Annotated in this window: 90 protein-coding genes and 1 other annotated feature (1 of these 91 running past the window's edge); of the genes, 29 read left to right on the top strand and 61 right to left on the bottom strand. The window is 35.7% G+C overall.

Translation table 11 applies throughout. From position 1 onward, the window contains the following. The first annotated feature begins 415 nt into the window (after nucleotides 1-415). Nucleotides 416-772, top strand: a complete 357-nt coding sequence (locus MKO96_RS24965; protein WP_000025063.1) for a YgzB family protein — start codon at nucleotides 416-418, stop codon at nucleotides 770-772. Between the two features lie 197 nt (nucleotides 773-969). Here the strand turns inward: MKO96_RS24965 and perR are convergent, their stop codons facing one another. From perR to MKO96_RS24935, 6 genes are all read right to left on the bottom strand, one after another. Continuing rightward, entirely contained in the window at nucleotides 970-1398 is a 429-nt protein-coding gene (gene perR / locus MKO96_RS24960; RefSeq protein ID WP_000237831.1) for a peroxide-responsive transcriptional repressor PerR, read from the bottom strand. Nucleotides 1399-1695: 297 nt separating this feature from the next. Next, nucleotides 1696-2151, bottom strand: coding sequence for a thioredoxin-dependent thiol peroxidase (bcp, locus tag MKO96_RS24955; protein ID WP_000633708.1), 456 nt, complete (start codon nucleotides 2149-2151; stop codon nucleotides 1696-1698). Between the two features lie 44 nt (nucleotides 2152-2195). Then, nucleotides 2196-2600, bottom strand: a complete 405-nt coding sequence (locus MKO96_RS24950; RefSeq protein WP_000964347.1) for a potassium channel family protein — start codon at nucleotides 2598-2600, stop codon at nucleotides 2196-2198. Nucleotides 2601-2672: 72 nt separating this feature from the next. Beyond that, nucleotides 2673-3458 (bottom strand): ABC transporter permease, encoded by a 786-nt coding sequence (locus MKO96_RS24945; RefSeq protein ID WP_087979350.1) that lies wholly within the window; start codon nucleotides 3456-3458, stop codon nucleotides 2673-2675. Between the two features lie 4 nt (nucleotides 3459-3462). Then, nucleotides 3463-4254, bottom strand: coding sequence for an ABC transporter permease (locus tag MKO96_RS24940; RefSeq protein ID WP_000521523.1), 792 nt, complete (start codon nucleotides 4252-4254; stop codon nucleotides 3463-3465). Next, nucleotides 4247-5260, bottom strand: a complete 1014-nt coding sequence (locus MKO96_RS24935; RefSeq protein WP_240589008.1) for an ABC transporter ATP-binding protein — start codon at nucleotides 5258-5260, stop codon at nucleotides 4247-4249. Before MKO96_RS24935 ends, MKO96_RS24940 begins: the two co-directional genes overlap by 8 nt. A gap of 127 nt (nucleotides 5261-5387) precedes the next feature. Between MKO96_RS24935 and hemL the strand changes: the two genes are divergently transcribed. The 3 genes from hemL to MKO96_RS24920 all read left to right on the top strand — a co-directional run bounded on the left by hemL (nucleotide 5388) and on the right by MKO96_RS24920 (nucleotide 12669). Then, nucleotides 5388-6686 carry a glutamate-1-semialdehyde-2,1-aminomutase gene (hemL, locus tag MKO96_RS24930; RefSeq protein WP_131933278.1) on the top strand — a complete coding sequence of 433 codons (1299 nt, stop codon included), beginning with the start codon at nucleotides 5388-5390 and terminating at the stop codon, nucleotides 6684-6686. Nucleotides 6687-6884: 198 nt separating this feature from the next. After that, complete coding sequence (locus tag MKO96_RS24925) at nucleotides 6885-11321, top strand: glutamate synthase-related protein (RefSeq protein ID WP_240589007.1); 4437 nt, start codon at nucleotides 6885-6887, stop codon at nucleotides 11319-11321. Between the two features lie 259 nt (nucleotides 11322-11580). Beyond that, the gene (locus MKO96_RS24920) at nucleotides 11581-12669 is read left to right on the top strand and encodes an aromatic acid exporter family protein (protein WP_000765792.1); all 1089 of its coding nucleotides are present in this window, start codon (nucleotides 11581-11583) and stop codon (nucleotides 12667-12669) included. A 15-nt stretch (nucleotides 12670-12684) separates the two neighbouring features. On the opposite strand, the gene MKO96_RS24915 is transcribed toward MKO96_RS24920, so the two are convergent. From MKO96_RS24915 to MKO96_RS24900, 4 genes are all read right to left on the bottom strand, one after another. After that, nucleotides 12685-14445 (bottom strand): ABC transporter ATP-binding protein, encoded by a 1761-nt coding sequence (locus MKO96_RS24915; RefSeq protein ID WP_240589006.1) that lies wholly within the window; start codon nucleotides 14443-14445, stop codon nucleotides 12685-12687. 54 nt (nucleotides 14446-14499) lie between these two features. Then, entirely contained in the window at nucleotides 14500-15030 is a 531-nt protein-coding gene (gene ntdP / locus MKO96_RS24910; RefSeq protein WP_000506626.1) for a nucleoside tri-diphosphate phosphatase, read from the bottom strand. A 257-nt stretch (nucleotides 15031-15287) separates the two neighbouring features. Continuing rightward, entirely contained in the window at nucleotides 15288-15548 is a 261-nt protein-coding gene (locus tag MKO96_RS24905; protein ID WP_000997582.1) for a YgaB family protein, read from the bottom strand. A 188-nt stretch (nucleotides 15549-15736) separates the two neighbouring features. After that, nucleotides 15737-16018, bottom strand: coding sequence for a gamma-type small acid-soluble spore protein (locus MKO96_RS24900; RefSeq protein WP_000039038.1), 282 nt, complete (start codon nucleotides 16016-16018; stop codon nucleotides 15737-15739). Between the two features lie 125 nt (nucleotides 16019-16143). Between MKO96_RS24900 and MKO96_RS24895 the strand changes: the two genes are divergently transcribed. Continuing rightward, nucleotides 16144-16368 carry a hypothetical protein gene (locus tag MKO96_RS24895; RefSeq protein WP_240589005.1) on the top strand — a complete coding sequence of 75 codons (225 nt, stop codon included), beginning with the start codon at nucleotides 16144-16146 and terminating at the stop codon, nucleotides 16366-16368. A gap of 35 nt (nucleotides 16369-16403) precedes the next feature. Here MKO96_RS24895 and mutY read toward each other — a convergent pair whose 3' ends face one another. Continuing rightward, entirely contained in the window at nucleotides 16404-17501 is a 1098-nt protein-coding gene (mutY, locus tag MKO96_RS24890; RefSeq protein ID WP_098190905.1) for an A/G-specific adenine glycosylase, read from the bottom strand. Between the two features lie 149 nt (nucleotides 17502-17650). Here mutY and MKO96_RS24885 point away from each other — a divergent pair, with 149 nt between their 5' ends. Beyond that, nucleotides 17651-18631 (top strand): metal-dependent hydrolase, encoded by a 981-nt coding sequence (locus tag MKO96_RS24885; protein ID WP_240589004.1) that lies wholly within the window; start codon nucleotides 17651-17653, stop codon nucleotides 18629-18631. Between the two features lie 24 nt (nucleotides 18632-18655). Here the strand turns inward: MKO96_RS24885 and MKO96_RS24880 are convergent, their stop codons facing one another. Beyond that, on the bottom strand, nucleotides 18656-18922 hold the full coding sequence (locus tag MKO96_RS24880; RefSeq protein ID WP_000997857.1) for a YfhJ family protein: 267 nt from the start codon (nucleotides 18920-18922) through the stop codon (nucleotides 18656-18658). Between the two features lie 123 nt (nucleotides 18923-19045). Between MKO96_RS24880 and MKO96_RS24875 the strand changes: the two genes are divergently transcribed. After that, nucleotides 19046-19204 (top strand): small, acid-soluble spore protein K, encoded by a 159-nt coding sequence (locus MKO96_RS24875; RefSeq protein WP_000517891.1) that lies wholly within the window; start codon nucleotides 19046-19048, stop codon nucleotides 19202-19204. Between the two features lie 46 nt (nucleotides 19205-19250). Continuing rightward, entirely contained in the window at nucleotides 19251-19403 is a 153-nt protein-coding gene (locus MKO96_RS24870) for a YpzG family protein (RefSeq protein WP_000122093.1), read from the top strand. A 64-nt stretch (nucleotides 19404-19467) separates the two neighbouring features. On the opposite strand, the gene MKO96_RS24865 is transcribed toward MKO96_RS24870, so the two are convergent. After that, on the bottom strand, nucleotides 19468-19785 hold the full coding sequence (locus tag MKO96_RS24865) for a YfhH family protein (protein ID WP_240589003.1): 318 nt from the start codon (nucleotides 19783-19785) through the stop codon (nucleotides 19468-19470). 10 nt (nucleotides 19786-19795) lie between these two features. Beyond that, on the bottom strand, nucleotides 19796-20608 hold the full coding sequence (gene recX / locus MKO96_RS24860; protein ID WP_240589002.1) for a recombination regulator RecX: 813 nt from the start codon (nucleotides 20606-20608) through the stop codon (nucleotides 19796-19798). Between the two features lie 81 nt (nucleotides 20609-20689). On the opposite strand from recX, the gene MKO96_RS24855 reads away from it, so the two are divergent. The 4 genes from MKO96_RS24855 to MKO96_RS24840 all read left to right on the top strand — a co-directional run bounded on the left by MKO96_RS24855 (nucleotide 20690) and on the right by MKO96_RS24840 (nucleotide 23895). Further along, complete coding sequence (locus MKO96_RS24855) at nucleotides 20690-21595, top strand: TIGR01777 family oxidoreductase (protein WP_240589001.1); 906 nt, start codon at nucleotides 20690-20692, stop codon at nucleotides 21593-21595. A gap of 140 nt (nucleotides 21596-21735) precedes the next feature. Continuing rightward, complete coding sequence (locus MKO96_RS24850; RefSeq protein ID WP_240589000.1) at nucleotides 21736-22866, top strand: amidohydrolase; 1131 nt, start codon at nucleotides 21736-21738, stop codon at nucleotides 22864-22866. A gap of 241 nt (nucleotides 22867-23107) precedes the next feature. Next, nucleotides 23108-23665, top strand: coding sequence for a GNAT family N-acetyltransferase (locus MKO96_RS24845; protein WP_000914737.1), 558 nt, complete (start codon nucleotides 23108-23110; stop codon nucleotides 23663-23665). A gap of 110 nt (nucleotides 23666-23775) precedes the next feature. Beyond that, nucleotides 23776-23895, top strand: coding sequence for a YfhE family protein (locus MKO96_RS24840; protein WP_240588999.1), 120 nt, complete (start codon nucleotides 23776-23778; stop codon nucleotides 23893-23895). A 370-nt stretch (nucleotides 23896-24265) separates the two neighbouring features. Here MKO96_RS24840 and MKO96_RS24835 read toward each other — a convergent pair whose 3' ends face one another. The 12 genes from MKO96_RS24835 to nagE all read right to left on the bottom strand — a co-directional run bounded on the left by MKO96_RS24835 (nucleotide 24266) and on the right by nagE (nucleotide 39378). Next, nucleotides 24266-25432 carry a diglucosyl diacylglycerol synthase gene (locus MKO96_RS24835; RefSeq protein WP_087979338.1) on the bottom strand — a complete coding sequence of 389 codons (1167 nt, stop codon included), beginning with the start codon at nucleotides 25430-25432 and terminating at the stop codon, nucleotides 24266-24268. A gap of 412 nt (nucleotides 25433-25844) precedes the next feature. Beyond that, nucleotides 25845-26576, bottom strand: a complete 732-nt coding sequence (pflA, locus tag MKO96_RS24830; protein ID WP_048559761.1) for a pyruvate formate-lyase-activating protein — start codon at nucleotides 26574-26576, stop codon at nucleotides 25845-25847. Between the two features lie 68 nt (nucleotides 26577-26644). Further along, nucleotides 26645-28894, bottom strand: a complete 2250-nt coding sequence (pflB, locus tag MKO96_RS24825; protein ID WP_240588998.1) for a formate C-acetyltransferase — start codon at nucleotides 28892-28894, stop codon at nucleotides 26645-26647. A gap of 339 nt (nucleotides 28895-29233) precedes the next feature. Further along, on the bottom strand, nucleotides 29234-30781 hold the full coding sequence (locus MKO96_RS24820) for a glycosyltransferase family 2 protein (protein ID WP_240588997.1): 1548 nt from the start codon (nucleotides 30779-30781) through the stop codon (nucleotides 29234-29236). Continuing rightward, entirely contained in the window at nucleotides 30774-31739 is a 966-nt protein-coding gene (locus tag MKO96_RS24815; protein WP_240588996.1) for an NAD-dependent epimerase/dehydratase family protein, read from the bottom strand. Before MKO96_RS24815 ends, MKO96_RS24820 begins: the two co-directional genes overlap by 8 nt. Further along, nucleotides 31736-32980, bottom strand: a complete 1245-nt coding sequence (locus MKO96_RS24810) for a nucleotide sugar dehydrogenase (RefSeq protein WP_240588995.1) — start codon at nucleotides 32978-32980, stop codon at nucleotides 31736-31738. Before MKO96_RS24810 ends, MKO96_RS24815 begins: the two co-directional genes overlap by 4 nt. Then, nucleotides 32970-34550 carry a glycosyltransferase family 2 protein gene (locus MKO96_RS24805; protein WP_240588994.1) on the bottom strand — a complete coding sequence of 527 codons (1581 nt, stop codon included), beginning with the start codon at nucleotides 34548-34550 and terminating at the stop codon, nucleotides 32970-32972. The genes MKO96_RS24810 and MKO96_RS24805 overlap by 11 nt, the downstream gene beginning before the upstream one ends. Further along, nucleotides 34531-34725, bottom strand: coding sequence for an LSm family protein (locus MKO96_RS24800; protein WP_240588993.1), 195 nt, complete (start codon nucleotides 34723-34725; stop codon nucleotides 34531-34533). Before MKO96_RS24800 ends, MKO96_RS24805 begins: the two co-directional genes overlap by 20 nt. A 16-nt stretch (nucleotides 34726-34741) precedes the next feature. After that, a complete protein-coding gene (locus MKO96_RS24795; protein WP_240588992.1) occupies nucleotides 34742-35143 on the bottom strand; it encodes an LSm family protein in 402 nt (133 codons plus the stop codon). Between the two features lie 169 nt (nucleotides 35144-35312). Then, nucleotides 35313-36128 (bottom strand): sugar ABC transporter ATP-binding protein, encoded by an 816-nt coding sequence (locus tag MKO96_RS24790; protein ID WP_240588991.1) that lies wholly within the window; start codon nucleotides 36126-36128, stop codon nucleotides 35313-35315. Nucleotides 36129-36368: 240 nt separating this feature from the next. Further along, nucleotides 36369-37610, bottom strand: a complete 1242-nt coding sequence (locus MKO96_RS24785; RefSeq protein WP_240588990.1) for a serine hydrolase domain-containing protein — start codon at nucleotides 37608-37610, stop codon at nucleotides 36369-36371. 265 nt (nucleotides 37611-37875) lie between these two features. Next, complete coding sequence (gene nagE, locus MKO96_RS24780) at nucleotides 37876-39378, bottom strand: N-acetylglucosamine-specific PTS transporter subunit IIBC (protein WP_240588989.1); 1503 nt, start codon at nucleotides 39376-39378, stop codon at nucleotides 37876-37878. Between the two features lie 323 nt (nucleotides 39379-39701). Between nagE and glsA the strand changes: the two genes are divergently transcribed. Together glsA and MKO96_RS24770 are read left to right on the top strand one after the other, a co-directional pair. Continuing rightward, nucleotides 39702-40631: a glutaminase A gene (gene glsA, locus MKO96_RS24775; RefSeq protein WP_001149843.1), complete on the top strand. Its 930-nt coding sequence runs from the start codon at nucleotides 39702-39704 to the stop codon at nucleotides 40629-40631. 175 nt (nucleotides 40632-40806) lie between these two features. Next, nucleotides 40807-41148 carry a DUF3969 family protein gene (locus MKO96_RS24770; protein WP_000766602.1) on the top strand — a complete coding sequence of 114 codons (342 nt, stop codon included), beginning with the start codon at nucleotides 40807-40809 and terminating at the stop codon, nucleotides 41146-41148. 122 nt (nucleotides 41149-41270) lie between these two features. Here the strand turns inward: MKO96_RS24770 and MKO96_RS24765 are convergent, their stop codons facing one another. After that, entirely contained in the window at nucleotides 41271-41882 is a 612-nt protein-coding gene (locus tag MKO96_RS24765; RefSeq protein ID WP_240588988.1) for a manganese efflux pump, read from the bottom strand. Nucleotides 41883-42011: 129 nt separating this feature from the next. On the opposite strand from MKO96_RS24765, the gene MKO96_RS24760 reads away from it, so the two are divergent. After that, nucleotides 42012-42665 (top strand): DUF1232 domain-containing protein, encoded by a 654-nt coding sequence (locus tag MKO96_RS24760; protein ID WP_240588987.1) that lies wholly within the window; start codon nucleotides 42012-42014, stop codon nucleotides 42663-42665. A gap of 99 nt (nucleotides 42666-42764) precedes the next feature. Here MKO96_RS24760 and MKO96_RS24755 read toward each other — a convergent pair whose 3' ends face one another. From MKO96_RS24755 to MKO96_RS24745, 3 genes are all read right to left on the bottom strand, one after another. After that, nucleotides 42765-44039, bottom strand: coding sequence for an acetylornithine deacetylase (locus MKO96_RS24755; protein ID WP_240588986.1), 1275 nt, complete (start codon nucleotides 44037-44039; stop codon nucleotides 42765-42767). A 114-nt stretch (nucleotides 44040-44153) separates the two neighbouring features. After that, nucleotides 44154-45575 (bottom strand): amino acid permease, encoded by a 1422-nt coding sequence (locus MKO96_RS24750; RefSeq protein ID WP_000969239.1) that lies wholly within the window; start codon nucleotides 45573-45575, stop codon nucleotides 44154-44156. Between the two features lie 99 nt (nucleotides 45576-45674). Then, the gene (locus tag MKO96_RS24745; protein ID WP_000784766.1) at nucleotides 45675-45929 is read right to left on the bottom strand and encodes a biotin/lipoyl-containing protein; all 255 of its coding nucleotides are present in this window, start codon (nucleotides 45927-45929) and stop codon (nucleotides 45675-45677) included. A 274-nt stretch (nucleotides 45930-46203) separates the two neighbouring features. Here MKO96_RS24745 and MKO96_RS24740 point away from each other — a divergent pair, with 274 nt between their 5' ends. Together MKO96_RS24740 and MKO96_RS24735 are read left to right on the top strand one after the other, a co-directional pair. Further along, on the top strand, nucleotides 46204-47607 hold the full coding sequence (locus MKO96_RS24740; protein ID WP_240588985.1) for a sigma-54 interaction domain-containing protein: 1404 nt from the start codon (nucleotides 46204-46206) through the stop codon (nucleotides 47605-47607). Between the two features lie 157 nt (nucleotides 47608-47764). Further along, complete coding sequence (locus tag MKO96_RS24735) at nucleotides 47765-47962, top strand: hypothetical protein (RefSeq protein WP_087979322.1); 198 nt, start codon at nucleotides 47765-47767, stop codon at nucleotides 47960-47962. Between the two features lie 53 nt (nucleotides 47963-48015). On the opposite strand, the gene truA is transcribed toward MKO96_RS24735, so the two are convergent. The 6 genes from truA to MKO96_RS24705 form a co-directional block, all read right to left on the bottom strand. Then, complete coding sequence (gene truA, locus MKO96_RS24730; protein ID WP_001067305.1) at nucleotides 48016-48753, bottom strand: tRNA pseudouridine(38-40) synthase TruA; 738 nt, start codon at nucleotides 48751-48753, stop codon at nucleotides 48016-48018. Between the two features lie 56 nt (nucleotides 48754-48809). Continuing rightward, nucleotides 48810-50189, bottom strand: a complete 1380-nt coding sequence (rlmD, locus tag MKO96_RS24725; RefSeq protein ID WP_000615214.1) for a 23S rRNA (uracil(1939)-C(5))-methyltransferase RlmD — start codon at nucleotides 50187-50189, stop codon at nucleotides 48810-48812. A 10-nt stretch (nucleotides 50190-50199) separates the two neighbouring features. Further along, nucleotides 50200-51063, bottom strand: coding sequence for a DNA-3-methyladenine glycosylase family protein (locus tag MKO96_RS24720; RefSeq protein WP_240588984.1), 864 nt, complete (start codon nucleotides 51061-51063; stop codon nucleotides 50200-50202). A gap of 59 nt (nucleotides 51064-51122) precedes the next feature. Continuing rightward, nucleotides 51123-51905 carry a delta-lactam-biosynthetic de-N-acetylase gene (gene pdaA, locus MKO96_RS24715; protein WP_240588983.1) on the bottom strand — a complete coding sequence of 261 codons (783 nt, stop codon included), beginning with the start codon at nucleotides 51903-51905 and terminating at the stop codon, nucleotides 51123-51125. Nucleotides 51906-52031: 126 nt separating this feature from the next. Further along, the gene (fumA, locus tag MKO96_RS24710) at nucleotides 52032-53552 is read right to left on the bottom strand and encodes a class I fumarate hydratase (RefSeq protein WP_240588982.1); all 1521 of its coding nucleotides are present in this window, start codon (nucleotides 53550-53552) and stop codon (nucleotides 52032-52034) included. A 206-nt stretch (nucleotides 53553-53758) separates the two neighbouring features. Next, complete coding sequence (locus MKO96_RS24705; RefSeq protein ID WP_000513547.1) at nucleotides 53759-53941, bottom strand: SE1561 family protein; 183 nt, start codon at nucleotides 53939-53941, stop codon at nucleotides 53759-53761. A gap of 213 nt (nucleotides 53942-54154) precedes the next feature. Here MKO96_RS24705 and yfkAB point away from each other — a divergent pair, with 213 nt between their 5' ends. Next, nucleotides 54155-55282, top strand: coding sequence for a radical SAM/CxCxxxxC motif protein YfkAB (gene yfkAB / locus MKO96_RS24700; RefSeq protein WP_000156029.1), 1128 nt, complete (start codon nucleotides 54155-54157; stop codon nucleotides 55280-55282). A gap of 117 nt (nucleotides 55283-55399) precedes the next feature. Here yfkAB and MKO96_RS24695 read toward each other — a convergent pair whose 3' ends face one another. Then, entirely contained in the window at nucleotides 55400-56197 is a 798-nt protein-coding gene (locus MKO96_RS24695; protein WP_240588981.1) for a YfkD famly protein, read from the bottom strand. Between the two features lie 81 nt (nucleotides 56198-56278). Continuing rightward, nucleotides 56279-57334, bottom strand: coding sequence for a calcium/proton exchanger (cax, locus tag MKO96_RS24690; RefSeq protein WP_240588980.1), 1056 nt, complete (start codon nucleotides 57332-57334; stop codon nucleotides 56279-56281). Between the two features lie 181 nt (nucleotides 57335-57515). Here cax and MKO96_RS24685 point away from each other — a divergent pair, with 181 nt between their 5' ends. From MKO96_RS24685 to MKO96_RS24675, 3 genes are all read left to right on the top strand, one after another. Continuing rightward, nucleotides 57516-57932: a pyridoxamine 5'-phosphate oxidase family protein gene (locus tag MKO96_RS24685; protein WP_048559739.1), complete on the top strand. Its 417-nt coding sequence runs from the start codon at nucleotides 57516-57518 to the stop codon at nucleotides 57930-57932. A 153-nt stretch (nucleotides 57933-58085) separates the two neighbouring features. Further along, on the top strand, nucleotides 58086-58232 hold the full coding sequence (locus tag MKO96_RS24680; protein ID WP_064477246.1) for a BH0509 family protein: 147 nt from the start codon (nucleotides 58086-58088) through the stop codon (nucleotides 58230-58232). A 144-nt stretch (nucleotides 58233-58376) separates the two neighbouring features. Continuing rightward, on the top strand, nucleotides 58377-58805 hold the full coding sequence (locus MKO96_RS24675; protein WP_000100307.1) for an EamA family transporter: 429 nt from the start codon (nucleotides 58377-58379) through the stop codon (nucleotides 58803-58805). Nucleotides 58806-58816: 11 nt separating this feature from the next. Here MKO96_RS24675 and MKO96_RS24670 read toward each other — a convergent pair whose 3' ends face one another. Then, entirely contained in the window at nucleotides 58817-59410 is a 594-nt protein-coding gene (locus tag MKO96_RS24670; RefSeq protein WP_240588979.1) for a DedA family protein, read from the bottom strand. 474 nt (nucleotides 59411-59884) lie between these two features. Here MKO96_RS24670 and MKO96_RS24665 point away from each other — a divergent pair, with 474 nt between their 5' ends. Continuing rightward, complete coding sequence (locus MKO96_RS24665; protein ID WP_240588978.1) at nucleotides 59885-62647, top strand: tetratricopeptide repeat protein; 2763 nt, start codon at nucleotides 59885-59887, stop codon at nucleotides 62645-62647. Nucleotides 62648-62689: 42 nt separating this feature from the next. Here the strand turns inward: MKO96_RS24665 and lepB are convergent, their stop codons facing one another. Beyond that, on the bottom strand, nucleotides 62690-63226 hold the full coding sequence (lepB, locus tag MKO96_RS24660) for a signal peptidase I (RefSeq protein ID WP_240588977.1): 537 nt from the start codon (nucleotides 63224-63226) through the stop codon (nucleotides 62690-62692). Nucleotides 63227-63414: 188 nt separating this feature from the next. On the opposite strand from lepB, the gene MKO96_RS24655 reads away from it, so the two are divergent. Beyond that, on the top strand, nucleotides 63415-63699 hold the full coding sequence (locus MKO96_RS24655) for a hypothetical protein (RefSeq protein ID WP_000867040.1): 285 nt from the start codon (nucleotides 63415-63417) through the stop codon (nucleotides 63697-63699). Between the two features lie 55 nt (nucleotides 63700-63754). Here the strand turns inward: MKO96_RS24655 and MKO96_RS24650 are convergent, their stop codons facing one another. Further along, nucleotides 63755-64435 carry a lysoplasmalogenase gene (locus tag MKO96_RS24650; protein WP_240588976.1) on the bottom strand — a complete coding sequence of 227 codons (681 nt, stop codon included), beginning with the start codon at nucleotides 64433-64435 and terminating at the stop codon, nucleotides 63755-63757. A 122-nt stretch (nucleotides 64436-64557) separates the two neighbouring features. Next, nucleotides 64558-65508 carry a DMT family transporter gene (locus MKO96_RS24645; RefSeq protein ID WP_240588975.1) on the bottom strand — a complete coding sequence of 317 codons (951 nt, stop codon included), beginning with the start codon at nucleotides 65506-65508 and terminating at the stop codon, nucleotides 64558-64560. Nucleotides 65509-65777: 269 nt separating this feature from the next. Between MKO96_RS24645 and MKO96_RS24640 the strand changes: the two genes are divergently transcribed. Continuing rightward, a complete protein-coding gene (locus MKO96_RS24640) occupies nucleotides 65778-67703 on the top strand; it encodes a heavy metal translocating P-type ATPase (RefSeq protein WP_240588974.1) in 1926 nt (641 codons plus the stop codon). A 186-nt stretch (nucleotides 67704-67889) separates the two neighbouring features. On the opposite strand, the gene MKO96_RS24635 is transcribed toward MKO96_RS24640, so the two are convergent. The 3 genes from MKO96_RS24635 to MKO96_RS24625 are packed head-to-tail and all read right to left on the bottom strand — an operon-like array spanning nucleotide 67890 to nucleotide 69799. Next, on the bottom strand, nucleotides 67890-68759 hold the full coding sequence (locus MKO96_RS24635) for a YihY/virulence factor BrkB family protein (protein ID WP_001226530.1): 870 nt from the start codon (nucleotides 68757-68759) through the stop codon (nucleotides 67890-67892). Nucleotides 68760-68765: 6 nt separating this feature from the next. Further along, complete coding sequence (locus MKO96_RS24630; protein WP_240588973.1) at nucleotides 68766-69281, bottom strand: DUF4075 domain-containing protein; 516 nt, start codon at nucleotides 69279-69281, stop codon at nucleotides 68766-68768. A 53-nt stretch (nucleotides 69282-69334) separates the two neighbouring features. Then, nucleotides 69335-69799 (bottom strand): low molecular weight protein-tyrosine-phosphatase, encoded by a 465-nt coding sequence (locus tag MKO96_RS24625; RefSeq protein ID WP_240588972.1) that lies wholly within the window; start codon nucleotides 69797-69799, stop codon nucleotides 69335-69337. A 173-nt stretch (nucleotides 69800-69972) separates the two neighbouring features. Here MKO96_RS24625 and MKO96_RS24620 point away from each other — a divergent pair, with 173 nt between their 5' ends. Both MKO96_RS24620 and MKO96_RS24615 read left to right on the top strand, forming a co-directional pair. Beyond that, nucleotides 69973-70197: a DUF1128 domain-containing protein gene (locus MKO96_RS24620; RefSeq protein ID WP_000366197.1), complete on the top strand. Its 225-nt coding sequence runs from the start codon at nucleotides 69973-69975 to the stop codon at nucleotides 70195-70197. Between the two features lie 193 nt (nucleotides 70198-70390). Then, on the top strand, nucleotides 70391-73057 hold the full coding sequence (locus MKO96_RS24615; RefSeq protein ID WP_240588971.1) for a cation-translocating P-type ATPase: 2667 nt from the start codon (nucleotides 70391-70393) through the stop codon (nucleotides 73055-73057). Between the two features lie 82 nt (nucleotides 73058-73139). Here MKO96_RS24615 and MKO96_RS24610 read toward each other — a convergent pair whose 3' ends face one another. From MKO96_RS24610 to MKO96_RS24580, 7 genes are all read right to left on the bottom strand, one after another. Next, nucleotides 73140-74222 carry a toxic anion resistance protein gene (locus MKO96_RS24610; protein ID WP_001064402.1) on the bottom strand — a complete coding sequence of 361 codons (1083 nt, stop codon included), beginning with the start codon at nucleotides 74220-74222 and terminating at the stop codon, nucleotides 73140-73142. An 18-nt stretch (nucleotides 74223-74240) separates the two neighbouring features. Then, nucleotides 74241-75872 (bottom strand): YceG family protein, encoded by a 1632-nt coding sequence (locus MKO96_RS24605; RefSeq protein ID WP_240588970.1) that lies wholly within the window; start codon nucleotides 75870-75872, stop codon nucleotides 74241-74243. Between the two features lie 110 nt (nucleotides 75873-75982). Then, nucleotides 75983-76774 (bottom strand): TerC family protein, encoded by a 792-nt coding sequence (locus MKO96_RS24600; protein WP_240588969.1) that lies wholly within the window; start codon nucleotides 76772-76774, stop codon nucleotides 75983-75985. 72 nt (nucleotides 76775-76846) lie between these two features. After that, the gene (locus tag MKO96_RS24595; protein ID WP_000236645.1) at nucleotides 76847-77425 is read right to left on the bottom strand and encodes a TerD family protein; all 579 of its coding nucleotides are present in this window, start codon (nucleotides 77423-77425) and stop codon (nucleotides 76847-76849) included. Between the two features lie 82 nt (nucleotides 77426-77507). Next, nucleotides 77508-78092, bottom strand: a complete 585-nt coding sequence (locus MKO96_RS24590; RefSeq protein WP_140386653.1) for a TerD family protein — start codon at nucleotides 78090-78092, stop codon at nucleotides 77508-77510. Between the two features lie 23 nt (nucleotides 78093-78115). Beyond that, complete coding sequence (locus MKO96_RS24585) at nucleotides 78116-78712, bottom strand: TerD family protein (RefSeq protein ID WP_087979302.1); 597 nt, start codon at nucleotides 78710-78712, stop codon at nucleotides 78116-78118. 128 nt (nucleotides 78713-78840) lie between these two features. Further along, on the bottom strand, nucleotides 78841-79719 hold the full coding sequence (locus tag MKO96_RS24580; RefSeq protein WP_240588968.1) for an ROK family protein: 879 nt from the start codon (nucleotides 79717-79719) through the stop codon (nucleotides 78841-78843). 202 nt (nucleotides 79720-79921) lie between these two features. Between MKO96_RS24580 and MKO96_RS24575 the strand changes: the two genes are divergently transcribed. Continuing rightward, nucleotides 79922-80869 carry an LPXTG cell wall anchor domain-containing protein gene (locus MKO96_RS24575; RefSeq protein ID WP_240588967.1) on the top strand — a complete coding sequence of 316 codons (948 nt, stop codon included), beginning with the start codon at nucleotides 79922-79924 and terminating at the stop codon, nucleotides 80867-80869. Between the two features lie 115 nt (nucleotides 80870-80984). Here MKO96_RS24575 and proS read toward each other — a convergent pair whose 3' ends face one another. Then, a complete protein-coding gene (proS, locus tag MKO96_RS24570; RefSeq protein WP_240588966.1) occupies nucleotides 80985-82415 on the bottom strand; it encodes a proline--tRNA ligase in 1431 nt (476 codons plus the stop codon). 46 nt (nucleotides 82416-82461) lie between these two features. Continuing rightward, nucleotides 82462-82669: a binding site (T-box leader), on the bottom strand. A gap of 93 nt (nucleotides 82670-82762) precedes the next feature. Beyond that, nucleotides 82763-83056: a YesK-like family protein gene (locus MKO96_RS24565; RefSeq protein WP_000383868.1), complete on the bottom strand. Its 294-nt coding sequence runs from the start codon at nucleotides 83054-83056 to the stop codon at nucleotides 82763-82765. 154 nt (nucleotides 83057-83210) lie between these two features. Here MKO96_RS24565 and MKO96_RS24560 point away from each other — a divergent pair, with 154 nt between their 5' ends. Together MKO96_RS24560 and MKO96_RS24555 are read left to right on the top strand one after the other, a co-directional pair. Continuing rightward, a complete protein-coding gene (locus tag MKO96_RS24560; protein ID WP_240588965.1) occupies nucleotides 83211-84524 on the top strand; it encodes an alkaline phosphatase family protein in 1314 nt (437 codons plus the stop codon). A 108-nt stretch (nucleotides 84525-84632) separates the two neighbouring features. Beyond that, nucleotides 84633-85916 carry an MFS transporter gene (locus tag MKO96_RS24555; RefSeq protein WP_240588964.1) on the top strand — a complete coding sequence of 428 codons (1284 nt, stop codon included), beginning with the start codon at nucleotides 84633-84635 and terminating at the stop codon, nucleotides 85914-85916. A 45-nt stretch (nucleotides 85917-85961) separates the two neighbouring features. Here MKO96_RS24555 and MKO96_RS24550 read toward each other — a convergent pair whose 3' ends face one another. The 7 genes from MKO96_RS24550 to MKO96_RS24520 form a co-directional block, all read right to left on the bottom strand. Then, nucleotides 85962-86354, bottom strand: coding sequence for a hypothetical protein (locus MKO96_RS24550; RefSeq protein WP_087979295.1), 393 nt, complete (start codon nucleotides 86352-86354; stop codon nucleotides 85962-85964). A gap of 12 nt (nucleotides 86355-86366) precedes the next feature. Then, a complete protein-coding gene (locus tag MKO96_RS24545; protein WP_002070345.1) occupies nucleotides 86367-86618 on the bottom strand; it encodes a helix-turn-helix transcriptional regulator in 252 nt (83 codons plus the stop codon). 56 nt (nucleotides 86619-86674) lie between these two features. Beyond that, nucleotides 86675-87907 (bottom strand): MFS transporter, encoded by a 1233-nt coding sequence (locus MKO96_RS24540; RefSeq protein ID WP_240588963.1) that lies wholly within the window; start codon nucleotides 87905-87907, stop codon nucleotides 86675-86677. A gap of 66 nt (nucleotides 87908-87973) precedes the next feature. Next, nucleotides 87974-88555, bottom strand: coding sequence for a TetR/AcrR family transcriptional regulator (locus MKO96_RS24535; RefSeq protein WP_001254436.1), 582 nt, complete (start codon nucleotides 88553-88555; stop codon nucleotides 87974-87976). A gap of 80 nt (nucleotides 88556-88635) precedes the next feature. Continuing rightward, on the bottom strand, nucleotides 88636-88779 hold the full coding sequence (locus tag MKO96_RS24530) for a histidine kinase (RefSeq protein WP_172555415.1): 144 nt from the start codon (nucleotides 88777-88779) through the stop codon (nucleotides 88636-88638). Between the two features lie 125 nt (nucleotides 88780-88904). Continuing rightward, entirely contained in the window at nucleotides 88905-89156 is a 252-nt protein-coding gene (locus MKO96_RS24525) for a hypothetical protein (protein ID WP_166703545.1), read from the bottom strand. Nucleotides 89157-89169: 13 nt separating this feature from the next. After that, a protein-coding gene (locus tag MKO96_RS24520; protein WP_240588962.1) for a thioredoxin family protein crosses the window boundary here: on the bottom strand, nucleotides 89170-89208 show its 3' portion. The gene runs 276 nt beyond the window's last position; 39 of the gene's 315 nt are visible here — the last part of the coding sequence; its start codon lies beyond the right edge, outside the window; it ends in the stop codon at nucleotides 89170-89172.

Here is an 89208-nt window from a genome sequence, read left to right as displayed (position 1 = left end):
GGATCAAACTCTCCAATAAAGTTAGTTTGTCTAGCATCTAAAAATAAAAATTGACGTTTCACGTTGTTTGTTTCGTTCAGTTTTCAAAGAACTACTTAGCCGCTCATTTGCGACTTCCTTATGTTAACATCTTCGTTTTTCGATGTCAACTAAGTTTTTCAATTTCTTTTTTGTCGTTTTCTGCGTTTCCGCATCAGCGACGGTTATTAATATATCATGCAGTATATAAAGGGTCAATACTTTTTACAAAAAAATTTCACATCCCGTTAAAACTTTAAAAACATGTTCCAAAAATCATTATAGCCTCCCTTCATTCATCATATCCCATAGTTCATATCTTATCGGTTTATCACGTTTGTTAACGAGTGAAAATTCTAAATTTTATGTTATATTATTGTTATAGGGAGTGGTGAGAATGAGCATTAAGTATTCAAACAAAATCAATAAAATCCGGACCTTTGCATTAAGTTTAGTATTTATCGGCCTCTTCATTGCATACTTAGGTGTCTTTTTCCGTGAAAACATTATTATTATGACAACATTTATGATGGTTGGCTTTTTAGCTGTTATCGCTAGTACTGTCGTTTACTTTTGGATTGGCATGTTATCTACTAAAACTGTACAAATTATTTGTCCAAGCTGTGATAAGCCGACCAAAATGCTCGGTCGTGTCGACGCATGTATGCATTGCAACCAACCTTTAACAATGGATCGCAATCTAGAAGGAAAAGAATTTGATGAGAAATATAATAAGAAGAGCTATAAATCATAGGCATATATGGGTACAATGTGACCTTACAAAACTAAACGTTAAAAGGTGATTTCTTAACCAAGAAATCACCTTTTGTATTTATCTTTTAAAACTAGGTTCTTCACTGAACGTTTTAAATCCTCCTGAACCTAACGTAATTCCCATATATAATAAAGAAAGAGGGAGACGTTTACGTCTCCCTCTTTCTTTATTATATATTACGCCTTATGACACTCTGGACAAACGCCATAAATTTCTAAGCGATGACTATTAATAACGAAGCCTGTCGTTTTCGCAGCTTCTTCTTCAAGCTGTTCCAAACCTCCATAAGGAAAATCAACAATTTTACCACATTTTTCGCAAATCACATGATAATGTTGACTTGTAACATAATCAAATCTACTTGAAGCGTCTCCATAAGTTAATTCCTTTACAAGTCCAACCTCTTTAAATACACGTAAGTTATTATAGACAGTTGCAACACTCATATTTGGAAACTTACCTTCTAATGCTTTATAAATGTCATCCGCTGTTGGGTGCGTCATTGATTCCACAAGGTACTCTAAAATAGCATGACGCTGTGGAGTAATGCGTACACCCGTATTTTTCAGCATTTCTAGCGCTTCTTTTAATTCTTCTTTGACCACCGTCATGCACCCCGATTCTATACGGATTATTATTTTATAATTCTTATAAAGAGTGTACTCCTTTTCTTATAAATCGTCAATATTTCTACTATAAGTATGTGGTTTATTTTTGTATATAGCCTTATTCTTATATATCTTTCCCCATTTTCTATACATTTACATAGAAAAAAAGTGCGACATAATCGCACTTGGAATACTATCATCTGAGGAGGTATGCCCTACACTTCACTTTATGTAAGACGATAAAATATGTATAGACACTCGCCTTACTTCTATATATTTATCTCCACAATGAATTTACTTTATATAAGAAAGAACATCCTCAATATGTCCTTTCACTTTCACTTTACGCCATTCTTTTACAAGCTCACCGTCTTTATTAATAAGGAATGTAGAACGCTCGATTCCCATGTACTCTTTTCCAAAGTTCTTTTTCAATTTCCAAACATCGTACAATTCTGCTACCTTATGATCTTCATCTACTAAAAGTACAAATGGAAGCTCATGCTTCTCAATGAATTTCAGATGTCTGTTCGCTGAATCAGGACTTACACCAAGAATAACTGTATCTTTCTCTTGAAATAATCCATATGCATCTCGAAAATCACATGCTTCAGTTGTACACCCTGGAGTCATATCTTTCGGATAAAAATATAGCACTACATTTTTACCACGAAAATCAGCTAAGCGAACTTGTTCCCCGTTACTTCCCTCTATTGTAAATTCTGGAGCCATTTCTCCTACTGTAATCATTGTTATCACTCCTACTCTTTTCTTTTACTATATCAAATGCTATCTTATTTTTCATTGTCTATTACAGACCTCATTACAAAAGCAAACGGTAATGTATATCCAATTAGCGCTTCTGCAATCGCAATCCATCTCCCTATTCCAATCGGAGCTATATCTCCGTACCCAACGGACAATAAAGTAACTGCGCTAAAATATAAGCAAATTTCTACAAGTTGAAAAGATTGGGCATGCAAGCTTTCTCCATCTTCTTTCAAAACCGCAAAACCCATTTCTTCTAATACAACATAACTTAACCCAAACGCAATCAATACCGTTGTATAAATTAAAAATAAGGAGGCTAAATTATAAAGCGAAAAGAAACGCCTAGAATCTGAATATGAACTCCATAACAATTGGACACTTCTCAAAATAGCAATTGCTGCAATTAATAGAATAAATCCCCATAACATGTCCTCCACCTCATTTTATATGTATGAGGCAGCCACTGGATTTATCCCTTAGAAACAAACAAGCTTCTATAATTAATTCCCAGCACCACGATACCTTTTTACCCCTTGATTCCAAAGAGTAATTGCAATCATAAAACAGATAACACCAACGAGTGGTGTTGCAAATGCATAGCTATTCCACTCTGTTTTTCTTAAAAAGTATGCTGCTGGATACACTCCGACAAACGCAAATGGTAAAACAAACGTTAAAATGAAGCGAATCACACGGTTATAAATGTTAACAGGATAGCGGCCATAGTTACCTATGTTATACATTAGCGGCATAATTGAACTTTTCGCATCCGACCAAAAACCAAGGCTCGCAAGCGTAACAAATATCCCTCCGTATACAAGTGCTCCTCCTCCTACCATCAGTAAGAATAAGAAGAAATCGTACCAGTAAAAAGATAATTGCAGCTCCACTGCTGCGTAGCCCATTACAATCATTCCTGTAATGGCTCCAATTAAAGATTCAAGTTCCATTCTTTCTAATATAATTTGAAATAAACTATGAATCGGTCTCGTTAATATACGATCCATTTCTCCTTTAATAATATAACGATCATTAAAGTCCCATATGTTAAAGAAAGCTGAGAATATGGCAAACGGTACTAAAAAGAAACCATAAATAAAGATTACTTCTTCTCTACTCCAGCCTTTCAATGCTTGTGTATGCCCAAACACAACGAGAATAAAGATTAAATTAACAGCCTGTAGTGCTAAATCAGAAAGTAATCCAACGATAAAATCGCCCCGATACTCCAATTTTGTTTTTATATATTGGCTTGCATATTGTAAAAATAGGTTTATATATATCATCTCATCATCCCCCTTGTACAATTAGACGTTTTCTCGCCGTTCTCCACATGAGTACAATTGGAATAATAAGTACAATTGCCCAAATTACTTGGAATAATAATGCCTCATACAATTTACTTCCTTGTATACCTTCTGAAAAAATCATACTCGGAATATAACTAATAGCCTGAAACGGTAAAAATACCATTGCCTTTTGGGCCCATAACGGATAAAAACTAATTGGTAATAATAGACCTGAAAATAAATCAATAACAACACGTTTTGCATACATAATTCCACTATTATTAAATAGGAAGAACGTGAGCATTCCCGTCATTAAATTAATTTGTGTATTAATAATAAAGCTAAATATTAAAGATAAGAAGAAATATAACCACGTTTGAAAATTCGTAGTAATTTGCAATGAAAATAATAAGGTAACAATAACCATACCTGGAATTGAAAAGAAGGCAAAACGAAATATTCCTTCACCAAGACCTTGCATCACTTTCATTCCTAAATAGTTATATGGACGAATCAGTTCTACCGCTACACGTCCTTCTTGAATCTCCATCGCAATTTCCCTGTCTATATTATTAAAATAAAAGGCACGTGCCATCCACGCAATTGCGATATACGTAGTCATTTGCGAAATAGATAAACTTTCAATATTCTCTTTTCCACTATAAATTGCTTGCCATAAAAAATAATACGCGCCGATATTAATTGTATAAATTAAAATCCCGCTATAATAGTTTGTACGATACGCAAGCATCATTAAAAAGCGAATTCGAATCATTTCAATGTACTTACCCATGTTTAATACCCTCTTCATAAATGTTACGAATAATTTCCTCTGTAGACACTTCGTTAATTTTTAAATCTTTAATTTGAAATGCTTGTACTACTTTAGAAATAAGCATTGAAATGATAACTTCTTCATTCGGTATTTTTGCAACCCACGCGTTTTCCTCTTTCGCTTTCGACCAAACGACGTGACTATCTGGCATAACCATTGATAACGCCTGATAGGAAACTGGTGCAATAAATTGAAAATGTATTTCCTTCTCTGCTCCCCACTGCGTACGAAGATTATTTAAAGAACCGTCATACATAATATTTCCTTCATCCAGCATGATAACGCGCTCACATAAAGCTTCAATATCAGTAATATCATGGGTTGTTAATAAAATTGTTGTTTTATAACGTTCGTTCATTTCTTTTAAAAATTCACGTATTTTCAATTTCACAAGAACATCTAACCCAATTGTTGGTTCATCTAAAAATAATAACGGTGGATTATGAATTAATGCTGCCGCTAATTCACAACGCATTCTTTGACCTAGAGATAACTTTCGAACTGGCTTATCTAATAAAGGACCAATATCTAACGTTTCAATCACGTGTTCCATATGCTCTTTATACTGAGCGTCTGATACACCGTACACTTTTTTTAATAAACGAAAAGATTCTTGTACAGCAATATCCCACCAAAGTTGTGAGCGTTGACCGAAAACAACACCAATTGTTCTTACGAATTCTTCTCTCTGCTTATGCGGATTCATCCCATTTACTAAAATCTCTCCTGATGTCGGAGTCAAAATCCCAGTAAGCATTTTAATTGTCGTTGATTTACCGGCACCATTCTCACCAATATACCCAACCATTTCACCTTGTTTCACAGCAAAAGATACATCATTTACTGCTGGTACTATTTTATAATTACGATTTAATAAATCGCGAAATGCACCCTTTAAACCCGGACGACTTGAATAGGCTGTAAACTCTTTACGTAACCCTTGTACCTCAATTACCGATTTCATAACCGGACCCCCTTCCTAAATGTCACAACGAATAGTTTACCCAACTGCCTTCTCTATCACAAACAATACGTCTTTTCGAAAAACATGTTAGAATAATACATAGATTTTTGTAAGGAGATGAATTGTAGTGAAATTCACAAAATCAGAAGCATTACATAAAGAAGCTTTAGAACATATCGTTGGCGGAGTTAATAGTCCTTCTCGTTCTTTTAAAGCAGTTGGCGGCGGCGCTCCTGTTGCTATGGAACGTGGAAAAGGTGCTTATTTCTGGGATGTAGACGGAAATAAATATATCGATTATTTAGCAGCATACGGTCCTATTATTACTGGACATGCTCACCCGCACATTACAAAAGCAATTACAACAGCTGCTGAAAATGGTGTACTTTACGGAACACCAACAGCACTAGAAGTAAAATTTGCAAAAATGTTAAAAGAAGCAATGCCTGCATTAGATAAAGTCCGATTCGTAAACTCTGGTACTGAAGCAGTAATGACAACAATCCGTGTCGCTCGTGCTTACACAGGCCGCACAAAAATTATGAAATTCGCTGGTTGTTACCACGGTCATTCTGATTTAGTACTTGTAGCAGCTGGATCTGGTCCTTCTACTCTAGGAATTCCTGACTCAGCTGGTGTACCACAAAGTATCGCACAAGAAGTTATTACCGTTCCATTTAATAATGTAGAAACTTTAAAAGAAGCATTAGATAAATGGGGACATGAAGTAGCAGCTATCCTTGTAGAACCGATTGTTGGAAACTTCGGTATTGTAGAGCCAAAACCTGGCTTCCTTGAGAAAGTAAATGAACTTGTTCATGAAGCTGGTGCACTAGTAATTTATGATGAAGTTATTACTGCTTTCCGCTTCATGTACGGTGGTGCTCAAGACTTACTTGGCGTAACACCAGACTTAACAGCGCTTGGTAAAGTTATTGGCGGTGGACTTCCAATCGGTGCTTACGGTGGTAAGAAAGAAATTATGGAACAAGTTGCCCCTCTTGGACCTGCATATCAAGCTGGTACAATGGCAGGAAATCCTGCTTCTATGGCATCTGGTATTGCTTGTCTAGAAGTTCTTCAAGAAGAAGGGCTTTATGAGAAATTAGATGAACTTGGTGCAATGCTTGAAAAAGGAATTTTAGAGCAAGCTACAAAACATAATATTGATATTACATTAAACCGTCTAAAAGGTGCTTTAACTGTATACTTCACAACAAATACAATTGAAGATTACGATGCAGCACAAGATACAGACGGTGAAATGTTCGGTAAATTCTTCAAGCTTATGCTTCAAGAAGGAGTTAACTTAGCACCTTCTAAATACGAGGCATGGTTCTTAACGACAGAACATACAAAAGAAGATATTGAATATACAATCGAAGCTGTAGGCAGAGCATTTGCTGCTTTAGCGGATAATAAATAATCCCGTCATTAAAAGGAAAAAAGAAAGCACATCTTTCTTTTTTCCTTTTTTCTATTTCATAAATCCCTCATTAATAGTATAATTATTCATAATTATCTGTTTAATTTTCTTTTATATCCTTACTATCCTTGTATATAAGGCTGCTCACGCCTTGAATAGTAAGATTATTCAAATTTCAATAAGAGGGGGGATTGACGGATGCTCAATAAAACAAATACATGGACACCGTCTTTATTTCGAGATTATAAAAATGCAGAACATGATGCGTGTGGAATCGTTTCCGTTATGGAGAAACGAAAAATTCCTACAAAAGAAAACATTGACCTTTGCATACAATCACTTGTCAAAATGAATCATCGAGCTGGTTTCATTAATGGTGAAGGAGATGGTATCGGAATTCACATTGATGTCCCAAAAGCACTTTGGAATGAAAAGCTGAAAAATAACGGATACAATCCAACGATTGTGGATCATCCCCACTTTATCGTTGGACATTTTTTTCTAAACAAAAACGCAAATATCGTTAATTTAAAAAATCATATTCGTACGCAATTAAATGACGAAAGTTTTACTATTATTTTTGAAAGTGATGATGTAATAAATTCCGATGCACTCGGTCCACTTGGTAAACAGGAAGAACCTTTATTTTGGCAAGTTGCTCTTATCGCAGAAAATAAAGTTGAAAATATTGAGCAAACATTATTTTCAGTAACGATAAAAATAGAGGAAAACGAAGCGATTCATGTTGCCTCATTAAGTCGTGACCATGTTGTATATAAAGTTCTAGGCGCTGGGGATACACTTGTTGCCTATTACAATGATTTACAACATCCACTTATCGCTTCAACTATGACACTAGGACATAACCGCTATTCTACTAATACATTATCTAATTTTTTTCGTGTACAACCATTTAGCGTTCTCGGACATAATGGTGAAATTAACACAATTGCAAAATTACGCGATCAAGCTGACATGATTCATGTTCCACTTACTGTTGGGGGGAGTGACTCCCAAGATTTAAACCGCACCCTAGAAACTCTACTTGTTCAATACGACTACAGTTTATTTGAAGCAATGGATATACTATTCCCACCAATTATTAATGAAATTAAACTTTATGAACCGCATTTACAAGATTTATATACGTATATACGTGAAGCTTGGGGCCATTTTGCGCAAGGTCCAGCTGGTATTATTTCACGTTATAAAGATGAGGCTGTTTTCAGCGTTGATTCCCTTGGACTACGACCAGTATGGAAAGTAGAGACAGCGAGTTCTTATGTTTTCTCTTCTGAACCTGGAGTTGTATCACCAACTGAATATGTAGCAGAACCGAAACCACTCGCTCCTGGAGAAAAAGTCGGTCTAAAGTGGAATGAACACGATGAACTTGTTCTTTATGAATACGACAAATACCAAATTGAAGTATATAATCGTTTCCAAAAACGAATCGATGTTAGCAATTATCATTTAAACTTATCTATCCCTGAAACGAAAGAAATCCAAGGATTATGTGATTCTGTTCAAGTTGAAACGAAACAGTACGTTTCTTTCGGGTGGGATCGAGAGCATATTCAGCTTCTTGAACAGATGGCAACAAAAGGCGTTGAGCCAATTCGCTCACTTGGGCATGACTCACCACTTGCAGCACTCGATACTGATAGACGAAATATCGCTGACTTCATTAAGGAAAGTGTAGCCGTTGTTACAAATCCAGCAATCGATCGTGATCGAGAGGTCGAACACTTCTCCACACGAACGATACTTGGAGAGCGCCCAAGTTTATTAAGCGGAGCTAAACAGCCATTTGTAGTTGAGATGCTTTCCCCCATTATTTTAGAAGGAAGTGTAGCACAATCTATTACAGAGGAATTACACACAATTACGTACGAACAACTTATACAGCTATTCAAAACTCATAGCTCTATCGCTACAATCTCTGCTACATTCAGTCCGACAGAAACTTTACAATGCGCCTTAAATCGAATTAGTTCTGAAGCGATAAAGGCCGTGAACGATGGAGCTTCCCTACTATTAATAGACGATGCCAACGCTCATCTAAATGAACAGTTATGGATTGATCCGCATTTAGTTACCGCTAAAGTACATCAAGTATTAAGCGAAAATAAATTACGCCGAAACTGCTCTCTCGTTATACGTTCTGGTGCCCTTCGCTCCTTACATGATATCGTCACACTGTATGGATTAGGAGCAGATGGTATGAATCCATATTTATTATTTGCAACCGTAAATGATGGAACAAAAACGCCAATTACGAATTTGTATACTGCTCTTAATAAAGGACTAGAAAAAGTCATTTCAACAATTGGAATTCATGAATTACGTGGTTACGGTCGCCTCTATTCTTCTATCGGATTACATGAGGAAATTGCAAATATATTACAAATTACGAATTTCTTCGGTTCAAATGATTTAGCTTTTTCGCTTGAATCACTTGCTGAAGATGCACAATTGCGAGCGGATGATTATAACAACCCTAAAGTTAGAATGCGAAAATCTTTTCATATATTCCCGCGAATTTGGAAAGCAATCGGCGATGTCGCAAAAGGAAACTCTTATGATGATTACCGTGACAAGTTAAGTGAATTAGAAGAAAATAATCCAATCGCAATTAGACACCTTGTTCAAACGAAACAAACAAAACATGTAGTTCCAACTGAAGAAGTGTCCATCAGCATTCAAAATCATGATTTACCATTTATTATTAGTTCCATGTCATTTGGTTCTCAAAATGAAGTTGCCTTCCGTGCATATGCAGAAGCGGCCGATCAGCTAAATATGATTAGTTTAAACGGTGAAGGCGGCGAAATTAAAGATATGATTGGAAAATATCCACATACACGTGGACAACAAGTTGCATCTGGGCGATTTGGCGTAAACGCCGAACTACTAAATTCATCAAACTTAATTGAAATAAAAATCGGGCAAGGCGCAAAGCCTGGTGAAGGTGGACATTTGCCTGGTTCAAAAGTAACAGCAAAAATCGCTGAAGCACGTAATGCTACAATTGGCTCAGATTTAATTTCGCCTTCTAACAACCATGATATTTATTCCATTGAAGATTTAGCTCAAATGATTACAGAAATTAAAACGGCTAATCAACTTGCGAAAGTAGCTGTAAAGGTCCCTGTCGTCCCTAACATTGGAACAATTGCTGTCGGTATCGCAAAAGCTGGTGCTGACTTTATTAACATTAGCGGATTTGATGGTGGTACAGGTGCTGCACGTATTCACGCATTGCAACATGTAGGGCTTCCTGTAGAAATTGGTGTGAAAGCCGCTCACAATGCTTTATTAGAAGCAAATATGAGACATAAAGTAGAAATTTGGGCTGACGGTGGTATTCGAAGTGTTAATGATGCCTTGAAAATCATGCTCCTTGGAGCAAACCGTATTGGGTTTGGTACATTATCCATGATTGCAATCGGCTGTACAACTTGCCGCGGATGTCATCTAGATACTTGTCACGTTGGAATTGCAACACAAATTGAGTCTGAAGCTCAGGCGAAAGAACACGGATTACGCCGCTTCGTCCCGCGCGAATTAGAAAGCGCCGTTGCTGGATTATTACATTTATTCACCACTTTTGGCGTAGAACTAAAACGATTAACAGGAAATCTTGGTTATGCAAATTTACAAGAAATTGTCGGACGTTCCGATTTATTAGAACAAGTTCGAGGCGAAAATTTATTAAATTTATGTAATTTACTACAAACGATAGAACACCCATCTGTTACAAAAACAGAATACGTACCGGAAAAACAATTTGAAACAGTTCATTCCCCTCATTCAAAAGAATTAGTAGGCGTTGGCGTAGAGCAACGCGTTATGGGTGGGCTAGAATCTTGCTATCGCGTTCGTAGTAAATTATATGAAGACACGAAGCTTGAACCACTTACATTAAAGTATACGAATGGCTCTATTCCTGGAAATGGATTAGGTGCTTATAATAGTGAGAACTTATTTATACACGTAAATGGCGGTGCACAAGATGGTATTGGTAAAACCTCCTTTGGTGGTGGTATTTATATAACGAAAGCAAAAGGAAAAGACGGCATATATTATAACGGTTCTGTCGGAAAAGGTTTTGGGTACGGTGCACAAAAAGGATCGCTATACGTTCAAGGTAACGCTGATGCTCGCGCTGGCATTCGCCTCTCTGGAGCAGACATGATAATTGGAGGGCGAATGACAAAGCCACTCCGTGAAAAAGAGCAAGGGAATATAGGTGTATACTCTAATATTAAAGGTTTCGCTTTTGAATATATGACAAATGGGCGAGCGCTTGTTTTAGGGGATCCTGGTCCATGGATTTGTGCTGGTATGACTGGTGGTGTTGTTTATTTACGTCATGATTCAAGCTCGGGTTTAACAGAACACGCCTTAAAAAGAAGAATCGCAAAAGGGGCAAATGTTACATTACAACCAATTAGTAAAAACGGCGTGCAAGATGTGACTGAGTTATTGCTAGATTACATTCGTGTATTAAATGAACATGAGCAATACGAGGAAGTTGCTTTATTAACACCGTTACTCGATGATATGCAGCAACTGTTTTTTGAAATTATCCCGAAAAAAGAGCAGGCTGATCCATCTATCTCCACAGAGTGATATACCAACTTTTCATTTTCAAGAAAAAATTGACGAAGTACACTTCTCATAGTAATCTATAGTAACAATTTGAAACCTGCTGAAATTCAGCAGGTTTTTTCACTAAAAATTGATGTTTAAAAAGAATTAGGAAAAAGTATAAAATGAATCTTAATTTCTTATTAACGTCACTAAAATATCACTTGCTAACATATTGTAATGAATGTATAGTATCATGTTGTACATTCATTATGACAAGAGAAAGGATCTTATTAAGGGTATGAAACTTGGTGCTCGCATTTTAAAAACGGGTATTGCCATCACATTAGCTTTATTTGCTTGTATTTTACTTCAATTACCGAGTCCAGTATTCGCGGGAATCTCAGCTATATTTGCTGTTCAACCGTCTGTATACCGCTCGTATTTAACAGCTCTTGAGCAAATTCAAGCAAACGTCATTGGTGCGGTATTCGCTATCGTATTTGCTACTGCTTTTGGACATAATCCTTTTATTATTGGATTAACATGTATATTAGTAATTGCGCTTACGTTACAATTACGATTAGAAAACACAATATCAATTGCTTTAGTAACAGTTATCGCCATTATGGAGTATCAGGGCGACGATTTCTTTAGTTTTGCCTTACTTCGCTTTGCGACGATTATGATTGGAATTATTGCGGCTTCACTTGTAAATTTAGTTTTTATGCCGCCAAAATACGAAACAAAACTATATCATCGTATCGTTGATAATACAGAAGAAATTGTAAAATGGATTCGAATGAATAGCAGGCAAGCTTCTGATTTTACAACGCTAAAAACTGATATTGATCGTATGAAAGAAAAGATGATCAAACTAAACCATTACTATTTGCTGTATAAAGAAGAAAGAAGCTACACGAAAAAAGTAAAGTTCGCAAAAATTCGTAAGCTCGTTTTATTCAGACAAATGTTAGCGACGACAAGCCGTGCTTTAAGTACGTTGAAATCATTACACCGTACTGAAAATGAACTGCGCTATATGCCAGAAGAATTTCAGGAATCTATCCAAAACGAACTTGACTCATTAACCCATTACCATGAACAAGTTTTATTAAAATTTATTGGTAAAGCAAAAAAACAACAATCCGTTGAAATGCTTGATGAAGTTGAAACAGGTAAACAAGAATTAATTGATATCTTTATGGATTATCAAAACAAGGACGATGAGGAAGCTTATAAAACATGGCTACACCTCTTCCCTCTTATTTCTGCCATTATTAACTATAGTGAAGAAGTAGAGCATTTAGATTTACTTGTGGATAGCTTCTACACATACCATAAACCAGAAGCAGAACTCCAAATCGAAGATAAAAAAGAAGACGAATAAAAAAAACAGCTCCTTTTACGCTAAAGGAGCTGTTTCTGTTATATGTTGAAGTTGATATAAATTGTAATAAAACCCTCTTTTTTTCATTAACTCTTCATGAGAACCTGTTTCTTTAATTTCACCATCTTCAATGTAAATAATCGTATCCACATGTGTAATCGTCGCCAATCGATGTGCGATTACGATCGTCGTCCGATCAGCAGCTAACGTCTGAAGCGCCTCTTGAATATACCGTTCATTTTCTAAATCTAAAGCGGAAGTCGCCTCATCTAATATAAGTAACGATGGATTCTTTAGAAACACTCTTGCAATCGCTACACGTTGCCTTTGCCCACCAGATAACTTCACACCGCGTTCCCCAACGACAGTATCATAGCCATCAGGTAACTCTATAATAAAATTATGAATTTGCGCAGCTTTGGCAGCTGCAATCACTTCTTCCTCTGTAGCTTTCGGATTTCCATATAAAATATTTGCCCCGATTGTATCACTAAATAACAAATTATCTTGCAGTACAATTCCAATATGACTACGTAAATTTCTCATATCATACTTTCTAACATCTATCCCATCTACATAAACTGCACCTGAAGAAACATCATAGAAACGTGGGATTAAACTAGCAAGAGATGACTTCCCTCCCCCACTTGCTCCTACAAGTGCTACCTTCTCTCCTGGCAACATAGTTAACGAAAGGTTATGTAATATCTCTTTTTCATCCGAATTGTAACGAAAAGATACATTATCAAATATCACTTCACCATTTAATTTTGTCGTTTGTACAGCACTTGGCACATTGACAATATCGTATTTTTCATCTAACAATTCAAACACTCGATCCATCGATGCGAAAGACTGTGTTAATGTTGTAGAGGAATTGACAAGGCGGCGAAGCGGACTATACAAACTATCCATATATCCAACAAAGGCAACCATTGTCCCTAATGTTAACTGCCCCTGAATTACTTCATATGCTGCAAAACCGATCACCAGTAATGGGCCTAAATCGGTTAACGTATTCACTGCCGAAAATGTCCTTGCAGTCCAACTCGTATGCGTTAATGCTTTCGTCAAAAATTCATTATTTCTTTTTTCAAACTGCTTACCCTCATACTCTTCTAATGCAAAGCTACGTGTCACTTGCATCCCTTGAATACGTTCATGTAAATACCCTTGCATCGTTGCTAAAGCTTGCGAACGCTCTTTCGTTAATTTTCGAAGACGCCCGAAAAAATATTTCACTGCCACTACATAAATAGGTAAAATTAATAACGCAACAAATGTTAATTTTATATTCATAGAAAACATAACAATAATAGCAATAGCAATTGTTGCCGTATCTAGCCAAACATTCATCAAACCAGTAATTACAAAATCCTTTGTTTGTTCTACATCATGGATTACACGTGAAATAAGCTCCCCTGTTTTTGTATTCGAATAATAGCGTAAACTCAACTTTTGTAAATGACCAAAAATATGTTTTCGTAAATCATATAGTATTGTATTTGCGATACGCTGCGCGAAATATTGACGATAATATTCAATTGGCGGTCTTACTACTGCAAAAATAAAAAAAGCAATCCCAATGGCTGTTACTAATTGGGATGTTTTATCTTGAAGTGACCCTCCGCCTTGAATTACATCATCGATAATATATTTTAATAACCACGGCATAATAAGCGGGATGCCGAATTTAACTAGACCAATCATAATCGTAATAGCAATAAGCCATCGATATGGTTTAACAAATTGCAAATATCTTTTTATACCTTGCACATAATCCCCCCTCTAATAGGACAAACCTGCCGGGAAATCCCCTGCAGGTTTGTTTTAATTTCTGTACATTAAATATCTTTCATACCACATATCTACAAAATCTGGCGCGAATGGCCCTTTTCTTTGATGAATCCATTGTGTTAATTGTGCTACATTTCGTTTTAAAATAGTATCAATAACAGGTGGATACTGCATAATTTGACTATGCTTCTCATACTCATCTTCATCTAAAAGCGTATATGTCATATCTGGATATACTTTAATATCTAAATCATAATCAATGTACTTTAATGCTTCAGAATCATATGCAAAAGGTGAGCCTAAATTACAATAATAATATACTCCCTCTTCCCTTAGCATCCCAATTACATTAAACCAATAGTTTGCATGAAAATAACAAATTGCTGGTTCACGAGTAATCCATGTTCGGCCATCTGATTCTGTCACTACTGTACGATCATTTGCTCCGATCACAAGGCTCTGTGTCCCTTTTAAAATTGTTGTCTCTTCCCACATTCTATGAATGGAGCCATTATGTTTATAACTATGTATTTGTACTTTTTCTCCTTCTTTGGGAAATCCCATATATGCTCCCTTCTTTCTTCTTTCAACTGCAAATGCCCTTTGAGCTGCATTCACTTTTTTTCTATTATAACTTTTTTGTCGAAATTTTAAAACTAAAGCGATAAGACTCTATTTTTCACACTGAATACTATATCCCTAATCTTCTTAGGAGACGGGGCCTTCGCTGAATGATTTACAAACGAGGAAATGGAAATAGAAAAAGCCCTTCCTTATTTCTATCTCAAGAAGGACCTTTCACCGGAAGATAACAATATGCCTTACCCTAAATTCGAAATCATTTTTTCAGTTTCAAAAGATTGAATCACACTATTTGTTTGCTCTTCAAATTTCTCATGTAACAGTTTTAACGCTAATTCTGTTCTATATATTTCTTGGCGGATAAAATGTAATTCCTTTTTATCGCACGTATCCTTTTCGCTCATTTCAATTTGCTGATACTTCTCTAGATGAGCTTGTAACTTTAACAACTCATCCATCGTTTCCAATTGCTCTCCTACCAACTTATCAAAATCGTTCATTACTTACCCCCTTTTGGACTTATTTATCAGTTATTATTCCTCATTACATATTTCTCATCTTTAACTTCCTTCTCCTTTGACTACATTTGTTGACTTATTAGAAGTTATGTCGTTCACTTTATTTTCATTACCATGACCCAGGCACAAAGAAAACACTTCTCCCGAATTAGAGAAGTGTTTTTCTTTCATTATTCGTTTGAACTAGAAGATTGTGATTGTTTTGCAGCTGATTGTGCATTTTGTTTTTTCACAGCGTGCACATCTGTTTCAGTTGCAAATTCTGTACCATAACTAGCGTTTGCACTTTGTGCACCAGAAGCTTGTGCTTTCTTTGCTTCTGATTGTGCGTTCGCTTGTTTTACTGCTTGTACATTTGTTTCAGTCGCAAACTCTGTACCATAACTAGCATTTGTACTTTGAATGCTAGCACCAGAAGTTGCCTTGTTATAACCTTGTTGTTTTTTACTCATCTTTCTCACCTCCACAATCAATAATGTAACCAATTCAACTAGAAGCTATCCGTAATTTTATTTTGAAAAAATTTCGCATATATCTTTTATTACTCATTCAAACTATAGGAAATGGAGGTGGGAGTATGTATATAGGACGCGATATGACTGAACTAACGCTGATTTCAAAAAATGAATGGAAAGAAGATGAATTAGCTTATTTTCATCACTCATTACAACAGATTTTGCCGTATTTAAATGCAGAAGGTCAAAGTATCTATAAAGAAATTGTAGGAGAAATTGAATCAAGAGGTGGCTTACAAGAAGGTGAAGCTAATTGGACTCATGGGACAAAAATTTCTTACGATTAAAAAAGTGTTCCCAATCTAGGGAACACTTTTTTAATTTATTGTATTGTAATTTTCTCAACGCAATTCTCATAAATCGTACGATGCGATTTCGAGAATGGTAACTGCTCAAATGCTTCTTTCGATACAAATTTCAATGTATCTGTTTCAACAATATCACCAGTTACTTTTCCGTAAAATACGAATATATCCCAAGTGCGATGTGTAAATGTATGTTGTACATTCATTGCGTATTCTTCAATAGAAATCGAGAGCTCAAATTTTTCTTTCATATAATCTGTAAGCTGCTCTTTCTGATTCCGAATCCCTTCCCCAAGTTCAGCATTTGGAAACTCCCACATGTTAGCTAACAACCCGGTACTTGGACGTTTATTAATGACGTAACGACCATCTTCTGTTTGAAGTACCCCTGCAACAATCGGTACCATTGTAGGAGCCTTCGCTTTACTTTTTACTGGTAACTCCTTTTGAACACCTTCAGCATATCCTCGGCAATGTTCACGTACAGGACAAAGTAAGCAAGATGGATTTTTTGGAATACAAATTAGTGCACCTAATTCCATCAAACCTTGATTAAAATAAGATGGATTTTCAGCCGAAATAATTTCACGTACAATCTCTTCAAACACTTTTCTAGTTTTCGGTTTTGCAATGTCATCCCATACTGATAAAATGCGAGATAATACACGCATAACATTTCCGTCAACTGCTGGCTCTGGTATACCATATGCGATACTTAAAATAGCACCTTTTGTATATGGGCCAACTCCTTTTAATTTTTCAATTTTCTTTACATCACTCGGTACTATCCCGCCGTATACTTCTTTCACTTCTTTTACAGCCGCATGTAAATTTCGTGCTCTAGAATAATACCCTAAACCTTCCCATGCTTTTAACACTTCTTCATCACCAGCGTTTGCCAAAGCTTCTAGAGTAGGAAACTTCCCCATAAAATTCGCGTAATATGGTTTTACAGCTTCTACCCTCGTTTGCTGCAACATAATTTCCGAAACCCAGACGCGGTATGGATCTTTATTTTTACGCCACGGTAAGTCGCGTTGCTCTTTTTCAAACCAACCAATTAAATCATTTTGAAACTGCTCTATGTTAAAATTATTTAATATTTCAAGTGTCAAACTTGATCCCCCTCATTTTTTTGCATATAAGTACTATTATAAAGATTTTAGGAAAAAATTTAAGTAAGATGACATAGGAAATAGAAGGCAAAGGACTTGAGGTATCGAATAAAAAGAGTTACATTAATAAAAAACGGAGGTGGATTTCTATGGACACAGCCACTCACCTTGTTATGGGCGTTACTCTAGGCAGTTTGGCAACGTTAGATCCAGCCATAGCACAAAGTGATATTGGGCCACAAGCAGTTATGCTTGCTGCAATTACCGGTTCCAATATTCCTGACATCGATACAGTTTTAAAATTGCGTAATAACGCTAAATATATAAGAAATCATCGCGGGATTACTCATTCCATTCCTGCAGTGATTCTTTGGTCATTCCTTATAAGTGGTATCTCTTTCGCCTTCTTTTCAGACGCTCCATATTTGCATCTACTACTTTGGTCATTTATTGCCGTCTTTCTTCATGTCTTTGTAGATATTTTCAACGCCTACGGCACCCAGGCATTACGGCCCTTCACAAAAAAATGGGTAGCGCTCGGCATCATTAATACATTTGATACCGTCATTTTCTTTATCCACCTACTCGCGATTGCTTGTATGCTCGTAGGTTCCCATAAAGGGTATACTGCCTTAGCAGCGTATATATTGATGATTATTTACTATATCGGACGGATTATGATGCATAGAAACATACGTAGCGTCGTATATAAACGCTTCAATCATGTGGAGAAAATAATCATTTCCCCTTCTTACAGATTTTATCATTATCATTTAGCAATCGTTACAACTGATTATTACTACGTTGCTAGATGGCATCGTGGTAACATCATGATATATGATAAGTTCGACCGGGTACCGTTCCCAGATAATGCTATTATGCGCGCAGCTAAACAAGATGAAAACATCTCAGCATTTCTATCTTTCTCCCCTGTGTATCGCTGGGACATTTTCGATTATGATCATTATTACGAAGTTCGCTTCATTGATTTGCGCTATCGCAGTAAAGATTATTATCCATTCGTTGCAATCGTTCAACTCGACCACAATTTAAATATTATTAGTTCCTATACAGGATGGATTTTTAGTGAAGAAAAACTTCGAAAAAAGCTGGAATTACTTCCACATTAAAAAAAGCGACTTAAGTCGCTTTTTTTAATGTTTCAAATGATCTTCTTGATTGATTAAATGGCTATATTTCGGATTATTTGTACGCATTTCATGAAGGCGACCTCCATGATTATTAATCCATGTTCGTACCACTTGTTCAGTCATTTCATCACCTTGATAACGACCTGATTTAGCATAAGTTGTTTGAAAGTCTTCCCACAATAATTCAACCCACGCACGAGCTTGTGCGTAAGAAAGTTTGTCATTTTTGTCTAATAGTTCTTTTGTTAATGTTTCGTGAATATCATTCATGTTCTATTCTCCTTTTACCTATTTATTCCCTTAATTTCTAAAGGATAGTTTCTTCTATTTTGCACATTCTATAAGTGATACTTCTTAAAGAGGTATCAACTGATGATGAGGAGGGCGTTCGCAATGGGTAAACAAGCCGAATTTTGGTCTGAGTCAAAAAACAACAGCAAAATCGATGGTCAGCCGAAAGCGAAATCACGCTTCGCTTCGAAACGACCTAACGGCACAATTAACACGCACCCACAAGAACGTATGCGTGCTGCAAATCAGCAGGAAGAATAGTTCAGGTACAACCTAAAAAATTAACTTCCTACACGAGGTGATAAAGATGAGCTACCGTGATCGCTTAGATAGTCGTTCTGAATTATTTAACCATACGTGGACTCGTCCGAAACATGCAAAAGCGCAAGTTAACGGACAGACGCAACAAACCCAGTCTCTCATTATACTGGCGAATGAATGTAAAAAACGCCAATTTTAGAATCTCCTATCTCCTGTAACGCCTACCAAAAATGAAAACCAGAGAGATATTCGCTCTCTGGTTTTCATTTTTCTTGCAATAAAGAAATCGGTATTCCAATCTCTTCATTATCATTTCGCTTATGTCCCCAAGCAAATACCCCGTTGAAATACGTAATTTCAAATAATATACCAGGTTCTTCTACTAATTCATATGTCTCACCAATATGAAATTTGTTTATATCAGTCATATAAGCACGAGCCATGGCCATCTTTCGCATTAATACATCGAACTCATTTACAATACCAAGCTGCTCTGCCTTTATTGCTTGCTCTTTCAAAACCCCAATTTCTTCCCTTAGCTCATGTGGTGTCATTTCACTGTAGCGTTTTGGCATATTCATCTTATTCCCCTCATCCCTCTTCACGTTTCATCTGCAAAAATATCTCTATCTCATCAATAGAGAATCCTTTGCGGTATAACGCTTGTTTCATCTTATTTTCGAATGTCCATCCATCATACTTCTTATATTTCTCATAATATTTATTCCCATGATAGTGTAACGCTTCTTGTTGCTGTTCGTCATCTTTTTCGTCTTTCAATTCTTCCAAACAAATTTGAATCACATCTCTAGAATATCCTTTACGAACAAGCATTTCGTCTAACTTAAGCTTCATTTGTAAAAAGGAATGCTTTTGATAAGACCTTTTCTTCTTTTCTATAAGGAGTAAAGCATTCTCAATTTGCTTTTCCTTCGGATATTCTTGTAAACTATGTGTAATGATTAGATCCTGAACACCTTTATTTAATAACTCCCTTTTAATAACAGTTGGACCCTTTCGATTCACATTACTTTGCGTTCGCGTATATAAAACAGCGTACTCTTTATCATTAATATATCGATCATGTAATAATTTCGAAACGACTTCAGAGATGACGGCCTGTCCCACTTCTTTTTTTCGTAAATAGTCTTCTACTTCTTTTTTTGTTCTCATTTGATAGGATAGATAGGAAATTGCTTGTAAATATGCTTTTTGTACCTCTTCATTGTATAAAATATTTCCTAACGCTATTTCATCAATTTCTAACCCTTTTTGTAATCCATGTTTCATTAAGATTACTTGATCCACACTAAATCCGTATTCTTCACCTTGACCTTTATCAATATAAATATTAAACCGTTCTTTCGATCGTTTTTGCACTTCTATTCTTGTAATGACAGCCATACTCTCACCTCTCTATTATTTTAACATAGTCAAGGAACGTTTTTGCTTTTCAAGAATATATATAATGAGGAGGAAATAATTGTGAGAATCGCAATTTCTGGTGGTACCGGCTTTATCGGTAAATACCTTTCTACTTTTTTTATTCAAAAAGGATATAATGTTTACATTCTTACTCGAAACAAAACTACTGAAACTTCCCACCCTAACCTTCAGTATGTACAATGGACACCAGATTTACAAACCTTCCCCCTCTCTTCTATAGATGTAGTTATTAATCTAGCTGGAGAGTCTATTAATAGTAGATGGACAAAGAAACAAAAGGAATCCATTTTAAACAGTCGAATTCAAACAACAAAAGGACTCATTAAACAATTGCAAACACTTGGTACAAAGCCAAATACATTTATTAACGCAAGTGCTATTGGATACTATGGAACGTCTGAAACTGAGTCTTTTACAGAACAGCATGAGATTCCCGGAAATGACTTTTTAGCAAATACAGTATATTCATGGGAACAAGAAGCATCTAAAGCAAGTTCTCTTGGAATGCGAACAATCTACGCAAGACTTGGAGTTGTATTAGGTGCAGACGGAGGAGCTCTTCCCAAAATGCTACTCCCCTATCAATTCTATATTGGAGGTACAATTGGATCTGGAAACCAATGGTTATCATGGATTCATATAGACGATGTCGTTCGCCTAATTGATTTCATCATACACAAAGAAGAAATTGATGGCCCTTTTAACATTACAGCTCCCCTACCTATAAGAATGAAGGAATTTGGAGAAACCATTGCAACTATAATGAAAAAACCTCATTGGTTACCTGTCCCTTCATTTATGCTTCACACTTTATTGGGTGAGATGAGTATACTTGTACTCGAAGGACAACATGTATTACCTAGTAAAGCAATTGAACATGGGTATCAATACACATTTCCAGCAATAGACCATGCATTACAAAATGTACTTTCGCATACAATGTAGTACTTCTAAAACACAGTTTTACAGGGCCCCCTTTCAAAACTTTCATTTTCTAGAATTCGGAGCATTATTACACAAATAACCTTTCAGTTACTTTCCCTTAAATTCCATTAACATTGTAAAGTAACAGAAATGAGGTACCTATGAAAATATTGCTCAAACAAGCCATTGTCTATCCTATTACATCCCAAAAATTTCAAGGGGATGTACTCGTTATAGGAGAAAGAATTGCCGAGGTCAAGCCTTCCATTCAACCTACTCAAGATATGACAGTTATAGACGCTCGTGCTCTTCATCTTTTACCTGGATTTATTGATGTCCATACTCATCTTGGTCTCTATGATGAAGGTACTGGTTGGGCTGGCAATGATGCAAATGAAACATCTGAAGTTTCAACACCACATATCCGTTCTTTGGACGGAATCCACCCTTTTGATATTGCATTTCAAGATGCTGTACAAAACGGAATCACAACTGTTCACGTTATGCCAGGAAGTCAAAACATTATCGGTGGTACTACTTGTGTAATAAAAACAGCTGGAACTTGTATTGATCATATGATTATTCAAGAACCTGCCGGCTTAAAGATTGCCTTTGGAGAAAATCCTAAAAAGGTCCATAGTAATGGAACAAAAGAATCCATAACACGTATGGGAATTATGGGGTTACTTCGGGAATCATTCTATGAAGCACAGCACTACGGACATGAAGCTGATTTTCGAATGCTTCCTATCTTAAAAGCATTACGCCGCGAAATACCTGTACGTATCCACGCTCACCGAGCAGATGATATTAGTTCTGCTCTACGCTTTGCAGCAGAGTTCAATCTCGATTTACGCATTGAACATTGTACAGAAGGTCACTTTATTGTTGAAGAGCTTTCGAAACACAATTTGAAGGTTTCAGTTGGCCCCACTCTTACACGCCGTTCTAAAATCGAACTTAAAAACAAAACATGGGATACTTACCATATATTATCGAAAAATGGAGTGGAAGTTTCTATAACAACAGATCACCCTTATACACCAATTCAATATTTAAATGTTTGTGCTGCTGTCGCAGTAAGAGAAGGATTAGACGAAAAAACTGCACTAGAAGGAATCACTATATTTCCAGCACGAAATTTACGTTTAGAGGATAGAATTGGAAGCATTGAGGTTGGAAAAGACGCTGATCTCGTGTTATGGACTCATCATCCTTTCCATTATTTAGCCAAGCCTGTACTAACCATGATTGACGGAAAAATAATTTACAAAAAAAATAAAAAAAACTAGTTTATTTTTTTGACTAGATAAAGTATTATACGATTATAAACTGAATGAAACCATAATCAATTTGTGTCGTGATTATCATTTTCAAATTGATGAATGGGGAAGGCAAATGGTGCGCCACCAGCGTTAGAAACTGGTTCTAGTGGGTTCGATTCCCACCCCGAAATTTTTTAAAGATTGATATAAAAATTTCGAGGGTGGGGTGTTTTTTCGTCATGCTACCCTCGTGTGAGGAGGAGTTAGTATGTTGAAAAAACGCGACTTACACGACAGCCACGTTCTATACGAGTTAATGGTGGACCCAGCTGTCTTCCCTTTTGTGCGTCAAAAGGCTTATTCTTATGAGGAGTATTTATTTTTAACGAAACAAACGATTGAAGCTGAAGAGCGTGGGGAATTAATTTCACGCACAATTTTAGATGAATGGGGTAACCCTATCGGAACAATTACTTTATTTGATGTGCAAGAAAAAGCCGGATTTCTCGGAACATGGCTTGGCAAACCATATCATGGAAAAGGCTATAATAAATTGGCGAAAGATTCATTTTTTAGTGAACTTTTCTATGAATTAGATATTGAAACAATCTTTATGCGTATTCGTAAAATAAATATTCGTTCTATTAAAGCTGCCGAAAAACTACAATATGTAAATCTAGCAAACGAAACAAGAAAAGCCGTTTATGATGAAATTAACGCAAATGAAGAAGTATATAACTTATATGAAATTCCAAAAGATCAATATACACTTGCTACAATGCGAGATACAACGTTCCAAGATGCTCACCAATTAAAAGAAGCGTAATCTAAATTTTTAGAAGAAATAATTAATAATTAACATTTTGCCATATACGTATATCACCCCATGTCTTTGGAAACGATAGATAGTGACTTTAGGACACGAGGTGATTTGTAATGGATAAAAAGAAACGTGACAAAACAAAAAACACATTATCTAGTACACAAGAAGTTCTCTACCAACGGGTATTTCGCAAAGCAGATCGCGCAGCGGGTTATCGCTCGAAAAGTATTTAAAGTGAGAATGAATAATTAGACGTTTTCCCCCCTAATTATTCATTCTCATTACATATTTTTTCTACGTGATAGAATAGACAAAAAAGGTTCCTTATAAATAAGGAACCTTTTTTGTGTGGATAACGTTATCCACATAATTTATAGAATTGTGAATAAATTCAACAAACCCTTCACAAGTTTATATGTTGTAACACATCGTAAATGTTAGAATTGTGGATAGTTTTCTAAAAATTGTGGACAATGTGGATATAGTTGTTAATATTTCGACTTTACTGTTTAATGAAAGCGTAATCTTCATGTGGATAAGTTACTACTTTATCTTATAAAACAATAAAGAACCCTCTTTAAACATATAAAAGAGGGTTTCATATTAAGTAAATAATTGTGCAAGAGCAGGTGATTTAATAGGTATATGATTCGGTTCTACATGATTTTCTGCCAAAATTGTATCCACAATATGACCAGCTGGCTCCGGACGATAAATGCTTTTCATCGCTTCTTTCATTTGAAGAAGCTTCATATCATCTTGTAATAACGCCTCTGTCTTCGCAAAAACCTCACTATCATCACGAATGACAACTGCAGCTCCTTTTCTTTCAAAGTACATCGCATTTTCATTTTCTTGTCCTGGAACAGGCTTATATAAAATGACAGGTACTTGCAATGCTGCCGCTTCACTTAACGTAATACCGCCTGGCTTCGTAATCATACAAGAAGTAACACGAAATAATTCATCAATATTTTCAACATAACCAAATACTTTTAATGCATCAGGATTTTTTTCCTGTACTCCTAATAAATCCTGTTTTAACGCTTCATTCTTTCCACAAACGACAACTACTTGTAAATCAGGTAATGACATAAATGATTGGCATAGTTCTTTTACACTTCCTAATACCCCATGAGCACCTGCTACAATTAGTAAAATCTTTTTATTCTTACATAACTGATATTTATTATATATAATGTCTGGATTGATCTTCAGCTCAAAACTACTACGAATCGGAATTCCAGTTTCAACAATTTGCTCCGCGGGCACACCAATATCAATCATAATTTTTTTTACGTGATCTGTTGCTACAAAATAACGATCTACTTCCCGATGAATCCATATTTTGTGCACACAAAAATCCGTTAATACGTTATACACAGGAATTGAAATACCTGTTTGCTTTTTTAACTCTGGTACAGCTATGATCGGAAAAGTATTAATAACAATATCCGGTTTCTCTGCTTGTAAAAGTAATTTCAAACGTTTTCTTCCAAAGTTCGCATACCAAGATGCTATTTTTTTATCATAAATTTTTTCTACGCCATAATAAAACAAGCGGTATAATTCTTTTCCTATTGTATAACTTTTTAAATATAAATATTTTGTAATATCGGTTATAACTGGATGTGATTCACCGAACAAATCGCATACAATTACATCTTTAATTCCTTTTTGGCGAAATGTTTGTTCTAATGTTTTCGCTACTTGCACATGACCATTACCGTAATGTGCAGTTAATATTAAAACCTTGGGGTTTTTTATCAAACAAATCCACTCCTAGCTTATTGTTTCTCCATATTGCATATACGACAATAGGAAAAACATTTTCCTTAAAAATTACATAAACAGATTCTAATACTTCTCTTTCAGCTATGTACCTGTCGTGGATATGCAAAGCATATAAGATTGACCCCTTAATCCTATCTGTGCTCATATCTTTACATTATACTTTCCTATAAGAGCTTTCGCAATAACTTACAAATGTTCTCTATTCCATGATACTCACTCTTTTACTTCTTAATTCTTTTTACTATTTTGATTTCCCTTTACAATTATGTAAATTTCTCCACTTATTCCTTACAAAAATATGGATATTCTATTTTCAGTATACTCTTTTCAATATATATACTCTAGGTTTTATTGTAAAGAAAGCAAAAAGCCTAATCCAATATTTGGATTAGACTGCTTGTAAAATATGTCTTGCTTGTTCTACCTTTTTTTCAGTAGGTGGTTCTACATTCGCAAGTGGATACTTATGTCCAAGTGCCTCCCATTTATATACACCAAGCTTATGGTATGGTAGCACTTCGACTTTCTGAACATTAGACAGACTTTGAATAAAACTAGATAATTTTTGTAGATCCTCTTCATTATCCGTAACACCAGGAACTAATACGTGTCTTACCCAAATTGGTTTATTTTTATCCGATAAATAACGAGCAAATTGTAAAATATGTTCATTTGGTTTCCCTGTTAATTTACGGTGTTTCTTTGAATCAATATGTTTCAAATCCAATAAAACTAAATCTGTGTAATCCATTAAAATATCTAGCTTATTTTGGAATTCTGGTTCTTCAGAATAACAACCACCCGAAGAATCAATTGTTGTATGGATTCCAACTTCCTTACATTTCTTAAATAATTCAATTAAGAAATCTAGCTGTAATAATGGTTCACCACCACTAACTGTTATACCGCCTCCAGAAGCTTCAATAAAAGGAAGGTAACATGTCACATCCTGCATTACTTCTTCAACTGTTATTTCTTTTCCTTTACCGATCTCCCACGTATCAGCATTATGACAGTATTGACAACGTAATAAACACCCTTGTGTAAATATGACATAACGAATTCCTGGGCCATCAACAGTACCACAAGACTCTACAGAATGAATTCTTCCTTTTATCATGTTACTTCCTCCTTTATTGAAGCAGCCTCCCTCTGCTATTTATAAAAAGCAGAGGGACACTTTTTCACTTACATACTTTCATGCATTGTACGATTAATTACATCGATTTGTTGTTCACGAGTTAATTTAATAAAGTTTACAGCGTAACCGGATACGCGAATTGTTAATTGTGGATATTTCTCAGGATGTTCCATCGCATCCATTAATGTTTCACGATTAAATACGTTAATATTTAAGTGATGGCCTTCTTTTACTGCATAACCATCAAGCATTGATACTAAGTTACGTACTTGTACATCATCTTCTTTACCAAGTGCTTTTGGAATAATAGAGAATGTATTAGAAATACCATCTTGCGCATCTTCATATGGTAATTTAGCTACAGATAATAATGAAGCTAACGCACCTTTTGTATCACGGCCATGCATTGGGTTCGCACCTGGTGCAAATGGTTCTCCAGTACGGCGACCATCTGGAGTGTTACCAGTTTTCTTACCGTATACAACGTTAGATGTGATTGTTAAGATCGACATTGTATGAACAGAATTTCTGTATGTTTTATGTTTACGAAGTTTATTCATAAATGTTTTTACAAGATTTACAGCGATTTCATCTACACGGTCATCATTGTTACCGTATTTAGGGAAATCCCCTTGGATTTCAAAGTCAACTGCAATGCCGTTTTCATCACGAATTGGTTTTACTCTTGCGTGTTTAATTGCACTTAAAGAGTCTGCTACTACAGATAGACCCGCAATACCTGTTGCCATTGTACGAAGAACATTTGTATCATGAAGTGCCATTTCAATACGTTCGTAGCTATATTTATCATGCATGTAATGAATAACATTTAATGTGTTTAAATATAGACCTGCTAACCATTCCATTGTCATATCAAACTTACGCATAACTTCTTCATAATCTAATACTTCAGAAGTAATCGGTGCGTACTCAGGACCAACTTGTGCTTTAGATTTTTCATCTTTACCACCGTTAATCGCATATAGTAATGCTTTCGCTAAGTTTGCACGTGCGCCGAAGAACTGCATTTGTTTACCAATTCTCATTGCAGATACACAACAAGCAATTCCGTAGTCATCGCCGTAGTCAGCACGCATAATGTCATCATTTTCATATTGAATTGCTGATGTTTTAATAGACATTTTCGCACAGTAGTTTTTAAAGTTCTGCGGTAATTGTTTAGACCAAAGAACTGTTAAGTTTGGTTCTGGAGCTGGGCCTAAATTATCTAATGTATGCAAGAAACGGAATGAGTTCTTTGTTACTAATGGACGACCATCTAATGCCATACCACCGATAGACTCAGTTACCCAAGTTGGGTCACCAGAGAATAATTCATTATAATCAGGTGTTCTTGCAAATTTCACAAGACGTAATTTCATAATGAAGTGATCCACAATTTCTTGTACTTCTTCTTCTGTTAAAGTACCATTTGCTAAATCTCTTTCAATATAAATATCTAAGAATGTAGAAGTACGTCCAAGACTCATTGCAGCTCCATTTTGCTCTTTAATTGCTGCAAGATATGCAAAGTATAACCATTGGAATGCTTCTTGTGTATTTGTTGCAGGCTTAGAAATATCAAAGCCATGAGAAGCAGCCATTTGTTTTAACTCTTGAAGTGCACGCATTTGCTCAGATAACTCTTCGCGTAAACGCATTGTATCTTCGCTCATTACACCGCCAGTTAAATTCAAATCAGCTTTTTTCACTTCAATTAAATGATCAATACCATATAATGCTACGCGTCGGTAGTCACCAATAATACGTCCACGTCCGTATGCATCTGGAAGACCAGTAATTACACCTGATTTACGAGCCGCTTTCATTTCTGGTGTATATGCATCAAATACACCTTGATTATGCGTTTTTCTCCAATCTCTAAAAATACGACTAAGTTCTTTATCCATTTCGTATCCATAAGATTCACAAGCTTGTTCCGCCATACGAATACCACCATATGGTTGTAAAGAACGTTTAAATGGTTTTTCAGTTTGGAAACCGACTACTTTTTCAATATCTTTATTTAAATATCCTGGTTCATGTGATGTAATAGAAGAAACAATTTTTGTATCCATATCAAGAACGCCACCGTTTTCACGTTCTTTCGTTGTTAAATCCATTACTTGATCCCAAAGTTGCTTCGTTGCTTCTGTTGCTCCCGCTAAGAAAGATTCGTCTCCTTCGAAAACGTTTACATTATTTAAAATGAAATCGCGAACATCAATCTCTGCTTTCCATTTTTCACCTTTAAAGTTTTCCCATGCGTTTTTAACATTTTCTAATACTTGAGTCATCCTAATCTCCTCCATTTTTGATTAGTACAGGACTAAGATTTTTTATATAACAGCTTACACACTTAGAATACTACTTTTTTGCTAAAGTGAACGAAATAGTTGTGACATGTTTGTGAAACGTTGAGCAAACTACTATATGCATAGTGTTAACTTCACTTAAAAGTCTTTATAATTAACCCTTTCCTTAATTGTATTTTTTTGGTATCCTTATATACGAGTCCTATTTTGTAATATAAGAACAATACCCATTGTAGAGCTGTAATACTCTTATCTCCTAATCTGTTATAGTTTTTATAACAGAACAAAAAAGTGTACATATGTTGTACACTTTTTTTGTTACTACTCTAAAACATCTCTTTTTCTATTCCCATCATAGAATCCACCACGGCTGCCTTCTAATACAATTAATTGCTCTAATCCTTCTATATGATCACCTATAATTCGCAAAACAGCTGGAGGATGACCTATTTTTGCAAAATGTTCACTGGGACGAATACGGTTCATCTTATCGACCTCTACACGACTTACACACGCAATTTCGAATCCTGAAAGAATAGCTTTCACTTGCGCTACGCAAGGTGACAATAAAGACCTATACCCAATTGATTTCAAACACTTCTGGCTAAACGCATTAGGTACAGCGATAAGAGATCCTACTCCTAAATCTTTTCTATCACAAGCTAAATTTAATGCATATTTAAATGCAGTTACAAGATGAAGCGGTACTCTTAAATCTAAATAATGATTTAGATCATTTAATGCGACATCCATTCCATCTGCAATAGCTTTTGCGAAAGGATATAATTCCCTAGCTGGAATAACAAAGTCACCGTCTATAAATAATACAATTTCTCCTTTTGCAAAATAAGTTCCAAGTGAACGCCCTACATCGTTTCCAAGTGCTTCTTCATATACAATTGTTGTTGCTCCCTTGTCTTTTGCAATCGTTGCTGTTTTATCAGACGAACCATTTACAACAACGATAATTTCAAAAGGTTCAATTTTGCGAAGCTCATCTATAACGTTTCCAATTGTTTTCTCTTCATCTTGTACAGGAATAATGACCGATAATTGTTTTCCTTTATACAACTTAGATGTAACGCCCCATCCTTGATAAAAATCTTCGAAACTTAAAGTATGATAGACACACTCTCTTTTCCTATTTCCATCATAATACCCTCCGCGCTCACCACTGCCTACTATTCGCTCCGCTACAGCTTCTATATGATCACCTATCATCCGTTTTTCAGATTGAGAAAGACCTGTGCCATACGCAGCATGCTCGGCCGGCCGAAATTTATTCGGTGTAATAACGTCAATTGCACAATGACGACTAATTCTCCATTTGCTTTGTACTAGGCGTAAATGAGCGACAATAGGATTAACAAAACATTCATATCCAATGCTTTGAACAACTTCTTTCGTCAACGCATGAGGTACAGATAATAAAGAATCAATTTTTAACTCTTCACGCTCTAACATTGCATTTAATATTTGGCGCCATACTGTTACAGAGTGTGGTTTTTGTTTCTTTAAAAATAATGCGTCCAAATTATTAAAAACGATGTCGGCCTGATCATGTAAAATTGGATTCAAGAATAATTGTAATTTTGAAGTTTGAATAGCAAAATCTCCATCTATAAATAGTAGTACATCACCTATCGCGTGTTTTGCACCGACTGCACGTCCAACGTCGTTCCCTAGTGAATCTGCATACTCGATTACTTTACACCCTAAACGACCAGCAACCTCTTCTGTACCATCATTACAACCGTTTGCTACTACAATAATCTCTACTGGATTTAATCCTTTTACCGATTGAATAACGTCTGAAATTGTATCCGCTTCATTACATACAGGTATAATAACCGACAGCGACTTAGCCATTGTTTTCTTCACGAAACCATTTAATAGTTTCTTTCAATCCTTGTTCCCACGTTACTGTCGCTTGAAACTGCACAAGTTCTTTTAATTTCGTTACATCTGGTCTTCTATTTGGAATTTCTTCAAAACCATGTGGATATACCTCTTCGAAAGGAACTTGGACAATTTTTGAAGAAGATTTCGTTAGCTTTTTAATTACTTCTGCTACTTCTTTTATACTCTTTTCGTTCTCAGAACCTATATTAATAATCTCACCATTTACCTTCTCATCCATTGCTCGAATCGTTGCCTCTACCGCATCACTTACATACGTAAAGCAACGTGTCTGCTTTCCATCTCCATATACGAGAATGTTTTCTCCTTGCAGTGCCGCACGGATAAATCGTGGGATTACCCCTGCATACGGACCATCTTTCGCTCTTGGACCATAAATATTAAAATAACGAACAATCGTTACCGGTAAACCTTCTAATGCGTAGCCTAAACATAATGTTTCTTCTAACGTTTTACACACTGCATAACTCCAACGTATTTTAGAAGTTGCCCCGTATAATCGATCCCCCTCTTCAGAGAAGGGTGGCTTTGCCTTACCATACACTTCAGAAGTAGACGCAAAGACTACTTTCTTCTTTCCTTTTAGCGCTGCTTGTAAAATGTTTCTCGTTCCATCAAAATTCGTTTCAATAAGCTCTATACTCTTTTCCATTGTCGTTTTCACACCTAAAATTGCTGCTAAATGAAACACTACATCATGTTGATTTACTAATTCATAAATAGAATTTTTATCTAAAACGCTTATTGGAATAACCCGAATTTTTTTCATTAACTCATCATGATATTTATTTTTTCCTTTATAGAAGTTATCCACAATCGTGACTTCATTTCCTCTTTTCACCAATTCTTCGGCTAGATGCGATCCAATGAATCCTGCTCCACCTGTAATTAAACATTTCTTACTCATACACTCACCTTCTTTATAATTCCACGTGTATCTATTACTCGCTTCATTCCTTTAAAAAGCTTCCAATCGATATTAGAGTGATCAGTTAAAATTAAAATACAATCCGCTTGTTTAATGACTTGTTCATCCAAAGAAACAGATTGGTACAACTTATCTCCAAATTTTGCAGAAGAAATATATGGATCGTGATATTCTATCTCATATCCTTCTTTTATTAACAATTCAATAATTGGTAAAGCCGGTGATTCTCTCAAATCATTTACATCTTTCTTATACGCAATTCCTACAATTAAAACTAATGCAGGCGATTGCACCATGTCTTTTACTTTCCGGACTATTTTCTCTGGCATTTCTTCATTAATCACATGTGCTGCTTCAATTAATTGACTAATTGTCCCATTCTTTTTTATTCTCCATTGGAAATATAAAGGATCTACTGGAATACAATGTCCCCCTATTCCTGGTCCTGGCCAATATGGGGTAAATCCAAACGGTTTTGTAGATGCAGCTTCAAGCGCCTCATAAAAATCAATTCCTAAACTTTCACATAGTGTGTTTAACTCATTTACTAATGAAATATTGACTAGGCGCTGAATATTTTCAAATAACTTACACATTTCCGCTACTTTTGGAGAGCTAACAGGAACGACTACATCGAAGATCGTGCTATATAAATCCTGTACTTTTTGTTTGCACTGCTCAGTTTGTCCACTAATAACCTTTGGAATGTCCTGAACGGAATATTGACTATTTGCTGGATCAATTCTCTCAGGAGAATATCCAATATAGAAATCTTCTCCTACCTTTTGGCCGCCTTGAGAAACAATCGGAATAATAACTTCCTCGAGCGTACCTGGATATGTGGAGCTTTCGAAAATGAAGGTTTGTCCTTTTTGAAGGTTTTGTTGTATATAATGCGAAGCTGAAATGAGGGCACTTAAGTCTGGTTCTCTTTGTTCATTAATCGGAGTCGGGACAGTGACAATAACATAATCACTATTTTGAAAATCAGCAATACCTTGATCCGGTGTATTTACTATTAATTTTTTTTTAGCCAATAAACTTTGTAACAATTTAGAAGAAACATCCGGAATATAACTTTCTCCTTTTATAATTGATTCTATTTTTCTAGTATCTTTATCTAATCCAAGTACTGTATGTCCTCTCTCTGCAAAATGGACTGCCAAAGGAAGGCCAACATATCCTAATCCGATAATGGCAACTGTACTACTAACATTCATCTGTATTCTCTTCTTCCTTTCTCAATTGTTGAATTATATTTCTATCCCGCTCTCCATCTGTAAAACTCCCGCGTTCGTCTGTGGATTGTAATAAATATGCAATTGCCTCAAGTTGATCACCAAAAATACGGTCAAATGCTGGAATACGCCCATTTACAAATCCATGTTGCTCTGGGCGTACTCGATTTGTTTTTATTACATCTACAAATTCTACCGCTGTAATAGAAAATCCCTCCAAAATAGCTTTCATTTGAGCTAATGGCGGAATAACGAGAGAGTCATATCCTATTTGTTTTATTACCTTTTTATGCATAGCATGTGGTACTGCTGTTAATGAGTTATTCCATAAATCTGGTCGTTTTGCTACCAAATTCACAAAATATTTCCCCATGCTAATTGGGTCTGCCGGATGAAACATATCTAATAAACACTGTAAATCATTTAATGCCACATCGTATCCATCTTCAATAGCATGTAGAAAGGGAATTAGTTTTTTCCCCGGAATAACAAAATCACCATCGACAAATAAACAAATATCGGCCGTGGCATGCATAGCGCCTATCGCTCGGGCCACATTATGCCCGAGAGCTTCCTCGAATTCAATAACGATCACATTCTCTAACTTTGCTTGTTTAATTGTCTCAATATCAGCTCCATTCGCAACCACTATAATTTCATCTACACCTGCTTTTTTTACTTCTTGTATAACAAATCTTATAGTCATTTTCTCTTCTGATACGGGGATAATGGCACTATATTTCGCTTTTTTCTTTTGTAATACAACTGGTTTATACTTTCCTATAAACCCTCTATCCCTATTTCCTTCCGAAAAACCACCACGCTTACCATATATTTCGATTACGTATTGCAAAGCACGTAGATGATCTCCCATAATACGACTAGTCGCTTTCGGATAAGGCGAATCGGGTGATGTACCAGTATGAACAGGACGCACTTTATTTGTATGAATAACATCGACCGAAGCCATATCGACAATATCTACTCCTCTAGACATCGCCATCGCTTGAAACAGTGCTGGATCTGCTAAATTCCACCAACCAAATTTCTGAATAACTTCCCTACTCATTGCATGTGGAATTGCGATTAAAGATCCAACAACAAGCTCTTTTTTATTCAAATAACGATTCAACATACATTTGCCAACTGTCGTATAATGCGGTCTCACCTTTAAATAAACGGACCATGTTAAATTATTCACAACAATTTGGTGGCCTTGCTGAATTCCTTTTACGAAACGTTGCAGCTCTTTACTATCAATGACAATGTCACCATCTAAAAACAGAACAATGTCACCTTTCGCTTCTCTTGCTCCAATTGCCCGTCCAACATCATTGCCAAGAGAACATGGATAATAAATGACTTGGCAATGATGTCGTGACGCTATTTCTTTTGTTCCATCTGTCGATCCATTATCTACTACGATAATTTCATATGGCTTCAGCTTCTCCACTTCTACTAAAACTTGTGATAAAGTACTCGCTTCATTATGCACTGGAATAACAACTGATACTCTCATACTTGTATCACTCTTACCCTTCCACGCGAACATAAGAAATAATAGGAATACGTACCACTACATCTTCTGGTGGTCCATAAGAAGGAGAAGTACGAACACTTACTGCCCCGTCTGTCACAGATAACAGAATACCTGCAACTATTTCAACAGCTGTCACAACTTGCACTAACTCACCAACATGGTTACGTAATTCTTCAGTAAATAACATATATAAGCCTCCTTTCTTACGCTTCTTTCATTGATATAATGCTTGTAAATGGTAATAAAACTTCCGTTCCTATTCCTTCTTGCAGTGTTAAGAAATCATCACCAACTGCTACAATTACACCCGTTAAATGTCCAACTGTCACAGTAATTTCTACGTTTTTCCCCAAATACTGCTCTGCAATTTCTTTAAAAGGTGATGTATTACATTCTTTTAAAATGTTACAAATAATAGATTGAAATCTACTTGATTCAATAAATTCTTCCGTAGCTTGCTTAGAGTTTCTTTGAATAAATCTCGCGAAGTTTTGTGAAAATAAAAGTCTTTCCACAGCGGGCAATAGCTTATTATCTAAAAAATAATCTAATTGCCTATTAAACAATCTCGATAACTTTTTCCAATACTTACCGAACAGACACATATACTTCTCCTCCTATTATTTTTTAAAATATAAAAATTACATTCATACATCTTAATGTATACAAATCAGGCTTTTTTTGTGATAGGTAAGACATACATTTTTCAAAGAAACAATCTTTTCTAATCACATAAAAAAGATAGATGGTATCCCATCTATCTTTATATATATTTTAATTTTTAATTGTAATTATGGCAGAGATACTGTAATAAACCGCTCGTGGCAATTCTGCCTGTTCACTTATAAAAGCTGTAACAAGTGAACCACCGCTTGCCGAGAAATACTTAACAGCTTCTAACGGAATACCATCTTCTTTCACATCAATATGCGTTCCATCTCGCCAATCTATTTTCTGCATTGTTGCGGAAAGGTCCCCAGTCACTTTACCAAATTCTTTACCATCCACTCCTAAAAAAATCCATTCCCACTTTGTTAAACTTAGTATTTGTGTTAACTCTCCAATTTTCTTTCCATCTACATTAGAGAAAATATAGACGTTGCGTACTCCCATCTTCTTTTGAACACGCAACAATCTTTCTCCCGAGTGATTATATAAATACAATTGTTGCTTATGTAATCCCCTAAAAAGAAAAGAAAGTACAGCTTGCCATACACGTTGAATAACAAAATCATACTCTTCTTTTAAAAATCCTACTGTATTTCCATCTAATCCAAAGTACGTTATTGCTTGAAATACCCCTACCTCTTTGCGAACAACAAATTTTTGTTGCTCAAATAATTCAGAAGTCTCTATATTATAATTTTCCTGTTTAAGTATTTTTGATCTTCGTTTTTCCATAAAGCTATATATTAATAATCCAAATGCCGGTAGTACAACACCTATTAATTTTAGATTTTCTTTCTCCGAAGTGAATAGCGTCCCTTTTTTATATTCCATCAACAATGCAATTGCAACGATAATCCATACAATGATAGATACAAAGAAAATTCGTTTCGCATTACGTGCGTGATGCTTATGTATACTCATACCCCCCCTCCTTTTCCATTTATCTCGCTATTCGCCGGGCAGTAAGACCCACACTTCAAAATTCGGCGAAAGCAAAGAAGTTAGGTGGGGGATCCACTGCCCGTAAAAGCCCGATTGGTTCAACTAATAATCAGTGGGGGATGAAGAAACCCCCCACTGATTAAAGTTTCACTTTATTTCATTATCTCATTGTCCCCTACACTTCCTCAATAAAAAAAGACTATCCAAAAGGATAGCCTCTTACACTTCAATATTTCGCAACATCGTATAAATGTCGTTATTCACTTTACCAAACGATTTAATGTTGTTTTGAATGTTAGATAATAAAACGACATACACACTTCCGTTTTTACTAAATCCATTTAAACAATTCCATCCTGGCATTACACCGTGATTCGAATAACTTCCCGGATCTACATACCAACCAAATCCGTAATCCTTTTTCACAGCCGTAAACATTTGATCATAGCTCTCTTTTGAAATTAACTTTCCAGAGAAGAGCGCTTCATTAAATAAATATAAATCATGTGCACTTGTATATATATCACCACAACCATATAGTTGTGACATACTTGGAATATTAGGTGTTGTCATATTGTTATTTACTATTTTATAACCTGTCGATGGAAACCTTGTTTGCTCTAACGCTTTGCCGAAACCAGACTGCTTCATACCCGCAGTAGCAAAAATATGTTGTTTAATATATTCTTCTAACGGTTGTCCACTTACCTTCTCAGCGATGTAGGCAAGTATCGAATAGTTCGAATCGGAATATTTCCATTTCTCTCCTGGACCCCCAACACGCTTTTGCTTTCCTATTCGTTTTATCAATTCTTCATGAGAAATATCCTCTGTTCCCTGCTCATACTCTGGAATTCCTGATGTATGTGTTAGTAAATGTTTTAACTGAATACCATTACCTTGAGGGAAATCTGGAATATACTTTGCAACCGTATCCTCTACGTTTAATTTATTTTGATCCTTTAATTGCATAATAGCAGTCGCTACAAATGCCTTTGAAATAGAACCAATATAAAAAGTTGTCTCTGAATTATTCGGTACTTGTTTCTCTTTGTTCGCCATACCGTATCCTTTATTCAAAAGAACTTTTCCGTTCTTCACAATAACAGCTGTCCCGCTAAATCCTGCGTTTTTTAAATATTGATCTAATTGAGCGTTTTCATTAATTTCTTGAGGTGGTCCCTCAGCATGCTTCTCCACAGCTTGTACTTGCTTTACTTGTTCTTCCTGCTCTTTTTGTTTTTGTGCTTCTTGCTTCTTCTTTTCTTCTTTCTTTTTTAGCTCTTCTTGTTTCTTCATTTCTGCCGCTGCTTTTAAAGTTTCTTCTTTCTTATTATGCGCAACAATTTTTGTATACATGAAATATACAACTGAAAATAGTAAGACGAGAATGATTGTTCTTTTTATGTATACAATCGGCCGACGTGCTTTCCCATTCGCATTATTTTTTTCCTGATCCATGATTGCTTTTTTCCCCTTATTTACCGATAATTTAATTCCACTACACAAGATTCATTCCGGATCTTTTTCATAGATTTTTGACATTCCATTCGACGTCATCCCTACTTTATCACGCACTGCACATATTACCAACCTATATGTATGAAAAAGAAAAAGAAAATTTACAAAAGTAAGATTCCCGTTAAATTGTTAACCAAAAAAAAGAGGATATCCTCTAAAAAAATTGATATTATCAATCTTTTGGGATATCCTCTTATCTCATTATTTATACGTGTTTTTTCATATCATCGGCAACAGATTCAACATTTGTACCTACGATAACTTGGACACTCGTGTTACTTAATTTCATAACACCTTTTGCACCAGCACGTTTTAATGCTGCTTCGTTTACTTGACCAGCATCTTTCACTTGTAAGCGTAGACGTGTTGCACAGTTATCAATAACTGTTAAGTTTTCTTTTCCACCTAAAGCTGCTACGTAAGTTTCACCAATTGAACCTGCAACTGGAGCTTCTTCACCTTCAGCTAGTTCCTCTTCATCTTCACGACCAGGCGTTTTCAGGTCGAACTTCTTAATTAAGAAGTAGAATACAACGAAATAAATTACTGCGTAAATTAAACCGACTCCCGCGAGTAATACTGGTTTTGTTGCAATACCGAAGTTTAAGAAGTAATCGATTGCACCGGCACTAAATGTGAAACCATCGTGAATGCCGAGTGTTGTTGTAATGAATAGAGACAGACCTGTTAATACAGCATGAATACCATATAATACTGGTGATAAGAACATGAATGAGAATTCAATTGGTTCTGTAATACCAGTTAAGAATGAAGTTAATGCTAGACCACCTAACATACCTGTAACCATTTTACGTTTTTCTGGTTTAGCAGCCGCAATCATTGCGAAACATGCTGCTGGTAAACCGAACATCATAACTGGGAAGAAACCAGTCATAAACATACCCGCTGTTTTATCTCCTGCAAGGAAGCGAGCAATATCACCATTTACAACATTACCTGCTGCATTTGTAAAGTCACCAAGTACAAACCAGAAGTATGTGTTCATTACGTGGTGTAAACCGATTGGAATTAATAGACGGTTTAATAAACCAAATAGACCTGAACCAACTGCCCCTAAATTAACAATTCCATGAGCTAATGCATCGATAGCATTTTGAATTGCTGGCCAAATTTGTGCGAATAGAATTCCTAATAGTAACATCACAACCGATGTAACAATCGGAACGAAACGTTTTCCAGCAAAGAACCCTAACCATTCTGGAAGTTTAATCTTATGGAATTTATTATAAAGAAGTCCTGCTATAACACCGACAATAATACCACCTAAAACTTTCATATCCACTTTAGTCGATAATTCGGCTGCCTTAGATACCTGTGTCATTGTATCTGCAAGCTTAGATGGATCTACATTAGCGCTATTACCTACTAAATCTTGAACTTTGCCTAATTTATCTTGTAATTCTACAGTAGAATATCCCTTACTAAGTGCATCAATACTGTTTTTCATAACTAGATAACCAATTGCACCTGCAAGACCTGCTGCACCACTACCATCAACTGAAAGACCGATTGCAATACCAATTGCAAAAATAAGTGCTAAATTATCAAAAACTGCTGCACCGGCCTGTGCCATAACAGGAATATCAAATACATCTGGTTGCCCTAAACGAAGCAATAATCCTGCTGCTGGTAGTACGGCGATTGGAAGCATTAACGCTTTACCAATACGTTGTAGAAACTGCAACATTTTAATTCCCCCTATCAAATTTATGAAATCGTTATCATTATAAGTACGCCTTAGAAAACGCTTTCTATTTACATAACCATAATAACATATAGTTGTATAGATGTGTAGTTTTTATTTTTGAATTTTTTATGGATAAATCTCCTATTTCCAAACTGTTATATAAAAGGAAAATTCTCCTTTTTAATATAGAATACTCGAAACGAAATACTTACTATAAAACATGTAACTTTCGTTTTATCATTCCACTTTTTCATGTTATTATTTATTTCCGAGCATATCGGGAAAAGTAAACTTAGTTAATTCGAAATAGGAGCGTTGGTACTATGCAGTGCATTGAAACAAACAACTTACAACAGTTGTTAGAACAAGTAAAACCATATACGAAAAAAGGAAAGCTTGCTACTTATATCCCCGAACTAGGAAATGCAAATCCGGCTGATTTAGGGATTGCCATTTTCCATAAAGAAACAGAATACATCCATGCTGGCAACTCACAAACACTATTTACTCTTCAAAGTATTTCAAAAGTAATTACACTTGCACTTGCCCTTTTAGATCGTGGTGAAGAATATGTATTTTCTAAAGTTGGAATGGAACCAACTGGTGACCCATTTAATTCTATTATTAAGTTAGAAACGACAAGTCCTTCTAAGCCACTTAATCCAATGATTAATGCAGGGGCACTAGCTATTACAAGCATGTTAACAGGAAACGATAATGAAGAAAAAATGGAGCGCATCCTTCATTTTGTACGTGAAATAACAGATAATCCTACTATTAATTATTCTTCTAAAGTTGCCAATTCAGAATTAGAGACAGCTTACTTAAACCGTTCACTTTGTTACTACATGAAACAAAACGGAATTATCGATTGTGACATCGAAGAACTTATGGATTTATACACTCGTCAATGTGCAGTTGAAGTAAACTGTATCGATTTAGCACGTATTGGCTTAATTTTTGCGATGGATGGCTATGATCCATATAAGAAAAAGCAAATTATCCCTAAACATATTACAAAAATCTGTAAAACATTTATGGTTACATGCGGTATGTATAACGAGTCTGGTGAATTTGCGATTCGTGTTGGTATTCCAGCCAAAAGTGGTGTAGCTGGTGGTATTTTCGGCTGCGTAAAAGGAGAAATGGGAATTGGTATTTTCGGACCAGCTTTAGATGCAAACGGAAATAGTATCGCTGGTTTTAAAATTCTTGAACTTCTTTCTGCTCAAGAAGGTTGGAGCATTTTTTAATTCAGAGTTATCCTGCTATACTAGCAGGATTTTTTTATTTCATAAAACCCTCAACTTTATTAGCTATCCATCCCCTTACAAAAACCGTACTGAAAGTTTCTCTATATCATGCATATTTGCTCCCCCCTCCTGAATAATATAGTACAACCTAGCGCTATATGTGGAGGTGTGAAAGATGAAACTAATATTTCAAATGGAAAAACAGCCTGTTCTTGAAAAAACAATTCTTCTTTTTATATTGAGTATTGTAGAAAGCTTGAAGTTAAAAGTTGTTTCACTCGATGAAGCTCACCGATACATATTCAATTTAGAAGTGCTTGAACTACTAATGGATAGAAACATCGATGATCAAGTACTTGAACTCATCCACTTCGGAATGGGACTTGAAGACATTCATCATGTGCTTCCTGAAGAACTTGAACATACTATCGAAGAATTAAAGTGGCTTTGCATTCAAGTTTTAAGTGAATATAGTATGCATGAAGAATCGGAACAATTAATTGAAGATATACGGTGAAAAAGCACCTATGTAGGTGCTTTCATATTTATAAAAACAGTAACATTTTGGTAATTGCACATCCGATGTCGATATATGCAATTCATTCGAGTATTTCCGAGGAAATGCTCGAACATTGTATGTTACAATAACTGATCTATCCCAATAAGAATTAATAGTACGCCCGCAATAACAGTAGCCCATTTCCCTAAGTATTCTGCTAAAAATCGTTTTCCTACATACGCAAAACCACTAATACAAATAAAACTAAACACCCCAGAAATAGTTGCTGTAAGCCACAGATTCAAGTTTGTTACCCCAGCATCAAATCCACCTGCAATATTATTAATAGACAACGCAATCCCTAAAACAATTGCTTCTGAAAAACTAATTGTTTTAGAACCATCAAAATCTGCTTTTTCTGGATCACGTAAAATTCCCATAAGTACATTACCATCTTTAGAGCCTACAGTATTTCTTTGCCCCAAGAAAGGCTGACATAAAATAAACACCCCGATTATCCCTAAAACGATTGCTCCAATCAAGTTTGCAGTAAACTCTGAAATAAATAACGCTATCCAGTTCCCAAAAAATCCAGCTAACAAAGTAAATAAAAACCCAAAAAATGCGATGATAAAATTGTTAAGCCACGAAATTCGAATTTTACGAATGCCATATGCAATCCCAACACCTGCATTATCTAAATTAGAAGCAATCCCGATTAAAAAAATTGAAAATAGACCTGCCGTACTCATAAACAGCCACCCCTTTTTCTCACTTTTCCATGCATCTTATGAAAATGTTGAGCAACTGTGCCTGTCTGTTTCATATACATGTAATAAATACTCAACATTTTTTCAACAATAAAAAGGAGTGCCTTCACTATGCCTAAAGAAAATCCAAATGAGCGGCTTAGTACATTAATAAAAAAACTTTTAAAAGAACGTGCCTTATCCATGCGCCAATTAGGAATGCATACAAATATTGATCCCGCTACAATCTCAAGAATTATGAATGGTAAACAACCGCCAAAACAAAAACATCTACAAAAATTTGCAGAATGTTTGCAAGTTCCACCCCAATTGTTATTTGATGAAATGTATCCTGATTCTCCTCACATTAATAAAGAAAAGACGGATATTTACACATCTCTTGATACAATTCAGCAAACTCTGCAATCCTCTAACTTATTCGATTTCGACTATACAACAACTCGCGTAAAACAAGAACTTGAAAACTATGAACGCTATGCTCAGACAACAGAAGGTGAAAAACGTATTCATGAAAGTTTCGCGAGTAAATTAGAACAAATTGATAGCGCTGGTCCTTTTATTGAACAATTAACCGATATGTATCAACAATTTTGCAATGAAACTATCTCAAAAGAAGAGCGTGCAGTTCTTGGAGGCGCATTACTGTATTTCATTTTATCGACAGATATTATTCCCGACTATCTCTTTCCAATTGGCTATTTAGATGATGCAATTGCTGTTGAATTAGCGAAAGAGAAATTAATCGAACTAAAACGAAAAACATAGAAAACCAAAGAACTATTTCAGTTGTTTCTGTTCAACTCTGAAATAGTTCACTAGAAAATCGTACAAGTATACATACCTGTACGATTTCAACACACTAATCTATTTTTTCGTGTGACACCATTCATATATAAATGCTGTTATTACTTTTGTAAATTCAATTAACTGTTCTACTTCAACTTTCTCATTTATTGAATGAGCTTCTTCTAATGTACCTGGTCCGTAAATAACAGCTGGAATATGAAATTCACTAAACCAACCACCATCCGTTACCGTTGCAGACATATCTAAAATTGCATTTTTAGATAGAATTGATTCGTGTACTGAGCTAAGAGTTTTTACTGCTGCATGTTCACTATCTACTTCTAAAGAAGGGAAAATTTCGCCACGATCCACAATCATTGATTCTCCGCCCCACTTAAATTGTGGTGGATTTTCACTTAACCATGGATCGGCAGCCGCTACTTTCTCAATATACTTTTCAATTTCGTTTATTATTTGTTCATGTGTTTCATTCGGGTAGAAGTGTACCGTTATCCATAACCGGCACTCATCCGCAATAAACGCTGCATGCCGTCCGCCTTCAATAACAGCTGGGTTAATTGTTGTTGTTCCAGATGGATAACCTTCATATGTTTTCATAACTGCCCAATGACGCTCTAATTCTTGTAAACTTTGCACAATTTTCATCATTTTTTCAATCGCACTCGCTCCGAATAAACGTCCTCCAGCATGAATCATTTGCCTGCGTGTTGCATCATGAAACGTCTGGGGGCTTTTCACAGTAATCCATCCAGTAATTACGCCGCCCTGTCCTTGCATATGTAAATCACTTGTATCCACTACGACTGCAAAATCAGCATCATAACCTCTTTTGCAGCATTGAAGTGTACCTGCTTCTCCAACTTCTTCCCCAATTACTGATTGAAAGATTAAATCTCCAGGTAATTCAATGCCAGCTTCTTGTAAAAGTTGAATAGCAAATAGTGCTCCAGCCAGTCCTCCTTTCATATCCGCCGCACCACGTCCAACTAACCAACCATCTTTTATAAACGGCTCAAACGGATTGGTTTCCCACGCTTCATCTGCTGATACTTCAGCTACATCCACATGTCCATTAATAATAAGACTTTTATGTGTGTCACTTTCTATCCCTCTTCTCACCCCAACAACGTTCGGGTCATTCGGATATACATCCCATTTATCAACACTAAAATTTCGTTTTCTTAGAAAATCTGCAACAAATTCTTGCGCCTCATTTGTGTTTCTCGCCGGCGGTGCTGGTGTTTCAAAACGAATTAAAGTCTTTGTAAGCTCTAGTAACTCATCTTTTCGTAAATCAATCTGTTCTAATAGCTGTGAAACTTCTTGATTCATCGCTAATTCCCCTTTGCATACATAGTATATAGTATGTTTCCAGCTTTATTGTCACAAAAAAAGAGACTGTTTACAATTTACAGTCTCTTTTTTTAGCATAAGTTTCTAATATATTTATAAACTTTCTGCCTCTGTTGTATTTGTTTTTTCAATATGTTCTACCTTACGTGCCTTATTTCTTGTCGCACGGTAAAACAGTAAACAAACAATCATAAATGGAATACCACAATATAATGCCATTCTTTGTTCTGGAATAAAAGCCATACCAACAATTACTGTTACATTTAATACTAACGCAAGCAGTGGTACGAATGGATACAGCGGTGTTTTAAATTTCAAGTCCTTCACATCCCCGCCCTGCTTAATGTATGACCTTCTAGCCAATAAGTTAGATAGAGCAATAGATGCCCAAACTAATATCGCCCCGAACCCGGCAATAGAAAGTAGCCATAAATAAACTGTATCTTCCGCATAAATACCTGATAGTAATGAAAGGCAACCTACAATTGTACTTACAATCAATGCATAAATAGGAACACCATTTTTAGATAACTTACCGAAAATTGGACTAATCATTCCTTGATTAGACATAGACCATAGCATACGAGAAGTTGCATATAATCCTGAATTCGCAACGGATAGAACCGCTGTAATAATAACGAAATTTATAATATCCGCCGCATAAGGAATACCAATTTTATCAAATACAACTACGAATGGACTTTCTATCACTCCCGCTTGCTGCCAAGGGAATAAGCCTGCAAGAATGAAAATAGATAATACAAAGAACACAAGTATACGCCAAACCGTATTATTAATTGCCTTCGGGATCGTTTTCTCTGGATTTTCACTCTCTCCAGCTGCAATACCAACTAGTTCCGTTCCTTGGAAGGAAAAATTAACTGCAATCATCGTAATTAAAATGGCTGATAATCCATTTGGAAACAACCCACCATAATCAGTAAAGCTAGAGAACATCGGTGCTGGTTCATTTCCTTTCATATCTAGAAAACCAAACATTGCTGCCCCGCCTAAAATAATAAATGCAATGATTGTAATTACTTTAATACTTGCAAACCAAAATTCAACTTCTGCAAAACTTCTTGAAGATAACGCATTGATAGCAAAGAGCAGTACCGCAAACGCTACACACCAAATCCATGACGGTACATCAGGAAACCACCGTTTCATTAAAATACTAACTGCAATCAGTTCAATACCTATCGTAGCAGACCAGTTTAGCCATGACATCCAGCCGACTACATAACCCGCTGCAGGGGAAATGTGCTTTGTAGCATACGTTTGATAAGATCCTGCGTCAGGCATCGCAACAGCTAACTCTCCAAGACAGAGCATCGTTAAATACATAACAAATCCTCCAACAAGATACGCTACAATCGCTCCTCCAGGCCCAGCTTCATGAATTGTATACCCAGATCCTAAAAAAAGACCGGTACCAATAACTCCTCCAAGTGCAATCATAAAGATGTGCCTGCTTTTCAATTCCCGTTTTAACCCTTGGTTTTGATCCATCATATAAATCCCCCCTTTTCCCTTTGGAAACCTATTTCATGTAAGCGTTTTTAAAATTATTCATAATAAGAATAATTATTGAAAAGAGCAAAATACATAGTATCAATCACTACCTGTTATTAAAAGATCATCCCTCACTGTTATTAATAACTTTTTATCAGCGATAGCTTGTCCTTCTACTACTTCTAATGATTCGATATATCCACTGATTCCTACTTTAATTTCTACTTTCTGTTTATCTATTGTTTCAATTAACGCTAATTTCTCCCACTCGTATACGTAAGAACTTTCCGTAACAAATAACTTCTCTACTTTCCCGTAACAAGGACTATACACGCCTTCTATAACCATCTTCACTTTATAAACTCCTCCTTCTTATTAATTGGTACTGAAACGTTGCATATCCCTCCTTTAGAGATTTCAACTATTATTTATGCAAAATGCGTACCAATCTCCAATTCCTATTTAAAATGAAGGTTTCTCAAAAAAAAATCGTCATAACCGCAAAATTTTTCTATCATTTGAGAAGTTTTAAAGGGAAAATAGCAAAAAAATTTTGCGATTTTATAAGAATTTTAATAAAATTATAAAAAGTCAGTCTTCATAGGGTGAAATGAGGAGAAGATAATCTATGCGTACAGAAGAAATTAATTTTAAACAGATCATTGAAATGAATATGCTATATGAAACTTTACTCAATGAGCTCGATATCGGGATTCATATTATTAATGAGGAAAGTAAAACGATTATCTATAACCGCAAAATGATGGAAATTGAATCAATGGAACGCTCAGATGTGCTATATAAAAGTCCTTTAGAAGTATTCGCATTTGAAGAAAATAAAAATAGTACTCTTATAGAGGCATTAAAATTAGGAAAAACAAACAAAAATATAAAACAAACGTATTTTAACAATAAAGGGCAAGAAATTACAACGATTAACAATACTTTCCCTATAATAGAAAACGGAAAAATTAAAGGCGCTATTGAAATTTCAACAGAGATTAGCCATTTCAAACAAACAATGAAAACGAACCTTTCTCGAAAACAAAATAATAAATTTACCTTTGATCACATAATCGGTGATTCTAATGCTCTTCAATCTGTCATTACAGAAGCAAAGAGAGTAATTCGTACATCCTCATCCATACTTCTCGTAGGAGAAACAGGGACCGGTAAAGAACTATTTGCACAAAGTATCCATAATGAAAGTCAACGTTCAACAAAACCATTTATTTCACAAAACTGTGCCGCTATACCTGATACACTCATGGAAAGCTTATTATTTGGTACGAACCGAGGTGCATTTACAGGAGCTATCGATAAAGCTGGTTTATTTGAAGAAGCAAATGGAGGAACTTTGTTATTAGATGAGATCAACTCATTAAGTCCAGCACTTCAAGCGAAGTTGCTACGAGCTATACAAGAAAAAACAATACGAAGAATCGGAGGCACACAAGAAAAAGAAATTGATGTTCGTATTATAGCAACTATTAATGAAGATCCTCTTGAAGCTATTACACACAATCGATTACGGGAAGACTTATATTACCGATTAAGCGTCGTTACTTTATGTCTCCCGCCTTTACGTGAACGAAAAGAAGATATTCCTGATCTTGTGCAGCACTTTATCGAAAAGTACAACATTCAATTTGGACTTGGCGTAACAGATTTAGATGTACATGTAAGAGAATTCTTGTATGCATATGATTGGCCTGGAAACGTACGAGAATTGGAACATATCATTGAAGGTTCGATGAATTTAGTCGAGGATGAAAATATCATTACAGCGTTTCATCTTCCCACTCGCTTTCGTGAACAAATAAAAAAAGAATTCAATATGCAACCTTCCCTAACTAATAACGATGCTGATGCACCTAAAACGTTAAAGCACACAATAGAGGCAATGGAGAAGAACTACATTAATCAAATTCTGACAGAGTATCACGGTAATATCTCACAGGCTGCAAAGTTTTTAGGATTAAGTAGGCAAAACTTACAATATCGAATTAAAAAATTGCATTTACACATATGAAATGAAGTGAAGCTTTAATCTGTGGAGGTTTTGTTCACCCTCACCAATTGGACTTTTATTGCCTGTTAATGCAGGATAAATCTGCTTCCAAGTGTAAATATAAATTGGAAAAATATGCTACAATGAACATATAACATACTAGAAAGGAACGATATATATGAGTAATGATAACAAATTAAAGTTATTACAATACTTAGCCTTCTTCCCTACCATTGTATGTATGATGTTACTAGTTGATATGAATGCTTATTCTTATGCAAAACTATTAGCAACAATTAGCGGCTCCTTTGCAGCTATTATGCTTGCTGCTTTTTGGAATTTGAAGATACGTATGAAGAAAGAAAAATCTTCTTAATGCCAAAACAATAAAAAAATCGAGCTTACACAGCTCGATTTTTTTACTGTTTATTAAAATTCAACATTCTCCAAATACAAACCACTCGCCTCTGCAAGACAATTAATTTGATTACGTTGTTTTTCCTCTAAAATATTTGGGATTGCGTCCGCATCTAATTGTCCTAATCCAACTTCAATTAATGCTCCAACAATTTTTCGTACCATGTTATGAAGGAATCCGTTACCACTTACTCTAATTTGTACAAATCCTGCTTCTTCCATCACTTCAAGTGTATATACTTCTCGAACCATAGACTTTTTCTTTGATTTCGCATTTGAAAAAGCAGTAAAGTCATGTGAACCAACTAAATGTTTCGCAGCTTCTTTCATGCTTTTCACATTTAATTTTTTATTCACATGCATGCTGTATTTACGCATAAATGGATTTGTATGCTCTTCATTCCAAATTTTATAAAGATATGTTTTTGCTTTAGAATTGTAACGAGCATGGAAGCGATCTTGTACTTCTTCTACACTCGTAATGCTAATATCGTTGGGTAAATATTGATTTAAATATTTTTTCACTTTATGTTCCACTAACTTCTCATCACTTTGAAAGTTAGCAACTTGATTCAAAGCATGTACACCCGCATCTGTTCTACTACAACCGATAATTTCAATTTCTTTTCCGATCATTTCAGATATGACACTCTCGATTTTTCCTTGAATTGTATTATCGTTATTACCGAGACGTTGCCATCCTTTAAAACGTGCACCATCGTACTGAATCGTTAATTTATAATTATTCATTTTACTCTCCTTCATAGAAAATATTCCCTCATATCGTGAGGGAATATGAATACACTTTACTTTCTAACAAGCTTCACTACATTTTCTACATGGGCCGTATGTGGGAACATATCAACTGGTTGTACATATTCCACTTCATAACTCTTCATTAATGCTTGTACATCACGTGCTAATGAAGAAGGATTACAAGATACGTAAACAACTTGTTTTGGTTTCACTTTTAAAATTGTTTCCAGTAATTTATCATCGCAACCTGTACGAGGTGGATCGACAACAATTACATCTGGACGCCATCCTTCTTTTACCCATTTCGGTAACCATTGTTCAGCTTTACCTGCTTCATATTTCGTATTTGTAAATCCGTGACGCTTCGCATTTTTTCTTGCATCTTCAATCGCTTCTGGAATTACATCCATACCACGTACTTCCGCTGCATCATTTGCAAGCCACAGACCGATTGTACCAACACCACAATACGCATCTACAATTTTCTCATCGCCTGTTAAAGCAGCTGCTTTTTTCGCTTCATCGTATAAAACAACTGTTTGTTCTGGATTTAACTGGAAGAATGCACGTGCTGATAATTCAAATGATAAATCACCTAGTGTTTCTTGAATTACTTCTTTTCCAGCTAATTTAAATGTTTTATCACCGAAAATAACAGATGTTTTACGCCAGTTTACGTTTTGCATAATTGATTTAACAGCTGGCATCTGTTTTTGTACTTCTGCGATAAATTGATCTTTATTTGGTAATTCTTCTTTTGTTGTAATAAGTGTAACTTGTACTTCCCCTGTTTGAACTGCAGTACGTGTCACAATTGTGCGTACTAAACCTTTTTGTTTTTTCTCATTGTAAATAGAAACATTTAATTTTTCTAATATACGTCTTACAACTTTTGTCGCTTCATTCGTTGCTTTATGTTGAATCATACAGTGAGCAATATCAATTAGCTGATGTGAGTTTTGCTTATACAGCCCTGTAATAACCTTTTCGTCTTTACGTCCCACTTGTAATTGACTCTTATTACGATAATGCCATGGGTTTTCCATACCAAGCGTTGGACGAATTTTTTCTTCCAAACTGTTGTTCATATACTTCTCAAATGCTTGTACAACGATATCACGCTTTTGATTTAATTGTTCTTTATAATCTAAATGCTGCAGCTGACAACCGCCACACTCTTCATATACCGGACATGGTGCTTTCACACGATGTGGTGAAGCTTTACGAACTTTTTTCACTTTCGCTTCAGCGAAGCCACGCTGAATTTTCGTTGTTTCAGCAACAACTTCTTCTCCTGGTAATGCCCCTGGAATGAAAACAACTTGTCTCTTAAAATAACCAACGCCTTCTCCGTTAATCCCAAGACGTTTAATTGTCACAGGAAACGTTTGACCAACTTCCAACTTACTCTCATGTTGCTTTTGTATCATTATTACACCTCTACTCTATACTTTTCCATAAATATAACGCTGCATAACTGCAGTATGGTTCACACTCTTGTTTCACTTTTTCTAAAAATGCATCATCAGGTTTATCATCTAATTGAAATACACCTTGCACTGCACGCTGAATCCCAATGTCCGCTTTCGGAAACATATTTTTCCGTCCAAGCCCAAACATTAAAAAATTTTGCACTGTCCATGTACCAATCCCCCTAATTGGTAACAATTGTGCGGAAACCTCTTCATCCGCCCTGGTTTCTATACTCGCTAAATTTAATGTACCGCTGACAATACTTCGACCTAACCCTACTATATATTCAGCCTTTCGCTGACTAAACTTCTGCTCTCTCAATTCCTCTATTGAAATATTTGCTACTATTTTTGGAGTGGGGAAAAAGAATACACCGTTCTTCTCTGTTCCATATCGTTTCACAAACTGTTCTGTTAACACAGTAGCAAATTTCAAATTTATTTGTTGATGAATGGTACAGCGAAGAAGACAAGCAAAATAATCAAACTCTAAAATAATTGGAGTATAAGCATATGTTTCAAATAGTGGACGTAATGATGTGTTTAAAAAATGATTTTGTATATCTTGAAACGGTTCATTCCAATGAAAAATGGCCCTCATTCGTTTCATGACTTTCTCTTGATCTCCTGCCTGACTAGAGATCCAAAACTGTGGATTTTGAACAGTACCAATCCCTTGCAAGCGAACAACAATCTGCTCCTCGTCTATACAAAGCGGGACATAAATGACTTTCTCATCTAATTGAATGACGTTAAGAGGATCAAAAGATAAACGTTTTAATACTTCTTCAAAATGATACGGATACTCTAACGTAACATGTTCGCTCCACATACGTTTCCCCATCCTTTTTACACATCATTATAGCATGAGAAAACCGCAAGCATACATGCTTACGGTTGATTGCTTTTTACTAAGTCATCTAGACTTTTAAAATGATACCCTTTCTCGCGCAAATCATCAATGATTTTCGCAAGTGCTTCTGCATTATCTTTTGATATTGCATGAAGTAATAAAACAGATCCTGGATGAATCATCGTCATTACATTATTATGTGCATATTGCCATCCTCTTTGCTCGTCCACTTTCCAATCCAAAAATGCAAGTGACCAAAATACATTATAATAGCCCATTTCTTTCGTAAGAGCCAATGTTCTTTCACTAAATACGCCGCGCGGCGGACGTACATATTTTACTTCTTTTTGCCCAGTTACTTTTTTAATCTCTTCCGTTACACTCGTTAATTCTTCACGAAGTTTCGCATCATCTACCGTTGTAAAATCAGGATGACTCCACGAATGGTTTCCAATAATATGTCCTTCATCCTTCATTCTTAATAACAAATCTTTTTGTGTTTTAATATAATGACCCGTTACAAAGAAAGTTGCTGGTACTTTTTTCTCTTTTAATACGTCTAAGATTTTCCCTGTGTATCCATTCTCATATCCATTATCAAATGTTAAATAAATATCTTTTTTCTCCGTGTCCCCTAAATAAAAACCGCCATTTTTTTGTAGTAATTCTGTATATAGCTTCCCTGCATCTGGTACTGTTTCATTTTTAGGACGCGGGATTCCCCAGTTATGTGGAGTATTTGTATAAGCTAATGCTGAAACTGGAACAAGTGCCATCATAATTGAAAAAATGAGACCGATATATAACCATTTATATTTCATAAATAGTCTCCTTTCCATATATAATCGTACTTGTAGTTTCTGTTGTCGTTCATTCTTTCATGCTGAACATGTTTTTCTATATATACCAAAAAAATGCATCTCGAATCCTTCGAGATGCATTTTTGTTTACTTAAATACTGGCTCTTTAAAGCTAGCTAATTTTTCAAGTGATGTTTTATCAACATCTGCATGTAAGCTATTACCATGAGAATCCATCGTTACAACTGCTTTAAATCCTTCGATACGTAAATGCCACATTGCCTCTGGAATACCAAATTGTAAGAAATCAACATCTTTTACTTCTTTAATACATTCAGCATAATATTGCGCTGCACCGCCAATTGCATTTAAATATACACCACCGTGCTCTTCTAAAGCCGTTAATGTTTTCGCACCCATACCACCTTTTCCAATGACAGCGCGAATACCGAATTTCTTCATAATATCGCCTTGGTACGGTTCTTCACGAATACTTGTCGTTGGACCTGCCGCTTTAATTTGCCAGTTTTCATTTTCATCTTTCACGACAACTGGACCACAGTGATAAATAACTTGTCCTTTTAAATCTACTGGACAATCGTTATCCATTAAATGCTTATGGATTGCGTCACGACCTGTATACATCATGCCATTAATTGTTACAACATCACCAACGCGAAGTTCACGAATTTGCTCTTCTGTAATTGGTGCTTGTAATACAATCTCACGTTGCTCTGTTTTTTCTTGCGCTTCTTGCTGAAGTGTATCCTCACCTTCTTGATATAGCCAATCCATAATTTCACCTGTTTCAGGATGGATTGTTACGCCAAGACGGCGATATGCCCAGCAATTATACGCAACAGATACGTAGAAACTAGCTGGCAGACGATTATACACGCCAATTTTACAACCAAGTAAAGTTGTTTCTCCACCAAACCCCATCGTACCAATGCCAAGCTTATTCGCATTTTCTAATACGTACTCTTCAAGTTTTTGTAACTCTGGTACTGGATTGACATCATCTAATGTACGGAATAATTGATTTTTTGCTAATTCGTAACCTGATGTGCGGTCTCCCCCGATACCAACACCAATTACACCTGCACTACAGCCTTGACCTTGCGCTTGATATACAGCATGAAGAAGGCATTTACGAATCCCTTCTAAATCACGGCCAGCGCGTCCAAGTCCTTCTAATTCACACGGTAAGCTATACTGAATATTTTTATTCTCACAGCCACCACCCTTTAGAATTAAGCGTGCATCAATATAATCTTTTTCCCATTGTTCAAACTTAATAACCGGTGTACCTGGTCCTAAATTATTTCCACTATTGTCTCCAAAAAGAGAATCAACAGAATTGGGACGAAGTTTACCATCTTTTGTCGCCCGCTCAAGCGCATTATAGATAGCTTCCTTCAACTTTAATTGATTCACACCAACTGGTGTATAAATTTTAAACGTTGGCATCCCTGTATCTTGGCAAATTGGCGAGACGTTATCATCAGCCATTTTAATATTATTCGTAATTGTGCCAAGTGCCATCGCAGAACGAGTCCCTGCATTTTCTCGTTCTTTCGCTTGTTGAATTGCACGACGAACATCTTTCGGTAAGTTCGTTGACGTTTCAACAATTAGTTGATACATGCTTTCTTGAAGCTTTTCCATTGTTACTTCCCCCTCAATTGTGAACGCTACCAAAACGTTATGAGCTGAAAATTCCATTGTTATGCTCCTCAGCTTTTTATTTGTTTCACGCTATTAAAGCATAAATGAAATTTTTCACAACTTGATTATACCTTTTTTTCTACCGTCCTTCTATTATCCATACAGAAAAAGGCTGCCAATTTTGCATTGGCAGCCTTTTTAATATATTATTCGTCTTTTTTAAATTGCTCACATTTTAATTCTAATTCATCTAACATCGCAAGAAGACGATCTACATCCTCTAACTCTACTTCTTCAGGTTCAATTGTATCAATTACTTCAATGAACATATTTAAACGTTCTTTTAAATATACTAGTTGTGAATCTTTATCTTCAATTGCTTTTCCCATGAAGGCACTCTCCTTTTAATTCGAGTTGCTTTTATTATACCGCAAAAATGATTGCTATGGGCATGAAATTTCATCAATTTTGTCACAGTCATTCATTCAAATGTAAGCCCTCTCTCTTTTTTCACAAAAAAGTTTCACTTTATAAAAAGTACATATTCTTCTATTATAGAGAATGGACAAATTGTTATTTCAATAGTCAAAGGAGTATTTCATATGACGATATCACAAAAAATGAAGCCGATTACTCCTTCTTACGATCCATGGGAAGCGTATATGGACCTTGAAGAGTACGGCAAACTACTATTAACAAACGTTGAGTTTACAACGACAACGTTATGCAATATGCGTTGCGAGCATTGTGCTGTTGGTTACACATTACAGCCGAAAGATCCAAATCCGCTTCCGATGGAGCTTTTATTAAAACGATTAGATGAGATTCCTCATTTACGTTCTTTAAGTATTACTGGCGGAGAACCAATGCTTTCAAAGAAATCCGTCGACAACTATGTAACACCGCTCTTAAAATACGCCCATGAACGAGGCGTTCGCACTCAAATCAACTCAAACTTAACTATAGATTTAGCACGTTACGAACAAATTATTCCTTATTTAGACGTATTGCATATATCCCATAACTGGGGAACAATTGATGACTTCGTTGAAGGTGGATTTGCAATGATGGAACGTAAACCTACTTATGAACAACGTGCAAAATTATTTGAACGAATGATTACAAATAGTAAAGCTCTATCAGATGCAGGGGTACTCGTATCAGCTGAAACGATGTTAAACAAAAGAACTCTACCGCATATTGAGCATATTCATCGTCAAATTGTCGAAGAGATGGGCTGTAAACGTCATGAAGTTCACCCGATGTATCCAAGTGACTTCGCGAGTAATCTAGAGATCTTAACAAAGGCTGAAATTCGTGATGCAATTGAGCATTTACTAGAAATTCGCGATGAAAATGTATGGATGTTATTTGGAACTTTACCTTTCTACGCTTGTAGCGATGACGAGCGAGACATTGCCACATTTAAGAAATTACAAGAAAGCAAAAATGTAACGGTTCGTAACGATCCAGATGGTCGTTCTCGTTTAAACGTCAACATTTTCGATGGAAATATTATTGTAACTGATTTCGGTGACGTTCCCCTTCTAGGTAACGTACAAACAAACACACTACAAGAAGCGTATGACAAATGGAGTGCTTCAAAAACAGCACAATCATTAAGCTGTCACTGTCCTGCAGTAAAATGCCTTGGACCAAATGTTCTTGTAAAAAATAGCTACTATCCGACAGAAGATTTCTTATCAAAAACAGCAAACATAACATTTTAAATTTCAACTTTAATCAGTGGGGGTTTGTTCATTCCCCACTGATTATTAGTTGAACCAATTGCCCACAAATAGCGGGATAAATAAAAACGTCAGCTTATAAGCTGACGTTTTTTCATATTATTGCGAGTGAGAAGAAGAAATGAATTTAAAATACAAATGATCGTGAATTGGAATAGCAGCTCCAATTCCTTGTGAGGTAATATTTTTCACTACAAGCCTCTTTTGATTTCCTTTTAACACAAGGTACACTTCTCCAAACGTTACTTTTCCTTTTTCATTTACTGCTGGTGTATAAGCGTATAAATATCCAAGTTGACTCGGACTAATATTATACACACGCTCATGTCCAGTACCATAACCAATGGTCGTTTTAAATGAAAGCGGCAATTGTACTTTTTCAAGTGCTTTGAGAAGCATCATTTTTTTCACATCCGCAGTATTTTTCATATCTGCTGTTAAATCACCTTCAACCGTCTTTTGCGTTTCTTGCTTATAGCGTAGCGGATATAAGCGATCTCCTCCGCGATTATCGTACACATTACGATTTACTTGTTTATATTCCCAATTAATCGATGTATCAACCGATTCATAATTCAAAGCCCATTGACCTAAATAAATCTTTGCTCGGTACCCTACCGCAAGCGGCGCATTCGAAATTGTCGTTTCATTAAACATTCGAATTAAGTCCGGATTTTCAATTTTAATATTTGCTGTTTTCAATAGTTCTTGAGCAAACTTACTCGGCTGTAAGCGCGGCAAATCTTGCGCATCATTTGGAAACGTATTGTCTTTGGAAATATTTAATACAGATGAAGGCATTTTTGTTTCTACCGTTGTCTTTGCAAAACTTATGTTAGGAAATAATAGAATAAACGAGACCATAGTTGAAAGACATATGCTGTATACTCGTTTCACCTGTCTGGCTCCTTCCTACGTAAAGGTATATATACTACTTTGTTTATTGTTTTCTCCCAATACAATTGTTATGCCTATTTTTCATAATAAATAAAAACCAATTCCCATAATGACATACGCTGCTAATAAAGTACCACCTTCAAACCAGTTTGTATCTCCATCATTTGAAATTGCGATCGTTAAGAAAACAGCTGTAATCATAGAAACGAGTTCTGGTATTGTAAATACTAAAGGCATCCTTTGTGCAAAGAACATAGAAAGCAGTACTAATACAGGAGCAACAAACATGGCAATTTGTAACGTAGAACCGACTGCAATTTCAACTGCAATATTTACTTTATTTTTATACGCCATAATAATTGCAGATGCATGTTCCGCTGCATTCCCAACAATTGCAACGATAATAACCCCTATAAATAATTCTGACCAACCAAATGATTTTGCAACTGTCTCAAATGTATGCACAAGCGCCTCTGACACATAAGCTACCGCAATTGTCGCTATCGCTAAAATGAGTAATGCTTTACCTTTCGACCACTCTGGTTCTTCCTCATGAGTGACTTCATCCGTTTTATGTTGATATACACCACGATGCGTAACGAGCTTAAATAGCAGTGCAGCAATATACATAATAATCATGATAATAGAAACACCGATACTTAATTGATACGTCTTTCCAGCGTCCATCTTCATTGAAAAAATCTCTGGAATAACAAAAGCTACTACAACGGCAAAGATTAATAAAGCTGAATTATGCCTTGCATCATACACATTAAAACTTTGTCTTTTGTATTTAAGCCCTCCTACAAAGAAAGATAGCCCTCCTACTAATAATAAATTTCCAAGTACAGAACCCGTTAATGAGGCTAAAACCACTTCAATTAATCCTGCCTGAAGTGCAAAAATCGAAATGATCAGTTCAACAGCATTACCGAAAGTAGCATTTAATAATCCACCTATTCTAGGGCCAGATACAATTGCCAAACTTTCTGTCGCCCTTCCCATAAAACCCGCTAATGCGATAATCGTAATACAATACACAGCGAACATAATTGTTTGAGGCCAATGAAGTGTTTTTCCAAGTACAGAAAGTGGTACCCCGATCAGCGCTACGATAAGAAATATTTTATTAAACATGCTTTTCATCCTTCCATCGTGTATGTATTTCTCCTCGATATTATTATTATTCTTCTCCTAACTTGTCCGATTTCATCACAATTACGTTTAAAAAGTCGGATTGAAGAAAACAGTATGAAAGATATTTAAATTATCTTGTTTAAACGGAGAAAACAATAAATTATGAAAAGGGGTTAAAAGCATGCATTTAAAAGAAAAAATTGAAACAATTATTTGTGGTCAACGAACTGGTGTATTATCTACTGTACGTGAAAATAAACCTCATAGTGCCTTTATGATGTTTTTCCACGAAGATTTTGTGTTATATGTTGCAACAGATCGGAAATCAAAAAAGATCACAGATATCGAAAACAATCCAAATGTACATGTACTCCTTGGACGTGAAGGAAAAAAATTAGATGAAGATTATATTGAAGTTGAAGGCTTAGCTTCCATCGAGGAAGACTCCACATTAAAAAACAAGTTTTGGAATAATAGCTTAAAACGCTGGTTACTTGGTCCTGAAGACCCTAATTACGTATTAATAAAGATCAATCCCGACACAATTTATTACATCGATGGTGCTGGTACGACGGAGCCCGAGTTTTTGCGACTATAAAATAAAACAAGCCCCCTTTAGGGGGCTTGTTTTGTCGAAAAGTTCTTCTGAAAAAAACAATAAAATAGGTGGAACTTTCTAAAGATTCTGTTATATAATAGCAGTAACTTAAATAAACTGTATTAAAACAGATTGAAGGGAGAACTAAAATTGATGAAAAGAGAAGAACGCAAAAACATGATTGAGTTTATTGAAAAGAAAAAAGGGATTGAGCGTGATGAACTATTGTTTATGACAGACGATGAAGTAGAACATATTTATAATGTAACGTACTTTTTCTATGAGGAAATTGCAGAGTAGTATAATAATCCCCACCTTATTAGCAATATAAGGTGGGATTTATTTCGCTATTTGCAGGGCGGTAAAATTCCACTGATTAAAGTTTCACTTTATACATGAGAATGGTTTTCATGTATAATAATGTAAGATTGGAGGAATTTCACTATGAGTTCATGGCTCTTATTCGCACTATTATCAGCAATTGCTGCTGCCCTTGTATCTATTTTCGGAAAGATTGGTTTAGATGGAATCGATGCCAATGTTGCAACAACGGTTCGTTCTATTATTATGGCATTATTTATGGTGGGCGTTATTATTATCCAAGGTAAATTTCAAAATATTGGCGACGTACTGCTAAATAAAAAAGCACTGCTCTTTATCACATTAAGTGGGGTTGCAGGTGCTTCGTCATGGCTATTTTATTTTCTTGCCCTCAAAACAGGGAAAGTTTCACAAGTGGCTCCTGTCGATAAATTAAGCGTCGTATTTTCTATCATTCTCGCGATGATTATACTCGGTGAAAAGTTAAACTTTATGACTGGCGTTGGTGTAGTCTTTATTACAGCTGGTGTATTATTTATTGCTTTCAGCTAAAAAAACCGCTATTAGCGGTTTTTCTTTTTCTTTATATAAAACCATACAATACATGTAACAACTACTGAAATGCATAAAATCCATATTCCGTAATGATGTAGATTATACTCAACGAAACGCCACTTCTCTCCTAACTTCCAGCCAAGTCCAATAAAAACACTTATCCAAATAAGCGCACCACCATAAGCGTACAAACAAAAACGCCAAAGTGTTAAATTCGACATCCCAGCAAAATATGCTGTTAAATGACGTACTCCCGGGATAAAGTAACCAATTATTAAAAGAAATGGTCCATATTTTTCAAATAAAATATGTGTTTTTTCAATGTGATGTTCTTTAATTCTAATCTTCGGTCCATATTTTTTTAAAACAGGGAGTCCAAGTTTTAAACCTAATATGTAACTTAATGTAATACCTAACATCGCACCAGCCATCCCGCTTAAAAAAGCAGCAGTTCCTGACATAACTCCTTTAGAAACGTTATAACCAACGAAGGTCAATAAAAACTCGTCTGGTATCGGTAATCCAACAATTCCACCGGCCAACGCTATAATAATTCCAAAATACCCATAATGCGCGATTAACTCGCCAATATGTTGTTCCATTCGGAAAACACATCCTATGCACGATCGTTATTCCACATTGTGCCCTTTCTATCTTTCAGACAAACATGGTATACATATTCACTATACATTGTTTTTATAATGAACTCTACTTCTATCCATTCCTTTAGCAGGAAGAAAGTGAACCATTAATCAGTGGTGATTTGCTCATCCTCACTAATTCTTAGCACACACCAATTGTGCGCCCGACTTCCGCCTACCTCCCTTGTATTCACCGATTTTTGAAGCGCTAGTCTTACTACCCGCAAATAGCTGGATTAAAAAATAAAAATTCATATGCTTGTTTTTTTGTTACAATAAAGGAAAGTTACTTTTCGCAACGGTTTAACTCTCAGGAAAAATGATATATCTAGCAAAAACATAGTTTGGTCGATATAATGCAACTTCTACCTATTAAAAGAACATACACCCTTTACATACAACATCATTTTTCTAAATTATACAGGGGGAACGAACATGACCATTGAAAATCAATTTATCCAAAAGGTTTACTATAAAACATTTTTAACAGAAGAAACTTCTACTCCAGTATCAGAAGTACTCGGTGAAGCATATATAAATGAATCTACAAATGAATTCTCCAACATTTCTAATATCCGCTTTGCTCAAGGTGAACTTTATTACCAAAATAAAGACTTTGAAGCAGCGATATTTAAATGGGAGAAAGTAAATAACGAACTTGCACTTTGGGCAACCAAAAATATTGCGGATTCTTATTTTGAACTAGGATTCTTGCCAAAAGCAGAAGAGATTTATCAATCTATTCAAACGGAAGATACAACTCTTACAATGGAAGTTTCCTTACAACTTCTTTCTCTTTACATTGAACAAGATCGTTTAGGTCTAGCATTTAAGACGATTAGTGAGGCTGTTGCATTTCAACCTGACTATCCTAATATTACTGCAATTGCTCGCTCATTCTATGAAAAACAAGAAGATTGGAATAACGCCATCGAACTTGCCGTTCAAGAAGGAATTCGAACAAAATCATTACACTGGTTCGATACTTTAATCAATTATGTGAATCAAGGATTCACGAAACAAATCAAACCAGAATATTTCTATGAATCTTTAAAAGCTTTATATGCAATTGATCAAGTCCAATTTAAAGAACTTGTTATTGCGCTTTGGAACAGCTATCAAAATGAAAACTTGCATCTACCTTGGATTCAAACAATAAATCATTTATTCTTACATATTGAAACAGACAACAATGACGATTGGCATGAAATTGTTGAACGCTATCAAGATACGTACTTTGAGTTAATTACTGGTGAGCATTTCATGCATGAAATGCAGGGACTTGTACCAGATTTATTAACCAATTGGTTTAGTTTAACGAGAGCAAAAGATGCCCTATTTGTCTCGGCTGCAGTGTTAGCATGGAATGAAGTTTCCCCTACAACTTTAGAGTCATTACTCGTAAAAAGTGCTGGAGCCCTACTTTCTAATTCAACAGCTGAAACAAATGTAAATATGGAAACAATTTCTCATTTATTCGAAACAATTGCTGTATGGGCTGAAAAAAACGATGTGGATTTAAGTCATCAATTTACGTTACTCGTTCACGAACTGTGTGATTTAAATGTTACACAATTACTAATAGCGGGAACTAGTGACCATGATAAATCATCATTCATCAATTCAATACTAGGAGAGAACATCTTAAATGAGACTATAACAACTCCTATTCTATTTAAGGATGATAGCCAAACTGAAATAACAGAATTCACTGCGTTAGATGTACACAATATACCTAACTTTGATGAGTTCCATCAAATAATGGCTACACCTTCCGAATCAGAACTTGAGAAAAAATGTATAGAAATTAAGTTACCAAGTAGATTTTTAAGAAAAAATAAATTCGCATTTCTTGTTACGCCACCTGTTCAAGGGCAAGTGGATAAAAACAGCTCATATTTTGAATACTTACAAGCAGCAGATAGCCTTATTTACGTATTAAATTCTGCTTCACCATTACATGGTGAAGAACTTGATACGTTACTTTATTTACGTGAACAAGTGCCAAATTTACAAATTCATTTCGTATTACACACAAATAATACGACCAATAATGAAAAACTAATGAGTAAGATGAAAGTCCATTTCCCAAATGCACAGTTCTTCCCATACTCTCCTTCACAAGAGAGTAGCCAGCAACTCGGGGACGTGACAGAGTCTATTCTTTCTAATCTAGCAGAGCGTAACATGGAACAAGAACGTATACAAAAACTAATATGGTTTACACAAAAAACAATCGCATACCTTGTAAATGAACGTGTGGAGTTAGAAAATACATTAGTGAAATCAGTACGCTGGAATAAACATATCTCAGTTAAATTAAATGGATTTATTAACAACCTTACTGCTCTTGAAAAAGATAAAATTCGTTCTATTACAGAATCTTATCTTTTAACAAAAGAAGAAATCACACGAGATATCCATTCTCAAATTCCTGAATTATTACAGAGTTGTTCTGACCTTGTTCAAGAAGATAGCGACTTCAAATTAGTTCATGAAGAATTAAATACTGCGATGAACGAACGAGTTCAAAAACATGTACAACAAGTGCTTCTTCCTAAATTTACTGGTTCTATTCAAGAGTGGATTGAAACAGCTCATAATGAATTTATTCAAGCTCAATCTTATTTAGATGAAATGAGTGAAACGTTTAATAAATTATATAAAGAAGAACGCATGAAACTTCCTTGCGATTTCAAATTACTAGATGATTGGCATCGAGATGTTGTACGTATGACAAATCGAATTACAGTATCGAACATCAATATTTTATTACGCTTTACACCGACACAATTTTTCTTAAAAAGTGCTGGAAAACTATTTGGTAACATGCAAAAAAATCAGTCTATGCTCGCAAACAAATATAAACAATACATTGAAACGGAAGACTATACGGAGATTGCTCAAACAATCTCAAAACAATTCTTCCTTCAATTTGAAGTATTTGAAGGCGCATTAGAACGAGATATCATGATGTTCTTTAAAGATCCACTTAGCATATTGAAACAAAATGTAGAAGCAGCTCAACTTGAAATACAGGAAGACGAGCAAACATTAACAACATTAAGAAGCAACCCAGAAACGTATCACGATCCGTTAGCATTCTTTAAACTGCAACTATTGCAGCACAAATTCGTTTTAAGTACAAACAAAAACAATGAAGACGTCTATGAATTTAATGAGTCTCCTACGATTTAACATAAAAAACCAAGCAAATTTCAGTTTGCTTGGTTTTTTACTTTAATTCATTATTTTCATATGTTCAAATGGATAATAAATTGCCGCTAATTCTCCTAATACATCTTCTCTATCAATAAGTCCTAAACCATTTCTACTATCTCTGCTTATTAAGCGATTATCTCCCATAACAAAAATCTTATTTTTAGGAATTGTAATCGGTCCAAAGTCCTCTGTTAAATTCATAAGTTTTTTTTCAGCTTGTTTTTTATTACTATACAAATACGCTTCCTGTATCACTTCATGATTCACATATAATTGATCATTTCTCACCTCAATGACATCACCAGGCAAACCAATAACCCTTTTCACATAAAAATTATCTGTCTTCACAACAATAATATCTTCTCGCTCATAACTTTCAAATTGCTTTGCCAACTTATTAACAATCACCTTATCCCCATCTTGTAACGTTGGCTTCATGGACGCTCCTTTTACAGTCGTAGGAAAAAACACAAAAATTTTCGCTAAAAACACTAACAAACATGCAATTGCAATTGTTCCAAAGAATTCACGCAAACGTTTTTTCTTTTGCATCATTCCACCATCTCATCATCTTTTTACTTTTATTATAAGGACTTCAACTGTATAATTTCCATAAAATTCTGAATTATAAAATTGTAATATTACAAACTTTTAAATAACAATATTAAAAAATGTATTATTTTGATATAATATATCTTGCATTTATTATTTTATATTTTTATTTACTTAGGAGGACTTTTTCTATGAAAGTTATGCTTAAAAATGAAAATACCGGCCAAATTAAACAAGCAAAAATTGGTTTTAGTTGGACTGTATTTTTCTTTGGTTTCTTCCCTGCTATATTCCGTGGAGATTGGAAATGGTTTTTAATTATTTTAATCGCTAGCATGTTTACGTTCGGATTCTCTAACCTAGTCTTCTGCTTTATTTACAACAAACTTTACATCAATGATTTATTAGCTCAAGGTTATAAAGCAGCTGATGAATATAGCCTTTCTGCTCTACAACAAAAAAACATCGTAGCATAGTAACAAAAAAAGATACTCTCAAAATAGTCTATTCACTATTTTTGAGAGTATCTTTTTATATTCCCACATATACAATACACATTTGAGCCGCTACATATGTAAACCAAATCCAAAGTGGTTCATACTTTAATTTGCGCCCTCCAATATCTGTCACGCCTATAATAAAATCAGAAATCACAAATAGTAAACCACCAAAAGCCGGTATCCACCATATTCCTGTATTCTCATAGTATAGGGCGAATGCAAAGCAAGCCATTCCTCCAACCCACAATCCGTAAATTAGAGCTCCTATCGTAAACAATTTTTCTTGTTTATCATTTCGTATAAAAAAGAACCATCCTATAATTAGAAAGAGTCCGTATACGAGTAAACCAATCCAAAAACCATTCCATGAGATGCCTGTTTGCAAAAATGCTTTTACATAAAAACAATGCGCAAGCGCGAAAGTAATCATCCCTCCAATTAATCGATGACCAATTGGAATCAAACCTGCCATAAATAAATCTCCTACAGTTGATAACGTCATACCTAGTGCAACCCACGTACTATACGCTACTGATGGATCTTGTACCCATATCCAAATTGCACTCCCTGTTAAAGAAAAACTAAGAATAAGACGCACCGCTAAAGGTAACGGCATATTATTTCTTGTTTTTTTTGTCTGTCCTATTGCGTACATTGCACCAATTAAAAAAAGAATTATTTGTCCAATTAACACCATGTAAAGTAGATTCATAACATGTTCTCCTCAATAAATGCTTTTTGTATCTTTTTTCGTTACACCTAGTCTATTATCCTTTTTCTCTATAAAAAAAGAAGAACAGTACTGTTCTTCCATTGTAATCGTTTTCCTGTTATCTATGCTACTTGTTTTTCGTTCGCCCTTTTCTGCTTAGCTGTCGTCCGATTCACCACGATAATTCCCGCGGCTACACATGCCAAACCGAATAATACAAATGAATGAATTGCTTCTCCTAAAATCATGCTCGATAATAACACACCAAATACGGGTATAAAGAACATGTACATTGATACTTTTCCAACCTTGTTATACTTCATAATTGTATTCCAAATGCAAAAGCCTGCTGCGGATAAGAAAGATAAGTAGAGAAGCATAAGTATTGCATGTAAACTAAATGTAAATGGCATGGCTCCAACTTGCAAAGCCCCTATACATAATAGCCCGATAGAACCAAAAATCATTTGGTATGCTGTCATATAGCCAACATCTAATGTTTTGCTACCTTCTTTCGCCAATATGTTTCCATATGAATACAACATTGCTGCACTAAGAAGTAATAAGCTACCGATTCCGAAATGGAATGACAAGCTACCATCACTCGGTACATTTACTAAAATGACACCACAAAAGCCAATAGAGACCCCAATTATTTTTCTCATATTGAGAGCGTCATCTTTATATAAAAAGTGAGCGAGTAAAATTTGAAAGAATGATGATGTTCCTGAAATGATAGCTCCTTCAATACCAGAACTATAACTCATTCCAATATAAAAACATATATATTGAAGAAATGTTTGAAATAAACCAATTTGTACTAACTGCTTCCCCGTTCCTTTTTTGAAGCTCATATCTTTTCCTAATACTTTAAAGAATAATAAGAGCATGACTCCAGATAAAAAGAAACGATAACCAGCAAATAATATTTGCTCCCCAACTTCTTGTGGCTGAATTCCAAGTTCAGCATAACTTAATTTAATAAATGGGAATGCGCTCCCCCATAAAAAGGTCGCTACTATTGCAGCAATTAGTACGCCAATCGGATGGGTAAAAAATTTCTCTGTCTTCACTTGTTGTCTTCCTTTCCGATCTTTTTATGAACAATATTCATATATACCAAAGGAAGTGTGAAAACACAAGTTTTCAGTTTATACGCAAACAAAACATATCATCTAACGAAAACATATGCTATACTATAGAATAATTACAACATAATAACTATTAAAATTAGATTCAACAGAAATGCTGCTATCCATTATGGATGGCAGCTTTCGTCGTTTTATAGGGGTTTCGATTTTGATTCTTTTTCTCAATAAGAATTTGGAAGGAGCGAGTAGTAATGAACTCAGAAGTAAAAACATTACAAGTACAAAAGTCTATTTCTCATCCCTCTTTATGGGATACATTAAAGAAACATCATGAACTTATCTTTGCAGTCGCATCTGGTATTTTCATTTTAGCTGGTTGGTTATTCACAAAGAACGATGCAATGAATGTAGGCATTACTTGCTATATCCTTGCTTATATAGTTGGTGGATATGCAAAAGCGAAAGAAGGTATTGAAGATACCATTGAAGAGAAAGAGCTAAATGTCGAAATGCTCATGCTCTTTGCTGCTATCGGTGCTGCAATCATTGGCTACTGGGCAGAAGGTGCAATTTTAATCTTTATCTTCGCACTAAGCGGTGCGATGGAATCTTATACATTAAGTAAAAGTCAAAAAGAAATTTCAGCGCTTCTTGATTTACAACCTGAAGAAGCATTACGTATTTCAAATGGAACCGAAGAACGTGTTCCTGTTGGACGATTACAAATTAACGATATTATTTTAATTAAGCCAGGTGAGCGCGTTCCTGCTGACGGTACGATTCATAACGGTGAAACAAATATCGATGAAGCAGCAATTACTGGAGAACCTATTCCAAACGAAAAAAAACATGGCGATGAAGTATTTGCCGGTACTGTAAATTTACGTGGTGCTATCGAAGTTAAAATTACGAAGCCGAGCGATCAAACATTATTCCAAAAGATTATTCGTCTCGTCCAAAGCGCACAAAGTGAAAAATCACCATCACAACTATTCATTGAAAAGTTTGAAGGAACATATGTAAAAGGTGTGCTACTCGTTGTTGCGCTTATGATGTTCGTCCCTCATTTCTTACTGGATTGGAGCTGGAATGAAACATTTTATCGCGCTATGATCTTACTTGTAGTCGCATCTCCTTGTGCACTCGTTGCTGCCATTACACCAGCAACGTTATCTGCAATTTCTAACGGAGCAAGAAATGGAATTCTCTTTAAAGGTGGCATACATTTAGAACGCCTCGCTTCAGTAAAAGCAATCGCCTTTGATAAAACAGGAACATTAACACAAGGAAAACCTACCGTAACAGATGTATATGTTCGAGAAAGTATGACAGAAAAAGAAGTACTTTCTATTACAGCATCAATTGAAAGTCACTCTACACACCCTTTAGCTGAATCTATTGTTAAATATGCACAACATGCGTATGACATTGCATTAAAAAAACCAGAAAATGTTGAAGATGTAACTGGTTTTGGACTCAAAGGAATATTTGAAAACAAAGCTTATAAAATAGGTAAAGCTGATTTTATCGGTGAAGAAACAAAGACATTTCATAATGGTATTTCTGCCTCCCTTGAAAAAGAAGGTAAAACTGTCGTTTATATTAGTGATGAGAGAGGCATTCTTGGACTTATCGCTTTAAAAGATACGCTTCGCCAAGAAACAATAGCTGCTATTCGTGAATTACAAAGCATTGGTGTCGAAGCAATTATGATTACTGGAGATAATGAAGAAACGGCAAAAGCAATTGCCTCTGAAAGTAATATAAAGGAATATTACGCATCATGCTTACCAGAAACAAAAGTTGAAACGATTAAAAAGCTAAAAGAAAAATACGGGACAGTAGCAATGGTCGGAGATGGTATAAATGATGCTCCTGCACTCGCTACTGCCAGCATTGGTGTAGCAATGGGTGAAGGAACAGACGTAGCCTTAGAGACTGCAGACGTTGTACTTATGAAGAACGAATTATCTCGCCTTTCCCAAGCAATCCGCTTATCAAAACGAATGAACCGTATTGTAAAGCAAAACGTAATCTTTTCACTAGTTGTAATCGCAATGCTGATTTGTTCAAACTTCTTGCAATTTTTAGCTCTTCCATTCGGTGTTATTGGACATGAAGGAAGTACGATTCTTGTCATTTTGAATGGCTTACGATTATTAAAAGGAAACAAATAAAAACGGGTCCCTCATAGAGGACCCGTTTTTTTCTAGTGGTAGCTATTATGCCCGTTCGCACTACTACTCGTTTTATGCTTTGGATGCGAACTGCTCTTTTGTTTATTGTTATTTTTGTTGTTGTGGTTCTTTTTATTATTACTCATGAAATATCCCCCCTGTTCCCTTTTATTATGGAACAAGAGCTCATTTTTCATTACGGGAATTATTGTCACCCGTCCTATAATGATGGAGTAAACCATTAATTTCACCGCCAAGTAAAATTACCCATCCAGTTAAGTAAAACCATAACATTAAAATAATGATACCACCGAGACCACCATATGTATTGGCGTAATTCGCAAATTTATCTACATAATAAGCAAATGAGTACGATACCACAATCCATCCTACAGTAGCAAATGTTGCTCCTGAAATGACTTCTCTTCTTTTTAACTTTCGATCTGGTGCGAATGTATATAAAAAACTAAACAATGCAAATAACACGAAGAAACTCGCTACTAACCGCGTAATACTCCACACGTAAGAAAAACTATCCGATAAACCAATTGCTTTAAATACCGCTGCCCCAATGACTTGTCCAAAGACTGGAACAATTAGCGCAAACACAATCATAAAAATGATTGCTAACGTAAACACAATTGATAAAGCTCTTGTTTTAATAAAAGAACGTGTTTCTGTTACATCATACGCACGGTTAAAAGCATTCATAACCGCATTTACCCCGTTTGAAGCAAACCATAGCATCGATAATAAACCAAATGATAATAAACCACCATTTTGCTCATTTACAACTTTATCAACGTTTACTTCAATTAAGGACATTGCATCTTCGGGTACGTACGGTTCTAATAAGTTGAGCACACTTTCTGTTTGAAGGTCAATGAATCCAAGAAGCGTAATTAAGAAAACAAGCCCAGGAAAAATCGCAAGCAAGAAGAAATAAGCGAGCTGTGCTGCCAAGCCCGCTACATCATCGCGCATCGTCCGATCATACAAGTCTTTACCAAACGAATAAGTACGATTTCTTCTCACCTTTTCTAAAATTTTTCTCATATATGTTTAAACGCTTTTCTTCTCTTCTTTATCTTGCTTTAACTCAATGTACGCTTCAGTTTTTTTTTCCTCTACATTAGAGTCTTTCATAAATAGTTCCCGCGCTTCTTTCATACCGCCATCTTCAGCAACTACTGGCTCTTCCTCTGCTTTCAGCTCATCTACCTTTGTAGATACAGCTTGAATTTCAATTGTTTCTGGCTTCTCTGCTGGCTCAATCTTTTTCTTACTAAAAATTTCTTTCGTTTCTTTTAACGTCTCTACAACAGACGGCGTCAATTTTTTAATTTCTGCTACTTTCGCTTTTACTACATTGAAGTCAGCGAGTTCGCGTCCTTTATCTGTAACAGTTTGCACTTTTTCTTTTATCTTCGCATTTTCACCGATTTCAATCATCTTTGTTTTTGCTTTTTCCGCAGTATTTTTTACTTTTTCACGGTTTTCCTTCTTCAACATAGATACAGCTACACCTGCAGCTACACCAATCGCAATGTTTCGAGCAATATTATTTTTCTTTGCCATATTCCTTCACCCTTTCATTTCTTATGTTAGAAAGTATTTCTTTCTAAGCTTCCTCATATTCCTTGTTCATTTCGAATGAAAGCTAATAGCTTTGCACACCCTTCTGTTACAAGGTCATATACTTCTTGGAAATTCCCTGTATAGTAAGGGTCGGGAACGTCTGTCCAGCCACCGTCTGGAACAAAATCGGACAGTCTGCCAATATAGCCTCCAGTTTTACCTAAACTTTTTAAATCTGCTATATTCTTGTTGTCCATGGCAATAATATAATCAAACTTTGTTAAGTCTTCTTTTTCTACTTGCCTTGCTTTAATTCCTTCAAAAGTGACTGCATTTTCTTTTAAAATTTTTTGTGTTCCTTTATGTGGCGGATGGCCAATATGCCATTCTCCAGTTCCTGCAGAATCAATGACAATTTTCTCCTCGAGTCTCTCTTTTACGACAAGATCTCGAAAAATTGCTTCTGCCATCGGTGAACGGCAAATGTTCCCAAGACAAACAAACAATACTTGAACCATATTTTTGTTTTTCCCTTCTTGGTGCATTTCTTTATATATACTTATAGTATAAACAACCAATTATTAATTATAAAGGAAATCCCTACTAATTTAATAGGATTGAAAAGATTCATTAACGAAAATGATAAAAAATGTTAAGATATCCTTATGTTATTTTAAAGGGGGACACTTCGGTGGATTTATCCGTAAAGTCAGAAGAAAACGTTGAATATATGGTCGAAGCTATTAAAGAAAAATTACGTATGGTTAATGCTGGAGCGATGAGAGCTGCTAGCTTTAATGAAGAAATGTACGAAGACTTACGTGACATTTATGAGCATGTTATGAAACGTGAAACATTCAGCATCAGTGAAATGCAAGCTATTACAGAAGAATTAGGTACATTAATTAAAAAGTAAAAAAAGCCTCTTTTATATGAGGCTTTTTTTTATTTCCAACAAATTCATGACAACTCTTCTCTTTCCCTCTACCAACTGTAAAATACTGTACAATGGAAGTAGAACCTCACCTTAGATTTTTTCTCCATACATACTACTCACAAATAATAGCAACACTACCATTGCTAACTGTTTTTACTGGAGGTGCTTACTTATGAGCAATTGGTACAGTAAGACGAAAGATCAAACATTAATCGACCTAGAAACAAACGAACAACACGGTTTAACAGATGAAATCGTAAATGAACGTTTAAAGCAATACGGTTTTAATGAATTAGCTACAAAACAAAAACGCACGTTATGGCAGCGTATTTTCGCCCAAATTAATGACGTCCTCGTATATGTCCTTATTATTGCTGCCCTTATTTCTGCCTTTGTAGGTGAATGGGCTGATGCAAGTATTATCGCGCTCGTTGTAGTTTTAAATGCTGTTATCGGTGTCATCCAAGAATCGAAAGCAGAACAAGCTTTAGAGGCATTGAAAAAGATGGCGACACCTAAAGCTATCGTCAAGCGAGATGGTGAACTAAAAGAAATTCCATCTGAACAAGTCGTTCCAGGTGATATTGTCATGCTGGATGCAGGACGTTATATCCCATGTGATTTGCGACTTATCGAAACCGCAAATTTAAAAGTTGAAGAATCTGCTCTAACTGGTGAATCTGTCCCTGTTGATAAAGATGCAATTCACCACCCTTCTATGCAAAGTGATGAGCAAGTACCATTAGGCGATCAAAAAAATATGGCCTTTATGTCGACACTAGTAACATATGGGCGCGGAGTCGGTGTCGCTGTTGAAACTGGAATGAACTCACAAATTGGTAAGATTGCTACCCTTTTACATGAAGCCGACGATGATATGACACCACTTCAAAAGAGCTTAGCACAAGTCGGAAAGTATTTAGGCTTTGTTGCTGTATTTATTTGCGTCATTATGTTTATCATCGGTTTTTTACAAGGACGAGATACGTTAGAAATGTTTATGACTGCTATTAGTTTAGCCGTTGCAGCTATTCCAGAAGGCTTGCCGGCTATCGTTTCCATCGTTCTTGCAATTGGTGTGCAGCGAATGATTAAACAAAATGTTATCATTCGTAAACTACCAGCTGTCGAAGCCCTCGGTTCTGTCACAATTATTTGTTCAGATAAAACAGGTACGTTAACGCAAAATAAAATGACCGTTACTCACTTTTATAGTGATAACACATACGACCACTTAGAAAACTTAAATGTAAATAATGATGTACAACGTCTATTGTTAGAAAATATGGTGCTATGCAACGATGCTTCTTACAGTTCCGACTCACAAACAGGGGACCCTACAGAAATTGCCCTTCTTGTTGCTGGAAATACTTTTAACATGCAAAAAGATCATTTAGAAAAGATACATGAACGCGTTAACGAGATGCCTTTCGATTCAGATCGTAAAATGATGTCAACCGTTCATACATACGATGAAAGCTACTATAGCATGACGAAAGGTGCTATTGATAAACTCTTACCTCGATGTACCCACATATTTAAAAACGGTAAAATCGAGGTTCTAACAGATGCTGATAAAAATCAAATATTAGAAGCTGCTGGGTCAATGTCTCAAGAGGCTTTAAGAGTACTTTCATTCGCATTTAAACAATACAATTCAAACGATGTGGTTATAGATCATCTCGAAGAAAATCTCATCTTTATTGGTCTTGTCGGTATGATTGATCCACCGCGAACTGAAGTAAAAGATTCCATTACAGAATGTAAAAAAGCCGGCATTCGCACAGTTATGATTACTGGTGACCATAAAGATACCGCCTTTGCAATTGCCAAAGAACTTGGTATTGCCAAAGAAATATCTGAAATTATGATTGGAACTGAATTAGATAACATCCCAGATACAGAACTAGCAAATAAAATTAATCACTTAAATGTATTCGCCAGAGTCTCTCCAGAGCATAAAGTAAAGATTGTAAAAGCATTACGTGCAAAAGGAAATATCGTTTCTATGACTGGTGATGGCGTCAATGATGCTCCATCTTTAAAGCAGGCTGATGTTGGCGTAGCGATGGGCATTACAGGAACAGACGTTGCAAAAGGGGCAGCGGATGTAGTATTAACAGATGATAATTTCTCATCTATCGTGAAAGCTGTTGAGGAAGGTAGAAATATTTATCGTAACATAAAAAAATCAATTCTCTTCCTACTCTCTTGTAACTTTGGAGAAATTATCGCTTTATTTTTAGCTATTTTACTCGGTTGGGCAACACCGCTACGACCTATTCACATTTTGTGGGTCAATTTGATTACAGATACACTGCCTGCATTATCACTTGGGGTTGACCCTGAAGATCCAGATGTGATGAAGGAAAAACCACGACATGCGAAAGAAAGCTTATTTAGTGGTAGCGTTCCTTTTCTTATTTTCAATGGGATTGTCATTGGACTTTTAACGCTAACAGCCTTTATCATCGGGGCAAAATTCTATACCGGAGATACAAATTTATTTCCTCTTTTCCCAGAGAAAATTGATGAAGATGCTCTATTACACGCTCAAACAATGGCATTTGTCGTTCTTAGTTTTTCTCAGCTCGTTCATTCATTTAACTTGCGTTCAAGAACGAAATCCATTTTTTCAATTGGGATCTTTACAAATAAATATTTAGTCTTCTCCCTTCTTATCGGTGTTCTTATGCAAGTGTGTATTATCTCCATTCCACCTCTTGCAAATATATTCGGTGTACATGCATTAACGATGCGAGATTGGGGATTTGTTCTCTTATTAAGTATCATTCCACTTGTTGTGAATGAGATCATTAAATTAATAAAGAGAAACTAAAAGGCAATGAGGATTATTCCTCATTGCCTTTTCATTTATTTCACTATTTGCGGGAGATGTCCCTACTGATTAAAGTTTCACTTTATCCTTGTAATTCTTTTTTTATGTTCTCTGTTAACGTAGCCATACGCTTGCGGCTTTCTTCACGCTCACGTTTATTTTGCTCTTCAATTTGTTGTGTTTCTTGCATACCTCTTGAAATAATATTCCAAGTTTCCTCAAGTGTTTCCATCTTAATACTAGAAGACCCTGATAATCTCGCTACTTCCACACTTTGCGTTGCGATATTTTGTGCATTTTTCTTAAGTAATTCATTTGTGCGGCGATCAAGTTCAGCCATAGAATCTGCAACAAGCTTTTGACGTTTCGCATTTACCGCCTGAATAATACCATTTTTAAAGATAGGAATCGTTGTAATAAATGCTGTATTGATTTTACCAATTAATTTATTATTACCACGTTGAACCATACGAATTTGTGGTGCTGTAAGTAGCGCAACCATACGTGCTTTTTCTAAATCATCAATACGCTGCTCTAAAATTTCAACAGAGTTTTTCAGTGATTCTAATTCAATACCTGCTAATTGGTCATTGTTACGCACGCGCTCTTCGTACATTGGAACCAACTCTGTATTTAAACGCTCTAATAACATTTCCCCTGCTACTACATACTTTTCTAAGTCTAAATAATATTTTAAATTTTGCTCATATAAACCATCTAACGTACCGATTGATTTTTTCATTTCATCTTGATACTTTGTAATTTCTACGTATACTTTATCCATTTCGCGACCCATTGTTTGGTACTTACTAAAGATCTGTTCAATCATTTTATCAGCTTTTTTGAACATACGTGAGAAGAAACCGCTTTTCTCTTCCGCAAAGTCTTTGCTATCGAATCTATCCATAATTTTACCAAGCTGTTTTAATAATTCTCCAGAGTCTTCTATTTTTGATAAAGACATTGTATGTAAAATTTGATCAGCGAAACGTGAAATTTCCATAGATGGTTCTTTTCCAAGCTCGATTAATTCTAACTGATCTTTAATATCTACTGCATTATAAATACGTTGTACTTCTGCATCTTGTCTAAGTTGTAAACGAACATCTTGTGCTGTTTGCTCATTTAATTCTGTTTTCGAATCTAGTATGACTGGGTTATTCATATGGTATTCTCCCTTTCCTTATAAAAATGGACGAAATAGTCCTTTTATTGTTTGTGATAAATTTTTATAGGCTGATGAACCATGAAACTCAAGATCGAAATTAACTTCTTCAAGCCAATGGGAATCAAATGCTCCTGCTTCAATATACGGTTCAATATCATTTCTCCCCGTTGGATTAAAGTGGAATACATCTACCCCAATTTGATTTAAAAATAATAATAAAACAGCATCCGAACGGCTTAACTCTCCGCTCTTCTCATTATTAAATATAACAATTTTCGGTACTTCTTGCGAGTAATCAAATTTCTCAAGTTGCTCTAAAATGTTCGGCGGTATTTGAGAAAGCTGTGCGAAAACATACAGTGCTACATCTTGTTTCGTCTCTTTCACAATGGGTTTACACATTTCACTTTCGCACGTATGGATGATCGCCTCTGCAATACCATGTTGCAGTCCTTCTGGCAAACGTTTATGTGGCCACCAATGACTGTTCATAATTAAATCAGGGTGTAATTTCCCCCCGCGGTCTAACGCATCTCGGTAATGATATTGGAAATTCGCTTTTTGTTCTTTCGTAAATGGAAATGTATTAATTAACAAACTGTTATCAAATGATGTAATAGCCTTTAATCGCTGAAAATATTCTTTATCATTTTTTGAGACACCTGATATTTTCGCAAATAAAGAAGGGATATAAATGTGTTTATTTTCAACAAAGAATGTTGGACGCACAAATGCCTTTTCTTTCGTAATTAAAAAGAGTTCATCATACGTTGTTTTGAGCGTACGAGCTACAGGCGTATAGGAACGAAATTGCCACGGCTTGTACAGCAGTGAGTTATCATGGTGAAGTACTTGTTCAATTTCTTTTGAAGCCTGATACGCTACTGTCGCAACTCGCTCACGGCGGCGATCTGGAAATGGCTCAAGAGAAATCCGACCTGGATGAGACACAACAAAACTTCTTCCTTCCTCATCAACATTCTCAAATCCATCTTTTCCTTCTGGGTGATAATAAAGTACATCGCAACCGAGCATAATAAGAAAGTATAAGAAATATATACGGCTTTCCTGTGCATCACCGTACCAAATAATACGTGGCATTTGTTTCTTATAATTAATCGTAGAGAACCACTTCGCTACGTAATTGTCACTTAACTTAATCATATCGATTAAGAAACGACGGAATCCTTCTGTTTTTAATGATTGGTTATGTTGTTTTTCATACAATTTCAATACAGAAGTAAACGTCGTATGTATATAATGCTGTAAGTCAGGATTGTCTACTTGTGGTAATAGTTGTTTTCCAGACAGATGGGCGACAAGCCTATTTACTGTAAGGCCATTTGGTGCTTCTTGATGTAATGTAAAAACCTCTTGAATATGGCGCAGTTTTTCGGGATCAATCACCTTATTTAAATTTTGTTCATGCAAAACCACGATCCCTTTCACTTCACTATAATCAAATAGCTCATTGAAATATTCATCTACATCATTAGGAACACCAAGAATACGAGTTGCTATATAACTAAACTTCATCTCATTCTCTGTCAGTTCATATTGTGAGCGTTTTTCTAAAAGCGCTTCAAATTGCTTTAAATCTGATTCGTCTTTTAATGCACATGGTTGAAGTGTAAAACGTGAAAACACAACAGTTCACCTCCAAAAACATTTACTTTTTTTATAAAGTCTCTCTTCTATTATAAACTATTTTTAGTTATAAAAAATGGGCGCTCGCATAACGAGCAAACCCATTTCAATTATTTATGATTATTTTTAGTAGCTGCAACTTCTTCTTTAGCTTGTCCAGAATTCTTCATGTAGTGAAGTATAAACGTTGCTCCAAATGCTACAACTAAAATAATAAAGAATAGCATATGACTTACTTCAATATGAATAACAGACAGTAACATTTTTGCTGCAATAATTAAGATTAAAATATATGCTGTCGTTTCAAGTTCTGGAATACGCTCTAACAATTTTAAGAATACGCCAGCGATACCGCGCATCATTAAAATACCAAGCATTCCACCTAATAATAGAATCCAAACTTCATTTGATACACCAAATGCAGCAAGCACGCTATCTACAGAGAACGCGATATCCATTAATTCAACCATCGCAACTGTTCCCCAGAAGACACCAAACATTCTAAAGAGAATACTGTTTTGGTTCATACCATGAGCTTCCTCTTCTTCTGCGTTACCTTTTCTTTTATCAATGAAGTATTTAATTGATAGCCAAGCTAAGTAAAGTGCACCTAACACTTTTACCCACGCTAATTTAATTAAGAACATTCCAATTCCAATCGCAATAAATCGGAATACATAAGCTCCAATAAGTCCATAGAATAATGCCTTTTTACGTTTTTCTTCCGGAAGGTGTTTTACCATTACTGCTAATACAAGTGCATTATCAGCAGATAACAAACCTTCAAGTACAACAAGTGTACCAATTAATCCCCAAGATACTGGATCTTGCAACACTTTAATCCACATGTCCAAGTCAAAAAACTGAGCATACGTATCAAGGATTCCTTGCAAAATACTCATCTTACCTTTATCCCCTATTCTTTGCTAGATTTATAGAAAGGTCAAAAAAAGGAAACGAATATCGTTTCCTTTCTATGCATCCAAGCCATACGCTCTTACAAGCGCACCTAAACCACCTTGGAATCCACTTCCTACTGCATTAAACTTCCACTGTCCATTATGACGGTATAATTCACAAAAGACAACTGCTGTTTCAATAGAGAAATCTTCCCCTAAATCAAAACGAAGAACTTCTTCATTTGTTTCTTCATTTGCTAAACGAACGAATGCGTTTCCGACTTGTCCAAAGTTTTGGTTACGGCCTTCTCCATCATAAATTGTAACTGTAATAGCAATTTTATGAACATCTGCTGGAACCTTTTTCAAATCTACAACAAGTTGTTCATCATCGCCTTCACCTTCACCTGTGCGGTTATCTCCTGTATGTAGAACAGATTCACAAGGAGACTGTAAATTATTATAGAAAATAAAATCAGTTTCCTTCGTACATTTTCCATTCGCATCTAATAGGAATGCTGATGCATCTAAATCGAAATCTGATCCACCGTCATAAGATTTAATATCCCATCCAAGACCAATTACTGCTTTTGTTAAGCCAGGGCTTGTCTTACCTAAATCAATCTTCTGTCCTTTTTGCAATTGAATAACCATTTATATTCACCTCTATATTTTATATCTTAAAAAATATATCCATCAGTAAACGCCTGTTTCACCGATAGATATATAAAATCTATTACTCTACATCTAAACCGAAATTATTACATAGAGACGCTAATCCGCCCTGGAATCCACTTCCGATTGCATTGAACTTCCAGTCACCTGCATGACGGTATAATTCCCCTACTACAACAGCTGTTTCAATAGAGAAATCTTCTCCTAAATCGTAACGAATTAACTCTGCATTCTTTTCTTCATCTAAAATACGTACGAAAGAGTTAGAAACTTGTCCGAAGTTTTGGCTACGACCTTCTCCATCGTAAATTGTGATTGAGAAACAAATACGTTCGATATGTGCAGGTACATTTTTTAAATCTACTTTAATCGATTCGTCATCGCCTTCTCCTTCGCCAGTTCGGTTATCTCCTAAATGCTCGACAGCACCATTCGCACCTTTTGGATTATTATAGAAGACGAAATCCTCTGCACCTGAAACTTTACCGTTAGTACCTACTAAGAAAATACTAACATCTAAATCGAAATCGTTTTGTCCGTCATAACGATTCGTATCCCAACCAAGTCCTACAAGAACTTTTGAAAGACCTGGATTTGTTTTTGTTAAGTCTACCTTTTGTCCTTTTTTCAATGAAATTGATGCCATATTCAATTCCTCCTCGGTTTATTTTATTGATAACGTGATACAATCTCACTTAAGTTTTTATCTTGTGTGCCTTCTCCAACAGCTGAAAACTTCCATTCACTTCCGTGGCGATACATTTCACCTGCAATTAGAGTCGTTTTGCCAGCATAATTATCCGATAAATTATAGCGTGCTAATTCTTCACCAGTTTGCGGGCTTTGAATACGAATGTATGCATTACGAATCATCCCGAAATCTTGACGACGATTTACACAGTCATAAATATTTACAACGAATACTAAACGATTAATACGGCTCGGAACTTTATGTAATTCTACGAAAATTGTTTCGTCATCACCAGCGCCTTCACCTGTTAAATTATCTCCTGAATGAATAATACTACCACAAGTAGAAAGTTTGTTTCCGAAGTAAACTAAATCGTTTTTGTTTAAAAAGCGATCCCCTTCTAACATAACAACAGATGCATCACAATCTACATTTGGTTTACTTCCAAATAATGAAGACAGAAACCCACCTGATTGTCCAATTGGATCCCAGCCTAAGCCAACCTGTAGTTTTGCTACTTTTGGTTGTCCTTTCGTTAAATCGATCTTTTGACCTTTTTCTAAAATAATAGGCATGAAGTTTCTTCCTTTCTACAAAGCATTTTCCAAATCGGAAAATATTGTATTCTTCCCTTATATTGTAGCATTATTTACCTAGTGATAAAAAGGATAAATTCTCAGTTATATGAAAACATTCATATAACTTATTTATGCCAATGTAAGAAGTGGTAAATAGCACCAACCATTCCTGCGCAATTTCCGTTTTGTGCAAGTTCAATCTCACAATTATTATAAATCTCCTTATTTAAATATTTTTCTACCTCTTCTTTTACTTCTTTTAAAAACTGATTTCCCCTATCAGTAATTCCTCCACCTATAACAATCATTTCCGGATTAAAAATATAACCAAGATTACTAATTCCAATCGCTAAATGTTTAAAAAAAACCTCAACCGCTTGCTTAACTTCTCTATCTCCTTTATCATACAGTTCGAAAATCGTTTTTCCATTCCAATCACTTTCACCTTTATATTTTCGCACAAGACGAATTAACCCTGAAATGGAAGCGACCTCTTCAAACTGCTTTCCTTCTATTAACATATTTCCCCATTCACCAGCACTAAAAGAATGTCCCCTGTATAACTCTCCATCTATAAAAATTGCTCCTCCAATACCAGTTCCAAGAGTAAGCATAATAAAATTTCTTTTTCCGTTTCCAATACCTTTCCACTTCTCACCCAAAGCTGCACAATTCACATCATTTTCAACAGAGACAGGTACTTGTAATACCCCTTGCAATCTATCAATAATAGGAATAGTCGCGTAGTTCGGAATATGCTCCGCCCCTCCCGTTACAACCCCTTTATGAATATTAACAATTCCCGCAGTACTAATACCAATTCCCGAAATCATATGTTCATTCATTAATTTTTTGGATAAAAGAATAAGTTTTTGAATGATTTGTTCCCCACCCAAATGAATTTCTGTTGAAACTATTTTATGCTTTAGTACTGTTCCTGTTTCTGAAACAATTCCATATTTAATTTCTGTACCACCAATATCAAATGCAATATATTCTTTCATCTGCTGTCACTTCCTCTACTGTAATGAGTGTCAAATTCCCACCACTCTACTATTATAAAGAATTTATACTAACTCTTTTCTCTCTTCAGAAATACACCACCTTTTTCTATATATAGTTTTTTTTGCATAAAACTCTTTTTCCTAAGAAATATTACAAAGGGATGTATTTTAGATGGAATATTAATTTCTTAGGAGGAAAACAATGACGAAAATCTTCATTTTAGCATCAACACTCTCTTTATCTTTTTTTAGTGGTTTAAATATCGGTAATGCAGCAACAGAAAACTTCTCTCCAGCAGCAAACGCAATTGTACAAAATAACGATCATTTAGCAGAAGGCAACTCAAAAGATAATAATAAACCACCAGGAAACAATGGTTCTCAGGACGATAGTGGTTCTGGCGGTAGCGGTTCTGGCGGCAACGGTTCTGGTGGCAATGGCTCGGGCGGCAGTGGCTCGGGTGACAACGGTTCTGGTGGCAATGGTTCTGGTGGCAATGGCTCGGGCGGCAACGGTTCTGGCGGCAGTGGCTCTGGTGGCAACGGTTCTGGCGGCAGTGGTTCTGATGGCAGTGGCTCTGGTGGCAACGGTTCTGGCGGCAGTGGTTCTGGTGGCAATGGCTCTGGTGGTAACAGTTCTGGTGGCAGTGGCTCTGGTGACAACGGTTCTGGCGGCAGTGGCTCTGGTGGTAACGGTTCTGGCGGCAACGGTTCTGGTGGCAGTGGTTCTGGTGGCAACGGTTCTGGTGGCAGTGGCTCTGGTGGCAACGGTTCTGGTGGCAGTGGCTCTGGTGGCAACGGTTCTGGTGGCAACGGTTCTGGTGGTAGCAGTTCTGATGGCAGTGGCTCTGGTGGCAACGGTTCTGGCGGCAGTGGTTCTGGTGGCAACGGTTCCCAAGGTGGAAACCGTGTTAAAGGCGATAGCAGTTCTCAAGGTGGTAATGGCTCTCAAGGCGGCAACCGCGTTAAAGGCGATGGCAGTTCTCAGGGGGGCCACGGCTCTCAAGGTGGAAATGTAAAAGATAATGCGACAGAACAAGGCGATAAGTTACCTAATACGGCAACACATTATCCTGCATCTATTTTAATGGGACTTTCAACACTCCTAATCGGTATGTTACTATTTATTCGCCGTAAAAATGCAAAATAAAAACACATCCTTCCATCTAAAACATACATGAAACAAATTGTAAAACTAAAAAGGACTTTGGATTGCATTTTATTATGCAACCCAAAGTCCTTTTCATCCTCTATCAAAAAGATCATTAATACGCTTTTCCCCAATACACCATTTGTTTAGCTTCTTTACCACAACAAATACATTCGTCAGCTAAATGTTCTTGCTCAAAAGGCATACAGCGAGAAGATACTCCAACTTCTTCTTTTAGTTTCTCTTCACAAGCTAATTCTCCGCACCACATTGCCTTAATAAATCCTTGCTTTTCATCAGCTACTTTTTTCATCTCTTCGAAATTCGCCGCACTATACGTATTCTCATCGCGAAATACTTTTGCTTTATTAAATAAAAAATTATGAATTTCCTCAAGTAGTGCTGGAATACGTTTTTCTAATTGATCCATTGATATAAATTCTTTTTCTTTCGTATCTCTTCTAACAAGTACAACTTGATTCTTTTCAATATCTTTAGGACCAACTTCTAATCGAATTGGAATACCCTTCATTTCATACTCGTTAAATTTCCAGCCTGGTGTTTTATTACTAGCATCTATTTTTACTCGTGCAACCTTTTGAATATGTTCTTGTAACTCTGTTGCTTTCGCTAAAACTCCTTCTTTATGTTGCGCAATTGGTACAATAACAACTTGCACCGGTGCGACTTTAGGAGGCATTACAAGACCATTGTTATCACTATGGACCATAATAAGTCCACCTATCATTCTTGTTGATACACCCCAAGATGTTTGGTGTACATATTTCCACTTACCGTTACGATCTAAAAACTTAATATCAAATGCTTCTGAGAAATTCGTTCCAAAGTTATGAGATGTTCCTGTTTGAAGTGCTTTCCCATCATGCATTAAGCTTTCAATCGTATAAGTAGCCTTTGCACCCGCAAACTTTTCTTTTTCTGTCTTTTGTCCTTTAATTACTGGTATCGCTAAGTAGTCTTCACAGAAAGAAGCATATAGATTTAAAATATGTAACGTTTCAGCTTGAGATTCCTCTGCCGTTTCATGGCTCGTATGACCTTCTTGCCATAAGAATTCCGTTGTACGAAGGAATGGTCTCGTTGTTTTCTCCCAACGAACTACTGAACACCACTGATTATATAGCTTTGGCAAATCATTATAGGATTGCACAATCTTTGAAAAATGCTCACAGAATAACGTTTCAGATGTAGGACGTATACAAAGTCTCTCCGCTAACTTTTCATCCCCGCCATGTGTCACCCATGCTACTTCAGGAGCAAACCCTTCTACATGATCCTTCTCTTTTTGCAATAAGCTCTCTGGGATAAACATTGGCATATACACGTTTTCATGACCAGTTGCTTTTAATTTCTCATCCATAACTTTCTGCATATTTTCCCATAAGGCATAACCGTACGGGCGTAGAATCATACATCCTTTTACACTTGAATAATCAACAAGTTCTGCTTTTTTTACAATATCTGTGTACCACTGTGCAAAATCCTCTTCCATCTTCGTAATCGCTTGTACTTGTTCTTTTGCCATAGTCAGTCTTCCTCCTTTTGAAAATACAAAAAAGCCCGCGTCCCTAAATAGGGACCGAGCTTTGCCGGCGTTACCACCCTGATTCATGCACAAAAAATTGTGCATGCTCTCTTTTGGATAACGGGAAATTCCCGCTGCATATGCAGAACGCAAAGGTAGGTTCCATATCTCCTTGTTAAGAATCTTTCAGCCTGGCGGATTCTCTCTCTGCTAAAAAGGTTGAACATGTACTAGTCCTTTTTCATCGTTATAACGAAATAAATTTGTTGATTATCATAATACAAATTCTTTTTTTAAACAATAGCTAATTTTCTCATTTTTATATATTCTTTTCATTTTCTGCAGTTTTATACGTAGCTTTTTCGCGAGATTTTTACCAGTTGATGTGCAATCATACCGATAAGTGTACCAAGTAGAACGAAGAAACCAATAAATCCATATCCCATTCCTTCCCATCCACCAATCACCATCATTGTAACCGGAAAGGATGCTAAGCAAAGAAGTATTAAACTAAGTGCAAATATAATATCGAACTGTTTGTTTGGAAACCGTTTCTTTAGTAAATACGAAATAGCAAATACAAGGATAATCGTAATTCCGCCAATGATGTAAAAGATACTAAATCCATCTAGCCAATCCATAGTATTCCCTCCTTCCATTCATTCCCTTATACTTAATTATATGTTTAATTTTTCTGAAAATAAATAATAAATTTTCACCTAAAAATATATTTTTATTACTAGGTATTAATAGTAATATATAATAATAGGTTTTATATAATCAGGAGGGAACTTTATGGATAAAGCATTAACAAACCACGTCATTATTTTATCTTTCGATTGCTTATCAGCTTTAGATTTTCCTATATTACAAAAACTTCTTAATTTCCAAACATTAATAAACAAGGGCGCGATTGCGAAAAAAGTGGAACCTATTTATCCTTCTGTAACATATCCAAGTCACTCAACAATCGTTACTGGAAACTACCCTAATAAACATGGCGTAGTTAGCAATACGTTACTTCAACCTGGACGCGAGTCACCAGATTGGCATTGGTACCGAAAATCCATTAAAGGAACAACGTTATACGATGAAGCACATAAAGCAAATTTAACGACAGCTGCCCTTCTATGGCCTGTTACCGGCAGAGCAAATATTGATTACAATTTACCTGAAATTTTTCCAAATAGACCGTGGCAAAATCAAATCTTAGTTTCATTATTTAGCGGTAGCCCGATATATCAATTAGATTTGAATCAGCGTTTTGGTCATATAAGAAATGGCTTATCACAGCCTGAACTCGATGATTTCGTACTTGCTTCTGCTGTGCATACAATCCAGACGAAGAAGCCTAATGTCATGTTTGTACATTTCACCGATTTAGACACTCAAAGACACTATCACGGCTTTGAATCTAACGAAACAATAGCTGCTATCCATAGACATGATGAACGGCTAGGAAAAATTATTCAAGCTTTAAAAGACAGTGACCTATACGAAGAAAGTACAATTATCGCTCTCGGTGATCATAGCGCCTTAAGTGAAAACAAAGCCATCCAATTAAATGTACTATTTCATCAAAAAGGGCTTATATCTATAAATTCAAAAGGAAAATTAGTAGACTGGAAGGTCTATTGCCAAAGTTGCGACGGCTCTGCCTATTTATATGTGAAGGACAAAAATGATACGGATACAATTCGAAAAGTACAACTACTACTTGAAGAGTTACTTCAAAATAAACAAAACGGTATTGAATTTATGCTTCATGATGAAGCTGCAAAAGACTGCGGTGCAGATGGTAATTGTTTATTTATGTTGGAAGCACAAGAAGGATATTATTTCACTGAAAACTATACAGGCGATTTTATAAAAGAAATTACTGAAAAAGATGTTACGCCTAGTAAAAAATATACATTTGGTACGCATGGATACTCTCCAACAAAACCTAACTATGAAACAATTTTTATCGCTGCTGGGAAAGGGATAAAAAGCGGCGTTACCATTCCGTATATGAGACTTATTGATGAAGGTCCAACTATCGCTAGACTACTCGGTTTACACTTAGGTGAAACGGACGGATCAACTGTAGAGGATTTACTTCATTTGTAAAGAACTGTGTATATATGTAAAAGTTATGTAAAAATCATCACTGTTTCTCTTTTTATAATTTTTATTTCTGTACACTGTTAGTAGAACAAATTTAAGGGGGAACATTATATGAAAAAAATGTCCAGACAAGAAAAAAGCTGGATATTATATGATTGGGCGAATTCGGTATATTCGCTCGTCATTACCACTGCATTATTTCCAATTTACTTTAAAGCAGCTGCAAAAGAAGCCGGACTATCTGGTGCAACTTCAACGGCATATTGGGGATATGCAAACTCTTTTGCTACACTTTTAATTTCTATACTTGCTCCTATTCTCGGCACAGTTGCTGATTATAAAGGATTTAAAAAAAGATTTTTCACATTCTTCTTTGGACTCGGTATCGTATTTACAAGTATGCTAGCAGTCGTCCCAACGTCTCAGTGGTACTTATTATTAGGCTGCTATATGATCGCATTAGTCGGTTTTGCGGGAGCAAACATTTTTTATGATGCATTTTTAGTAGATGTTACCTCTAAAGATAGAATGGACCGAATTTCTACAAGAGGCTTTGCATTAGGTTATATTGGGAGCACAATTCCTTTTATCGGTTGTATCGCTCTTATTATCCTTGCTCAAAAAGGAACTATCCCTTTATCAGTCGGCATTGCTAGTCAAATTTCGTTCGCAATAACAGCTCTTTGGTGGGGATTATTTACAATTCCAATGCTAAAAAATGTAGAGCAAACACATTATATTGAACGTCATCCAAGACCAATTGCAATGAGCTTCAAACGCCTTGCTGATACTTTTAAAAATATTAAAGAATATAAAACTGTATTTATGTTCCTAATCGCTTACTTCTTCTACATTGACGGGGTCGATACAATTATTACTATGTCTACCGCTTACGGAACAGATCTCGGTATTAGTGCAACGAATCTATTAATCATCTTATTTGTCACACAAATTGTAGCTTGTCCATTCGCCTTATTATACGGAAAGTTATCAGAAACATTTACAGGTAAAAAAATGCTATACGTCGGTATTATTATTTATATCATTATCTGCATATATGCTTATTTCTTAAAAACGACACTCGATTTCTGGATTTTAGCAATGTTAGTTGCCACTTCTCAAGGTGGTATTCAAGCACTTAGTCGTTCCTATTTTGCAAAACTAGTACCAAAAGAATCTGCAAATGAATTCTTCGGATTTTATAATATCTTTGGTAAATTCGCGGCAATTATGGGTCCCGTATTAGTCGGTGTTACAACGCAATTAACGGGAAAAACAAATGCTGGTGTCCTTAGTATTATTGTACTGTTCGTTATCGGTGGATTCTTACTAACTAGAGTTCCCGAAAATGATACATCCGTTACACCACCTAGTCCAAAAACTAAAACGCTATAAGAAACAGATCCTCTTCGCATGAGAAGAGGATCTTTTTCTTTATTTTTAGCGATAACGTCTTACAATTAAAAATTCTACAGCCGGCTTTACAACTATCGCAGCGCATAACGCAAACAAAAGCGGTATGTTATGAAAATCAATCCATTTATTAAAACCTACCGATGCGAAAAACAAACCAAAAATTAATACAACAAGTACATAATACGTAACATTTGCACTTGTTTTTAATACATGTTTTTCTACATCTTCTTTCTCCTCCGTTATCCCTTCCACATTATGCGATGCCAAACTTTTAAACATATAATGTAATGCGATGCTACAAATAAATAGTGCATACCAGTTTACTTGAAGTTCAGTTAACCAATAATAAAGTGCAAACACTAACGTACTTATAGCTACTAATGCCGTAACTACAAGGCTTATTTTCTCTTTCCCCAACAACTACTCCCCCTACAGCTTGTACAAAAATAGTTTATCAACAGTTGTTCCTAATACTTCAGCTAAACGGAATGCTAACGCTAAGCTTGGATCATATTTATTATTCTCAATTGCATTTATCGTCTGTCTAGAAACTTTACACTTATCAGCCAATGCACCTTGTGAAATATTATTTTCAGTGCGTAATTCATAGATTTGATTTTTCACACCATTTCTCCTAACCTGTAAAATCGTTTTTACATCATCAGTATATAGTTGGGGCATTTCATTGTCAAAAGATTGCCACATGAAAAAGGAGCAATCCTGCTCCCTTACAATGGTTATTTCGAAGCTAACGAATTTGTTAGTTCCTCTTTATTAGCGACATCTTCTTTATTTATTTGCATGCGTAGAACTGGCCCTATCGCAAATAAAATAAGTGCCATTGCTATACAAAATACAGTAACTAGTGAGGTCATCTCCTTCAATCCTCCAGCTAGTGCAGTTCCAATTAACATTGCCCCCATGAACAGTGGTAAAATCGTTCCATTTACTCTTCCAATCATATTTTCTGGTACAAGTTGAATCATAAGCGTACCGACAACGATATTAACACAAGCTAAACAAATACCTGTTCCAAACCTCATGAAACTAGTAATCCAAAATGATGTAGATAGCCCTTCTACTAAAAATGACATTGCTAATATGCTCATACCGAATACAAACATCTTTTTCGGGTTCACTTTTGAAGCGAAAACTGCAGCAACAATACCACCGATTAACATACCGATTCCATCAGCTGCGGCTAAATATTGAACTGCTTCCTTTTCCATTCCAAGGCGCTCTATTACAAGAAATACCTCTAATGGATTCGTTAGTCCAACAGCTAAGCCCATAACGGTGAAAGTGATCGTAATCATACGTAAATTTTTCGTATGAAGAACGTATTTCCAACCTTCTTTTATATCATTTTTTAATGAATCTCTCGCCACTTGCTCTTGTTCCACCCATTTTGGTAAAAATGAAAGGGCTATAGCAGATAACAAAAATAAAATGATTAAGCTATATAGTGACGTAAATAAACCAAGTTGTGTGTACACAAGCGACCCTACCACTGGTCCAAAAATCATAAATAATGACTGTAACGTTTGGTTAAATGCAATTGCATTTGCTACCTGTTCTTCTTTTACGTAGCGCTTAAATATACGCGAAGATGATGGCTGAGAAAACTGACCTACAATCGCGGAAATGAGTGTTGCAAAAAATATAGCCTGCCAATAATCCAGCTTTAACAACAAGACAATTCCTACAATAGACAGTACACTTAATACATCTCCAGCAACCATCGTTCTTTTCGGATTCCAGCGATCAGCTAGCGCCCCACCGATAAACGAGAAAATAAAAATAGGTGCATATTCCATAACCGATAACAAAGAAACTGAAACTGGATCATTATTCGTTCGCTCCATTATGAAATATAAAAGAGCCATATTTCTGATCCAAATTGCAAATTGTTGTAAAATATCAGATGCCATAACGAGCATAAATGCTCGGTTTTTAAATAAAGCGTTCATTTTCATTCCCCTTTCATAAACCGACCGTTCGGTCTAATTTATTTTGTAAGAAAAGCAACTGACTTATTATTCAGCTGCCATTCCTTTTAACAATACATCTATTGCCTTTTTATAAATACGTTGCAGCTCTTTATAATCTAACTCGTAGTAAAGTACTCCAAGCCCCGATAATAATCCATTCACAATATACATAAGATCACGCGTATTATCTTCACGAAACTCTCCAGACTGTATACCTGCTTCAATTAGTTTCTCAAACATAACATATGATTCTCTAGTTAAAGCCAATAGTTCATCCAAAATCTCTTTACTTACAACTTGGCTCATAGAGAATTCCTCTATTGCATTTGAAATGGGCTGCTGTATGTCCTCGACATGATATTCCGCGAGACCATATAGTTTTTCAGTATTCGTACTATACAACTTCTCTTTTTCATTCCATTTTTCAAGCCAATCATACGTATGCTGTTTCACTACAAATAAAAATAATTCTTCTTTACTTTTAAAGTGATAATAAATGCTTCCTTTACTTCTCTCTGTAATTTCACAAATCTCTTCCATAGATGTTGCTGCATAGCCCTTCTGTGAAAACAGACTTTCTGCTTTATAGGCAATTTCTTTCTTTATCTCTTCTGCGCTTCTTCTCATATTCACACCTCTTTAAACCGACCGTTCAGTCTAATAATAACAAATAAAAAACCTCTATCGCAAGAGGCTATATTCCTTATTTAAGAAAACGTACTTTCAAACCACGTTCGAATCATATGTATGATTCCAATTTTAAATCCTAATTTAACAAGAAATACGCCTCCCGCAGCTAATAAAAATAGCACTACTTTCCCCTTGTTTTTCACTTTCAGTTCCCTTTTCATTTCTATTCCCCTAGCATGTTAAAAATATTTAATCAAACGTTTGTTTAACTGTTTTTATGCATATGTAAGCCAACTAATCAAACGTTTGTTTAAAAAGAAATACGCCTATATAAGGCGCATTTTCATCAATCACCGCCACCTCCGCCACCATCGCAGCTGCCTCCGCTATCTCCACCGAAAGATCCTCCACAATCATGTGAACCTCCATGCGAGCTATCATTATCAGATCCAGCAAAGAAAAATAATGGTGATGAGTTGTTAGATGAATTATGAATGTTATTTTGTTTCGTAAGATTTACCTTCTTTTTGTTTGATCGAACTGCTGTTACAATTATTCCAACTACAACAAATAATAGTATGAAAATAATAAATTCCATATAAAAACCTCCCTTAATCTTCGAATAATTGAATGGTTCTTTCTAGATTTTC

The sequence above is a fragment of the Bacillus sp. ES1-5 genome, assembly GCF_022487605.1.
Taxonomy (GTDB): Bacteria; Bacillota; Bacilli; order Bacillales; family Bacillaceae_G; genus Bacillus_A; species Bacillus_A wiedmannii.
The sequence above is the reverse complement of the archived record's forward strand: the minus strand, read 5'-3'. Positions and strand labels throughout refer to the sequence as shown.

What these genes read in the sequence shown, in the direction of transcription:
- MKO96_RS24965 (WP_000025063.1), top strand. Translation starts at nt 416, where the DNA reads ATGAGCATTAAGTATTCAAACAAAATCAATAAAATCCGGACCTTTGCA.
- bcp (WP_000633708.1), bottom strand. Translation starts at nt 2,151, where the DNA reads ATGATTACAGTAGGAGAAATGGCTCCAGAATTTACAATAGAGGGAAGT.
- MKO96_RS24950 (WP_000964347.1), bottom strand. Translation starts at nt 2,600, where the DNA reads ATGTTATGGGGATTTATTCTATTAATTGCAGCAATTGCTATTTTGAGA.
- MKO96_RS24945 (WP_087979350.1), bottom strand. Translation starts at nt 3,458, where the DNA reads ATGATATATATAAACCTATTTTTACAATATGCAAGCCAATATATAAAA.
- MKO96_RS24940 (WP_000521523.1), bottom strand. Translation starts at nt 4,254, where the DNA reads ATGGGTAAGTACATTGAAATGATTCGAATTCGCTTTTTAATGATGCTT.
- MKO96_RS24935 (WP_240589008.1), bottom strand. Translation starts at nt 5,260, where the DNA reads ATGAAATCGGTAATTGAGGTACAAGGGTTACGTAAAGAGTTTACAGCC.
- MKO96_RS24925 (WP_240589007.1), top strand. Translation starts at nt 6,885, where the DNA reads ATGCTCAATAAAACAAATACATGGACACCGTCTTTATTTCGAGATTAT.
- MKO96_RS24920 (WP_000765792.1), top strand. Translation starts at nt 11,581, where the DNA reads ATGAAACTTGGTGCTCGCATTTTAAAAACGGGTATTGCCATCACATTA.
- ntdP (WP_000506626.1), bottom strand. Translation starts at nt 15,030, where the DNA reads ATGGGATTTCCCAAAGAAGGAGAAAAAGTACAAATACATAGTTATAAA.
- MKO96_RS24905 (WP_000997582.1), bottom strand. Translation starts at nt 15,548, where the DNA reads ATGAACGATTTTGATAAGTTGGTAGGAGAGCAATTGGAAACGATGGAT.
- MKO96_RS24900 (WP_000039038.1), bottom strand. Translation starts at nt 16,018, where the DNA reads ATGAGTAAAAAACAACAAGGTTATAACAAGGCAACTTCTGGTGCTAGC.
- MKO96_RS24895 (WP_240589005.1), top strand. Translation starts at nt 16,144, where the DNA reads ATGTATATAGGACGCGATATGACTGAACTAACGCTGATTTCAAAAAAT.
- MKO96_RS24885 (WP_240589004.1), top strand. Translation starts at nt 17,651, where the DNA reads ATGGACACAGCCACTCACCTTGTTATGGGCGTTACTCTAGGCAGTTTG.
- MKO96_RS24880 (WP_000997857.1), bottom strand. Translation starts at nt 18,922, where the DNA reads ATGAATGATATTCACGAAACATTAACAAAAGAACTATTAGACAAAAAT.
- MKO96_RS24875 (WP_000517891.1), top strand. Translation starts at nt 19,046, where the DNA reads ATGGGTAAACAAGCCGAATTTTGGTCTGAGTCAAAAAACAACAGCAAA.
- MKO96_RS24870 (WP_000122093.1), top strand. Translation starts at nt 19,251, where the DNA reads ATGAGCTACCGTGATCGCTTAGATAGTCGTTCTGAATTATTTAACCAT.
- MKO96_RS24865 (WP_240589003.1), bottom strand. Translation starts at nt 19,785, where the DNA reads ATGAATATGCCAAAACGCTACAGTGAAATGACACCACATGAGCTAAGG.
- recX (WP_240589002.1), bottom strand. Translation starts at nt 20,608, where the DNA reads ATGGCTGTCATTACAAGAATAGAAGTGCAAAAACGATCGAAAGAACGG.
- MKO96_RS24850 (WP_240589000.1), top strand. Translation starts at nt 21,736, where the DNA reads ATGAAAATATTGCTCAAACAAGCCATTGTCTATCCTATTACATCCCAA.
- MKO96_RS24845 (WP_000914737.1), top strand. Translation starts at nt 23,108, where the DNA reads ATGTTGAAAAAACGCGACTTACACGACAGCCACGTTCTATACGAGTTA.
- MKO96_RS24840 (WP_240588999.1), top strand. Translation starts at nt 23,776, where the DNA reads ATGGATAAAAAGAAACGTGACAAAACAAAAAACACATTATCTAGTACA.
- pflA (WP_048559761.1), bottom strand. Translation starts at nt 26,576, where the DNA reads ATGATAAAAGGAAGAATTCATTCTGTAGAGTCTTGTGGTACTGTTGAT.
- pflB (WP_240588998.1), bottom strand. Translation starts at nt 28,894, where the DNA reads ATGACTCAAGTATTAGAAAATGTTAAAAACGCATGGGAAAACTTTAAA.
- MKO96_RS24820 (WP_240588997.1), bottom strand. Translation starts at nt 30,781, where the DNA reads ATGGCTAAGTCGCTGTCGGTTATTATACCTGTATGTAATGAAGCGGAT.
- MKO96_RS24815 (WP_240588996.1), bottom strand. Translation starts at nt 31,739, where the DNA reads ATGAGTAAGAAATGTTTAATTACAGGTGGAGCAGGATTCATTGGATCG.
- MKO96_RS24810 (WP_240588995.1), bottom strand. Translation starts at nt 32,980, where the DNA reads ATGAATGTTAGTAGTACAGTTGCCATTATCGGATTAGGATATGTTGGC.
- MKO96_RS24805 (WP_240588994.1), bottom strand. Translation starts at nt 34,550, where the DNA reads ATGTTCGCGTGGAAGGGTAAGAGTGATACAAGTATGAGAGTATCAGTT.
- MKO96_RS24800 (WP_240588993.1), bottom strand. Translation starts at nt 34,725, where the DNA reads ATGTTATTTACTGAAGAATTACGTAACCATGTTGGTGAGTTAGTGCAA.
- MKO96_RS24795 (WP_240588992.1), bottom strand. Translation starts at nt 35,143, where the DNA reads ATGTGTCTGTTCGGTAAGTATTGGAAAAAGTTATCGAGATTGTTTAAT.
- MKO96_RS24790 (WP_240588991.1), bottom strand. Translation starts at nt 36,128, where the DNA reads ATGAGTATACATAAGCATCACGCACGTAATGCGAAACGAATTTTCTTT.
- MKO96_RS24785 (WP_240588990.1), bottom strand. Translation starts at nt 37,610, where the DNA reads ATGGATCAGGAAAAAAATAATGCGAATGGGAAAGCACGTCGGCCGATT.
- nagE (WP_240588989.1), bottom strand. Translation starts at nt 39,378, where the DNA reads ATGTTGCAGTTTCTACAACGTATTGGTAAAGCGTTAATGCTTCCAATC.
- glsA (WP_001149843.1), top strand. Translation starts at nt 39,702, where the DNA reads ATGCAGTGCATTGAAACAAACAACTTACAACAGTTGTTAGAACAAGTA.
- MKO96_RS24770 (WP_000766602.1), top strand. Translation starts at nt 40,807, where the DNA reads ATGAAACTAATATTTCAAATGGAAAAACAGCCTGTTCTTGAAAAAACA.
- MKO96_RS24765 (WP_240588988.1), bottom strand. Translation starts at nt 41,882, where the DNA reads ATGAGTACGGCAGGTCTATTTTCAATTTTTTTAATCGGGATTGCTTCT.
- MKO96_RS24760 (WP_240588987.1), top strand. Translation starts at nt 42,012, where the DNA reads ATGCCTAAAGAAAATCCAAATGAGCGGCTTAGTACATTAATAAAAAAA.
- MKO96_RS24755 (WP_240588986.1), bottom strand. Translation starts at nt 44,039, where the DNA reads ATGAATCAAGAAGTTTCACAGCTATTAGAACAGATTGATTTACGAAAA.
- MKO96_RS24750 (WP_000969239.1), bottom strand. Translation starts at nt 45,575, where the DNA reads ATGATGGATCAAAACCAAGGGTTAAAACGGGAATTGAAAAGCAGGCAC.
- MKO96_RS24740 (WP_240588985.1), top strand. Translation starts at nt 46,204, where the DNA reads ATGCGTACAGAAGAAATTAATTTTAAACAGATCATTGAAATGAATATG.
- MKO96_RS24735 (WP_087979322.1), top strand. Translation starts at nt 47,765, where the DNA reads ATGAGTAATGATAACAAATTAAAGTTATTACAATACTTAGCCTTCTTC.
- truA (WP_001067305.1), bottom strand. Translation starts at nt 48,753, where the DNA reads ATGAATAATTATAAATTAACGATTCAGTACGATGGTGCACGTTTTAAA.
- rlmD (WP_000615214.1), bottom strand. Translation starts at nt 50,189, where the DNA reads ATGATACAAAAGCAACATGAGAGTAAGTTGGAAGTTGGTCAAACGTTT.
- MKO96_RS24720 (WP_240588984.1), bottom strand. Translation starts at nt 51,063, where the DNA reads ATGTGGAGCGAACATGTTACGTTAGAGTATCCGTATCATTTTGAAGAA.
- pdaA (WP_240588983.1), bottom strand. Translation starts at nt 51,905, where the DNA reads ATGAAATATAAATGGTTATATATCGGTCTCATTTTTTCAATTATGATG.
- fumA (WP_240588982.1), bottom strand. Translation starts at nt 53,552, where the DNA reads ATGGAAAAGCTTCAAGAAAGCATGTATCAACTAATTGTTGAAACGTCA.
- MKO96_RS24705 (WP_000513547.1), bottom strand. Translation starts at nt 53,941, where the DNA reads ATGGGAAAAGCAATTGAAGATAAAGATTCACAACTAGTATATTTAAAA.
- yfkAB (WP_000156029.1), top strand. Translation starts at nt 54,155, where the DNA reads ATGACGATATCACAAAAAATGAAGCCGATTACTCCTTCTTACGATCCA.
- cax (WP_240588980.1), bottom strand. Translation starts at nt 57,334, where the DNA reads ATGTTTAATAAAATATTTCTTATCGTAGCGCTGATCGGGGTACCACTT.
- MKO96_RS24685 (WP_048559739.1), top strand. Translation starts at nt 57,516, where the DNA reads ATGCATTTAAAAGAAAAAATTGAAACAATTATTTGTGGTCAACGAACT.
- MKO96_RS24680 (WP_064477246.1), top strand. Translation starts at nt 58,086, where the DNA reads ATGAAAAGAGAAGAACGCAAAAACATGATTGAGTTTATTGAAAAGAAA.
- MKO96_RS24675 (WP_000100307.1), top strand. Translation starts at nt 58,377, where the DNA reads ATGAGTTCATGGCTCTTATTCGCACTATTATCAGCAATTGCTGCTGCC.
- MKO96_RS24670 (WP_240588979.1), bottom strand. Translation starts at nt 59,410, where the DNA reads ATGGAACAACATATTGGCGAGTTAATCGCGCATTATGGGTATTTTGGA.
- MKO96_RS24665 (WP_240588978.1), top strand. Translation starts at nt 59,885, where the DNA reads ATGACCATTGAAAATCAATTTATCCAAAAGGTTTACTATAAAACATTT.
- lepB (WP_240588977.1), bottom strand. Translation starts at nt 63,226, where the DNA reads ATGATGCAAAAGAAAAAACGTTTGCGTGAATTCTTTGGAACAATTGCA.
- MKO96_RS24655 (WP_000867040.1), top strand. Translation starts at nt 63,415, where the DNA reads ATGAAAGTTATGCTTAAAAATGAAAATACCGGCCAAATTAAACAAGCA.
- MKO96_RS24650 (WP_240588976.1), bottom strand. Translation starts at nt 64,435, where the DNA reads ATGAATCTACTTTACATGGTGTTAATTGGACAAATAATTCTTTTTTTA.
- MKO96_RS24640 (WP_240588974.1), top strand. Translation starts at nt 65,778, where the DNA reads ATGAACTCAGAAGTAAAAACATTACAAGTACAAAAGTCTATTTCTCAT.
- MKO96_RS24635 (WP_001226530.1), bottom strand. Translation starts at nt 68,759, where the DNA reads ATGAGAAAAATTTTAGAAAAGGTGAGAAGAAATCGTACTTATTCGTTT.
- MKO96_RS24630 (WP_240588973.1), bottom strand. Translation starts at nt 69,281, where the DNA reads ATGGCAAAGAAAAATAATATTGCTCGAAACATTGCGATTGGTGTAGCT.
- MKO96_RS24625 (WP_240588972.1), bottom strand. Translation starts at nt 69,799, where the DNA reads ATGGTTCAAGTATTGTTTGTTTGTCTTGGGAACATTTGCCGTTCACCG.
- MKO96_RS24615 (WP_240588971.1), top strand. Translation starts at nt 70,391, where the DNA reads ATGAGCAATTGGTACAGTAAGACGAAAGATCAAACATTAATCGACCTA.
- MKO96_RS24610 (WP_001064402.1), bottom strand. Translation starts at nt 74,222, where the DNA reads ATGAATAACCCAGTCATACTAGATTCGAAAACAGAATTAAATGAGCAA.
- MKO96_RS24600 (WP_240588969.1), bottom strand. Translation starts at nt 76,774, where the DNA reads ATGAGTATTTTGCAAGGAATCCTTGATACGTATGCTCAGTTTTTTGAC.
- MKO96_RS24595 (WP_000236645.1), bottom strand. Translation starts at nt 77,425, where the DNA reads ATGGTTATTCAATTGCAAAAAGGACAGAAGATTGATTTAGGTAAGACA.
- MKO96_RS24590 (WP_140386653.1), bottom strand. Translation starts at nt 78,092, where the DNA reads ATGGCATCAATTTCATTGAAAAAAGGACAAAAGGTAGACTTAACAAAA.
- MKO96_RS24585 (WP_087979302.1), bottom strand. Translation starts at nt 78,712, where the DNA reads ATGCCTATTATTTTAGAAAAAGGTCAAAAGATCGATTTAACGAAAGGA.
- MKO96_RS24580 (WP_240588968.1), bottom strand. Translation starts at nt 79,719, where the DNA reads ATGAAAGAATATATTGCATTTGATATTGGTGGTACAGAAATTAAATAT.
- MKO96_RS24575 (WP_240588967.1), top strand. Translation starts at nt 79,922, where the DNA reads ATGACGAAAATCTTCATTTTAGCATCAACACTCTCTTTATCTTTTTTT.
- proS (WP_240588966.1), bottom strand. Translation starts at nt 82,415, where the DNA reads ATGGCAAAAGAACAAGTACAAGCGATTACGAAGATGGAAGAGGATTTT.
- MKO96_RS24565 (WP_000383868.1), bottom strand. Translation starts at nt 83,056, where the DNA reads ATGGATTGGCTAGATGGATTTAGTATCTTTTACATCATTGGCGGAATT.
- MKO96_RS24560 (WP_240588965.1), top strand. Translation starts at nt 83,211, where the DNA reads ATGGATAAAGCATTAACAAACCACGTCATTATTTTATCTTTCGATTGC.
- MKO96_RS24555 (WP_240588964.1), top strand. Translation starts at nt 84,633, where the DNA reads ATGAAAAAAATGTCCAGACAAGAAAAAAGCTGGATATTATATGATTGG.
- MKO96_RS24545 (WP_002070345.1), bottom strand. Translation starts at nt 86,618, where the DNA reads ATGCCCCAACTATATACTGATGATGTAAAAACGATTTTACAGGTTAGG.
- MKO96_RS24540 (WP_240588963.1), bottom strand. Translation starts at nt 87,907, where the DNA reads ATGAACGCTTTATTTAAAAACCGAGCATTTATGCTCGTTATGGCATCT.
- MKO96_RS24535 (WP_001254436.1), bottom strand. Translation starts at nt 88,555, where the DNA reads ATGAGAAGAAGCGCAGAAGAGATAAAGAAAGAAATTGCCTATAAAGCA.
- MKO96_RS24530 (WP_172555415.1), bottom strand. Translation starts at nt 88,779, where the DNA reads ATGAAAAGGGAACTGAAAGTGAAAAACAAGGGGAAAGTAGTGCTATTT.
- MKO96_RS24525 (WP_166703545.1), bottom strand. Translation starts at nt 89,156, where the DNA reads ATGGAATTTATTATTTTCATACTATTATTTGTTGTAGTTGGAATAATT.